Source organism: Streptomyces sp. NPDC042259, assembly GCF_055582085.1.
The window spans coordinates 78,874-194,216 of record NZ_JBVJDW010000013.1 but is presented as its reverse complement, the minus strand read 5'-3'; the positions used below and the strand labels follow the sequence as shown (position 1 = coordinate 194,216).

At 71.7% G+C, this 115,343-nt stretch carries 97 protein-coding genes, 3 tRNA genes, 1 other RNA gene and 1 pseudogene (1 of these 102 running past the window's edge); 58 read left to right on the top strand and 44 right to left on the bottom strand.

Annotation, left to right across the window (positions count from 1 at the left end; all coding sequences use genetic code 11):
* Positions 1–44, bottom strand: partial view of a class I SAM-dependent methyltransferase gene (locus ACZ6MA_RS29245; protein ID WP_469437353.1) — the 5' portion only. Its footprint begins 793 nt before the window's first position; only the first 44 of its 837 coding nucleotides appear in the window; its start codon is at positions 42–44; its stop codon lies off the left edge, out of view.
* A gap of 102 nt (positions 45–146) precedes the next feature.
* On the opposite strand from ACZ6MA_RS29245, the gene ACZ6MA_RS29240 reads away from it, so the two are divergent.
* Positions 147–713, top strand: a complete 567-nt coding sequence (locus ACZ6MA_RS29240) for a helix-turn-helix domain-containing protein (protein ID WP_469437352.1) — start codon at positions 147–149, stop codon at positions 711–713.
* 173 nt (positions 714–886) lie between these two features.
* Complete coding sequence (gene dacB / locus ACZ6MA_RS29235; RefSeq protein WP_469437350.1) at positions 887–2,494, top strand: D-alanyl-D-alanine carboxypeptidase/D-alanyl-D-alanine endopeptidase; 1,608 nt, start codon at positions 887–889, stop codon at positions 2,492–2,494.
* 37 nt (positions 2,495–2,531) lie between these two features.
* Here dacB and ACZ6MA_RS29230 read toward each other — a convergent pair whose 3' ends face one another.
* From ACZ6MA_RS29230 to ACZ6MA_RS29205, 6 genes are all read right to left on the bottom strand, one after another.
* A complete protein-coding gene (locus tag ACZ6MA_RS29230; protein WP_469437349.1) occupies positions 2,532–2,897 on the bottom strand; it encodes a PH domain-containing protein in 366 nt (121 codons plus the stop codon).
* A 67-nt stretch (positions 2,898–2,964) separates the two neighbouring features.
* Positions 2,965–3,615: a TetR family transcriptional regulator gene (locus tag ACZ6MA_RS29225; RefSeq protein WP_469437372.1), complete on the bottom strand. Its 651-nt coding sequence runs from the start codon at positions 3,613–3,615 to the stop codon at positions 2,965–2,967.
* Positions 3,616–3,851: 236 nt separating this feature from the next.
* Complete coding sequence (locus tag ACZ6MA_RS29220) at positions 3,852–4,349, bottom strand: thiol-disulfide oxidoreductase DCC family protein (protein WP_469437347.1); 498 nt, start codon at positions 4,347–4,349, stop codon at positions 3,852–3,854.
* A gap of 4 nt (positions 4,350–4,353) precedes the next feature.
* Positions 4,354–4,782 (bottom strand): hypothetical protein, encoded by a 429-nt coding sequence (locus ACZ6MA_RS29215; RefSeq protein WP_469437345.1) that lies wholly within the window; start codon positions 4,780–4,782, stop codon positions 4,354–4,356.
* Between the two features lie 156 nt (positions 4,783–4,938).
* Positions 4,939–6,210, bottom strand: a complete 1,272-nt coding sequence (locus tag ACZ6MA_RS29210; protein WP_469437343.1) for an MFS transporter — start codon at positions 6,208–6,210, stop codon at positions 4,939–4,941.
* Positions 6,211–6,700: 490 nt separating this feature from the next.
* Positions 6,701–7,405: a hypothetical protein gene (locus tag ACZ6MA_RS29205; protein ID WP_469437341.1), complete on the bottom strand. Its 705-nt coding sequence runs from the start codon at positions 7,403–7,405 to the stop codon at positions 6,701–6,703.
* Positions 7,406–7,610: 205 nt separating this feature from the next.
* Between ACZ6MA_RS29205 and gntA the strand changes: the two genes are divergently transcribed.
* The 8 genes from gntA (at position 7,611) to ACZ6MA_RS29165 (ending at position 22,579) form a co-directional block, all read left to right on the top strand.
* Positions 7,611–8,294: a guanitoxin biosynthesis heme-dependent pre-guanitoxin N-hydroxylase GntA gene (gene gntA / locus ACZ6MA_RS29200; protein WP_469437340.1), complete on the top strand. Its 684-nt coding sequence runs from the start codon at positions 7,611–7,613 to the stop codon at positions 8,292–8,294.
* A gap of 391 nt (positions 8,295–8,685) precedes the next feature.
* Positions 8,686–8,883, top strand: a complete 198-nt coding sequence (locus ACZ6MA_RS29195; protein ID WP_469437339.1) for an MbtH family protein — start codon at positions 8,686–8,688, stop codon at positions 8,881–8,883.
* Positions 8,884–8,996: 113 nt separating this feature from the next.
* Positions 8,997–9,932: an ornithine carbamoyltransferase gene (locus tag ACZ6MA_RS29190; protein WP_469437337.1), complete on the top strand. Its 936-nt coding sequence runs from the start codon at positions 8,997–8,999 to the stop codon at positions 9,930–9,932.
* 111 nt (positions 9,933–10,043) lie between these two features.
* Positions 10,044–11,969, top strand: a complete 1,926-nt coding sequence (locus ACZ6MA_RS29185; protein WP_469437335.1) for a non-ribosomal peptide synthetase — start codon at positions 10,044–10,046, stop codon at positions 11,967–11,969.
* On the top strand, positions 11,959–19,164 hold the full coding sequence (locus ACZ6MA_RS29180) for an amino acid adenylation domain-containing protein (RefSeq protein WP_469437333.1): 7,206 nt from the start codon (positions 11,959–11,961) through the stop codon (positions 19,162–19,164). The genes ACZ6MA_RS29185 and ACZ6MA_RS29180 overlap by 11 nt, the downstream gene beginning before the upstream one ends.
* Positions 19,165–19,324: 160 nt before the next feature.
* Positions 19,325–20,305 (top strand): 2,3-diaminopropionate biosynthesis protein SbnA, encoded by a 981-nt coding sequence (sbnA, locus tag ACZ6MA_RS29175; protein WP_469437331.1) that lies wholly within the window; start codon positions 19,325–19,327, stop codon positions 20,303–20,305.
* A gap of 91 nt (positions 20,306–20,396) precedes the next feature.
* Entirely contained in the window at positions 20,397–21,398 is a 1,002-nt protein-coding gene (sbnB, locus tag ACZ6MA_RS29170) for a 2,3-diaminopropionate biosynthesis protein SbnB (protein WP_469437329.1), read from the top strand.
* Between the two features lie 83 nt (positions 21,399–21,481).
* Complete coding sequence (locus ACZ6MA_RS29165; RefSeq protein ID WP_469437327.1) at positions 21,482–22,579, top strand: helix-turn-helix transcriptional regulator; 1,098 nt, start codon at positions 21,482–21,484, stop codon at positions 22,577–22,579.
* Positions 22,580–22,810: 231 nt separating this feature from the next.
* Here ACZ6MA_RS29165 and ACZ6MA_RS29160 read toward each other — a convergent pair.
* Positions 22,811–22,895: transfer RNA gene (locus tag ACZ6MA_RS29160), tRNA-Ser, on the bottom strand.
* A gap of 132 nt (positions 22,896–23,027) precedes the next feature.
* Here ACZ6MA_RS29160 and ffs point away from each other — a divergent pair.
* From ffs to ACZ6MA_RS29110, 10 genes and pseudogenes are all read left to right on the top strand, one after another.
* Positions 23,028–23,122: signal recognition particle sRNA small type (gene ffs / locus ACZ6MA_RS29155), an RNA gene on the top strand.
* Between the two features lie 122 nt (positions 23,123–23,244).
* A complete protein-coding gene (locus ACZ6MA_RS29150; protein ID WP_469437325.1) occupies positions 23,245–25,638 on the top strand; it encodes a DNA polymerase III subunit gamma and tau in 2,394 nt (797 codons plus the stop codon).
* Between the two features lie 165 nt (positions 25,639–25,803).
* Positions 25,804–26,142, top strand: coding sequence for a YbaB/EbfC family nucleoid-associated protein (locus ACZ6MA_RS29145; RefSeq protein WP_390146656.1), 339 nt, complete (start codon positions 25,804–25,806; stop codon positions 26,140–26,142).
* A gap of 89 nt (positions 26,143–26,231) precedes the next feature.
* Positions 26,232–26,831, top strand: a complete 600-nt coding sequence (gene recR, locus ACZ6MA_RS29140) for a recombination mediator RecR (protein WP_390146659.1) — start codon at positions 26,232–26,234, stop codon at positions 26,829–26,831.
* The gene (locus ACZ6MA_RS29135; protein WP_469437323.1) at positions 26,824–27,480 is read left to right on the top strand and encodes a DUF5063 domain-containing protein; all 657 of its coding nucleotides are present in this window, start codon (positions 26,824–26,826) and stop codon (positions 27,478–27,480) included. The genes recR and ACZ6MA_RS29135 overlap by 8 nt, the downstream gene beginning before the upstream one ends.
* A gap of 236 nt (positions 27,481–27,716) precedes the next feature.
* Entirely contained in the window at positions 27,717–28,988 is a 1,272-nt protein-coding gene (locus tag ACZ6MA_RS29130; protein WP_469437322.1) for an aspartate kinase, read from the top strand.
* On the top strand, positions 28,985–30,076 hold the full coding sequence (locus ACZ6MA_RS29125; RefSeq protein ID WP_469437321.1) for an aspartate-semialdehyde dehydrogenase: 1,092 nt from the start codon (positions 28,985–28,987) through the stop codon (positions 30,074–30,076). The genes ACZ6MA_RS29130 and ACZ6MA_RS29125 overlap by 4 nt, the downstream gene beginning before the upstream one ends.
* A gap of 354 nt (positions 30,077–30,430) precedes the next feature.
* The gene (locus tag ACZ6MA_RS29120; RefSeq protein WP_242626134.1) at positions 30,431–31,006 is read left to right on the top strand and encodes a SigE family RNA polymerase sigma factor; all 576 of its coding nucleotides are present in this window, start codon (positions 30,431–30,433) and stop codon (positions 31,004–31,006) included.
* Entirely contained in the window at positions 31,003–32,241 is a 1,239-nt protein-coding gene (locus tag ACZ6MA_RS29115) for a hypothetical protein (protein ID WP_469437319.1), read from the top strand. Before ACZ6MA_RS29120 ends, ACZ6MA_RS29115 begins: the two co-directional genes overlap by 4 nt.
* A gap of 181 nt (positions 32,242–32,422) precedes the next feature.
* Positions 32,423–32,977: pseudogene (locus ACZ6MA_RS29110) on the top strand (SURF1 family protein); the annotation flags it as partial.
* Between the two features lie 133 nt (positions 32,978–33,110).
* On the opposite strand, the gene ACZ6MA_RS29105 reads toward ACZ6MA_RS29110, so the two are convergent.
* The 3 genes from ACZ6MA_RS29105 to ACZ6MA_RS29095 form a co-directional block, all read right to left on the bottom strand.
* Positions 33,111–35,045 (bottom strand): S9 family peptidase, encoded by a 1,935-nt coding sequence (locus tag ACZ6MA_RS29105; RefSeq protein ID WP_469437317.1) that lies wholly within the window; start codon positions 35,043–35,045, stop codon positions 33,111–33,113.
* 335 nt (positions 35,046–35,380) lie between these two features.
* Positions 35,381–35,454, bottom strand: a tRNA-Pro gene (locus ACZ6MA_RS29100).
* Positions 35,455–35,562: 108 nt separating this feature from the next.
* Positions 35,563–36,489 (bottom strand): metallophosphoesterase, encoded by a 927-nt coding sequence (locus ACZ6MA_RS29095; RefSeq protein ID WP_469437315.1) that lies wholly within the window; start codon positions 36,487–36,489, stop codon positions 35,563–35,565.
* 211 nt (positions 36,490–36,700) lie between these two features.
* On the opposite strand from ACZ6MA_RS29095, the gene ACZ6MA_RS29090 reads away from it, so the two are divergent.
* Positions 36,701–37,165 carry a GatB/YqeY domain-containing protein gene (locus tag ACZ6MA_RS29090; RefSeq protein WP_469437313.1) on the top strand — a complete coding sequence of 155 codons (465 nt, stop codon included), beginning with the start codon at positions 36,701–36,703 and terminating at the stop codon, positions 37,163–37,165.
* A 101-nt stretch (positions 37,166–37,266) separates the two neighbouring features.
* Here ACZ6MA_RS29090 and ACZ6MA_RS29085 read toward each other — a convergent pair whose 3' ends face one another.
* Positions 37,267–39,453 carry a transglycosylase domain-containing protein gene (locus ACZ6MA_RS29085; protein WP_469437311.1) on the bottom strand — a complete coding sequence of 729 codons (2,187 nt, stop codon included), beginning with the start codon at positions 39,451–39,453 and terminating at the stop codon, positions 37,267–37,269.
* 385 nt (positions 39,454–39,838) lie between these two features.
* Between ACZ6MA_RS29085 and ACZ6MA_RS29080 the strand changes: the two genes are divergently transcribed.
* Positions 39,839–40,174 carry a WhiB family transcriptional regulator gene (locus ACZ6MA_RS29080; RefSeq protein ID WP_184739076.1) on the top strand — a complete coding sequence of 112 codons (336 nt, stop codon included), beginning with the start codon at positions 39,839–39,841 and terminating at the stop codon, positions 40,172–40,174.
* 193 nt (positions 40,175–40,367) lie between these two features.
* Here the strand turns inward: ACZ6MA_RS29080 and bagB are convergent, their stop codons facing one another.
* The gene (gene bagB / locus ACZ6MA_RS29075; protein ID WP_469437309.1) at positions 40,368–41,846 is read right to left on the bottom strand and encodes an ATPase BagB; all 1,479 of its coding nucleotides are present in this window, start codon (positions 41,844–41,846) and stop codon (positions 40,368–40,370) included.
* On the bottom strand, positions 41,843–42,838 hold the full coding sequence (gene bagA / locus ACZ6MA_RS29070; RefSeq protein ID WP_469437307.1) for an ATPase BagA: 996 nt from the start codon (positions 42,836–42,838) through the stop codon (positions 41,843–41,845). Before bagA ends, bagB begins: the two co-directional genes overlap by 4 nt.
* 241 nt (positions 42,839–43,079) lie before the next feature.
* Here bagA and ACZ6MA_RS29065 point away from each other — a divergent pair, with 241 nt between their 5' ends.
* The 4 genes from ACZ6MA_RS29065 to ACZ6MA_RS29050 all read left to right on the top strand — a co-directional run bounded on the left by ACZ6MA_RS29065 (position 43,080) and on the right by ACZ6MA_RS29050 (position 45,467).
* Entirely contained in the window at positions 43,080–43,238 is a 159-nt protein-coding gene (locus ACZ6MA_RS29065; protein WP_003967454.1) for a DUF4177 domain-containing protein, read from the top strand.
* Positions 43,235–43,699, top strand: coding sequence for a RidA family protein (locus tag ACZ6MA_RS29060; RefSeq protein ID WP_469437305.1), 465 nt, complete (start codon positions 43,235–43,237; stop codon positions 43,697–43,699). Before ACZ6MA_RS29065 ends, ACZ6MA_RS29060 begins: the two co-directional genes overlap by 4 nt.
* Before the next feature lie 68 nt (positions 43,700–43,767).
* Complete coding sequence (locus tag ACZ6MA_RS29055) at positions 43,768–44,640, top strand: NUDIX hydrolase (protein ID WP_469437303.1); 873 nt, start codon at positions 43,768–43,770, stop codon at positions 44,638–44,640.
* A complete protein-coding gene (locus ACZ6MA_RS29050) occupies positions 44,637–45,467 on the top strand; it encodes an MBL fold metallo-hydrolase (RefSeq protein ID WP_469437301.1) in 831 nt (276 codons plus the stop codon). The genes ACZ6MA_RS29055 and ACZ6MA_RS29050 overlap by 4 nt, the downstream gene beginning before the upstream one ends.
* A gap of 175 nt (positions 45,468–45,642) precedes the next feature.
* On the opposite strand, the gene ACZ6MA_RS29045 is transcribed toward ACZ6MA_RS29050, so the two are convergent.
* Positions 45,643–46,317, bottom strand: a complete 675-nt coding sequence (locus tag ACZ6MA_RS29045; RefSeq protein ID WP_004939715.1) for a Crp/Fnr family transcriptional regulator — start codon at positions 46,315–46,317, stop codon at positions 45,643–45,645.
* A gap of 433 nt (positions 46,318–46,750) precedes the next feature.
* Between ACZ6MA_RS29045 and nth the strand changes: the two genes are divergently transcribed.
* The 3 genes from nth to ACZ6MA_RS29030 all read left to right on the top strand — a co-directional run bounded on the left by nth (position 46,751) and on the right by ACZ6MA_RS29030 (position 49,553).
* Positions 46,751–47,545 (top strand): endonuclease III, encoded by a 795-nt coding sequence (nth, locus tag ACZ6MA_RS29040; protein WP_469437370.1) that lies wholly within the window; start codon positions 46,751–46,753, stop codon positions 47,543–47,545.
* Positions 47,546–47,588: 43 nt separating this feature from the next.
* Complete coding sequence (locus ACZ6MA_RS29035; RefSeq protein ID WP_469437299.1) at positions 47,589–48,266, top strand: NUDIX hydrolase; 678 nt, start codon at positions 47,589–47,591, stop codon at positions 48,264–48,266.
* 87 nt (positions 48,267–48,353) lie between these two features.
* Entirely contained in the window at positions 48,354–49,553 is a 1,200-nt protein-coding gene (locus ACZ6MA_RS29030; RefSeq protein ID WP_469437298.1) for a MarP family serine protease, read from the top strand.
* A gap of 24 nt (positions 49,554–49,577) precedes the next feature.
* Here ACZ6MA_RS29030 and ACZ6MA_RS29025 read toward each other — a convergent pair whose 3' ends face one another.
* The 7 genes from ACZ6MA_RS29025 to ACZ6MA_RS28995 all read right to left on the bottom strand — a co-directional run bounded on the left by ACZ6MA_RS29025 (position 49,578) and on the right by ACZ6MA_RS28995 (position 59,405).
* Positions 49,578–49,787 (bottom strand): hypothetical protein, encoded by a 210-nt coding sequence (locus tag ACZ6MA_RS29025; RefSeq protein WP_469437296.1) that lies wholly within the window; start codon positions 49,785–49,787, stop codon positions 49,578–49,580.
* Between the two features lie 184 nt (positions 49,788–49,971).
* Positions 49,972–50,970, bottom strand: coding sequence for an alpha/beta fold hydrolase (locus tag ACZ6MA_RS29020; RefSeq protein ID WP_469437294.1), 999 nt, complete (start codon positions 50,968–50,970; stop codon positions 49,972–49,974).
* Positions 50,967–51,425, bottom strand: a complete 459-nt coding sequence (locus ACZ6MA_RS29015; RefSeq protein ID WP_469437293.1) for a phage holin family protein — start codon at positions 51,423–51,425, stop codon at positions 50,967–50,969. Before ACZ6MA_RS29015 ends, ACZ6MA_RS29020 begins: the two co-directional genes overlap by 4 nt.
* Positions 51,426–51,503: 78 nt before the next feature.
* Positions 51,504–52,901: a Na+/H+ antiporter NhaA gene (nhaA, locus tag ACZ6MA_RS29010; RefSeq protein ID WP_469437291.1), complete on the bottom strand. Its 1,398-nt coding sequence runs from the start codon at positions 52,899–52,901 to the stop codon at positions 51,504–51,506.
* Positions 52,902–53,114: 213 nt separating this feature from the next.
* Positions 53,115–55,082, bottom strand: coding sequence for an acetate--CoA ligase (gene acs / locus ACZ6MA_RS29005; RefSeq protein ID WP_469437289.1), 1,968 nt, complete (start codon positions 55,080–55,082; stop codon positions 53,115–53,117).
* Between the two features lie 205 nt (positions 55,083–55,287).
* The gene (locus ACZ6MA_RS29000) at positions 55,288–57,585 is read right to left on the bottom strand and encodes a SulP family inorganic anion transporter (RefSeq protein ID WP_469437287.1); all 2,298 of its coding nucleotides are present in this window, start codon (positions 57,583–57,585) and stop codon (positions 55,288–55,290) included.
* 827 nt (positions 57,586–58,412) lie between these two features.
* Positions 58,413–59,405: an ATP-binding protein gene (locus ACZ6MA_RS28995; protein ID WP_469437285.1), complete on the bottom strand. Its 993-nt coding sequence runs from the start codon at positions 59,403–59,405 to the stop codon at positions 58,413–58,415.
* A gap of 101 nt (positions 59,406–59,506) precedes the next feature.
* Between ACZ6MA_RS28995 and ACZ6MA_RS28990 the strand changes: the two genes are divergently transcribed.
* Positions 59,507–60,328 carry a Fic family protein gene (locus ACZ6MA_RS28990; protein WP_469437283.1) on the top strand — a complete coding sequence of 274 codons (822 nt, stop codon included), beginning with the start codon at positions 59,507–59,509 and terminating at the stop codon, positions 60,326–60,328.
* A 403-nt stretch (positions 60,329–60,731) separates the two neighbouring features.
* Here ACZ6MA_RS28990 and ACZ6MA_RS28985 read toward each other — a convergent pair whose 3' ends face one another.
* Complete coding sequence (locus tag ACZ6MA_RS28985; RefSeq protein WP_469437281.1) at positions 60,732–61,574, bottom strand: HAD family hydrolase; 843 nt, start codon at positions 61,572–61,574, stop codon at positions 60,732–60,734.
* 451 nt (positions 61,575–62,025) lie between these two features.
* Between ACZ6MA_RS28985 and ssd the strand changes: the two genes are divergently transcribed.
* The 7 genes from ssd (at position 62,026) to ACZ6MA_RS28950 (ending at position 66,982) form a co-directional block, all read left to right on the top strand.
* Positions 62,026–63,138: a septum site-determining protein Ssd gene (gene ssd / locus ACZ6MA_RS28980; protein ID WP_469437279.1), complete on the top strand. Its 1,113-nt coding sequence runs from the start codon at positions 62,026–62,028 to the stop codon at positions 63,136–63,138.
* Complete coding sequence (locus ACZ6MA_RS28975; protein ID WP_469437278.1) at positions 63,135–64,292, top strand: TadA family conjugal transfer-associated ATPase; 1,158 nt, start codon at positions 63,135–63,137, stop codon at positions 64,290–64,292. The genes ssd and ACZ6MA_RS28975 overlap by 4 nt, the downstream gene beginning before the upstream one ends.
* Before the next feature lie 95 nt (positions 64,293–64,387).
* Positions 64,388–65,212, top strand: a complete 825-nt coding sequence (locus tag ACZ6MA_RS28970; RefSeq protein ID WP_469437368.1) for a type II secretion system F family protein — start codon at positions 64,388–64,390, stop codon at positions 65,210–65,212.
* On the top strand, positions 65,209–66,006 hold the full coding sequence (locus ACZ6MA_RS28965) for a type II secretion system F family protein (protein WP_469437276.1): 798 nt from the start codon (positions 65,209–65,211) through the stop codon (positions 66,004–66,006). The genes ACZ6MA_RS28970 and ACZ6MA_RS28965 overlap by 4 nt, the downstream gene beginning before the upstream one ends.
* Positions 66,007–66,008: 2 nt before the next feature.
* Positions 66,009–66,275 (top strand): DUF4244 domain-containing protein, encoded by a 267-nt coding sequence (locus tag ACZ6MA_RS28960; RefSeq protein WP_469437274.1) that lies wholly within the window; start codon positions 66,009–66,011, stop codon positions 66,273–66,275.
* Complete coding sequence (locus ACZ6MA_RS28955) at positions 66,262–66,606, top strand: TadE family type IV pilus minor pilin (protein ID WP_469437272.1); 345 nt, start codon at positions 66,262–66,264, stop codon at positions 66,604–66,606. Before ACZ6MA_RS28960 ends, ACZ6MA_RS28955 begins: the two co-directional genes overlap by 14 nt.
* A 7-nt stretch (positions 66,607–66,613) precedes the next feature.
* Entirely contained in the window at positions 66,614–66,982 is a 369-nt protein-coding gene (locus ACZ6MA_RS28950) for an Rv3654c family TadE-like protein (RefSeq protein ID WP_469437270.1), read from the top strand.
* A 113-nt stretch (positions 66,983–67,095) separates the two neighbouring features.
* On the opposite strand, the gene ACZ6MA_RS28945 is transcribed toward ACZ6MA_RS28950, so the two are convergent.
* Entirely contained in the window at positions 67,096–69,561 is a 2,466-nt protein-coding gene (locus tag ACZ6MA_RS28945; protein ID WP_469437269.1) for a DEAD/DEAH box helicase, read from the bottom strand.
* A gap of 54 nt (positions 69,562–69,615) precedes the next feature.
* On the opposite strand from ACZ6MA_RS28945, the gene bldG reads away from it, so the two are divergent.
* From bldG to ACZ6MA_RS28895, 10 genes are all read left to right on the top strand, one after another.
* A complete protein-coding gene (gene bldG, locus ACZ6MA_RS28940; RefSeq protein WP_030367299.1) occupies positions 69,616–69,957 on the top strand; it encodes an anti-sigma factor antagonist BldG in 342 nt (113 codons plus the stop codon).
* A gap of 116 nt (positions 69,958–70,073) precedes the next feature.
* On the top strand, positions 70,074–70,505 hold the full coding sequence (locus ACZ6MA_RS28935; RefSeq protein ID WP_469437366.1) for an ATP-binding protein: 432 nt from the start codon (positions 70,074–70,076) through the stop codon (positions 70,503–70,505).
* Positions 70,506–71,091: 586 nt separating this feature from the next.
* Positions 71,092–73,482, top strand: coding sequence for a sodium-translocating pyrophosphatase (locus ACZ6MA_RS28930; protein ID WP_469437267.1), 2,391 nt, complete (start codon positions 71,092–71,094; stop codon positions 73,480–73,482).
* 231 nt (positions 73,483–73,713) lie between these two features.
* Positions 73,714–74,286, top strand: coding sequence for a small secreted protein (locus tag ACZ6MA_RS28925; RefSeq protein WP_469437266.1), 573 nt, complete (start codon positions 73,714–73,716; stop codon positions 74,284–74,286).
* A gap of 223 nt (positions 74,287–74,509) precedes the next feature.
* Complete coding sequence (locus tag ACZ6MA_RS28920) at positions 74,510–76,042, top strand: DUF7059 domain-containing protein (protein WP_469437264.1); 1,533 nt, start codon at positions 74,510–74,512, stop codon at positions 76,040–76,042.
* Between the two features lie 504 nt (positions 76,043–76,546).
* Positions 76,547–79,429, top strand: a complete 2,883-nt coding sequence (gene topA, locus ACZ6MA_RS28915) for a type I DNA topoisomerase (protein WP_469437263.1) — start codon at positions 76,547–76,549, stop codon at positions 79,427–79,429.
* 294 nt (positions 79,430–79,723) lie between these two features.
* Entirely contained in the window at positions 79,724–83,404 is a 3,681-nt protein-coding gene (gene tmk, locus ACZ6MA_RS28910) for a dTMP kinase (protein WP_469437261.1), read from the top strand.
* Positions 83,405–83,525: 121 nt separating this feature from the next.
* Entirely contained in the window at positions 83,526–84,755 is a 1,230-nt protein-coding gene (locus tag ACZ6MA_RS28905) for a DNA polymerase III subunit delta' (protein ID WP_469437260.1), read from the top strand.
* Between the two features lie 306 nt (positions 84,756–85,061).
* Positions 85,062–86,672 (top strand): alpha/beta hydrolase, encoded by a 1,611-nt coding sequence (locus ACZ6MA_RS28900; protein ID WP_469437258.1) that lies wholly within the window; start codon positions 85,062–85,064, stop codon positions 86,670–86,672.
* 97 nt (positions 86,673–86,769) lie between these two features.
* Positions 86,770–86,843 (top strand) — tRNA-Thr (locus ACZ6MA_RS28895).
* A 120-nt stretch (positions 86,844–86,963) separates the two neighbouring features.
* Here ACZ6MA_RS28895 and ACZ6MA_RS28890 read toward each other — a convergent pair.
* Both ACZ6MA_RS28890 and ACZ6MA_RS28885 read right to left on the bottom strand, forming a co-directional pair.
* Complete coding sequence (locus tag ACZ6MA_RS28890) at positions 86,964–87,356, bottom strand: type II toxin-antitoxin system VapC family toxin (RefSeq protein ID WP_469437256.1); 393 nt, start codon at positions 87,354–87,356, stop codon at positions 86,964–86,966.
* Positions 87,353–87,625 (bottom strand): hypothetical protein, encoded by a 273-nt coding sequence (locus ACZ6MA_RS28885; protein ID WP_469437255.1) that lies wholly within the window; start codon positions 87,623–87,625, stop codon positions 87,353–87,355. Before ACZ6MA_RS28885 ends, ACZ6MA_RS28890 begins: the two co-directional genes overlap by 4 nt.
* A gap of 101 nt (positions 87,626–87,726) precedes the next feature.
* Here ACZ6MA_RS28885 and ACZ6MA_RS28880 point away from each other — a divergent pair, with 101 nt between their 5' ends.
* Positions 87,727–88,680 (top strand): D-2-hydroxyacid dehydrogenase family protein, encoded by a 954-nt coding sequence (locus tag ACZ6MA_RS28880; RefSeq protein WP_469437253.1) that lies wholly within the window; start codon positions 87,727–87,729, stop codon positions 88,678–88,680.
* A 22-nt stretch (positions 88,681–88,702) separates the two neighbouring features.
* On the opposite strand, the gene fabG is transcribed toward ACZ6MA_RS28880, so the two are convergent.
* The 8 genes from fabG to ACZ6MA_RS28840 form a co-directional block, all read right to left on the bottom strand.
* Entirely contained in the window at positions 88,703–89,419 is a 717-nt protein-coding gene (gene fabG, locus ACZ6MA_RS28875; RefSeq protein ID WP_469437252.1) for a 3-oxoacyl-ACP reductase FabG, read from the bottom strand.
* Positions 89,420–89,447: 28 nt separating this feature from the next.
* On the bottom strand, positions 89,448–90,485 hold the full coding sequence (locus tag ACZ6MA_RS28870; RefSeq protein WP_469437250.1) for an AurF N-oxygenase family protein: 1,038 nt from the start codon (positions 90,483–90,485) through the stop codon (positions 89,448–89,450).
* A gap of 19 nt (positions 90,486–90,504) precedes the next feature.
* Entirely contained in the window at positions 90,505–91,974 is a 1,470-nt protein-coding gene (locus tag ACZ6MA_RS28865; protein ID WP_469437248.1) for a DHA2 family efflux MFS transporter permease subunit, read from the bottom strand.
* 61 nt (positions 91,975–92,035) lie between these two features.
* Entirely contained in the window at positions 92,036–92,653 is a 618-nt protein-coding gene (locus ACZ6MA_RS28860; protein WP_469437246.1) for a hypothetical protein, read from the bottom strand.
* Positions 92,650–93,237 carry a beta-ketoacyl synthase chain length factor gene (locus tag ACZ6MA_RS28855; RefSeq protein ID WP_469437244.1) on the bottom strand — a complete coding sequence of 196 codons (588 nt, stop codon included), beginning with the start codon at positions 93,235–93,237 and terminating at the stop codon, positions 92,650–92,652. Before ACZ6MA_RS28855 ends, ACZ6MA_RS28860 begins: the two co-directional genes overlap by 4 nt.
* Positions 93,234–94,334 (bottom strand): beta-ketoacyl-[acyl-carrier-protein] synthase family protein, encoded by a 1,101-nt coding sequence (locus ACZ6MA_RS28850; RefSeq protein WP_469437243.1) that lies wholly within the window; start codon positions 94,332–94,334, stop codon positions 93,234–93,236. The genes ACZ6MA_RS28855 and ACZ6MA_RS28850 overlap by 4 nt, the downstream gene beginning before the upstream one ends.
* A gap of 25 nt (positions 94,335–94,359) precedes the next feature.
* Positions 94,360–94,644 carry an acyl carrier protein gene (locus tag ACZ6MA_RS28845; protein WP_469437241.1) on the bottom strand — a complete coding sequence of 95 codons (285 nt, stop codon included), beginning with the start codon at positions 94,642–94,644 and terminating at the stop codon, positions 94,360–94,362.
* Complete coding sequence (locus ACZ6MA_RS28840) at positions 94,641–94,901, bottom strand: acyl carrier protein (RefSeq protein ID WP_469437239.1); 261 nt, start codon at positions 94,899–94,901, stop codon at positions 94,641–94,643. The genes ACZ6MA_RS28845 and ACZ6MA_RS28840 overlap by 4 nt, the downstream gene beginning before the upstream one ends.
* A 31-nt stretch (positions 94,902–94,932) precedes the next feature.
* On the opposite strand from ACZ6MA_RS28840, the gene ACZ6MA_RS28835 reads away from it, so the two are divergent.
* On the top strand, positions 94,933–95,598 hold the full coding sequence (locus ACZ6MA_RS28835) for a 4'-phosphopantetheinyl transferase family protein (protein ID WP_469437238.1): 666 nt from the start codon (positions 94,933–94,935) through the stop codon (positions 95,596–95,598).
* Between the two features lie 140 nt (positions 95,599–95,738).
* On the opposite strand, the gene ACZ6MA_RS28830 is transcribed toward ACZ6MA_RS28835, so the two are convergent.
* Positions 95,739–97,169, bottom strand: a complete 1,431-nt coding sequence (locus ACZ6MA_RS28830; protein ID WP_469437236.1) for a class I adenylate-forming enzyme family protein — start codon at positions 97,167–97,169, stop codon at positions 95,739–95,741.
* Between the two features lie 805 nt (positions 97,170–97,974).
* Between ACZ6MA_RS28830 and pabB the strand changes: the two genes are divergently transcribed.
* From pabB to ACZ6MA_RS28810, 4 genes are read left to right on the top strand one after another with little or no spacing between them, the layout of a single operon-like run.
* The gene (pabB, locus tag ACZ6MA_RS28825; protein ID WP_469437234.1) at positions 97,975–100,086 is read left to right on the top strand and encodes an aminodeoxychorismate synthase component I; all 2,112 of its coding nucleotides are present in this window, start codon (positions 97,975–97,977) and stop codon (positions 100,084–100,086) included.
* Complete coding sequence (locus tag ACZ6MA_RS28820; RefSeq protein WP_469437232.1) at positions 100,083–100,898, top strand: aminotransferase class IV; 816 nt, start codon at positions 100,083–100,085, stop codon at positions 100,896–100,898. The genes pabB and ACZ6MA_RS28820 overlap by 4 nt, the downstream gene beginning before the upstream one ends.
* Before the next feature lies 1 nt (position 100,899).
* The gene (locus tag ACZ6MA_RS28815; protein ID WP_469437231.1) at positions 100,900–101,355 is read left to right on the top strand and encodes an FAS1-like dehydratase domain-containing protein; all 456 of its coding nucleotides are present in this window, start codon (positions 100,900–100,902) and stop codon (positions 101,353–101,355) included.
* Positions 101,356–101,411: 56 nt separating this feature from the next.
* A complete protein-coding gene (locus ACZ6MA_RS28810) occupies positions 101,412–102,830 on the top strand; it encodes a class II 3-deoxy-7-phosphoheptulonate synthase (protein WP_469437229.1) in 1,419 nt (472 codons plus the stop codon).
* Between the two features lie 64 nt (positions 102,831–102,894).
* Here the strand turns inward: ACZ6MA_RS28810 and ACZ6MA_RS28805 are convergent, their stop codons facing one another.
* The 4 genes from ACZ6MA_RS28805 to ACZ6MA_RS28790 form a co-directional block, all read right to left on the bottom strand.
* A complete protein-coding gene (locus tag ACZ6MA_RS28805) occupies positions 102,895–103,473 on the bottom strand; it encodes a Uma2 family endonuclease (RefSeq protein ID WP_469437364.1) in 579 nt (192 codons plus the stop codon).
* Positions 103,474–103,532: 59 nt separating this feature from the next.
* A complete protein-coding gene (locus ACZ6MA_RS28800; RefSeq protein WP_469437227.1) occupies positions 103,533–104,366 on the bottom strand; it encodes a hypothetical protein in 834 nt (277 codons plus the stop codon).
* Positions 104,367–104,709: 343 nt separating this feature from the next.
* A complete protein-coding gene (locus ACZ6MA_RS28795) occupies positions 104,710–104,892 on the bottom strand; it encodes a hypothetical protein (protein ID WP_469437225.1) in 183 nt (60 codons plus the stop codon).
* A 47-nt stretch (positions 104,893–104,939) separates the two neighbouring features.
* Entirely contained in the window at positions 104,940–105,533 is a 594-nt protein-coding gene (locus tag ACZ6MA_RS28790) for an ATP-binding protein (RefSeq protein WP_469437223.1), read from the bottom strand.
* A gap of 146 nt (positions 105,534–105,679) precedes the next feature.
* Here ACZ6MA_RS28790 and ACZ6MA_RS28785 point away from each other — a divergent pair, with 146 nt between their 5' ends.
* The 3 genes from ACZ6MA_RS28785 (at position 105,680) to ACZ6MA_RS28775 (ending at position 107,569) form a co-directional block, all read left to right on the top strand.
* Entirely contained in the window at positions 105,680–106,402 is a 723-nt protein-coding gene (locus tag ACZ6MA_RS28785) for an XRE family transcriptional regulator (RefSeq protein ID WP_469437362.1), read from the top strand.
* On the top strand, positions 106,399–106,869 hold the full coding sequence (locus tag ACZ6MA_RS28780) for an NUDIX domain-containing protein (RefSeq protein WP_469437221.1): 471 nt from the start codon (positions 106,399–106,401) through the stop codon (positions 106,867–106,869). The genes ACZ6MA_RS28785 and ACZ6MA_RS28780 overlap by 4 nt, the downstream gene beginning before the upstream one ends.
* 163 nt (positions 106,870–107,032) lie before the next feature.
* The gene (locus ACZ6MA_RS28775) at positions 107,033–107,569 is read left to right on the top strand and encodes a GNAT family N-acetyltransferase (RefSeq protein WP_469437219.1); all 537 of its coding nucleotides are present in this window, start codon (positions 107,033–107,035) and stop codon (positions 107,567–107,569) included.
* 44 nt (positions 107,570–107,613) lie between these two features.
* On the opposite strand, the gene ACZ6MA_RS28770 is transcribed toward ACZ6MA_RS28775, so the two are convergent.
* Both ACZ6MA_RS28770 and ACZ6MA_RS28765 read right to left on the bottom strand, forming a co-directional pair.
* Positions 107,614–108,258, bottom strand: coding sequence for a hypothetical protein (locus ACZ6MA_RS28770; protein ID WP_469437218.1), 645 nt, complete (start codon positions 108,256–108,258; stop codon positions 107,614–107,616).
* A gap of 113 nt (positions 108,259–108,371) precedes the next feature.
* Complete coding sequence (locus tag ACZ6MA_RS28765; RefSeq protein ID WP_469437216.1) at positions 108,372–109,238, bottom strand: methyltransferase domain-containing protein; 867 nt, start codon at positions 109,236–109,238, stop codon at positions 108,372–108,374.
* A gap of 529 nt (positions 109,239–109,767) precedes the next feature.
* Here ACZ6MA_RS28765 and ACZ6MA_RS28760 point away from each other — a divergent pair.
* On the top strand, positions 109,768–110,865 hold the full coding sequence (locus tag ACZ6MA_RS28760; RefSeq protein WP_469437214.1) for a type III polyketide synthase: 1,098 nt from the start codon (positions 109,768–109,770) through the stop codon (positions 110,863–110,865).
* Between the two features lie 105 nt (positions 110,866–110,970).
* Here ACZ6MA_RS28760 and ACZ6MA_RS28755 read toward each other — a convergent pair whose 3' ends face one another.
* The 3 genes from ACZ6MA_RS28755 to ACZ6MA_RS28745 all read right to left on the bottom strand — a co-directional run bounded on the left by ACZ6MA_RS28755 (position 110,971) and on the right by ACZ6MA_RS28745 (position 114,432).
* Positions 110,971–111,426 (bottom strand): tellurite resistance TerB family protein, encoded by a 456-nt coding sequence (locus ACZ6MA_RS28755; RefSeq protein WP_469437212.1) that lies wholly within the window; start codon positions 111,424–111,426, stop codon positions 110,971–110,973.
* 97 nt (positions 111,427–111,523) lie between these two features.
* A complete protein-coding gene (locus ACZ6MA_RS28750) occupies positions 111,524–112,558 on the bottom strand; it encodes a rod shape-determining protein (protein WP_469437210.1) in 1,035 nt (344 codons plus the stop codon).
* Positions 112,559–112,746: 188 nt separating this feature from the next.
* Entirely contained in the window at positions 112,747–114,432 is a 1,686-nt protein-coding gene (locus ACZ6MA_RS28745) for a bifunctional 3'-5' exonuclease/DNA polymerase (protein ID WP_469437209.1), read from the bottom strand.
* A gap of 90 nt (positions 114,433–114,522) precedes the next feature.
* Between ACZ6MA_RS28745 and ACZ6MA_RS28740 the strand changes: the two genes are divergently transcribed.
* Complete coding sequence (locus ACZ6MA_RS28740; RefSeq protein WP_469437207.1) at positions 114,523–114,864, top strand: UBP-type zinc finger domain-containing protein; 342 nt, start codon at positions 114,523–114,525, stop codon at positions 114,862–114,864.
* The last annotated feature ends 479 nt before the right edge of the window (positions 114,865–115,343 follow it).

The following is a 115,343-nucleotide window of genomic DNA, read 5'->3' as shown; positions in this document are numbered from 1 at the left end:
AGCAGATCGGCCATCGCGGCCCAGTCGAAGTCCTTGTGGTCCATCGTTCGCACTCCCTCGGCTCTTTCTCGGTCACGTCCTGGCGCCGACCTTGCGCCCCGGGCCGCGCGATTGACAAACCTTGTTGCCATTCCTGCAATAGGGGAATGGAAGACGTGCTGGCCGCCGTCGGAGCGCGGCTCAAACACATCCGCCGGCAGCGTGACTGCACCCTGGCGTCGCTGTCGAAGACCACCGGGATCTCGGTCAGTACGCTGTCCCGGCTGGAGTCCGGGCTGCGGAAGCCGAGCCTGGAGTTGCTGCTGCCGATCGCGCACGCCCATCAGGTGCCCCTGGACGAGCTGGTCGGCGCGCCGCCCGTCGGCGACCCGCGCGTGCGGCTGAAGCCGATCCGGCGCGGTGATTCCACCGTGGTGCCGCTGACCCGGCAGCCCGGTGGGCTCCAGGCGTTCAAGATGGTCATCGCCGCCGCCCGCAGCACCCCCGAACCGCGCACACACGAGGGCTACGAGTGGCTCTATGTGCTCAGCGGGAAGCTGCGGCTGGTGCTCGCCGACCACGACACCGTGCTCACGACGGGCGAGGTCGCGGAGTTCGACACCCGGCTGCCGCACTGGTTCGGCAGCACGGGGGAGGGGCCGGTGGAGGTCCTCAGCCTGTTCGGTCCCCAGGGTGAGCGCATGCACGTCCGCGCGAAGCCGCACGGCGGGTAGGCCGGACGGCGGTCCGGCCCCGACACGGGCCGCTCCGGCCCCGCCCCGGCCGTGGAGTTGGGGCGTCCGGGGGATACGGCCGCCGCGCCACCTCCTTCCGGTGCGCACGAGCAATAGCCTCAAAGCGCCCATTTCGGGCCCTTGCGCATTCTCACACCACCGGTGGAGTCCGTATGTCACCAACCCCCACGCGACGCCGGAGCCGACGGCGCGTCCTGCAGACCCTGGGTCTCCTGCTGGCCGGCAGCATCACCGCCACCGGCCTCGCCCAGGCGACGCCCGCCCCGTCGGGCAAACACGGCGACCTCGACCCCCGCATCGCCTCGATCATGGACAAGCCCGCCTACCGGCACGCCCGGTGGGGGCTGTTCCAACAGAACCCGGAGAACGGCGAGGTGACCCACGCCCACAACGCCGACCAGTTCTTCATCCCCGGCTCCACCGCCAAGCTCTTCAGCGTCAGCGGCACCTGGCGCACCCTCGGCGGCTCCCACCGCTTCGTCACCCCGATGCGAGCCGTCGGCAAGCGCCGGGGGCCGACCCTCAAGGGCGATCTGGCCCTGATCGCCCAGGGCGATCTGACCCTCGGGGGCCGTACGCGCGCCAACGGCACCGTCGCCTACACCCACGTCGACCACACCTACGCCAACGACGTTCCCGGCGCGACCCTCACGCCGCAGAACCCGCTGGCCGGCATCGACCGTCTGGCCCGGCAGGTACGCGCCTCGGGCATCCGGCACGTCACCGGTGACGTGGTCGTCGACCCCCGGCTCTTCCGCCCCGACGCCACGCTCGACCCGACGCCCACCCCGCTGATCGTCAACGACAACGTCATCGACCTGCTGACCACCGCACGCCGCGCCGGTCAGCGCGCCCGCCTCGACTGGCGGCCCAAGGTCGCGCCCTACCGCGTGACGTCCACCGTCAGGACGGTGGCGCCGGACAAACCCACCGCCATCACGGTGCGGACCTCCGCCGACGGCACCCGCATCCGGCTGTCCGGCACGATCGCCGCCGGCTCCGCCCCGGTGCTGCGCGTATCGGGCGTCAAGGACCCGAACGCCTTCGGCCGCACCGCCCTGATCGAGGCACTGCGACGGGCGGGCGTCGAGGTCCGGGCGAAGACCACGGGCCCCAACCCGGCGGCCAGGCTGCCGCACTCCTACCGGGGCGCGCCCGCGGTGGCCCGCTACATCTCACCCCGGTACGAGGAGTACGCCGAACTCATCTTCAAGGTCAGCCACAATCTCGGGGCCAACCTCGGGATCTGTCTGATGGCCGTCCACGCGGGAAGCACCGACTGCCAGGACGGGTTCCCCGTACTCGCGAAGTTCCTGGGGCGCGCACACGTCGACCGCGCGGCGGTGCAACTGGCCGACGGCCGGGGCGGCAACCCCAACGACCGCGCCACGCCCCGCGCCCTCGCCCAGATCCTGACGTACTGGCAGCACACCCGCGAAGCCCGGCGCTTCCGCGAGGCGCTGCCCGTCCTGGGCGTCGACGGCTCGCTCGCGGACAACTGCCGGCGCTGCCCCGCCCGGGGCAAGGTCTTCGCCAAGCCGGGCACCTTCGCGGGCGGCGACGAACTGAACAACCGCGTGGCCGTGGGCGGGGACGCCCTCGCCGGATACCTCCAGACGCGCCCGGGACACTACGACGTGTTCTTCGTCGGCATGAACGGCGCCTCGGCGCGCGACGTCAAGGGCCTGCTGGGCATCCTGAACGACATGGCCGACATCGCCGCGTACCTCCAACGGAACGCGGCCTGGCGCCGGCGCTGAGCCCGGCGGTACGCCGGGCGGCCCGCCGGCCGCCCGGCTACCGCGCCACGAACTGCGTCAGGATGGCCTGCACCTCGTAGATGTCGACCCCCTTGGTGAAGGTCTTCTGAATCGCGGTGGGGCTGCCGGAGAGCCAGATCTTCAGCTCCGCGTCGAGATCGAAGTGACCGGCGGTCTCCACCGCGAAGTGCGTGATGCTCCGGTACGGAATGGAGTGGTACTCCACCTTCTTACCGGTGATCCCCTGCTTGTCGACCAGGATCAGCCGACGGTCGGTGAACAGCATGGTGTCGCGGATCAGCAGATAGGCGGCGTGTACCTGCTCGCCGTGCCCCAGCAGCCGCGCGTACTCCTGCTGCGCCGACACCGGATCGACGGTGTGCGCGTTCCCGAACAGCCCCATGTCTCGGCCCCCATACATCGAACTCGGCTGATTCGCCCCACTGTATAGGGGGCCCTCGCGCGGGCCGCTAGCCCTTCGTCCGCTGCCGGGAGGCGACCGTCCGGGCCATCCCCGGGAGGAAGTCCGTGAACAGCTCGTGGACCTCGTGGACGAGCGGCCGCAGCACCCGGAAGCGGGCCAGCGACACGCCGCGCGTGGTCAGCCGCGCCCCCCGGGCGGCCAGCTTCCGGCTGCGCTCACGGCCGGGGGAGCGGTCGAAGACCCAGTACAGGACGAGCCCCATCTGCGAGAGCCACATCAGCTCGGGCAGCACCTCGGCGAGTTCGGCCGGCACCTTCGCCCTGGAACCCGCCAGCACCTCGCGGTGCACGTCGATGGCCGCCTCACGGGCGTGCTCGGACTCGGGGGAGAAGGGGCTGAGGGGGCTCTCCGGGTCGGCGGCGTTCTTGAAGAACTGCGCCGCGAACTCGTGGTACGGCGCGGCAATGTCCAGCCACACGCCCAGCACCCCCGCGAGCCGTGCCTCCAGATCGGTCTCCCGGTCCAGCACGTCGCGTACCGCCGCCTGGTGTTCGGCGGCGATCCGGTCGTAGAACCCCTGGATCAGGTGTTCCTTGCCGGCGAAGTAGTAGTAGGCGTTACCGACGGAGACTCCGGCCTCCTTGGCGATGGCCCGCATCGTGGTCTTGTCGTAACCCCGCTCCTGGAACAGCCTCATCGCGGTTTCCAGGATCAAGGCACGGGTCTGCTCGCTCTTGGCCGGTCGGGGCTCGTTCTCTGCTGGCACGGTCAGAGCCTAGGCCGTGTCCGGCGGAGGGGGTGACCCGGTCGCCGGCGGGCTGATGTGGCTGACCTCAGCAACTTCGGCCCGTCGGGCGTTTGAGGACGCGCCCGCGGGGCGCTCGCCGCCGTAGGCGGCACCACCGGCCACAGGCCGGTGATCCGTCGACCGGGTCAAGTCCCCGCCCCGCCCGTGTTGCAGGCCGGCGGCGCCGAGACGTACGTCCACTCGCCCACCGGGTCGTACACCCAGCCGTTCCCGGACGGGACCGGGCGGGGCCGGCGCCACTGCGCGCCGTGGTATTTCGCCGCGGCCAGCAGCGCGCCCCGCGCGCAGCGGAGTCCGGTCGGGGTACTGAAACGGTGCGCCAGCGGCCGGTGCTCGGCGAGAGCCCACAGACACACCACCCAGGCGCCCGCGCCCCGGTAGATCTGCCCGCCGTCACCGACCACCGTGATCTCCTCGAGGGTGGCGGCGTGGTCGAGCCGGGGGAAGCGGTGCCGGGCCTCGTCCGACCCGGCCGGGACCAGATCGAGCGGTACGAGCTGGCGCTGCCGCGTCAGCCAGTCGCGCACGAAGACACAGAGGGGGCACCGCGCGTCGTACAGCACGGTGAACCGGCGGACCGGGGCGCACGCGCCCCGGCCGGCGGGAGTGGCGAGGTCGCGCATCGGTTCAGGCCCCGGTCGGCGGCGCGGCCCAGGTGCCGGGCTCGCCCAGGTACGCCTGCGGCTGGACCGGCGGGTTCTGCTCCCGCTCCATGATTCCGCGGCGGCGGAACTTGTTCAGCGCGAACACATTGCCGAGGTGCATGACCCCGAGCACGAGCAGGACGACGCCGAGCTTCTGCGACAGCGCCTCGAACACCCCCCGGGCATCGGTGATCGTGGTGTCGTCCTGCAGGTACAGCGCGATGAACCCCAGGTTCACCAGGTAGAAGCCGACCACCAGCAGGTGGTTCACGGCGTCCGCGAGCTTCTCGTTCCCGTGCAGCACGTCGGCGAGGAAGACCCGCCCGTTGCGGCTGAGCGTGCGCGCCACCCAGATCGTGAGCCCCACGCTGCCCAGCAGATAGATGACGTACGCGACGACGGTGAGATCCACGTCCCCAACCCCTTCTTGAACGTGTTCAAAACCTGATGTCCATGACTGTAGACCTATTTTTGAACACGTTCAATCGGGCCTCTCGCCTGGCCGGCGGATCCTTCGGCCTGCGGGCCGTCTTGGCCGCCTGCGGCGGCCGGTGCCCTGCGGGCGCCCCTACGGATTCGGAACCGTCTCTTCCCCCATGGCGTCCAGCGCCAAGCGCTCGCGTTCGTCCCGTACCCGCCCGCCCCAGCGGATCGCCGGTGCCATCGCGAAGGAGACGACGACGAACATCGCGCCCAGCAGGATCCACCCGGGGGCTCCCCAGTAGACGATCAGGCCCGTGAGGACCAGCGGGCCGAGCATTTCGGCGACGGTGATGCCGTTGCCGAAGAACGCCTGGTACTGGCCCGTCTTGCCGGCCGGGGCCAGGCCGAAGCTGACTTCCCATTCGCCGGTGGCCTGCATCATCTCGCCCACGACCATCAGGCCCGCGCCGGCGACGAGGACGATCCCGGCGGCCCAGGCGGAATCCGGTACACCGGAGAAGGCGAACGCGACGCACGCGCCGGCCAGCAGGAGGCTGCCCAGGATCAGATACCGGATGGCGCTGGTGAGGTCCTTGACGCCCGCGGAGACCCGGACCTGGAAGAGCGCCACCACCACGGTGTTCAGCATCAGCATCACCGACAGCAGCGACACCGGAGCCGACGTGTGCTCGCTGATCCAGAGCGGCAGGGCGACGGCGATCAGCGGTACGTACAGCAGCAGGAAGGTGTTGAGCACGCTGATCAGGACGTACGGGCCGTCACGGAAGACCGACCTGTCCGCCGGCTTGCCCTCCGCGGACCGGCTGCCGGCGGGCACGGGGGCCACGGCGGGGAGCCGGGCGAGGATGCCGGCGGCGATCAGGAAGGCGATGGCGTTCAGCACGAACGCCGCGTAGTACGCCTGCCGGCTGTCGAAGAGCAGCACCAGGCCGCCGATACCGGCACCGATCGTCATGCCCGCGTTGTAGCTGGACTGGATGAACGCGCGCACCCGCGTGACCTGGTCCTTCGGCACCAGACCGGCGAGCATGGCCTGCTCGGCCGCCGAGCCGCCGCGCTGGCTCACCCCGTATACGCACGACGCGAGGACGAACGGCAGGAAGGAGGTGACGAAGACGAAGGAGACGAGGGCCAGGGCCGCGCACCCGAACAGCGCGACGGCGGTACCCCGCGGGCCGGCCCGGTCGGCCAGATGTCCCAGCGGAACGCTCAGGACGAGCGCCGCCGACCAGCCGATGGTGAGGCCGAGGCTCATCTGCAGCGGGGAGAGTCCGACGATGCGGGTGAAGAACAGCGCGGCACAGATGTTGTAGGCCCCGTCACCCAGCCGGCATATCAGCTGGGCGAGGGCCAGCCCGCGTGGCGGGCCGGGAGGCGGGATCAAGTCCTTGAACACACTGCTCCTTCAGATCTGCCGTGGGCACCGTCGCGTGGCGGGGCGTCCGGAAGTGAGGGGGATGCGACGAGGGGGGTCAGCGGGGCGCTCGGCGGATCCCGCGGCGGCGGCCGGCTCACGCGCGGGTGACTGACGCGGGCGATCGAGGAGCACGGCGTTCCGCCGGCCCGGAACGGGCCACCCATGCACAAGCGCGCGCGGGTGACGCATGCCACCGGCGCCGGTCAGAGGTCCGGACGTCGCCGCTCTCCGCCGAAGTCCTCGGCGTGTCCCTGGCCCACACCGGCCAGAGTCCTCAGGCTGATCGGCCGTCTTCGCCACGGCCGCGTACGACGGTTGGGATCCTAGGCACCGCCCTACGGGCGCGCAAGATCAGTGCGACGCGCACCGGCGGACCGGCCGAAGAGTGGCCGGATCACGACGCACCACCGCCGCCGGCGCGCCCCGCTCCGGGGCCGGGCAGCGGCGGCGGTGGTCGCGAGGGCGGATCTCAGGCCCCGGACGGCTCGCCGTCGGTGCCGCCCCGGGCGTCCGCCTGACCGGGCAGCGGGACGAGGGTGATGTCGGGGCGCACCTCCCGCAGGATCTCGGTGATCGTCTCGCCGATGGCCTCGGTGTGGTCCGCGCCCTCGCCGGGGCAGCCGAGGACGACGAGCAGCCCCTCGCGGTCGGCCGCGCCGAGCTGGCGCCCGGCGGAGTCGCAGTCGCGGCGGCCCAGCCAGGCGAACGGCTCCAGCTCATCGTCCCGGCCGGGCACTCCGTAGACGAGGTCGCCGGCCGGAATGGGGCGCGAGCGGGTGGAGAAGGCGGGGACGATGCGTTCGTCGCCCGAGGCCCGGCCCACGACCAGGTTCCGTTCCGCGTCGGCCGGGAGCAGCCGGTGCAGGCCGATGCCCGCCCCGTGGCGCAGGGTGGCCACGCTCACCGCGTCCACCATCGGCCCGTGCGAGCGCCAGCCGCGCGTGGCGAGCACGCCGCGCAGCCGCTCGCCGGCCGGGACGACGTCGGGGTGGCCGAGACCGGCGAGGAGCTTGCGGTACCCCTCCGGAAGCGGTGCCTCTGCGTCGTAGGCGGCGGCCACCCGCTCGGCGGTCAGGCCGTCCCCGTCGAGCAGCGGCGCGGCCGCGGTGAGCCGCCACGCCCGGCAGTGGTGAAGCCCGAGTTCATGGGCTTCGGGAGAGACGAGAAGTCTCATGTGGGTCTCCTGGGAGGGAAGTGCGACGGTACGTGGGTCCTCTTCGGCCCAACTGATGCTATGTGCGCACCTGTTGCCGGTATTTGTCCACCCGACCGATTTCGCCCCGTCGCATCACGAGGAGTGCGCGCGGCGGGGGTCGTGGTGATGTGCGCACAGCATGGCCGAATACATCATCAGCGCTCCGTCGCGGGGGGAGATTGGCGTGTCCGAGTATCTCAACGACCGGAATGCAGAGGTCCGTTCATCGGTCGAGGAGTGGATCAAAGGCGACGGCTTCAGTTGCCTGGCGGGCAAGGCCGCGTTACGCAGGGACCTGATCACCTATGCGGTCCTGGGCGGCCTCGGGGAGCCGGACACCACGGTGGCGTTGCACCGGGAGCTGGAGCGGTACGTCGCGGACGCGCTGACCCCGGACGAGAACTTCGCCACCTTCATCGCGGTCTTCACCGGTCCCGAGGGCCTCACCGAGGAACAATTCGAGTCCGTCCTGTGGCGGCAGCTCGCGCAGTTGCACGAGCTGGACGGGCAGCGTTACGCGTGGGCGCCGGAGGCCGACCGGGACCCGGACTCGCCGCGCTTCGCCTACAGCATCGCGGGTCATCCGTTCTTCGTCGTCGGCATGCACGAGCGGTCCTCGCGGATCACCCGCCGCTCCCCGTTCACCGCCCTCGCCTTCAACTCGCACCACCAGTTCGAGCGGTTGAAGGAGAACGGCGTGTACGGCGGGCTCCAGCGCCGGATCCGCGAGCGCGAGCTTCGGCTGCAGGGGTCGATCAATCCGAACCTGGGCGAGTTCGGTGATGTGTCGGAGGCGCGCCAGTACTCGGGGCGGGCGGCCGAATCCGACTGGAGCTGCCCCTTCCGGCCTCTGTCCGAGGCACGCTGACCCACCCCTGCCGGGACCGCCGGGTGGCCTGGGAGTGACCCCGGCCGACGGTAAGGGGCAGGTCATCGGCCCATCAACGCCGGTTGTCGGTTGGACAGTTGAACAGTCGTCCTAAAACAGCCCCTCGGGTGCCCGGGAGGTGGATGTGTGACCTGTGTCATATTCGTAGGACGTAACTCAATGGCAACCTGGGGCCACGACAACATCTGTGTCGGAGCGGCCGGTTGCACCCGTATGTCCCTGCCGCTGTCTCTTCGAACGTATACGTCACCGGCGAGCCGGTGCACCGGCGCATGGCCGGTGCCGGGCTCGACCGGGCCACGGAGCGGTTTCCCGCCAAGGGCTCCCGCACGGGGTCTGGCGAGGGTTTTATCCGGTTTTGGGGGAGCTAGTGAGTGACGACCGACGCTATCTCGTGGTGATCAACGAGGAAGAGCAGTACTCCGTCTGGCCCGTGGGCGGCGACCTCCCGGCGGGATGGCGTGCCGAGGGCTTCGAGGGCGCCAAGCAGGAGTGTCTGACCCACATCGACAGCGTGTGGACGGACATGCGGCCGGCCAGTCTGCGCCGCACCGCGTCGGCCACCTGACGTCGCGCCGTGAGCCCCGCACCGCTACAGCGGCCGGCCGGGCTCCCGGGCAGCGACGGTGAACTGAAATGACGGGCCGGAACACACCACCGGCGCGTCGTGAAAGGTAGACAGTGAGCAACGCCTCGGTGCGACACCTGATTTCCACCAAGGACCTGACCGACTCCGAACTGCGCGCCCTGGTCGAAAGGGGCGCCGAATTCTCCCGTGGCGCGGTCCGCTCCGGTGACCAACTGGCGGGCCTCGTCGCCGGCGTCTATTTCCTGAAGACGTCCACGCGGACCCGCGTGTCCTTCTCTTCCGCCGCCCTGCGGCTCGGAGCGAAACTCATCTCCTTCGGCCCCGGAGACCTCCAGACGAACACGGGCGAAACCCTGGAGGACACCGTCGAGGTGCTGTCCCGGATGCTGGACCTGCTGGTGGTGCGCACCGCCGGCGACCCGGCCGAACTGCGGACCCTCGCCGCCCAGGGGCGGATGTCCGTGGTCAACGCGATGACCGCCGACGAACACCCCACCCAGGCGATCGCCGATCTGACCACGATGCTCCGCCACTTCGGCCGGATCGAGGGCCTGCGCGTGTGCTACCTCGGCGAGGGCAACAACACCGCCGCCGCGCTGGCGCTGACCCTGAGCCGGTTCCGCGACGTGGAGCTGGAACTGCGCACCCCGCCCGGCTACGGCCTGGACGGCGCGGTGCTGCGGCAGGCACGGGAGTACGCGAAGACCAGCGGTGCGCGGATCGAAGAGCTGCACTCCATGGAGAGCCCCCCGGTCGGCTTCGACGTCATCTACACCACGCGGTGGCAGACCACGGGCACCAGCAAGGCCGACCCCGACTGGCGTGCGGTCTTCGCGCCGTTCCAGGTGACGGCGGCGCTGTGGGACAAGAGCCCCGACGCCGTCTTCCTGCACGACCTGCCGGCGCACCGCGGCGAGGACGTCACCGCCGAGGTCCTGGACGGCCCGCGCAGCCTGGCCTTCGACCAGGCGGAGAACAAGATGTACGCGGCGATGTCCGTCCTGGAATGGTGCGCGGCGCTTCGGTGAACGCCGCACCCGCCGTCCGCTGAGGCGGCGGCACGCTGGGCCGCCCGGTGGTGAGCGCTGTCCGAGGACAGGCGCCCGGCGGCCATCCGACGACGGGGGAGATGGACCGATATGAATCCGCTGCTCGCCACCGAGTCCCGGGCGATGTGGGAAGTGTGGAACGACACCGCCAGGGACGGGCTGGTCAAGACGCTTCCCGAGCTGGTGGAGGCACAGGCCCGGCGCACACCCGACCGGGTGGCCGTGGTGCACGACCGTGAGGTCTTGACGTACCGGGAACTGAACGCCCGGGCCAACCAGTTGGCCCGGGAGGTGATGGCACGGGGAGCCGGGCCGGAGGACCTGGTGGCCGTGGCCCTGCCCCGGTCGGCCGGGACGCTGGTCGCCCTCCTCGCCGTGGCCAAGTCCGGCGCGGCCTGGGTCCCGGTCGACACCGAGTACCCGGCCGCCCGCATCACGGCGTTGTACACCTCCGCGGCGCCGGTGCTGACCCTCACCACCGAGGCCGTCGCACCGAAGCTGCCGGAAGGGACCGCGCGCCTCACGGTGGACGCGCCGGAGGTCGCCGCGTCGGTGGCGGACCGGCCGCGGCACGACGTGCGCGACGCGGAGCGGACCACCGCGCTCCGGCCCCAGCACGCCGCCTACGTCATCCACACCTCCGGCTCCACCGGCCTGCCCAAGGGCGTGGTCGTCACGCACACGGGCCTGGCCAGCCTGGCGGCGGACCACATCGAGCGGTTCGGCATCACCGAGGGGGACGGCGTACTGCAGTTCGCGTCGTTCAACTTCGACTGCTCCGTCGGTGACCTGCTGATGGCGCTGTGCTCGGGCGCGGCCCTGATCATCCGCCCGGCGGACTGCCTGTCCGGACACGACCTCGGCACGCTCGTCGACCGGGCAGGCGTCACCCACGTGACCATCCCGCCGCAGGTGCTCGCGGCCCTGCCGCCCGCCGAGTACCGCACGCTGCGGACCATCGCCACCGCCGGTGACGTGCTGCCCGGCAAGGTGGTGTCCCAATGGGCCCCCGGGCGGCGGATGTTCAACGCCTACGGGCCCACCGAGGCCACCGTGGACGCCGTGGCCGCGGAGGTCACCGCCGGCGTCCAGGTGCCGCCGATCGGCCGGCCCGTGGTCAACACCCAGGTCTACGTCCTCGACGCGGACCTGCGCCCCGTGCCCCTCGGGGAGGAGGGCGAGCTGTTCATCGCGGGCGCCGGACTCGCCCGCGGGTACCTGCGGCAGCCCGGGCTCACCGCCGAGCGGTTCCTGCCCTGCCCGTTCGGCGAGCCGGGTGCGCGCATGTACCGCACCGGCGACCTCGTCCGGTGGCGTCCCGACGGCGAGCTGGAGTTCCTGGGCCGGGCCGACCAGCAGGTCAAGATCCGCGGGTTCCGCGTCGAACCCGGCGAGGTCGAAGCGGCCCTGGAGACACACCCGGACGTCGCGGACAGCGTGGCCGTGGCCCGGGAGGACCAGCCGGGCGCCAAACGCCTGGTGGCCTACGCCGTACCGGCCGAAGGCGCCGCCACCGACCCGGCGGCACTGCGCCGGTACCTGGCCGAACGGCTGCCGGGCTACCTGGTGCCCAGCGCGGTCGTCCTGCTCGACGCGCTGCCGCTCAACCGCAACGGAAAGCTGGACCGGGGCAGCCTCCCTGCGCCCGGGCCGACCGGCGCGCCCTCCTCGCGCGCACCGCGCACCGCACGCGAGGAGCTGCTGTGCGAGCTGTTCGCCGAGGTGCTCGGCATCGACCGGGTCGGTGCCGACGACGCGTTCTTCGACCTGGGCGGGGACAGCGTGCTCGCCATCCGGCTCGTGGCCCGGGTCCGCGAGGCGGGCTGGGTGCTCGCCCCGAAGGACGTGTTCGCGCGGCAGCGGGCCGAGGCCCTCGCCGAACTCCTGGAGCCGGTGGCGGACCACCGGGCGCCGGCCACCGGATCCGGCACGAACGAGCAGTCCGGCACGGGTCCGCTCGCGCTCAGCCAAGAAGACATGGACGACCTCGCGGGGGAGTGGGCCAATGAGTTCTGACAGCGGGCGACTGGACGACATCCTGCCCCTGTCGCCGTTACAGGAGGGGATGCTCTTCCTCTCGCTGTACGACGATCAGGCCGTCGGCCTCTACATGCCGCAGATGGTGATCGAACTCGAAGGGCACGTCGACACGGCGACCCTGCGGGAAGCGATCGCGGCCTTGACGCGGCGCCACGCCATCCTCCGCGCCTGCTTCCGCATGAGCAAGAAGCAGGGCACACCCGCCCAGCTGATACCCGCCGCGGTGGACGTCCCGCTGTACGAGCACGACCTGTCCGCGCTCGCCGACGACGCCCGCGAGGCCGAACTCGCCCGCATCATGGCGGCCGACCAGGCCGTCCCGTTCGACCTGGCCAAGCCGCCGCTGCTGCGGTTCACCCTGATCCGGCACAGCCCCGAGCGCTGCCGGCTGGTGATGACGCACCACCACATCCTGCTCGACGGCTGGTCGATCCCGCTCCTGGTGGACGAGCTGCTCACCCTCTACCGGCAGCACGGGGACAGCACCGGGCTCCCGCCCGTCGTCCCCTACAAGAGCTACCTGGAGTGGCTGGCCGCCCAGGACCGGGCCACGGCACGCGAGGCGTGGCGGGAGGCGCTCGCCGGACTCGACGGGCCCACCCTGATCGCCCCGGACGCCGCCGGCCGGGTGACGGGGCCGCCCCGCACCGTGGAAGCGGCACTCGGGGAGCAGCGGACGGCGGCGCTCACCGCCCGCGCCCGCGGCCGCCTGCTCACCCTGAACACCGTCGTCCAGGGGGCGTGGGCACTGGCCCTGTCCCGCCTCACCGGCAGGGACGACGTGGTGTTCGGCACCACCGTCTCGGTCCGCCCGGCCGAGATCCCCGGCGTGGACCGGATCACCGGGCTGCTGATCAACACGGTGCCGGCGCGGCTGCGCGTGTCCTCCCGCGCACCGCTCGCGGAGATGATGAACGGCCTGCAGAACGAGCAGGCCGGGCTCCTCGCCCACAACAGCCTGGGGCTCACCGAGATCCAGCAGCTCGCCGGCGGCGGACCGCTCTTCGACACCCTCATGGTGTTCCAGAACTACCCCGCCCGCTCGGCCGGGGCGGACACCGGGCCCAGGGTCACCGACGCGTACGACATCGACGCGACGCACTACCCGCTCGGGCTGACCGTCCTGCCGGGCCCCGACCTGCGGCTGCGCCTGGACCACCAGAGCGCGGTGCTCGACGACGCCACCGCGGACCGGCTCCTGGACTGGGTGGTGCGGCTGCTCACCGCCTTCGCGGACGACCCGGACCAGCCCCTGAGCGCGGTCGACCTCCTGGGCCCGGCCGAGCGCGCACGCCTCCTGACCGAGTGGAACGACACCGCGCACCCGGTGCCCCCGGTCACCCTGCCCGAGCTGTTCGAGGAGCAGGCGGCCCGCACACCGGACGCGGTGGCCACCGTCTCCGACGGCACGGCCCTGACCTTCGCCGAGCTGAACGAACGGGCCAACAGGCTGGCCCGGGTGCTCGTCGCCCACGGCGCCGGAGCCGGCCGGCTCGTGGGCCTGTCGCTGCGCCACTCGCCCCGGCTGATGCCCGCCGTCCTCGCCATCGTCAAGACCGGCGCCGCGTACGTGCCCATCGACCCCGAATACCCGGCCTCCCGCATCACCCACCTGGTGACCGACTCGGCACCCGTGCTGGTCGTCACCACCGGCGAGGACGCGGCACGGCTCCCCGAGGGCACCGCGACGCTCCTCCTCGACGACCCCGCCGTCATCGCCGAGACCGCCGCCCGGCCGGCCACGAACCTCACCGACGCGGAGCGCACCGCCCCGCTGCACCCGGCGGACGCCGCGTACGTCATCTACACCTCCGGCTCCACCGGCGTCCCCAAAGGCGTGGTGATCGAGCACCGCAACATCGTCAACCTCTTCCACAACCACCGCGAGGAGTACTTCCGCCCCGCCGCCCGGCGGGCCGGAGCCGACCGGCTGCGGATGGCCCTGTCGTCGTCGATCTCCTTCGACGCGTGGGTCGCCGGCACCCTGTGGATGCTCGACGGCCACGAACTGCACCTGGTCGACGACGTGTGCCGCTACGACCCGGCGGCCTTCGTGCGCTTCGTCGACGAGCAGCGCATCGACATCGTGGACGTCACCCCCTCCTTCGCCGAACAGCTGCTGCTCGCCGGGCTCCTGCGGGGCCGCCACCCCGCCATCCTGGTCATGGGCGGCGAGGCGATCCCCGAGGCGCTCCTCGCCGAGATCGACGCGGTGCCCGGCCTGGAGACGTACAACTGCTACGGCCCCACCGAATGCACCGCCGACGCCACCAGCCCGCAGCGGCTGCGCGGCACCACCGGCCAGAACACCGGCCGCCCCGTGTGGAACGGCCGCGCCTACGTCCTGGACGCCGACTACGCGCCCACCCCCGTCGGCGTCGTCGGCGAGCTGTACATCGCGGGCGCCGGCGTCTCCCGCGGCTACCTGGGCCGCCCCGGACTGACCGCCGACCGCTACCTCCCCTGCCCGTTCGGCCGGGGCGAGCGGATGTACCGCACCGGCGACCTCATGCGCTGGCTGCCGGACGGGAAACTCCAGTACGTCGGCCGCGCCGACGAACAGGTGAAGATCCGCGGCTTCCGCGTGGAGCTGGGCGAGATCGAGGCCGTGCTCCAGCAGCGGGACTCCGTCGCGCAGGCCACCGTGCTGGCCCGCGAGAGCGCGGCCGGCGGCAAACAGCTCGTCGCCTACGTGGTGCCGGCCAAGGACGCGGACGTGGCCCCCACGACGCGCGCCGGCGCGTACGGCGAGGCCCTGCGCCGGTACGCCGCCGAGCGGCTCCCCGACTACATGGTCCCCGTCGCCGTGGTGGTCGTGGACCAGCTCCCCCTGACCCCCAACGGCAAGCTGGACCGGGCCGCCCTGCCGGCACCCGAACTGTCCGGCCTCGCCTCCAGCCGGGCACCGCGTACCCCCCTCGAAGAGAAACTGTGCGGGCTGTTCACCGAGATCCTCGGCGGCGAACGCATCGGCATCGACGACAGCTTCTTCGACCTGGGCGGCAACTCGCTGCTCGCCATGCGGCTCACCTCACGCGTCCGCACCGTCCTCGACGCCGAACTCCCCGTCCGTGCCGTCTTCGACGCCCCGACCGTGGCCGCTCTCGCCGGAGAACTCGGCGCGGCGCGCGGCACCGGCCCCGCCCTGCGCCCGAGGCCCCGTGACGCCGGCACACCGGCTTCCTCCGGCCAGCGCCGCCTGTGGTTCCTGGACACGATGGACCCCGAGCACTCCCCGTACAAGATCCCGCTGGCCCTGCGGCTGGACGGCGAACTCGACCGGGAGGCGTTGCGGCACGCCCTGGCGGACGTCGTGGAGCGGCACGAGGTGCTCCGCACCGTCTACCCCGAGCGCGACGCCGAGCCGCACCAGCTGGTGCTGCCCGCCCACACGGCCACCCCCGCGCTCGCGGTACGGCCGGTCACCGAGTCGGACCTGGCGGCCGAGCTGGTCACCGAGACGTTCCGGCCCTTCGACCTGCGCGTCGAACCGCCCCTGCGCGCCACCTTGTTCACCCTGGGCGAGCGCTCCCAGGTGCTCCTCCTGGTCGTCCACCACATCGCGGCCGACGGCTGGTCGATGGGTCCGCTGACCCGGGACCTGTCCCGCGCCTACGCGGCCCGCACCCGCCACACGGCACCGGACTGGGAGCCGCTGCCCGTCCAGTACGCCGACTACGCCGCCTGGCAGCAAGAACGCCTCGGCTCCGAGGACGACCCCGGCAGCCTCGTCTCCCGGCAGCTCGCCTACTGGACCACCACCCTGGCCGGGCTCCCCGACGAACTGGCCCTGCCCACCGACCAGTCACGCCCCGGCGTGAGCGGCAACCACGGCGCGGCCGAACTGTTCACGGTGGACGCCGAACTGCACACGGCCCTCACCCGCCTGGCCGCCCAGCGGCAGGCCAGCCTGTTCATGGTGGTGCACGCCGCGCTGGCGGCCCTGCTCCACCGGCTCGGCGCGGGCACCGACATCCCCATCGGCACACCGGTCGCCGGCCGGGCCGACGCCGCCCTGGACGACCTCGTCGGCTTCTTCGTGAACTCCCTGGTCCTGCGCACCGACACCTCCGGCGACCCGACCTTCGACGAACTCCTCCACCGCGTACGGCAGGCCGACCTCGCCGCCTACGCCCACCAGGACGTGCCCTTCGAGCGGCTGGTGGAAGCGGTCAACCCCGCCCGCGCGGCCGGCCGCAACCCCCTCTTCCAGGTCGAGCTGAACGTCCTGGAGAACGCCGACGACGCGGTGGAGTTCCCGGGCCTGACCGCCGCCGTGGAGCCGGTCGGCGCCGCCACCGTCCCCTTCGACCTCTCCTTCGAGCTGAACGCCACCACCGGCCCGGCGGGGCCCGCCGGGATCACCGGACGGCTGGACTACAGCACCGAGCTGTTCGACCCGTCCACCGCGCGCGCCCTCACCGAGCGCCTGCGCCGGGTGCTGCGGCAGGTGGCGGCCGACCCGGCCCTCCGGCTCGGCGACCTCGACATCCTGGGCGAGGCCGAACGCGACCTGCTGCTGAAGGAGTTCAACCGCAGCGAACGCCCGACGGACCTCACCGACGTGGTGGCCCGCGTCCAACAGCTCGCCGCCGCGACACCGGAAGCCATCGCCCTCGCCGACGACCACGGCGAGCTGGACTACGCCACGGTCGCGGGCCGGGCCTCCGCGCTGTCGCGCCGGCTGGCCGCGGCGGGCGTGGGCCCCGGCACCGTGGTGGCCGTCTTCGCCCACCGCTCGGCCGCCGTGCCCGTCGCGCTGCTCGGCATCCTCGGCGCCGGCGCCGCGTACCTGCCGCTGGACCCCTCGGGCCCCGCCGCCCGCAACGCCGACATGATCACCCGCGGCGGGGCGCGCGCCCTGCTCTGCGACCCCGCCCACACGGCGGCGGCGCGGGCACTCGCCGCGACGGCGGGCGGCGACGTGACGGTGCTGGAACTCGGCGGGGAACGCGACGCGCCCGACGCGCTCGCCCCGCCGGCCGGAACGCCCGACGACGTGGCGTACATCCTGTTCACCTCCGGGACCACCGGGCGCCCCAAGGGCGCGATGGTGCACCGCCGCGGCATGCACAACCACCTGCTCGCCAAGGTCGAGGACCTCTCCCTCACCGCGTCCGACAGCGTGCTGCAGAACGCGCCGCTGAGCTTCGACATCTCGGTGTGGCAGATGCTCACCGCGCTCGTCGTCGGAGGACGCACCCGGATCGCCGGCGACGACCTGGTGGCCGACCCGGACCGGCTGTTCGCCATGGTCGTCGCCGAAGGGGTCACCGGCGTCGAAGTGGTGCCCTCACTGCTGCGCACCGCCCTGGACGGGTGGGACATCACCGGTGACGCCCCCGCGCTGCCGGATCTGCGCTGGCTGATGGTCACCGGCGAGGCACTCGCCCCCGACCTGTGCGTGCGCTGGTTCGCCCGCTTCCCCGGCATCCCGCTGGTCAACGCGTACGGCCCCACCGAGTGCTCGGACGATGTCACCCACGCCTGGCTGCGCGCCGACACCCCGCCCGCGGCCGGCCGGCGGGTGCCGATCGGCCGCGTCATCCGCAACACCCGGCTCTACGCCCTCGACCCCGACCTGCGGCCCGTGCCGCTCGGCGCGGTGGGCGAGCTGTACGTCGGCGGCACCGGCGTCGGCTACGGCTACATCGGGGACGCGGCGAAGACGGCGGACGCCTTCCTCCCCGACCCGTTCTCCGGGCAGCCGGGCGCCCGCCTGTACCGGACCGGCGACCAGGTGCGGTACCGGCCCGACGGGCAACTGGAGTTCCTCGGCCGCAACGACCACCAGGTCAAGATCCGCGGGCAGCGCATCGAACTCGACGAGGTGGAAGCCGCGTTGCGCGCCGCCCCCGGGGTCCGGGACGCCGTCGTCACCGTCCACGCCGACGCCGCCGGGCACAACCGGCTGGTCGGCCACTACACCGGGGAAGCCGCCCCCGAGACGGTCCGCGCCGCCGTCACCGGCCACCTCACGGCCGCGATGGTGCCCGCGGTGCTCGTCCCGCTGGAGGAACTCCCGCTGAGCGACAACGGGAAGGTGGACCGTAAACGACTGCCGGAGCCGGACCTGCCCGCCGCCGGCACCGGGCGCGCCCCCGCCACCGCGCGCGAGAAGGTGCTGTGCGAGATCTTCGCGGAGGTCCTGGGCGTGCCGTCGGCCGGTGTGGACGACGACTTCTTCGACCTCGGCGGCCACTCGCTGCTGGCCACCCACCTCGCGACCCGGGTGCGCGCGGCCCTGGGCGTACGGCTCCCGGTGCGCCTGCTGTTCGAAGCGCCCACGGTCGCGGCGCTGGCCGCCCGTCTGGGAACCGACGACCGCACGGCCGGCCTGGGCGTCGTCGTGCCCCTGCGCCGCACGGGCGCACTCCCCCCGCTGTTCTGTATCCACCCGGCCAGCGGCCTGGCCTGGCCCTACGCCCGGCTGGTCGGTCTGCTCGACGGCGAGCGGCCCGTCTACGGCATCCAGGCCCGCGGCCTCACCCGCCCCGACCTGGCGCCCGCCACCACCGCGGAGATGGCCGCCGACTACGCCGAGGAGATCCGGGCCGTCCAGCCGGACGGCCCCTACCACCTGCTCGGCTGGTCCTGGGGCGGCCGGATCGCCCACGAGGTCGCGGTGCGCCTGCGGACACTCGGCCACGAGGTCGCCCTGCTGGCGATCCTGGACGCGGAACCGTCCGCCGACGAGCCGGAGGTGCCCGGCGAGGCGGAGTTCGTCACCCACCTGACGCACGAGGCGGGGCTCGACCTCGGCGTGCTGGGCGACGGCCCGCCGACCCTGGACGCGTTCCGCGCGAGCTTCGGCGACGGCGATGCCGCCGTGACCCGGACGCTCGACGGGACCGGCTCCCCCCTGGCCGGCCTGGAGGAGGAAGCACTCCGGGCGGTGTACGCCACCTTCCGCAACGAGGCGGGAATCGGAGCGGAGCCACCCGCCCGGCCCTACGACGGTGACCTGCTGTTCTTCACCGCCGGGCGGGACGAGCAGGAGCACGGCTCACCGGCCGGGCTGTGGCAGCCGTACGTCACCGGCACGGTCCACAACCACGTCGTGGACTGCCACCACCTGGAGATGACCGCTCCCGGGCCGCTCTCCGAGATCGCGGCGGTCGTCGAGAAGCACCTGAGCGCCGTCGGGGGCGCCGTGTCCCGCCGTCGCTGAAGAACGGCCGGGCGCCGCGCCGCCCCGATCAGGCACCCGTGGCCCCCGGGCCACGGGTGCGCCACCCGAGCACGTCCGACGTGTCCACCCCCCGTTGCTGTCCGGTGCGCACCGACCCGGGCTTGCGACAACCTCGCGGGCCGGCAGAAAGACAACCGACATGATCTTCGAAAGCGCCGCTGATGTCGTCATCGATGATGTATTCCTCCACCTGCCCGGCTTCCTCGCCACCGGCGAGGTGTTCCTGAAGCTGGAGGGGCTCAACCCCGCCGGCTCGGTCAAGCTCAAGACCGCCGTCGCCCTGATCGAGTCGCTGGAACGGGCGGGCTCGCTGCGCCCCGGCTCCCGGATCGTGGAGTCCTCGTCGGGCAACCTGGGCGTCGCCCTCTCGGTGGCGTGCGCGGCCAAGGGCTACGCGCTGACCGTGGTCACGGACCCCAACGCGGCCCGGCACTCGGTCCGCGTCATGGAGAGCCTGGGCACCGACGTGGTCGTGGTGACCACCCGGGACGCGCAGGGCGGCTATCTGAACACCAGGATCAACTACATCCACCAGCGCCTCGCCCAGGACCCGGACCTGGTCTGGCTCAACCAGTACGCCAACCCCGCCGGGGTCACCGCGCACCGCGACCGCACCGCCGCCGCCGTGCACCGGGGGCTCGGTACCGTCGACGTCCTCTTCGTCGGGGCGGGCACCACCGGAACCCTGATGGGGTGCGTGGAGTACTTCGGCCGGCACAGCCCGGCCACCCGTCTCGTGGCCGTCGACTCGGTCGGCTCGATCACCTTCGGCGGCCCCGCGGCCCCCCGGTTCATCCCCGGCCTCGGCGCCAGCCGGCGGCCCGAAGTGTTCACCGACAGCGGCACGTTCGAGAAGGTCCTCGTCGCCGAGGCCGACACGGTGGCCATGTGCCGGTGGGTCGCCGAGACGTACGGCCTGCTGGTCGGGGGCTCCACCGGAACCGTGCTCGCCGCCGTGCAACAGCTCGGCCCCACCCTGCCCGAAGGGGCCCGGGTGGCCGTGATCTCCCCGGACATGGGCGACAAGTACATCGACACGGTCTACTCCGACACCTGGGTCGCCGAGCGCTACGCCGACATCCCGCAACTGGCCGGTCTGGACCGCGTCACCACCACGTGAGGACCCCGCCACGCCGGCCGGACCCCGCCTCGTAAGCCACCCCCGACCCCCCCCCCCCGACCAATTTCCCGATCGTGAAAGGTGACGCACCATGTCCCGCTTCTTCGCCATCCCCGGCCAGGCCGTCTCCAACGTCCTGACCGACGCCCACAAGGACGTCCTGCGCATCGTCGCCGACACCTACATCGCCCACGAGCAGGGGCTGTCGGTGAACCCCGACAGCTACTTCCTGCGCTTCCCCGAGAAGCCCAACGCCCGGGTCATCGCCCTGCCCTGCTACCTCGGGGGCGAGGTGGACACCATCGGGATGAAGTGGATCGCCAGCTTCCCCGACAACGTCAAGGAGGGGCTGCCCCGCGCCTCGGCGACGCTGCTGCTCAACGACTACGCCACCGGCTTCCCGCTGGCCTGCATGGAAGCCGCGGGCATCAGCGCCGCACGCACCTCCGCCTCGGCCGCCGTCGCCGCCTCGAAGCTGCTCGACACCACCGGGCCGGTCACCCTCGCGGTCGTCGGCGCGGGCGTCATCGCCCGCACCATCATCGACTACCTGCACGCCGAGGGCCTGCCGGTCTCCGACGTCCTTGTACACGACCTCGACCCCACCAGCGCGGGCCATCTGACCGACCACGCCGAGGCGCGCTTCGGCGTCCCCGTCGGCACGGGCACGCTGGACGACGCCCTCACCCGGGACCTGGTGGTCTTCGCGACCACCGCGGCCACGCCCTACGTGCCCGCGGACACCGCGCTGCGGCCCGGCCAGGTGCTGCTGAACGTCTCCCTGCGCGACCTCGCCCCCGAGCTTCTCCTGCGCTGCAACAACGTCGTGGACGACGTCGACCACTGCCTCAAGGCCCAGACCTCACCGCACCTGGCCGAACAGCTCACCGGCGGACGCGACTTCATCACCGGCACCCTCGGCGCCCTGCTCCAGGGCGAGATCGCCCTCGACGCGGCCAAGCCGACGGTCTTCTCGCCGTTCGGCCTCGGCATCCTCGATCTCGCGGTCGGCCACTACGTCCTGCAGGAGACCCGGAGCCGGGGCACCGCGATCGAGATCCCGGGCTTCATCGGCGAGACCAAGCGCTGGTAACCCACCCCGACCGGAGAAACCGCGCTCGGCGGCGGCACGCCGCGCGACGGCCGAACACCCGTGGCCAAGGAGGGGCTCAGGAGATGGACATACGGCAACTGGCCGCCCTCGCCCCGCTGGAACCCGGGGCGCTGGAGGTCTACGAGCACGCGTCGCGTGCCACGAGCATCACCCTGTCCGAACTCGTCCGGCTCACGGGCCGGCCGGAGGACGACGTGGTGGACTCGGTCCGGATCCTGCTGCGGCTGCGGCTGCTGCAACCCCTGCAGGGCGACACGACCAGGCTGACCGCCGTCTCCCCGGACAGTGCCGAACTGCTCGTCCTCAAGCCCGCCGCACGTCAGATCGCGCAGTTCCAGGAGGCACTGGCGCACGTACGCGCCGAACTCTCGGCCCTGTCCGGCCTCTACCACGACGGCGTCGTGCACCGGCTGCGCGGGGAGAGCACCGAGGTCGTCACCGGCCCGGCCCACGTCGGCGCGTACGTGGAGGACCTGGTCGCCAACGCGGCCCGGGAGATCCTCGTCGCCCAGCCGGGCCGCGCCGGGCAGGACGCGTCCTGGGAACCCTCCGCACGGGCGGAGGCGGCACTCGCCCGCGGCGTCCCGACGCGCACGCTCTACCAGCACACCGCCCAGTTCGACCCCGCGGCCGTCTCCCGCGCCGAGCGGCTGACCGACCGGGGCGGGCAGGTCAGGACCCTCGGCGACCGCTTCGCCCCGGCCCTGGTCGTCGACCGCGACATCGCCGTCGTCCCACTGCGCGGCGACCCGAGCGGCGTGGTGATCGTCCGGGACCCCAGCATCGTGGACTTCATGGCCACCACCTTCGAACGGCACTGGGCCCAGGCCACACCGTTCCCCGCCAAGCTGGGACGCGAGCAGGCCATCGCCGCGTCCGACGCCATGAAGTCCGACATCGTCCGGCTGCTGATCGAGGGCGAGGACGACAAGGCCATCGCCCGCCGCATGGGCATGTCGGTGCGGACCTGCCAGCGCCACATCAACGAGATCATGAAGCGCCTGGGCGCCCGCACCCGGATGCGCGCGGGCTACCTCATCCACCAGTCGGAGTCCCACACGGAAGCGTCCGCGTCCGCCGACGCGGCCTCTCCCACGCCGGACCTGGAGACCACCGAGCCCCACCGGTGGTTCGCCGACCACGGGGCGGCCAGACAGTGAGCCGCCCCCGGGAGCGCCCACCGCCGAGCGGATGTGACGCACGTCTCCGCACCGATCAACTGACGGCCCGCGCACGGCCCGTATGCCGGTCGTATCCGGCGGGGTTCCGCCCGGGCACCGACGCGTCGAGGCGCGCCCGGGCGCCGCGATGTGCCGCAACGTGCCGCAATCACGAAGGCCCCGACCGGTTTCCCGGTCGGGGCCTTCGTTAGTGCCCGGTGAGGCACTGTGCGGAGGATACGAGATTCGAACTCGTGAGGGGTTGCCCCCAACACGCTTTCCAAGCGTGCGCCCTAGGCCACTAGGCGAATCCTCCGGGGCAAACAATACAAGACGTTGGGGGGTGCTCGCGAACATCGCTTCCGGAGGCGGGAGGGGTGGAGGGTGCGGGGCGGATCCGGGGGAGGGGGAGGGCGCGAGCAGGGCCCGGGATCGGCTAGGCTGAGGGCAAGCCCCTCACGTGGCGCTATCTCACCTAACTCCCCCAGGGCCGGAAGGCAGCAAGGGTAAGTGGGCTCTGGCGGGTGCGTGGGGGGCCCTTGCGTTCCCCGGGGCCCCCGAGAGGGGTGTGACGGGGGTCGCGACAAGGGGCCGTGACGGCCCCCGGCGGGGGCCCGGGCTGTGATCGAGACCACTTGTCAGTGCGGCCCGATATCGTCGTAGGTGTGTCGTCCCTCGCGCTATACCGCCGCTACCGCCCCGAGTCCTTCGCAGAGGTCATCGGGCAGGAGCATGTCACCACCCCGTTGCAGCAGGCGCTGCGCAACAACAGGGTCAATCACGCGTATCTGTTCAGCGGTCCGCGCGGCTGTGGCAAGACGACCAGCGCGCGCATCCTCGCCCGCTGTCTGAACTGCGAGCAGGGCCCCACGCCCACCCCGTGCGGCACCTGCCAGTCCTGCCAGGACCTCGCGCGCAACGGGCGCGGTTCCCTCGATGTGATCGAGATCGACGCCGCGTCCCACGGTGGCGTGGACGACGCCCGTGACCTGCGGGAGAAGGCCTTCTTCGGGCCCGCCTCCAGCCGCTACAAGATCTACATCATCGACGAGGCGCACATGGTCACCTCGGCGGGCTTCAACGCCCTGCTGAAGGTGGTCGAGGAGCCGCCGGAGCACCTCAAGTTCATCTTCGCGACCACCGAGCCCGAGAAGGTCATCGGGACGATCCGGTCGCGTACGCACCACTACCCCTTCCGGCTCGTCCCGCCGGGCACGCTGCGCGATTACCTGGGCGAGGTCTGCGGCCGCGAGGCGATCCCCGTCGAGGACGGGGTGCTGCCGCTGGTGGTGCGGGCCGGCGCCGGCTCCGTGCGTGACTCGATGTCCGTGATGGACCAGCTGCTGGCCGGTGCCGCCGAGGACGGTGTGACCTACGCCATGGCGACGTCCCTCCTCGGCTACACGGAAGCCTCGCTGCTCGACTCGGTGATCGACGCCTTCGCGGCCGGCGACGGCGGCGCGGCCTTCGAGGTCGTCGACCGCGTCATCGAGGGCGGCAACGACCCGCGCCGCTTCGTCGCGGACCTGCTGGAGCGGCTGCGCGATCTCGTGATCCTCGCCGCCGTGCCCGACGCGGTGGAGAAGGGGCTCATCGACGCCCCCGTCGACGTCGTGGAGCGCATGCAGGCGCAGGCGTCCGTCTTCGGCGCCGCCGAGCTGAGCCGCGCCGCCGACCTGGTCAACGAGGGACTCACGGAGATGCGCGGGGCGACGTCCCCGCGGCTCCAGCTGGAGCTGATCTGCGCGCGGGTGCTGCTGCCCGCCGCCTTCGACGACGAGCGGTCCGTCCGGGCCCGGCTCGACAAGCTGGAGCGCGGCGCCCTCGCCGGTGCCTTCGTGGGCGCCCCGCAGGGCGGCCCCGCGATGGGGTACGCCCCCGGCCCGCAGGGGCACGACCCGACGGCCGCCTCCGGCCTCACCGGCCCCGCCGCCGCCCGCGCGGCGGTATCGGGCGCCCCTGCCGCCGCCCCGGCCCCTCCCGTCGCCCCCGCGGCCGCCGAGCCGCAGCCCGTACAGCCAGAGCCCGTCCAGCCGCAGCAGGCCCCGGCCGTCCAGCCGCCCGCCGCTCCCGCGCCACAGGCCGGTGCCTGGCCCACCACGGCCGGCAGCCCCGAGAGCGGCACGCCGGGCCCGGCGAGCGGCACGGCGAGCGGCGGCAGGCCCGGAGCCTGGCCCTCCGCTGCCACGCCCGGTTCCGCCCCTTCCGCACCGGCCGCTCCCGCACCATCGGCCGCTCCCGCCCCCCAGGCCGGTGCCTGGCCCTCCGCCGCCGCCCCCGGGCAGGGAGCACCCGCCCCGGCGGCGGCCCCGGCCCCCTCCGGTGGCGGCGCGTACGGCCAGCAGTCGGCACCGAGCGGAGACCCCGCGCAGGTCCGGCAGATGTGGCCGCAGATCCTGGACGCGGTCAAGAACCGCCGTCGTTTCACGTGGATTTTGCTCAGCCAGAACGCCCAGGTCGTCGGCTTCGACGGCAGCACCGTCCAGGTCGGCTTCTCCAACGCCGGAGCGCGCGACAGCTTCGCCAACAGCGGCAGCGAGGACGTACTCCGTCAGGCCCTCAGTGACGCGCTGGGCGTGCAGTGGAAGGTCGAGCTGGTCGTCGACCCCTCTGGAGGCGGCGGCGCGCCCGGAGGCGGCTTCGGCGGCGGCCCGGGCGGTGGCGCGGGCGGCTTCGGCGGATACGGCGGCGGTTCCGGAGGCGGGCCCGGTGGCGCTCCCGGCGGTGGTCCGGGCGGCTTCGGCTCCGCCGGTTCCCCGGGCGGCTCCTCCGGCTTCTCCGGCGGTCACGGCGCCGCCCCCGCCGCGTCCCGCCCGGCGCAGGCCGCGGCACCCGCGACCCCGCCCGCGGCCCCCGCCCCCCAGGCCCCCGCGGGGCCCCCGGCCGGGCAGTTCCAGCAGTCCCAGCCGCGCCGGGAGGCCGAGCCGCGGCATGTCGCGATCGAGGACGACATGCCCGCCGAGGACGACCCGGATCTCGACGACACCGCGCTGACCGGCCACGATCTCATCGTGCGCGAGCTGGGCGCGACCGTCATCGAGGAGATCGCCAACGAGTAGGCGGCGTCCGGCCGCCGGGGGCCGCGGGCCGGGGCCCACGCGCCCGGCGCTGCCCGCGCTCCCGGGCGCTCCCGGACATCTTCCGACGGCGTAGGGCGCGGCGCGCGGCGAGCACGTAGGCTCGGGCTACCGAAGCAATCGTCGTCGACAGCCAGGAGCGAACCCGTGATTCCCGGTGGTGGCCAGCCGAACATGCAGCAGCTGCTTCAGCAGGCCCAGAAGATGCAGCAGGATCTCGCCGCGGCCCAGGAGGAGCTGGCTCGGACCCCGGTCGAGGGCACGGCGGGCGGTGGCCTGGTGAAGGCCACGGTCACCGGTGCCGGCGAGCTCCAGGCACTGGTCATCGACCCCAAGGCCGTGGACCCCGAGGACACCGAGACCCTCGCCGACCTCGTCCTCGCCGCGGTGCGTGACGCCAACGCCACCGCTCAGCAGCTGCAGCAGCAGAAGCTGGGCCCGCTCGCCCAGGGGCTGGGCGGCGGCATCCCCGGTCTGCCGTTCTGACCCCGGCCGGCGGCGGACCGTCCCCGACCGACGGCCCGTCGCCGCTGAACCGTCCGTAACCGAAGAAGCGCAGAAAGCGAATCCGATCCGTGTATGAAGGCGTGGTCCAGGACCTCATCGACGAGTTGGGCAGGCTGCCCGGCGTCGGTCCCAAGAGCGCGCAGCGGATCGCCTTCCACATCCTCCAGGCCGAGCCGGCCGACGTCCGCCGGCTCGCCCACGCACTGACCGAGGTCAAGGCGAAGGTCCGGTTCTGCGCCGTCTGCGGCAATGTGGCGCAGGAGGAGCGGTGCCGGGTCTGCTCGGACCCGCGCCGCGATCTCGCGGTGATCTGTGTCGTGGAGGAATCCAAGGACGTCGTCGCAATCGAGCGGACGCGGGAATTCCGCGGTCGCTATCACGTGCTCGGCGGGGCGATCAGCCCCATCGAGGGCGTCGGCCCGGACGACCTGCGGATCCGTGAGCTGCTGGCGCGGCTCGCGGACGGCACGGTCACCGAGCTGATCCTGGCCACCGACCCCAATCTTGAGGGGGAGGCCACGGCCACGTACCTCGCGCGCATGGTGAAGCCCATGGGTTTGAAGGTCACGAGGCTGGCCAGTGGTCTGCCTGTGGGTGGAGATCTGGAATATGCCGACGAGGTCACGCTCGGGCGTGCCTTCGAAGGGAGACGACTTCTCGATGTCTGACGCAACGCTCCATGACGCCAAGCGTGATCCGGACGATTTCGCCGTCCAGATCGCGGACTCGATCGAGAGTTTCATCGTGGCGGTCGCCGAGGTGTCCCGAGGCGACGAGCCCGACAGCGCCGTTCCCTTCCTGCTGCTGGAGCTCTCCCAGCTCATCCTGACCGGTGGCCGGCTGGGCGCGCACGAGGACTTCCTCCCGGACGAGCGGTACGAACCGGACGTGGGCCCCGAGCCGGACGTCGACGAACTGCGGGAGCGGTTCGCCCGGCTGCTGGACCCGGTCGACGTCTACGCGGAGGTGTTCGATCCGTACGTGCCGCGCAGCGCGCCCGTCGCGTGCCGGATCTCGGACGACCTCGCCGACATCATCACCGACCTGCGGCACGGCATGGCGCACTACCGCGACGGCCGCGTCAGCGAGGCGCTGTGGTGGTGGCAGTTCTCCTACCTGTCGAACTGGGGCCCCACCGCCTCCGCCGCCCTGCGGGCGCTGCAGTCGCTCGTCGCGCACGTCCGGCTGGACCAGCCGCTGGGCGAGCTGGACGGGCTGGACACGGACGACGCCGCGGCGGAGGAGAAGCTGGCCGAGGAAGCCGGCCAGGTCATGGCGGCCGAGATCGCGGGCCCGCTGGGGCTGCGCTCGATCTGAGCGTGCCCCCCTGAGGCCGGTCGTGTGACCTGGCTTACGTTCCCGTGTGCGCTGCGACGATACGGGCAGGGACCGTCGCGGAACGGGCGCGGCCGGGTGCGACGAGAACGTCGCGCCGTCTTGCCGCGCCGGTCATGTGGCGAGCGTTATGTCTCACCATGTGATATTGGCGAGGTGGATTCGGCCTGCTCGTTAGACTGAGTCGACCTCATTACATATAGCTGCGAGGAGCGCACGTGGGCCTTGTCGTGCAGAAGTACGGAGGCTCCTCCGTTGCCGATGCCGAAGGCATCAAGCGGGTCGCCAAGCGAATCGTGGAAGCCAAGAAGAACGGCCACCAGGTGGTCGTCGTGGTTTCCGCGATGGGTGACACGACGGACGAGTTGATCGATCTCGCCGCGCAGGTTTCGCCGATCCCTGCCGGGCGCGAGTTCGACATGCTGCTGACCGCCGGAGAGCGGATCTCCATGGCGCTGCTGGCGATGGCGATCAAAAACCTCGGTCACGAGGCACAGTCGTTCACCGGGAGCCAGGCCGGGGTCATCACCGACTCGGTCCACAACAAGGCGCGGATCATCGATGTCACGCCGGGCCGCATCCAGCAGTCGGTGGACGCGGGCAATATCGCGATCGTGGCCGGTTTCCAGGGTGTGTCCCAGGACAAGAAGGACATCACCACCCTGGGCCGCGGCGGTAGCGACACCACCGCCGTCGCGCTGGCCGCCGCGCTGAACGCCGAGGTGTGCGAGATCTACACCGACGTCGACGGGGTCTTCACCGCCGATCCGCGGGTCGTGAAGAAGGCCCGGAAGATCGAGTGGATCTCCTTCGAGGACATGCTGGAGCTGGCCAGCTCCGGATCCAAGGTGCTGCTGCACCGCTGCGTCGAGTACGCACGCCGTTACAACATCCCGATCCATGTGCGTTCGTCCTTTTCGGGGCTCAAGGGCACATGGGTCAGCAACGAACCGCAAGGGGACCAGCCGATGGAGCAGGCGATCATCTCGGGGGTTGCCCACGACACGTCCGAGGCGAAGGTCACGGTCGTCGGGGTGCCGGACAAGCCGGGCGAGGCCGCGACGATCTTCCGCGCGATCGCGGACGCCGAGATCAACATCGACATGGTCGTGCAGAACGTCTCGGCCGCGTCCACCGGTCTGACCGACATCTCCTTCACGCTGCCGAAGACCGAGGGCCGCAAGGCCATCGCGGCGCTGGAGAAGACGAAGGCCGGCGTCGGCTTCGACTCGCTGCGCTACGACGACCAGATCGCCAAGATCTCGCTGGTCGGCGCCGGGATGAAGACCAACCCCGGAGTCACCGCGACGTTCTTCGAGGCGCTGTCGAACGCCGGCGTGAACATCGAGCTGATCTCGACCTCCGAGATCCGCATCTCGGTCGTCACCCGTGCCGACGATGTGAACGAAGCGGTGCGCGCCGTGCACACGGCCTTCGGCCTGGACACCGAGAGCGACGAGGCGGTCGTTTACGGAGGCACCGGTCGATGACCGACGGTCATGCGGCCCGTACCGCGCGTACGGGCCGTAAGCCCACCCTCGCCGTCGTCGGCGCGACCGGCGCCGTGGGGACGGTCATGCTCGAGATCCTCTCGCAGCGCGAGGACGTCTGGGGCGAGATCCGTCTCGTCGCGTCGCCGCGCTCGGCGGGCCGGAAGCTGACCGTCCGGGGCGAGGAGGTCGAGGTCGTCGCGCTGAGCGAGGAGGCCTTCGACGGCGTCGACGTCGCGATGTTCGACGTGCCCGACGAGGTCTCCGCGCACTGGGCGCCGATCGCGGCCGCCAAGGGCGCGGTCGCCGTGGACAACTCCGGCGCCTTCCGGATGGATCCGGACGTGCCGCTGGTGGTGCCCGAGGTGAACGCGCACGCGGCCCGGATGCGGCCGCGCGGGATCATCTCCAATCCCAACTGCACCACCCTGTCGATGATCGTCGCGATGGGGGCCCTGCACGCCGAGTTCGGGCTGAGGGAGCTGATCGTCTCCTCGTACCAGGCGGCCTCCGGCGCGGGCAAGGACGGCGTCGACACCCTGCGCGCGCAGCTCGCGGCCGTCGCCGGTACGGAGCTGGGCACCCAGCCCGGCGATGTGCGGCGCGCGGTCGGTGACACGGCGGGACCGTTCCCGGCCCCGCTGGCGCTGAACGTCGTGCCGTGGGCCGGCTCCCTCAAGGAGGACGGCTGGTCCTCCGAGGAGCTCAAGGTCCGCAACGAGTCCCGCAAGATCCTGGGGCTGCCCGACCTGCGGGTCACCGCGACCTGCGTCCGGGTCCCGGTCGTCACCACGCACTCGCTGACCGTGCACGCGCGGTTCGAGAACGAGGTGACGGTGGACCAGGCGCACGAGATCCTGGCCAACGCGCCGGGGGTCGTGCTCTGCGACAACCCGGCCGAGGGCGAATTCCCCACGCCCGCCGATGTGGTGGGCACCGACCCGACCTGGGTCGGCCGGGTGCGGCGCTCGCTGGACGACCCGAAGGCGCTCGAACTCTTCGTCTGCGGCGACAATCTGCGCAAGGGCGCGGCCCTCAACACCGCCCAGATCGCGGAAGTCGTGGCGGCGGAGCTGACGGCCCCGTAATACTTGGGGGACGTGTGAAGGTCCTGTGATCAAGTCGTTGGTCCGGACCTCTTGAACTGGGCAGACGGTATGTTCGACGATTCGCTCCCCGCCCACTGCAACCGCAGCGGGGCGGGGAGCGTCTTTGTTGCCGTCTCTCACGGCGGTACCAAAATCGGGGATTCGGGAAGAGCTGGTACGCATGAGGGCATATGGCGCATCGTCGTTCGGCGCGTCGTCAAACGCGGTGCCTTGCGCGTACAACCCTGACGGGGGGAAGCGTGTCCAACAGGCGTGGCAGAGGTCATCAGCATCGCAACCGCCCCGAGGCGGAGCAGCGCCGCGGCACGCCCGCGTTCGCGCACGTCGGGCGGCATGCCGGTGATCGCCCCCTGGTCCGCTACCCGCCCCGCGCAGATACCTCCGCAGCGTGGGGACGCTGACGAGGCGATGGCAGCGGGCACCACAGTCGACCACCTCACCGAGACCTACCGTGCCCACTACCGGTCACTGCTCGGCCTCGCCGCCCTGCTCCTGGACGACACCGCGTCCTGCGAGGACGTGGTGCAGGAAGCCTTCATACGGGTGCATTCCGCGCGCAACCGCGTCCGCGACCCGGAAAAGACCCTCGCCTATTTGCGGCAGACTGTCGTCAATCTGTCCCGTTCCGCGCTTCGCCGCCGCATCCTCGGGCTGAAGCTGCTCTCCAAGCCGATGCCCGACATGGCGAGCGCGGAAGAGGGTGCGTACGAACAGCTGGAGCGCGACCAATTGATTCAAGCGATGCGTGGACTGCAGCGCCGCCAGCGCGAGGTCCTGGTTCTGCGCTACTTCGCCGACATGACCGAGGTGCAGGTCGCGGAGACGCTGGGCCTCTCGCTCGGCTCGGTCAAGGCCTACGGCTCGCGGGGCATCGCGGCGCTGCGCGTCGCCATGGAGGCCCCGGCATGAACCAGCACTTCCCGGACGGCCGCCGGAACCATGACCTCCGTAAGGATCGGCAGGAGCCGCAGGACGCGCGGCAGAGCCCGCAGCCGGACCCACAGCGAAATCACAGCCACCCCTTCGGTCACATCGGCCGTATCGGCCAGGCGTCCGGTGCCGAGGCGACGCCCGACGGCGCCGTGGGCGACGGCGACACGGTCGGCCACGCCATGGGCGACGGCGAGGTGAGCGACGGCGACGAGCAGGCGCTGCGCCGGCTGCTGCACGGCGTCGTCGACGACCTCGAACCCTCCCCCGACGCGCTGGAACACCTGCGGCGTGCCGTCCCCGCCCGGCGTACCCGACGCCGCCAGGCCGTGGTCGGCGTGGCGGCGGCCGTGATCCTCGGCGGTACGGCCATGCCGGCGCTCCTGCGCGTCGCCACCACCGGCGGCACCGCCGACGAGCGCCCGGCCAATGCCGCGAGCAGCCGGCAGACCGAGGAAGGCACCGCCGAGGGGCGGCGCAGCGGCGGCGGCGCGGGCCGTGAGCCCGAGGAAGGCGCCTCCCGCCCGGCCGACCGCGAGGACGAGGAGCACCAGGAGAAGCGCAAGGGGGAGGACGCCCGCCCCGAGAGTCACGCGGGCGGCGCCCCGGGCGGCCCCCTTCCCGGCCCCACCAGCACCCTCGCCGCGACCTCGCCGACCTGTGACCGCAACCAGCTCGGCAACGGCGCGGGCAGCGTCGGCGCGGCCGACAGGGAGGGCCGGGTCTACGGCTCCTTCCGGGTCGTCAATGTCTCCCGGGCCGTGTGCACGGTGGGCGGCCCGGGTGCCGTCGCCGTCACCGGGCAGGGCAGCGCCGAGACCTCCCGTGTCTCCGTCGTGGACCACACGGCCGGTGACGCCGCGACCGGGCTGCCCGACCCGTCCACCGAGCCCAGCGAGGTGATCCTCCAGCCCGGCCAGGCCTACGAGGTCAAGTTCGCCTGGGTCCCCGCGTCCGGCGGCGGGCCGAGCGGTTGCGCCAGCGCCGGCGGAGGCGGTGCCTCGCCGTCGCCCGCCGTGAGCACCTCCGCGGCCTCCGGCCCCACGGCCGCGGACCAGCCGACGGGCCAGGACACCCCCGAGCCCAAGCCGCCCGCCAGCGTCGTGGTCAGCCACACCCCGGACACCGGGGAGCCCGCCGCCGCGGACGCGAAGATCAACGACGCCTGCGCCGGCACGGTCTACCGCACCGGCCCGCTCGCCACCAAGCCGTAACCCCCGCCCGGCGGGCCCGGTTCGGTGCCGGGGCGGGCGCGGCCCGGCCCGGAACGGGAGGGGTCGGTGCCGCCCGGTGGATCGGTGCCCGTACCGTGGTGGTGTGTATCGGTTCCTGCTGACTCCCCGATGGTGGGGGATCAACGTCTTCGCCGTGCTGGCCATCCCCGTGTGTCTGTTCATGGGCAGCTGGCAGCTCGGCCGCTTCGAATCGCGTGTCGACTCGCACCGCGAACAGCAGACGCAGGCCGACAACGCCCGCACCGCCGCCGCCGAGCCGCTGCGCGACCTGCTGCCGGTGAGCACCGAGACCTCGGGCCGCCAGGCCACCGCGACCGGCCGCTACGACACCGCGCACCAGCTGCTCGTCCCGGACCGGGACCTCGAGGACCGCAAGGGCTTCTACGTCCTGACCCTGCTCCGGACCGACGGCGGCAAGGCCCTGCCCGTCGTGCGGGGCTGGCTGCCCGGCGACGCGAACTCCCGGCCCGACGCCGCCAAGGTGCCGGCCCCGCCCGCCGGCCACGTCACCGTGACCGGCGCGCTCCAGGCCTCGGAGACCCTCGGCTCCAAGGGCGTACGGACGGGCGGCGGGCTGCCCGAGGGGCAGCTCGGTGTGATCAGCGCGGCGTCGCTGGTCAACCTCGTGCCGTACGAGGTGTACGACGCGTGGATCACCGCCCCCAAGGCATCGGGCGCCATGATCCCGGTGCCCCCCTCCGCGGCGCCCGGCAGCGGCCTCGACCTCAAGGCCTTCCAGAACCTCGGCTACACCGGCGAGTGGTTCGCCGTCGCGGGCTTCGTCGTCTTCATGTGGTTCCGGCTGTTCCGCCGGGAGGCGGAAGTCGCCCGGGACCTGGCGCTCGGCATCACACCCGAGGAACCGGGCGGCCCGGATCACCCGACCGGTCCGAGTGGTCCGACAGGCCCGAGCGGTCCGAGTGACCCGGACGGTCCGAGCGGTCCGGACGGCCCAGATGGCGCTCCGCGAAAGCGATCTCCAGCCGAAGCTGCTTGATCCGCTCCTCCACGACCAGCGAGCCGTGCCCCGCGTCATAGCGGTACACCTCGTGCGGGTGCCCACGCTCCGCGAGCCGGTCCACGTAGTTCTCGACCTGCCGGATCGGGCAGCGCGGGTCGTTCATGCCCGCGGAGATGTAGACCGGGGCCCGCACGTCGTCGACGTACGTCAGCGGCGACGACGCGGCGTAGCGCTCCGGAACCTCCTCCGGGGTGCCGCCCAGCAGCGTGCGGTCCAGGGCCTTCAGCGCCTCCATCTCGTCGTGATAGGCCGTCACATAGTCCGCCACGGGGACCGCGGCGAGCCCCAGCGCCCAGGCGTCCGGCTGGGTGCCGAGGCCCAGCAGCGTCAGGTAGCCGCCCCAGGAGCCGCCCGCCAGGACCAGCCGGTCCGGGTCCGCGAGCCCGCTCGCCACCGCCCAGTCCCGCACGGCCGCGATGTCCTCCAGCTCGATCAGCCCCACCCGGTGCTTGAGCGCGTCCGTCCACGCCCTGCCGTAGCCCGTCGAGCCGCGGTAGTTGACCCGCACGACCGCGTAACCGTGATCCACCCAGGCCGCCGGCCCCGCGGCGAAGGCGTCGCTGTCGTGCCAGGTCGGGCCGCCATGGATGTCGAAGACGGTCGGGAACGGCCCCTCGCCCGCGGGCTTCTGCACCAGCGCGTGCACATCACCACCCGGCCCCGGCACCCAGGCGTCGCTGACCGGCACCGAGTCGGGGGCGCTCCCGACGCCGTGGTCCGCCACCGGCGGATCCAGCACGACCCGCCCGCTCGTGGACCGCACCACCGGCGGCTTCGCGGCCGAGGACCACAGGAACTCCACGGTCCCGTCCGGTCGCGGCAGCGCCCCGGACACCGTGCCCTCGGGAGTCTCCAGCCGGGTCAGCTCGCCGCTTCCCAGGTCGTACCGCCACAGCTCGCTGCGTGCCTGGTAGCTGTGCTCGATCAGCAGGGCGGAGCCGTCCGGATACCAGTCCGCGTCCAGGTCACCGGGCAGCTCGATGGCGAGTGTCGTCTCCTCGCCCGTCACCGGATCCCACAGGAGGGGCTCCCAGCGGCCGCGCCGCTGGTGCCCCACGAGCAGCCGGGAGTCCCCGTCGACCGGCGCGAAGCCCATGGCGGACAGGCCCAGCTCCTCGGTACCGCCCCGGGTGTCGTCCAGCTCGGCGACGGCCGTGCCGTCCGTCCGGACGACCCGGATCGCCGAGTGCATGGCATCGCCGTGCTCGGTGTGCTCGATCGCGATCAACGTCCCGTCATGGGACAGATCACCGACACCCGCGGACTCCGCGTGGCGGTAGATCTCCACGGGCCCGGCCCCGGGCCGTACGACGTGGATCGTCGAGCCCCCCTTGTCCGTGGAGCACCCCACGACGGCCGTGCCGTCCCGGCCGAGGGCCAGCCCGTCGGGGTAGGAGGGGTCGAGCCCGGGCGTCGCGGGCTCGTCCGGCCCGCCGTGGAAGGGCTGCCGCATCCAGATGCCGAACTCGTCGCCGTCCTTGTCCGAGAACCACCAGATCCACTCGCCGTCCGGGGACAGCAGACCGCCCGTCGTGCCGTTCGGCCGGTCGGTCGCCTGCCGCTGCGCGCCCGTCGCCCGGTCCCACGCGTACAGCTCGAAGGTGCCCGTCACGTTCGACGTGAACAGCGACCGGTCCGGGGCGTCCTCGGCCCATCTCGGCAGCCCCACCCGCGGCGCCCGGAAGCGCCTCTCCCAATCCGGCATGGACCCGTCGGCCCGCATGGACCCGTCGCCCCGCTGGGGCCCGTTGCTCTCAGTCATGCCCCCCATTCTGCGCCGAACGGGCGACAACGCGCCGCAGCCTGTGGATAACTCCGCGCCTCACGGCCGACCGGCCGCCGAGAGCCCCACCGGAAGCGAGCGAAACGCCACCGCGCGACCCCGCCCCGCACGCCCGCACATGAACTCCCCGCACCGCCCACGGCATTGGCTCCCCGCCCCACGCGCCCGACCCCCACAGGACCGAACACCGGCCTTTGCCGACCGACGAAAGAGTGGCCCCGCTCACACGGCCGGAAAACCGGAAAAGAACCCCGGAAACCACTCAGGGGCCTGATCCACTGAGTGGATCAGGCCCCTGACCTGGTCTTACGAAGTCGGGGTGGCGGGATTTGAACCCACGACCTCTTCGTCCCGAACGAAGCGCGCTGCCAAGCTGCGCTACACCCCGATGTGCCCCCGAGTTTCCGCTTTCGCAGGTCCCCGGCGCAACAGGCTCTACTTTAGCGGACCCGGGCCCGGAGACGAAATCCGATTCCCGGGGCCGCTCCGGCGGGGGTCAGTCCCGCGCGGTCAGGGTGAGCAGGGTGGCCTCGGGGGGGCACGCGAAGCGGACCGGGGTGTAGCGGTTCGTGCCGCAGCCGGCGGAGACGTGGAGGTAGGAGCGGTTGCCGCCGGCCCGGTGGGTGGAGAGGCCCTTCACGCGCTTCGTGTCGATGTCGCAGTTGGTGACGAGAGCGCCGTAGAAGGGGATGCAGAGCTGGCCGCCGTGGGTGTGCCCGGCGAGGATCAGCGGGTAGCGGTCGGCGGTGAAGGCGTCGAGCACCCGGAGGTAGGGGGCGTGGACGACGGCGAGCGAGAAGTCGGCGTCCTCCCGGGGGCCGCCCGTGACGTGTGCGTACCGGTCCCGCTTGATGTGCGGGTCGTCGAGGCCGGTCAGGGCGATCTCATAGCCGTCGATCTTGAGGCTGCCCCGGGTGTTGGTGAGGTTGACCCAGCCCGCGCAGTCGAACCCGTCGCGCAGGTCCTCCCACGGGTTGTGGATCGCGGCGACCGCGGGCGCGTTGCCGTTCAGCCCGTGCCGGCCGCTGGCCTTCTCCAGCAGGTAGCGGGCGGGGTTGCGCAGCTTGGGCCCGTAGTAGTCGTTGGAGCCGAAGACATAGGCACCGGGGAACTCCATCAGCGGGCCGAGGGCGTCCAGCGTCTCGGGCACGCCCTCCGGGTCGGAGAGGTTGTCACCGGTGTTGATGACGAAGTCGGGACGCAGGCCGGCCAGCGACTGGAGCCAGCGCTGCTTCTTGCGCTGCCCGCCGACCATGTGGATGTCGGAGACCTGGAGGACCCGCAGGGGCCGCATGCCGTGTGGCAGCACGGGCACGGTGACCCGCCGCAGCCGGAAGGACCGGACTTCGAAGCCGGCGGCATAGGCAATGCCGGCGGCGCCGACGGCCGTGATTCCCAGGGGTACTCCGTATCGCGCACGCATGCTGCCCATGGTCGCAGACCGGCGGGGCCACCGGGTCACGGGCCGGGGGCCGAGCGGGAGTTACGACCCGGCGAGGGGCGCCGACCGGGCGGCCGCGGGGAGGCGAACGCGTCCTCGCCGGGCCTTTCCGGGCTCCTTCGGGACCGTCCTCGTCGGCCGCCCGGGGCGTTAATGCGGAGCGCACGCGTGTGCCGGGTGCGAAGATTGCGCCATGACCACCCTCAAGTCCAAGCTCCACGACGACCTCACGACCGCCATCAAGGCGCGCGACGAGCTGCGCTCCTCGACCCTCCGTCTGACCCTCTCCGCGATCGCGTACGAGGAGACCGCGGGCAAGTCCGCCCGTGAGCTGTCCGACGACGAGGTGCAGAAGGTGATCACGCGCGAGGCCAAGAAGCGTCGCGAGGCCGCCGAGGCCTTCGACAAGGGCGGCCGGGCCGAGTCGGCCGAGCGGGAGCGTGCGGAGGGCGAGGTGCTCGCCGAGTACCTTCCCCAGCAGCTGACGGACGAGGAGCTGTCCACGATCGTGGCGGCCGCGGTGGCGGAGGCCCAGGCCGGTGGCGCCGAGGGGCCGCGCGCGATGGGCGCGGTCATGAAGATCGTGAACCCGCAGGTGGCGGGCCGCGCCGAGGGCGGCCGGGTCGCCGCCCAGGTGAAGAAGCTCCTCGCGGGCTGAGCGACGGATACCTACAGCGAAGGGGCGCCCGGACCGATACGGTCCGGGCGCCCCTTCGTCGCGGGTGGGCATGGCCCCTTCGGAGGGGGATGCCGGCAGGGCTACCGCCCGTCGTTGCCGCCGATGACGCCCGGCGGGATGGAGAACCGGGGCCACGGCTTGTTCTTGCCGGGCTTGTTCGGCTTGTTGGGCTTGCCCCGGCCGCCCTTGTCGGAGCCCTTGGGCTTCTCGGGTTCGGCGATCGCGACGGTGTCGAAGGTCGGCGCGGGCTTGCCCTCCAGCGCGCCGGCCATGGCGTCACGCCAGATGGGGCCGGGGGTGTCACCGCCGTAGACCTTGTCGTGGTACTCGCCGCCGATGGTGATGCCCTCCATCTCGACGTCCTTGCCCGGGCCGCCGACCCAGACCGCACCGGCCATGTTCGGGGTGTAGCCGACGAACCAGGCGGCCTTGCGCTCGTCCGTCGTACCGGTCTTGCCGGCGCTGTCCCGGCCGGAGAGCCCGGCTTCCTTGCCCGTGCCGTCCTCGACCACACCCTTGAGCAGGGTGTTGACGGTGTCGGCGGTCTCCTCGGACATCGCCCGGGAGCAGTGCGACTTCGGCACGTTCAGGCCCTTGCCGTTCGGACCGGTGGCCGAGGCGATGAGGACCGGGGTGCAGTAGTTGCCGCCGTTGGCGAACGCGGCGTAGGCGGCCGCCATCTTCAGCGGGGACATGCCCTGGGTACCGAGGGCGATCGACGGCACCTGGTCGATCTTCTTGCCGGACGCGGGCTTCAGGCCCAGCTTCGTCGCCATCTTCGTCACCGGGCAGACGCCGATGTCGCCGATCATCTGGATGAAGTAGGTGTTGACCGACTTCCCCGTGGCCTCCCGCATGCCGTACGGGCCGACCTCGCTGCGGTTCTCGTTGTTGACCATGGAGCCCCCGTCGTTCTTCCAGGGGCGCCCGCAGGTCTCGACCTCGTCCGGGTAGGGCATCTGGAACGGCGAGGAGTAGACCTTGTTGGGGGAGATGCCCTCTTCGAGGGCGGCCGCCGCGAGGATCGGCTTGAACGTCGAGCCGGTCTGGAAGCCGAAGTTCGAACCGCTCATGGCCTTGTCGGCCGAGAGGTTGATCTGCGTCTGGTACTCACCGAAGCCGTACGGGCGGGACTGGCCCATGCCGAGCACCTTGCCGGTGCCGGGCTCGACGATCGAGACGGCGGTGGCGACCGGGTCGGACTGGTAGACGTGGTCGCTGATCGACTTCTGTACGGACTTCTGGGTCTGCGGGTCCAGGGTGGTCCGGATGGTCATGCCGCCCTGGTTCCACCGCTTGGCCCGTGCTTCCTTCGTCTTGCCGAAGACGGGGTCCTGGAGGAACACCTCGCGCACGTAGTCGCAGAAGAAGCCGGCGCCGTTGACGGCCGTGATGCAACCGCTCTTGGGGCGGCTGATCTTGAGCTTGAGCGGCTTGGCCTGGGCCGCGGCGGCCTCGGCCGGCGTGATGTTCTTCGTCTCGGCCATGCGCTGCAGCACGATGTTGCGGCGCTTGGTGGCTTCCTTCGGGGCGTTGACCGGGTCGAAGCGGCTCGGCGACTGCACGATGCCGGCCAGCAGCGCGGACTCGTCGAGGGTGAGGTCCTTGGCCCGCTTGCTGAAGTAGCGCTGGGCGGCGGCCTCGACGCCGTAGGACTGCTGCCCGAAGAAGGTGATGTTCAGGTAGTTGTTGAGGATGCGCTCCTTGCCGAGTTCCTTCTCGACCTGGATGGCGTACTTCAGCTCCTTGACCTTGCGGCCGATGGTCTGCTGAGTGGCGACGGCGACCTTGGCCGGGTCGTCACCCGCCTCCTCCACGAAGACGTTCTTGACGTACTGCTGGGTGAGTGTCGAGGCCCCCTCGGACACGCCACCGGACTGCGCGTTCTTGTTGAGCGCGCGGAGCACGCCCTTGAGGTCCACGGCGCCGTGCTCGTAGAAGCGGGCGTCCTCGATCGCGACGATCGCCTTCCGCATGTACGGCGAGATCTGACTCAGCGGCACGACCGTGCGGTCGCGGGAGTACACCTTCGCTATCTCTCCGCCCTGGGCGTCGAGAATGGTGGTGCGCTGGCTCAGGGGCGGTGTCTTGAGGTTGGCCGGGATCTCGTCGAATCCCTCGACGGACTCCTTGGCCGCCAGCCCCATCGCCCCGATCGCCGGCAGGGCCAGACCCGCCAGGACCGCTCCGGAGAGCACGCTGACGCCTAGGAATTTCGCGGCCTGCCGGGTCACGGTGGGACCCTCGCCCGAGCGCTTCTTAGCCATAGGGGGAAGCCTACGTTCTCATTCGCCGGACAGACGCCCGTGTGTTCGCCTACGCTGTTTCACGCCAGTAACTGTGGTGCGGTTCCGCATCACCTCCGCTCTCACTCTTGTGAGTGATGAGACGTGTCCGTATTGCCGTCTGTGTTACCGGGTGCCCACCGCGCTAGGGGGGACTCATCCTGGTATGCACGGGTTGGTCGCTGATGTCGCCAGGTCACTCCGTTGGGTGATCTGCCGCGTACGCATAGTCCGTTCGGGCCATCCAAGATTGGGCCCGAAGGGGGTGTTGCCCCCTGCCTGCCTTCCGTAACGTCCTCAACTGGCAACGGTGAATATGCCGCTGCCGCCGTGGGGGAGCCTCGATTCGGGAGAGGACGGCGCCAGCATGAGCTGGGTAACCGACTGGAGTGCGCAGGCAGCCTGCCGCACTACCGATCCGGATGAACTATTCGTTCAGGGCGCAGCGCAGAACAGGGCCAAGGCGGTCTGCACCGGGTGTCCGGTGCGCACGGAGTGCCTGGCCGATGCCCTGGACAACCGTGTGGAGTTCGGTGTGTGGGGCGGGATGACCGAGCGCGAGCGGCGGGCGCTGTTGCGCCGTCGCCCCACGGTCACGTCATGGCGCAGGCTTCTGGAGACGGCCCGTACGGAGTACGAGCGCGGTTCCGGGATCCTTCCGCTGGGCGACGAGGAGTACGACGAGTACGCCGCCGTCGGGTAGCGGACGGTTGGTGGTCAGCGGGTAGCCGATGGCGCCCGCGCCGGTGTCCGTACCCACTGTCGGTACCGGCGTCGGCCGCGGTGGCGCGCCCGTCGGCGTCCTTCGACGAGGTTGTCCTCGGTGACGTCGGAGCCTCGTGACGTCCGGGCCACGATGCAGCGCTCCCTTTGCCAGCGCGCCCTTTGCCGTTGCCCTAGGGGCGCTCGGCGCCCTTCCCTTTCGCGGTGGCCTCCGCAGGGGCGGCGTCGTGCCGGGCGGGCTGGACGGCGAGACGTTCACCGATCGCCCGCAGGCCTGCCAGATCGTGTACATCTCCGGGCAGAGCGGCCACCTCGGCCACCGGGACCTCGGGGTGCAGTGAAGTGAAACGGTCGCGCGTACGCCGCTCACGGGCGAGGACCCGCATGCGCTCGGCGTGCAGGCGCAGCAGTCCCGCGGTGAGGCGCGCGGTGGAGTCCATGGTCGGCGCGGGTGGTGCGGGGTCTCCGGAGGGCGCGGGCTGGGGGGAGCCGCTCCCGGGAGAGGGCGTATCGGAGGGAGTGCGGGTGCCGAGGTCATCGGCGGTACGTGACCCAGTCTGCCCGCTGTCTCGATCCACAATGCCGATGCCATCAAGATTTTCTGAGGAATCCGGGGTGCGCGAGACGCGCGAGCCGTCCGCCAGGGCCTGCGCCGCGGCCAGCGCCCGTTCCGCCGAGAGAGCGGCCGCCCCACTGCCGTGGACCCGGTTCAGTACGAGCCCGGCCAGCGGCATCCGTTCGGCGGCCAGCCGTTCGACGAAGTAGGCCGCTTCCCGCAGGGCGTCGCGCTCCGGGGCGGCCACGACCAGGAAGGCCGTACCGGGCGCCTGGAGCAGCCGGTAGGTGGCGTCGGCACGGGTGCGGAAGCCGCCGAACATGGTGTCCATCGCGGACACGAAGGTCTGTACGTCGCGCAGGAGCTGGGCGCCCATCAGCTTGTTGAGCGGCCCGCTCATCATCGACATGCCGACGCCCAGGAACTTCATCCCTGCCCGGCCGCCGATCTTCGCCGGCGCCATCAGCACCTTGATGAACTTCCCGTCGAGGAAGGACCCCAGCCGGCTCGGCGCGTCGAGGAAGTCCAGCGCCGAGCGGCTCGGCGGGGTGTCGACGACGATCAGATCCCACTCGTCGCGGGCGCGGAGCTGGCCGAGCTTCTCCATGGCCATGTACTCCTGCGTACCGGCGAAACCGGCCGAGAGGGACTGGTAGAAGGGGTTCCCCAGGATCGCCCGGGCGCGCTCCTTGTCGGCGTGCGTCTCGACGATCTCGTCGAACGTCCGCTTCATGTCGAGCATCATGGCGTGCAGTTCGCCACCGGCGGAGGTATCGATTCCGGTTACCGGCCGGGGCACGTTGTCGAGTTCGTCGATGCCCATCGACTGGGCGAGACGACGGGCCGGGTCGATGGTGAGGACGACGACCTTCCGGCCCCGCTCGGCGGCCCGTAGCCCCAGTGCGGCGGCGGTCGTGGTCTTGCCGACGCCCCCCGAGCCGCAGCACACCACGATGCGGGTGCGGGGATTGTCCAGAACCGGGTCGACGTCGAGGACCGAGGCCGCGTCCAGGCCGGTCGTCCACACGCCGGCCGTGCCCGCCAAGGTCGTCTTGTCCTTCTCCGCCCCGGCCGCGTCCCCTGCGGTGACACTCATCGAGTCACTCCTTGCTTTCGCAGTTCGCGCGCCATGCGGTACAAACCCGCCAGGTCCACGCCGTCGCCGAGCAGTTCCAGTTCGTACGTGGGAAGGCCGAGTCCCGATATCTCGGCACGGCCCCGGTGCTCCAGGGCGACCCGTTCGGTGTGCTCGCGGGCCTGTTCGACCAGCGGGTCGACCAGCCGCTCGACGAGGCCGGAGCGGTCCGCGCCGGCGAACCCGGTCTGGGCCAAGGCGTCCGACAGGGCGCGCGTCACGGCCGCGCGCCGTCCGTTGGCGGCGATGTCGACGGCGGCGGCATCGAGTATCTCCGGCCGCACCATGTTGATGACGACGCTGCCCACCGGCAGCTTCGCGGCGCGCAGCTCGGCGATGCCGTCGACGGTCTCCTGGACGGGCATCTCCTCCAGCAGCGTCACCAGGTGCACCGCCGTCTCCGGGGACTTGAGCACCCGCATGACGGCCTGGGCCTGATGATGGATCGGACCGATCCGGGCCAGGCCCGCCACCTCGTCGTTGACGTTGAGGAAGCGGGTGATGCGACCGGTGGGCGGGGCGTCCATGACGACGTGGTCGTAGACGAACTCACCCGAGCGGTCCTTGCGTCGCACCGCCTCGCATGCCTTGCCCGTCAGCAGGACGTCGCGCAGGCCGGGCGCGATGGTCGTCGCGAAGTCGATCGCGCCGATCTTCTTCAGCGCCCGCCCGGCGCTGCCGAGCTTGTAGAACATCTGGAGGTAGTCCAGAAGCGCGCGCTCGGCGTCGATGGCGAGCGCGAAGACCTCGCCACCGCCACCCGGCGCGACCGCGATCTTGCGTTCCTCGTAGGGCAGCGCCTCGGTCTCGAAGAGCTGCGCGATGCCCTGTCTGCCTTCGACCTCGACCAGCAGGGTGCGCTTGCCCTCGGCGGCGAGGGCGAGCGCGAGGGCGGCGGCGACCGTGGTCTTGCCGGTGCCGCCCTTGCCGCTTACGACATGGAGCCTGCTCATGATTCGGAGCCTAATTCGTCGGCAACGCCCGCGTGGCGCCAGGTGGTGACATCCGGTCGTTCACGTGGTGAGGACCGTCACGCCTTGAGGACAGCGGGGGCCGGAGGACCTCCGGTGAGACCGTGCGGCGGGCTCCCACGGTCGCGGTGGCGGCGGCCGCCGGGCCGGCCGGGGGATGCCTGGCCCGGCCCGGCGCGGGCTCCGCGCGAGGGTGTCGGCGGGAGGCATTACAGTCGGGCCCATGACCAAGTGGGAATACGCGACTGTGCCGCTGCTCGTCCATGCGACCAAGCAGATTCTGGACACCTGGGGCGAGGACGGCTGGGAGCTCGTCCAGGTCGTGCCGGGTCCGAACAACCCCGAGCAGCTGGTGGCCTACCTCAAGCGGGAAAAGGCGTGAGCGCCGTTGAGGACCGGCTCGCCGAGCTGGGCCTGACCCTTCCGGACGTCGTGCCGCCGCTGGCCGCGTACCAGCCCGCCGTGCGGACCGGCGGCTACGTGTACACCGCCGGTCAGCTGCCCATGGTCAAGGGCTCCGTGCCCGCGACCGGCAAGGTCGGTGCCGAGGTCAGCGCCGAGCAGGCCAAGGAGCTGGCGGGCGTCTGCGCGCTGAACGCCCTGGCCGCCGTGAAGTCGGTCATCGGCGATCTCGACAAGATCGTGCGCGTGGTCAAGGTCGTGGGCTTCGTCGCCTCCGCCCCGGACTTCACCGCCCAGCCGGCCGTCCTCAACGGGGCCAGCGAGCTGCTGGGCGAGGTCCTGGGCGACAAGGGCGTGCACGCGCGCTCCGCCGTGGGCGTCGCCGTATTGCCGCTGGACGCGCCGGTCGAGGTCGAGATCCTGGTGGAAGTACAGGACTGACCGTGATGACGGGAGGGGCCCCGGGCGGGCCCCTCGAACATCCGCGCGTGAGCGCATAGCATCCGGCCATGTCGACTTCGAACGGCCAGTGGTACCCGCCGGAGTGGCCGGACCGGATCAGAGCGCTCACCCGCGGGGAGCTGCGGCCCGCGGCGCCGCGCCGTGCCGCGACCGTACTGCTGCTGCGTGACACCGACGGCGGTCCCACCGTTCACATGCTGCGCAGACGCGCCTCCATGGCCTTCGCCGGAGGCGCGTACGCGTATCCGGGCGGTTCCGTGGACCCCCGGGACGAGCGGGACGTTCCCTGGGCCGGGCCCTCGCGCACCGAGTGGGCCCGCCGTCTCGGCGTCGACGACGACGCCGTCGCGCAGGCCATCGTCTGCGCCGCCGTCCGCGAGACCTTCGAGGAGGCGGGCGTGCTGCTGGCGGGCCCGACGCCGGATTCGGTCGTCGCGGACACCACCGACGCCGGCTGGGAGGCCGACCGGGCGGCGCTCGTCACCCGGGAGCTGTCCTTCGCGGACTTCCTCGACCGGCGCGGCCTGGTCCTGCGCAGCGATCTGCTCGGTGGCTGGGCCCGCTGGATCACCCCCGAGTTCGAACCCCGCCGCTATGACACCTGGTTCTTCGTCGCGGCGCTCCCCGAGGGCCAGCGCACCCGCAACGCGTCCACGGAGGCGGACCGTACGGTCTGGGCCGCGCCCGCCGACGCGGCCGCGGGCTACGACCGGGGTGAGCTGCTGATGATGCCGCCGACCATCTCGACGCTGCGGGCGCTCCTGCCGTACGGGACGGTCGCCGAGGTCCTCGCGGTCGCGCGCGAGGCGGACCTCACCCCCGTGCTCGCCCAAGCCCGCCTCGTCGGGGGCGAGATCGTGCTGAGCTGGCCGGGACACGACGAATTCACCAAACACATCTCCTCAGGGGCCGACGCATGACGTTCGCAGCAGCTCTTCCCGGCAAGCCGCGCGAGGGCGCCATCGGCGGCCCCGCGACCGCCCGCGCGGTCTGTGTGCTGGCCGCCAACCCGTCCGCCATGACGCTGGACGGCACCAACACCTGGATCGTCTCCGAACCCGACTCCGACCTGGCCGTCGTCATCGACCCGGGACCGCTCGACGACACCCACCTCAGGGCCGTCATCACCGCGGCCGAGTCGGCGGGCAAGCGCATCGCGCTGACCCTGCTCAGCCACGGCCATCCCGACCACTCGGACGGTGCCGGGCGCTTCGCCGAACTGACCGGTACGGCCGTACGGGCGCTGGACCCGGCCCTGCGGCTCGGCGGCGAGGGGCTCGGCGTGGGCGACGTCATCACCACCGGCGGCCTGGAGCTGCACGTCCTGTCCACCCCCGGGCACACCGCCGACTCCCTGTGCTTCCACCTGCCCGCCGACCGGGCGGTCTTCACCGGGGACACGGTGCTCGGGCGCGGCACCACGGTCGTCGCCCACCCCGACGGGCGGCTCGGCGACTACCTGGACTCGCTGCGCCGGCTGCGCTCGCTCGCGGTCGACGAGGACGTGGTCACGGTGCTTCCCGGCCACGGGCCGGTACTCGACGACGCCCGCGGCGCCATCGAGTACTACCTGGCCCACCGCGCCAAGCGTCTCGCCCAGGTCGAGACCGCGGTCGAGAACGGCCACGGCACCCCCGAAGAGGTCGTCGCCCATGTCTACGCCGACGTCGACCGGTCGCTGTGGCCCGCGGCGGAACTCTCGGTGCGGGCACAGCTGGACTACCTGGGCGAGCACGGGCTGATCTGAGCAGGGCCCGCCGCCGGTGGTCGCGGGCCCGGACGGCGTACACGTTGCTCTGCGGGGGCGGTGGCGCCCGGCGGCCCCCTGGGTACGTAAAAGCCCCTGCCGCACGCCTGAGCGGGCGGCAGGGGCTTTTACGGCTGTGTGTACGCGCGCGTGCACGGGCGAACGGCGCCCCGGGTCAGCGGGAGCGCTTGGCGAGCCGCTCCACATCCAGGAGGATCACGGCGCGGGCCTCCAGACGGAGCCAGCCGCGGCCCGCGAAGTCCGCGAGCGCCTTGTTGACCGTCTCCCGGGAGGCGCCGACCAGCTGGGCCAGCTCTTCCTGGGTGAGGTCGTGCACGACGTGGATGCCCTCTTCGGACTGGACGCCGAAACGGCGTGACAGGTCGAGGAGGGCCTTCGCGACGCGGCCGGGGACGTCGGAGAAGACCAGGTCCGACATCGAGTCGTTGGTGCGGCGCAGCCGGCGGGCGACCGCGCGCAGCAGGGCGGTGGCCACCTCCGGGCGGGCGTTGAGCCAGGGCTGCAGGTCGCCGTGGCCGAGACCGAGGAGCTTGACCTCGGTGAGGGCGGTGGCGGTGGCCGTGCGCGGGCCGGGGTCGAAGAGCGACAGCTCGCCGATTAGCTCGCCCGGGCCCAGGACGGCCAGCATGTTCTCGCGGCCGTCGGGGGAGGTGCGGTGGAGCTTCACCTTGCCCTCGGTCACCACGTAGAGCCGGTCGCCGGGGTCCCCTTCGTGGAACAGGGCGTCGCCCCTCGCGAGGGTGACCTCGCCCATGGAGGCGCGCAGCTCAGCGGCCTGCTCGTCATCGAGCGCCGCGAAAAGCGGGGCGCGCCGCAGAACGTCGTCCACGAGTTCTCTCCTTGTCGACATGCACAGAGGACCGTGGTCCCCATGATGCCCGTCGGTAAAACTGTGTGATCAAACACAAGTGTGGCGCATCGTCGGCCGAAGCCCTACGGCAGGGGTCCGATTGGGCTGCGGTTTTCCTGCGGCCGGGGCGGATGTCGGTGCTGGGCTTTAGTCTGGCCGGGTGTCCAATACGCCGGTGAGAGCACGGGGCAGGGGGACCGGGAGGGTGATCCCGGCCCGCGATTCCGCTGTGGGCGAACGCGTGTCCGCGAAGAAGACGAATGCCGCGACCGAGCCTAAACCGCCGGGCGGCGAAGCGGCCGCGAAGACCGGCGAGGCCGACGGCTCCCCCGCCGCTCCCGCCCCGGTTTCCACCCCCGGACCGACCGGTTCCGCCACCGGATCCGGCTCCGGGCCCACCTCCAGGAGATCAGTGAAGGCCGCTGCCGCCAAACCGGCGAAGCCGGAGTCCCGGACCGCGCTCGTCCGCCGGGCGCGTCGGATCAATCGCGAGCTCGCCGAGGTCTACCCGTACGCCCACCCCGAGCTGGACTTCGAAAGCCCGTTCCAGCTGCTGGTCGCCACCGTGCTCTCCGCCCAGACCACGGATCTGCGGGTCAACCAGACCACTCCCGCCCTCTTCGCCGCCTACCCCACGCCGGAGGACATGGCGGCCGCCGACCCCGAGGCGCTGGAGCAGCTCATCCGGCCGACGGGCTTCTTCCGGGCCAAGGCGAAATCCCTGATCGGGATCGCCGCCGCGCTGCACGAGCGCTTCGACGACGAGGTGCCGGGGCGCGTGGAGGACCTGGTGTCCCTGCCCGGTGTGGGCCGCAAGACCGCCAACGTGGTGTTGGGCAATGCTTTCGGCGTGCCCGGGGTCAGCGTCGACACGCACTTCGGACGGCTCGTCCGGCGCTGGAAGTGGACCGACCAGCAGGACCCGGAGAAGGTCGAGGAGGAAATCTGCTCGCTCTTCCCGAAGAGCGAGTGGACGATGCTCTCGCATCGCGTCATCTTCCACGGCCGGCGCATCTGCCACTCCCGCAAGCCCGCCTGTGGTGCCTGCCCGATCGCGCCGCTCTGCCCGTCCTACGGCGAGGGCGAGACCGACCCCGAGAAGGCGCGGAAGCTGCTCAAGTACGAGAAGGGCGGCCAGCCCGGCCAGCGGCTCAAGCCCCCGGCCGACTACCCGGGCCGGCCCGCCCGTCCGCTGGGAGCCGAGTGACCGCACGCCCGCCCGTGACCGCACATACGCCGAGGGGACACGCATGACGAGCACGTACGGCGGTGGGACCGCCATCACTTCCGAGGGACTGCCCGAGTGGCTCGCACCCGTGGCCCAGGCTTCCAAGACGATCGAGCCGCACCAGCTGAGCCGCTTCCTGCCGCCGGAGACGGGGGGACGGCAGTCCGCCGTGCTGGTGCTCTTCGGCGAGGGTGAGCAAGGCCCCGAACTGCTGCTCCTGGAGCGGGCCGGGACGCTGCGCTCGCACGCCGGCCAGCCGTCGTTCCCCGGCGGCGCGCTCGATCCCGAGGACGGCGATCCGGACGGCGACGGGGTGCTGCGGGCCGCGCTGCGCGAGGCCGAGGAGGAGACCGGACTCGACGCGTCCGGTGTGCAGATCTTCGGTGTCCTGCCGCGGCTCTACATCCCTGTGAGTGGTTTCGTCGTGACCCCGGTCCTCGGCTGGTGGCGCGAGCCCAGCCCGGTCGACGCGGTCGACCTGGCGGAGACGGCGAGAGTGTTCACCGTCCCGATCACCGAACTCACCGACCCGGCGAACCGGGCGACAGCCGTCCATCCGAGCGGACACCGGGGCCCGGCCTTCCGTGTCGGCGGCGCCATGGTCTGGGGGTTCACCGCCGGGGTGATCGACCGGATCCTGCACTACGCGGGCTGGGAGCTTCCCTGGGACCGCGAGCGCCAGGTCCCCTTGGCCTGGTAGGGCCGACCTGCGTGAGACGGTGGCCTGCGAGCCACCCGACCCGAGGCCGACGACCGTGCCGGCCCCTTCAATGCGAGGCATTTTTCGGTGAACGTTCTGGACATCGTGCTGCTGCTCGCCGCCGTGTGGTTCGCGGTCGTCGGCTACCGCCAGGGCTTCGTCGTCGGCGTGCTGTCGGTGATCGGCTTCCTCGGCGGCGGCCTGGTCGCCGTCTACACCCTTCCGGTGATCTGGGACAGCGCCACCGAAGAGGCGACCCCGGGCACGCTCGCCGCCGTCGCCGCCGTCGTGATCGTCATCGTCTGTGCCTCGGTGGGCCAGGCCGCCACCACCCACCTCGGCAGCAAGCTCCGCCGCCACATCACCTGGTCGCCGGCGCGCGCACTGGACGCCACGGGCGGCGCGCTCGTCAACGTCGTCGCGATGCTGCTGGTCGCCTGGCTGATCGGCTCCGCCCTCGCCGGCACCTCCCTGCCCACCCTCGGCAAGGAGGTCCGCAACTCCAAGGTGCTGCTCGGCGTCGCCCGGGTGGTGCCCGCGCAGGCCAACACCTGGTTCGCGGACTTCAGTGCCGCTCTCGCGCAGAACGGCTTCCCCCAGGTCTTCGCGCCGTTCTCCAACGAGCCCATCACCTCCGTTCCCGCACCCGACCCCAGGCTCGCCGGCAGCCCCGTCGCCACGGCCGCCCAGCGCAGCATCGTCAAGGTCGTGGGCACCGCGCCCAGCTGCGGCAAGGTCCTGGAGGGCACCGGCTTCGTCTTCGCCCCGCGACGGGTGATGACCAATGCCCACGTCGTCGGCGGCGTCGAGGAGCCGACCGTGCAGATCGGCGGTCAGGGCCGGCGCTACGACGCGACCGTCGTCCTCTACGACTGGAAGCGCGACATCGCCGTCCTCGACGTGCCGTCACTCGACGCGCCCGTGCTGCGCTTCGCCCGGGACGACGCGGAAAGCGGGAGGAGCGCCATCGTCGCGGGCTTCCCCGAGAACGGCTCGTACGACGTGCGCGCCGCCCGCGTCCGCAGCCGCGTCCAGGCCAACGGTCCGGACATCTACCACCGCGGCAACGTCCGGCGCGATGTGTACTCCCTCTTCACCACGGTCCGCCAGGGCAACTCCGGCGGCCCGCTGCTCACCCCGGACGGCAGGGTCTACGGCGTGGTCTTCGCGAAGTCCTTGGACGACGCGGACACCGGCTACGCCCTGACCGCCGACGAGGTGCGCGAGGACGCGGTCGTCGGCAGCACGGCCACAGGCAGGGCGGACAGCCAAGGCTGCGCCCTCTGAAGCGCGCCGGCCGCCCGGGGGAGGTCAGCGGGGGCGCGGATGGCGCAGCCGCGCCGACACCCATCGGGCGCGGCGGCGGATGATGCGCGGAATGCCGATGTGGGGGTCGTGACCGGCCTCCGGCCCGTGCTCACCCCGCATGGCGCTCTCGGGTACCTCCGTCACGGCCAGCGCGGCATCGCCCTCGGCGCCGCGCTGCTGTGTCACATCACGGTAGTCGTGCGTCCAGCCCATACCGAGGTCTGTGCCCGGACCCATAGGTCCGTAATCGCCTGGGGGTCCGTCAATTGGCCTATGCGCCGGGCAATTGGCCATTCGACGGACAGATGTTCCCGTGTGCTCACGGGTGAACCCGGGGCGGCGGTGGTGCGGACGCCACGGGCCGCGGCGCCCGACCGCATGATCCGCCGGACGGGCCCTAGCGGTCCGGCTCCGGGTCCTTGAGCCAGTTGATCAGCTCCGTGGAGTAGGCCACCGGGTCCTCCTCGTGCGGGAAGTGCCCGAGCCCGTCGAACAGCCGCCAGCGGTACGGCGCCTCGACGTACTCCCCGGAGCCCGCCGCGCTGCGGGTGCGCATCACCGGATCGAGGGACCCGTGCAGGTGCAGCGTCGGCACCCGTACCGGTCGCTTCATCCGGCGGTTGAACTGAAGACCGTCGGGGCGCGCCATCGACCGCACCATCCAGCGGTACGGCTCGATCGAGCAGTGCGCCGTGGAGGGGATCGTCATGGCCAGCCGGTACGTGTCGACCGCCTCGTCGTCCGGCAGCCGGGGCCCCGACCACTCCCGGATCAGCCGGCCCACCAGCGCGGCGTCGTCCGCGACGAGCCCGCGCTCCGGTAGCCAGGGGCGCTGGAATCCCCAGATGTACGAGCCCGCCGCGCTCTGCTTGGGGTCGGCGAGCATCGACGAGCGCCAGCGGCGCGGGTGCGGCATCGAGGACACCACGAGCCGCCGCACCAGCTTCGGCCGCATCACGGCCGCCGTCCACGCCAGATAACCGCCCAGATCATGACCCACCAGCGCGGCGTCCGGCTCACCGAGGGAGCGGATCACGCCGGTGATGTCGAGGGCGAGGTTGGCCGGGTCGTAACCCCGGGGTGTGCGGTCGCTGCCTCCCACGCCCCGCAGATCCATCGCCACCGCCCGGAACCCGGCGTCCGCGAGCGCCGGCAGCTGGTGCCGCCACGTCCACCAGAACTGCGGAAAGCCGTGCAACAGCAGCACCAACGGCCCCTCGCCCATCTCGGCGATATGGAAGCGCGCACCGTTGGCCGCGACCTCCCGGTGGGTCCAGGGCCCGTCGGGGCGTACGACCGAAGCGGGTGTGGGCGCGGAGCCGGTGGGCACGGGCGGGACGACCGCTGGGGCAGGGTCGGGGGACGCGGGCGCTGCGGAAGTATCGGGCACCGTCATACGGACGAGCGTGTCACAGATGCGTCCGCTCGGCTCGTGCCGACCAGCGGACGCGGATGCGGCTTGACCGTGCCCAGCACGGCCGCCGTCTCCTTGGCCGAGGCGATGCTCTTCTCCGGCTTGCTGACCTTCTTGAACTTGGCCACCGCCAGCAACCCGAGGATCGCCGCGAGCACCAGGAACGCCCCGCCGACGATCAGGAAGGACCAGGCGAGCCCGAGGCCCAGATTGTGGATCCCGTAGGCCGCCGCGAAGCTCAGCACCGGCAGGGAGAAGAGCGCCAGGGTGCCGGCGGCGGCGATCGCGCCGCCACCGATGCCGACGCGCTTGGCGTCCTGCCGCAGCTCGGCCTTGGCGAGTGCGATCTCGTCGTGCACCAGCGCGGACAGCTCGGTGGTGGCCGTCGCCACCAGCTGGCCGAGGCTGCGGTTGGCACCGTCGTCGGCTGCGCTCATCTGCTGCTCCTTCATCTTCATCAGCTTCGTCATCTGCGGGTCTCGGGCGCGTCTTCAGCGGAGGTAAAGACCCTTAGATCATGCCGGACCATCGTCGCCGGTGGAGTGCCCGGCGGCGACTTCGGCCAGCCTGCGGTGTTCTGCGGCCTTCGCTTCGTGGATGGCCGCCATCCGAAGGTGGTAATCCGGGTTGTCCTGCTCGTAAATGTCCGGGATGCCGTCCTCGTCGTCGTCCCGCTCCTCGTCCGCGCACAGCTTCTTGTACTTGTTGTCGCGCAGCTTGAGCAGTGTGCCCGCGATGACGGCCGCTATCAGGGAACCGATGAGTACGGCCGCCTTCACCTCATCGGTCATCAGCTGGTCACCGGCGAAGGCCAGCTCGCCGATCAGCAGGGACACCGTGAAGCCGATGCCGGCCAGGGAGGCGACGGCCAGCACGTCCGGCCACTGGAGGTCGGGGTTCAGCTCGGCCTTCGTGAAGCGCGCCGCCAGCCAGGTGCCGCCGAACACGCCGATCGCCTTGCCGACGACCAGGCCGAGGACGACACCGAGCGTTTCGGGCTTGCGGAAGACGTCCGAGAGCGCGCCACCGGAGAGGGCGACGCCCGCCGAGAACAGCGCGAACAGCGGAACGGCCAGACCCGCCGACAGGGGGCGGACGATGTGTTCGATGTGCTCACCGGGTGAGTAGCGCTCGCCGTCGCGACGCGTGCAGCGCAGCATCAGCCCCATGGCGACGCCGGCGATGGTCGCGTGGACGCCGCTGTTGTACATCAGCGCCCAGTTCACGATCGCCAGCGGGACGTAGACGTACCAGCCGCGGACGCCCTTGCGCAGCAGCAGCCAGAAGACGGCCAGGCCCAGCACGGCGAAACCGAGAGCGGCGAAATCGAGCCGCGAGGTGAAGAAGACCGCGATGATCAGGATCGCGAAGAGGTCGTCGACGACGGCGAGGGTCAGCAGGAACGCGCGCAGTGCCGAGGGCAGGGCCGTGCCGATCACCGCCAGTACGGCGAGCGCGAAGGCGATGTCCGTGGCGGTGGGGACGGCCCAGCCGTCCAGTGCGCCGCCGCCGGACTTCGCGACGGTGAAGTAGACGAGCGCGGGGGCGGCCATGCCGCAGAGCGCGGCGATGACGGGGAGCGCGGCCGCCTTCGGGTCGCGCAGCTCGCCGGCGACCAGCTCGCGCTTGAGTTCGATGCCCGCGACGAAGAAGAAGACGGCCAGCAGGCCGTCGGCGGCCCAGTGCTGCACCGAGAGGTCGAGGCCCAGGGAGCCCGGGCCGAGGTGGAAGTCGCGAAGGGTCTCGTAGCTGTCGCGCAGCGGGGTGTTCGCCCAGATCAGCGCGGCCACGGCCGCGGCCAGCAGCAGGACGCCGCCGACGGTCTCGGTGCGGAGGGCGTCCGCCAGGTAGTTGCGCTCGGGCAGCGGCAGCCGTCCGAGGAAGACGGAACGGCGGTTCTTGGGCGCGGCCACGGTGGTGGACCTCCTGGGGGCGACTGGATACACGTGTCCTGTGTGCCGACCAGACTTCCCGGCGCGCCTCTGATTCTTGTCGCGATTTTTACGCGACGTGTACTTACCTTAACCGGAAAGAGTGAAGGGCACCCGGCGGCGCCGGGTGCCCTTCATGACTGCCTGCCCCCCTGGGCCCGAGGCCGGGCACAGGGGGGCAGTGGTGCGGCCGGGTCAGTCCTCGCTGCTCGCGGCGGGGAGCTGGGACTGGATCAGGCTCATGACCGAGGAGTCGGTCAGCGTCGTCACATCGCCGAGCGTGCGGTTCTCGGCGACGTCCCGCAGCAGACGGCGCATGATCTTGCCGGAGCGGGTCTTGGGCAGCTCGGCGACCGGCAGGATCCGCTTGGGCTTGGCGATCGGGCCGAGCTGCTTGGCGACGTGTGCCCGCAGCTCCTCGACCAAACCCGCCTCCTCGGCGTCGGCGTCGCCCCGCAGGATGACGAAGGCGCAGATGGCCTGGGTGGTCTGCGGGTCGTTGGCGCCGACGACGGCGGCTTCGGCGACCTTGGGGTGGGAGACGAGCGCGGACTCGACCTCGGTGGTGGAGATGTTGTGGCCCGAGACCAGCATCACGTCGTCCACCCGGCCGAGCAGCCAGATGTCGCCGTCGTCGTCCTTCTTGGCGCCGTCACCCGCGAAGTACTTGTGCTCGAAGCGCGACCAGTACGTGTCGATGTAGCGCTGGTCGTCACCCCAGATGGTGCGGAGCATCGCCGGCCACGGCTCGGTGAGGACGAGATAGCCGCCGGCCCCGTCGGGCACCTCGTTGGCATCGTCGTCCACGACGGTCGCCGCGATGCCGGGCAGCGGCACCTGCGCCGATCCGGGCTTGGTCTCGGTGACCCCCGGCAGCGGGCTGATCATCATGGCGCCGGTCTCGGTCTGCCACCAGGTGTCGACCACGGGCGTCCTGTCGGCGCCGATGTGCTTGCGGTACCAGACCCAGGCCTCGGGGTTGATGGGCTCGCCGACCGAGCCGAGGATGCGCAGGCTGCTCAGGTCGAACTTGGCCGGGATGTCGTCGCCCCACTTCATGGCGGCGCGGATCGCGGTGGGGGCGGTGTAGAGGATCGTCACACCGTACTTCTGGACGATCTCCCACCAGCGCCCCTGGTGCGGGCTGTCCGGGGTGCCCTCGTAGAGGACCTCGGTCGCGCCGTTGCTCAGCGGTCCGTAGACGATGTAGGAGTGACCGGTCACCCAGCCGACGTCGGCCGTGCACCAGAAGACGTCCGTCTCCGGCTTGAGGTCGAAGACGGCGTGGTGGGTGTAGGAAGCCTGGGTGAGATAGCCGCCGGTGGTGTGCAGGATGCCCTTCGGCTTACCGGTGGTGCCCGAGGTGTAGAGGATGAACAGCGGGTGCTCGGCGTCGAACGCCTGGGGCGTGTGCCGGTCGGACTGCCGCTCGACCAGGTCGTGCCACCACACGTCGCGGCCCTCGGTCCAGGCGACGTCGTCCTGACCGGTGCGGCGGACGACGAGGACGCTGCGGACGTCCTCCGTGCCGGGGCGGGTCAGAGCCTCGTCGACAGCGGGCTTGAGGGCGGAGGCCTTGCCGCGCCGGTAGCCACCGTCGGCGGTGATGACGACGCGGGCGTCCGCGTCCTTGATGCGGGTCGCCAGGGCGTCCGCCGAGAAACCGCCGAAGACGAGTGAGTGCGGGGCGCCGATCCGGGCACAGGCCAGCATCGAGACGACCGCTTCGGGGATCATCGGGAGGTAGATGGCGACCCGGTCACCCGCCTGGACACCCAGCTCGGTCAGGGCGTTGGCGGCCTTGGAGACCTCACGCTGCAGCTCCGCGTAGGTGATCGAGCGGGTGTCGCCCGGCTCGCCCTCGAAGTGGATGGCCACCCGGTCGCCGAGGCCGTTCTCCACATGGCGGTCGACGCAGTTGTACGCCACGTTGAGTTTGCCGTCGGCGAACCACTTGGCGAACGGCGGATTCGACCAGTCCAGGGTCTCGGTCGGCTCGGTCTCCCAGCTCAGGCGGCGGGCCTGCGCGGCCCAGAAGCCCAGCCGATCAGCCTTCGCCTCCTCGTACGCCTCCGCCGTGACGTTGGCCTTCGCGGCCAAGCCGGCAGGCGGCGCGAAGCGGCGCTCCTCCTTCAAGAGGTTGGCCAGGCTTTCGTTGCTCACGACATCTCCCTTTCCCAGGGTGCCCGTTGCGTCCCGGCCATAGCTCATCAGCCCGGGGCACACCCTGACAAGGGGTGTGGACAAAAATTGGTTTAGACCTATCCTTTCTTGGGGTTCCACGAGGTCAGACGGGTCGAGGGGAGCCCGGGGACACGCGCGGCAGCCCCGTTTTCCCCTCGGGTGCCCCCTCCACCTCGCATACACCTCACACCGCGTCCAGTACCTCCGGGCGGACCGCCGCGAAGGTGCGGGACCGCTCGTCCAGTACGTACGCCTGCGCCTCGGCCACATGGAAGTACATGCCCTGCAAACGCAGCGTCCCCTCGGCCACGCGCCGGGCCACACAGGCGTGCGCCCGCAGATGCTCGAGCTGCTGGAGCACATTGACGAGGGCGAGCCGTTCGATGTCATCGGACACGGGCCGGTCGGCCAGGGCGACTTCCCCGCGGCCGAGCCGACCGATGCGCTGCATGCGGGCCACGCTCGGCCGGCCGTGCCGGAGCCAGCGGCCGAGCGGAGTCGGTGCGCCGGGCTCCGGGGCGGGGGTGTCGAGGAGCGCCTGCATCGCACCGCACCCCGAGTGCCCGCAGACGGTGATGCTGCCGACCTTCAGCACCTCGACCGCGTACTCCACCGCCGCGCCGACCGAGTCGCACGTGCCGTCGGTGCCGGGCGGTGGCATCAGATTGCCGACGTTGCGCACGGTGAAGAGATCACCGGGACCGCTTGAGGTGATCATGCTGGTCACCAGCCGGGAGTCGGCGCAGGTCAAGAAGAGCTGGCTGGGGGTCTGCCCCTCGCGGGCCAACCGTGCCAGCTCGTCCCGTACGAGCGGTGCCGTATTGCGCTGGAACGCGCTCACACCGCCGAGAAGTTGCTGATCGCCGCTGTGCTTGACGCCGGGCTTGACGGCCACGGCGGTGCGGGTGCAGTGGTGGTTGTGCCAGGGGGTCCAGGGGCGGCACACGTGCGTGCTGGCGGGCTCCGCGATCGGCCGGCCGTGGCGGCCGCGCAGCGTGACCCAGCCGCCACCCGCCCGATGGGCGTGGGACCAGGTCTGCAAGGCGTCGTAGGCGGCGTGGTCCATGAAGGAGCCGCCCAGCTCGACCACCGCGTTGGCCTCGGCGGGAACCTGCGCGAGGGCCCGGGACAGCCGGGGGACCGCCAAGAACGTCAACTGGCCATTGACGCGGACCCGGTGGCAGTCGCGCTCCGCTTCGACGGTGATGCGGGTGTGCGCGAGCCGCCGCAGAGAGAGGAAGGCCGCGATCGCGATGCCGACCGCGACTCCCCGCAGCACACCCAGCAGGACCACGGACCCGAGCGTGGCCGCGTACATGGGGAATTCGCGGTGCCGCTGTACGTGCTTGATGTGCGCGAAGCTCACCATGCGTACGCCGACCGACATCACCAGGGCGGCCAGCGCGGCGAGAGGGATCAGTTCGAGCGCGGAGGCGAGGAGCGCGGCGCAGACCACTACCCACACCCCGTGCAGGACGGTGGCCTTACGTGTGACGGCGCCCGCCGTGACGTTGGCTGTGCCGCGGATCGCGCCGCCCGCGATGGGCAGTCCGCCGAGGAGCCCGGAGACCACGTTCGCAGCGCCTTGGCCCGCGAGCTCGCGATCCAATGAGGCGGGAAGGTGTTCTCCGTCCGCCCGCGCGGCGCGCAGCCGGTCGACGGCGACCGCGGACAACAGCGACTCCATGCTGGCCACGAGCGTGACGGTGAGGACGGCCGCGAATACGCCGAGCACCGGGCCGTCCGGCAGGGCGGGCAGCACGCGCAATTCCCACTGGGGGAGGCTGACCCGGGGCAGGTCCATGCCGATACCGACCGCGGTGGCGGCGGCCACGGCCGCGAGCGGCGCCGGGAGGGCACGGGCCCACCGCCCTGCCCGGCCGGGCAGCCGCGGCCAGCCCGCCACCACGGCCACCGTGACCCCGCCGACCAGCAGCGCGGCGGGGTGCGGATCCGCCAGGCGTGCCGGGAGCGCCGCGAGATTCTCCAGGGCGGAGATGCCGGGGCTGTCTCCCAGCACGACGGGGAGCTGGCCGAGTGCGATCGTGACACCGATGCCGGCGAGCATCCCGTGCACGATCGCGGGGCTGACGGCCAGCGCGCTACGTGCCACCCTGGCCGCGCCGAGGGCGAGTTGGGCGAGACCGGCGAGCGCGGTGATCGCACACGTGGCCCGCCAGCCGTAGCGCTGCACCAGCTCGGCCGTCACTACTACCAGGCCGGTGGCGGCACCGCTGACCTGGAGGGGCGCCCCGCCCAGCAGTCCGGCGACGATCCCGCCGACCGTTGCCGCGACCAGCCCCGCCTGGAGTGGCGCGCCCGTGGCGAGCGCGATGCCGAGCGAGAGCGGGATCGCGATCAGGAAAACGACCACGGAGGCCGCGATGTCCTGGCGCCAGCTGCGGGGGCGCGGCTCCGGCACGTCCTGACCCGGGCGGACCGGAAGTGCCGGGGGAGTGGTTCGTGTCGGCTGAGCGTGCATGGGGCGTTCCCGTCTTCGTCGGCGGCGCGGTCGCGGGTGGGGCGCGGCCGTGGTCACGGCGTGCAGCGGCGGGAGCGGCTGCGATGGCGGGGCTTGTCTCAACTCTCGGTAAACGAATCGTAATGGAGAGTAAAGACGCGGGGAAGTTCGCCAAGGCGGGCAGAAGGACAGTTCCTTCCAACGAGTGAATCCGTACGCCTGTCGGCTTGTCATTCCATACCCCCACCCGGCGCACGCGACGACGAGGTGAGGTGTGATCGAACGCCGGGGCGCGGTGGAGGTGGCGAGCATTGAGGGGGTAGAGGGGGGCAGTCTTCGCCTTCCTGTGGCGGGGTGCGCTTACTTCCCCACGAACGGAATTCAGTCCGGGTCGGCATAAAACCGAACATTCGGCCCCTTGTGGAGGTGAAGGATTGCAGGCGAATGAATGGCGTGTACATGCTCTCAAGGGTGAACTCGGTTCCTTGAGCGGCAAGCGTGGGGAGGGGGTGGCTCAATCCACTGGGTTCAGGCTGGAAAGCAAGGGAAACGGGACCCGTTTCGGCCGACCAGTCGCATCGAGTCGACGGGGTCGATGCGACTGGTCGGCCGAAAAGTGGACGGGAGAAATCCGGAATGCCTGGCGCTTGTCCGGGAGTGAGTGCCTGAGAGCGGTATCGGAGACCGGGGGCGTCCCGTGGCGTGTTCCGAGCGGTGGGCAAATCCCCTCGACGGATGTGCCACCCGTCCGGAGGGCCGCCGGAGGGCTATTCCGGCGGCCTCCGCCTCTATGCGATCGGTGGTGAGGGAACCTCAAATTCCGTCAGCAGGCGGCGGATCGATGAGCTTCACACGGGCTGCGGAGCGGCCATCAGGTGCTCGCCCAGAACGAAACTCGGGTCCACCTGAGCCGCCAGGTCGGCCCCTGTCTTCGCGTTACCCCAGCTCTCCGCGTTCTTGAGGTGGAAGTGCACCATCTGACGGGTGTAGCGCTGCCAGTCACGCCGTTGGTACGCGCCGTCCGCCGCCTCGCGCAGGGTGCGCAGCGCCTCGCGATTGGGGCCCTCGAGGAGCCCGAAGAGGGGCGGCCGGCCCTTCTCCATGGCGCGCACCCAGTCGGAGTGGGCGAGTGTGGTGAGCAGGTCGTCGCCGACCTCCTCGCGCAGGAAGTCCAGATCGTCGGCGCCCTGCACCTTGTTGCCGACCACCTTCAGGCAGACGCCGAAGTCCCGGGCGTACTCCTTGTACTGACGGTAGACCGAGACGCCCTTGCGAGTCGGTTCGGCGACGAGGAACGTCATGTCGAAGCGGGTGAACATCCCCGAGGCGAAGGAGTCGCTGCCTGCCGTCATGTCGACGACGACGTACTCGCCGGGCCCGTCGACAAGATGATTGAGGCACAGCTCGACCGCGCCGACCTTCGAGTGATAGCAAGCGACACCCAGGTCCGACTCGGTGAACGGGCCGGTCGCCATCAGCCGGACAGCGGCATCGTCGTCCAGCCGTACGGTGCGGGCACAGGCCTGATAGACCGGGTTTTCCTCGCCGATCCGCAGCAGCCGTGACCCCTCGCCCGGCGGCGTCGTCTTGATCATGGTGTCGGCGGAGGCGATGCGAGGGTTTGTGCCCCGCAGATAGTCCTTGATCAGCGGCAGTCGTGCGCCCATCGCCGGGAGTGCCGCCGCCTCAGCTTCGTCCAGGCCGAGCGCCGCGCCCAGGTGCTGATTGATGTCGGCGTCCACCGCGATGACGCGGGCCCGGTCGGCGGCGAGGTGGCGGATGAACAGTGAGGACAGCGTGGTCTTGCCGCTGCCCCCCTTCCCTACGAAAGCGATCTTCATGTTCACCAAGCGTAGGTGCGCAAGCGCGGAAAGTGAGAGCTGTGAGTGAAGAAAACCACTCCTTCGAGGGGTGTGAGGCCAAAGTGCGTAGTGTCTTACCCATGAGTACGACAGCCGATCCGCTCGCCGCCCTGGGCTCGCTTCCTGGCGTTGCCGACTCCGTGGACTCCGTGCGCAAGGCGGTGGACCGGGTGTACGGCCACCGGGTGATGCGCCGCCGCAGCAACGAGGTCACCGCCGAGGCGGCACTGCGTGGCGCCCGGGGGTCGGCAGCGCTGTCGGGCGCCGACTGGGCGCTCGAGGAGGTGCGCCGACGGTCCGACTTCGGTGTCGAAGGCGAGCCGCGCACGGTGGGTGCGGCACTGCGGCTGACCGCCGAGTCCGGGCAACTGCTCAGCGTGTGGCGGCAGTCGCCGCTGCGCGTGCTGGCGCGGCTGCACCTGGTGGCAGCGGGTGGGGCCCGGCCGGATGACACCGTGGGACGTCCCCGGCTGGCGGGTGAACCCGTCGACGAGCCGCTGATCGAGCTGGCGCTGCCGGGTGCGGACGAGGTGGCCGGCCGACTCGAAGGGCTCGCGGGACTGCTGATCGCCGGCAGTGAGGCGCCCGCGTTGGTGACGGCGGCGGTGGTACACGGCGAGCTGCTGGCTCTGCGCCCGTTCGGTTCGTGCAACGGCTTGGTCGCGCGCGCCGCCGAGCGGATCGTACTGATCGGCAGTGGTCTGGACCCCAAGTCGATCTGCCCCTCGGAGGTGGGGCACGCGGAGTTGGGGCGTGCCGCCTACCTGAAGGCGCTCGACGGCTACGCGTCCGGGAGCCCGGAGGGTGTGGCGTCCTGGATCACGCACTGCGCCCGGGCCGTCGAGCTGGGTGTACGTGAGAGCACGGCCGTGTGCGAGGCACTCCAGCGCGGCGCGGCCTGACGGTTCTCCGTCACTCGGCCCTTCTCGGTCAACCGGCCCTGAGCAAAGCGGCATCGCCCGGAGTGCGGCCGGGTGGAGCCGCCCCTTGGGCATGGACGTGAGGCGGACAGGGTTGCGGCGGTACCGGTCAGGCTCTGGTACCGCCGCTGGCACGTCGGCCGAGTTACCATGCGTGCACGATATTTGCCCATCAGGCCGGGATCTTCGCCCGTTACCTGGTGCGGCTGGCCCGTAATCGACGGGTCGGCGTCGCGTGGGTGCTCGGCTTTCGTGCTCGGTCCGTGGGGCCGACTGCGTTCAAGGCATCCTCTCGGATGTCTCTGGTCTCGCGGGCCGTCAACTCCTTTCTACTCCTGTCGTGGTGGAAGCGGAAGCCCAAGCCGCGGTTTCTTTACTTTTGGCCTTAAAACCGGTCAAGGCGGGCGAAGGTCGGTCGGCGTCGGCTGGCGAACCAGACCAGCCCCGCCGTGGCGGCGGCGCCGACCGCGGCGGCCGCCACCAGGGCGGGGCGCGAAGGCATCGGCAGCGTCGACACGCGCTGCTTGAGCCGTACCGGGCGGGTGAACGTGAGGATCGGCCAGTCGCGGGCGATCGCCTCACGGCGCAGCGCGCGGTCCGGATTGACGGCGTGCGGGTGGCCGATCGATTCCAGCATCGGGATGTCGGTCGCGGAGTCGCTGTAGGCGTAGCAGCGCGCCAGGTCGTAGCCCTCCGACTCCGCGAGTTCCCGGATGGCCTCCGCCTTGGTCGGGCCGTAGGCGTAGTACTCCACCTCGCCGGTGAAGGCACCGTCCTTGACCACCATGCGGGTGGCCACGACGCGGTCGGCGCCCAGCAGCTCGCCGATCGGCTCGACCACCTCGGCACCGGACGTGCTGACGATCACTACGTCGCGCCCGGCGGTGTGGTGCTCCTCGATGAGGGAGGCGGCTTCGTCATAAATGATCGGATCGATGAGTTCGTGCAGGGTCTCGGCGACGATCTCCCGCACCTGCTGCACATTCCAGCCACGGCACAGTGCGGAGAGATACTGACGCATCCGCTCCATCTGGTCGTGATCGGCCCCGCCGACCAGGAAGACGAACTGGATGTACGCGGTGCGCAGCACGGCGCGCCTGTTGATCAAGCCGCCTTGGTAGAAGGACTTGCTGAAGGTGAGCGTGCTCGACTTCGCAATGACCGTCTTGTCCAGATCAAAGAACGCGGCTGTCCGAGGGAGCGAGTGGTTTTCCACGTCGCCGAGCATAGGCGCCCTCCATTCGGCGTAAGCTGAGGCGTGTGGGTTTGCCTGAGAAGGCTCTCGGGTACACCATGGAAGTCACGGATCGTTCGCGACCGTGTCTAACCCGGTCCGACTCCTCCCCCCCCCCGAGTCGGCCGTGGGGACGACCCCCGCTCTCCCCCCCGGCGGGGGTCGTCGCATGTCCGGATGCATTTTGAGCGCCCTCATCCCGCGTTCCTCTCCGTGGTTCGGCCGAGTGGGCCGTGGTCTCCCCTCCTTCATACCTGTCACGCAGGGTAATCAGTGTGCTGCTCTCCGGAAGTCACCGGTATAGGTGAGCGGGATATTCACAACCGTTGAGTTGTCCACAGTTTTTGTCCAAGATCCACAAGGTTTTCCAGTTCGATGCACGGTGATTCCCCGCGAGTTCCGCGATGTTCGCGGAAGAGAGCGCGCGTAGTGGGAGGGGAAGACCGTGACCGGATCCATCACATCCGATTGGCGGACGGCCGCCGTCGCCGCAAGGCCGGACGGGCCGCTGGTCGTCACGGAGGACGAGGGCCTGCTGGACGACCTGCTGCGGCTGTGCGCCGCCGCCGGAGCCGTGCCCGAAGTCGCTCATGGAATGCCCGTGCGCAGGGGGAGCTGGGAGCGCGCCCCCTTGGTCCTGGTCGGTGACGACTGTGCGGCCCGGCTCGGGGGTGCCGTGCGCAGGGAGGGGGTGGTGCTGGTCGGCCGGGATCAGGACGATCCCGGCGTCTGGCAGCGCGCGGTGGGCATCGGAGCCCGCAATGTGGCGCTCCTGCCCGACGGGGAGGGCTGGCTGGTCGACAGGATCGCCGACGCTGTGGAAGGCGTGGGCCGCCCGGCACTCACGGTGGGGGTGATCGGCGGCCGGGGCGGCGCCGGGGCGAGCACGCTGGCCTGCGCGCTGGCCGTCGGCGCTGCCCGGGCCGGGCAGCGCACGATGCTGATCGACGGCGATCCGCTGGGTGGCGGACTCGATGTGCTGCTCGGAGGGGAGAAGGCGGCGGGATTGCGATGGCCGGCCTTCGCCGACTCGCGGGGCCGGGTGGCCGGTCGGGCACTGGAAGAGGCACTCCCCGAGCTGCACTCGCTGCGGGTCCTCAGCTGGGATCGGGGTGACTGTCTCGCGGTGCCGCCCGACGCCATGCGGGCGGTGCTGGCGGCGGCCCGCAGGCGGGGCGGGGCAGTGGTCGTGGATGTGCCGCGCCGGCTCGACGACGCGGCGGTGGAAGCCCTCGGGCAGGTGGACGTGGGGCTGTTGGTGGTGCCCGCGGAGCTGCGAGCCGTCGCGGCGGCCCACCGGGTCGCCTCGATGGTCGGCATGGTGCTGAGCGATCTGAGGCTGGTGACGCGCGCCCAGGCCGGCTCGGAGCTGCGGGGCGAAGAGATCTCCCATCTCCTCGGTCTGCCGCTCGCGGGTGAACTCCCACCCGAGCCGGGCCTGTCGGACGCCCTGCTCACCGGCCGCCCGCCGGGAAGCGGCGAGCGCGGACCGCTGGCACGGTTCTGCGCGGAGTTCTGGGCGCGGACGTCAGCCGACGGCACAGGTGTGCCGGCATGAGCACCGAGCTGCTGGACGCGGTACGCCTACGGCTGGCGGAGAGCGGGGTGGATCCCACACCCGCGAGGGTGGCGGAGGCCCTGCGCCGGGAAGGCCGGCTGCTCGGTGACGCCGAGGTGCTCGGCGTCGCGGCCCGGCTGCGCTCCGAGCTGATCGGCACCGGGCCGCTGGAGCCCCTGCTCCGCGCACCCGACGTCACCGATGTTCTGGTCACCGCGCCCGACCAGGTGTGGGTGGACCGCGGAGCGGGCCTGGAGCGTGCCGGTGTGTCCTTTGACGACGCGGCGGCGGTGCGCAGACTCGCGCAGCGGCTCGCCGCGATCGCCGGACGCCGGCTCGACGACGCCCGGCCCTGGGTGGACGCCCGGTTGCCGGACGGGACGCGTCTGCACGCCGTGCTGCCACCGGTGGCCGTCGGCTCCACCTGTCTCTCGCTCCGGGTGGTGCGACGGCGGGCCTTCGCGTTGGAGGAACTGGTGGCCGCGGGGACCGTGCCGCCCGGTGGGCAGCGACTGCTGCGGGCCCTCATGGCCGCACGGCTCTCCTTCCTGATCAGCGGTGGCACGGGGTCGGGAAAGACGACCTTGCTGTCCACCCTGCTCGGCCTGGTAGCGCCGGACGAGCGGATCGTGCTCGCCGAGGACTCGGCCGAGCTGCGCCCCGAACACCCGCATGTGGTGCGGCTGGAGACGCGGCCCGCGAACCAGGAGGGCACCGGGCTGGTGACCTTGCGCGATCTGGTGCGGCAGGCACTGCGGATGCGGCCGGACCGGCTGGTCGTCGGCGAGGTGCGCGGCCCGGAGGTCACCGATCTGTTGGCCGCTCTCAACACCGGACACGAGGGAGGGTGCGGCACGGTGCACGCCAACGCGGCGGCGGATGTGCCCGCCCGGCTGGAAGCGCTGGGATCGACGGCGGGGCTCGACCGCGGGGCGTTGCACAGCCAGTTGGCGGCTGCCCTGTCGGTGGTGGTCCACCTGGCACGCGACCGCGGCGGCCGTCGGCGGATCGCGGAACTCCACGTCCTGGACCGCGACGCCGGAGGTCTCGTGACGACCGTACCGGCGGCCGTGTGGGGCGAGAACGGTTTCGAACGGGCGCGAGGCTGGGCCAGGCTGGCAGGCCTGTGCGAGCGGGGCGGTGGTGCGTTGTGACGGCTTCCGTGACCGCTTCCGTGACCGCTTCCGTGGCGGCGCCCCGAGCGGTGGCCCCGGTGTTCACGGCCGTGCTGCGCGCGGTGGCCGCCCTCATGGTGCCGCCATGGCCGGGGCGGGAGTCGCGGCGGGCCCGGAGCCTGCTGGCCGCCGGTGGGGGAGCGAGACCCGATGCCGCGTCACCTTCGTGGGCCGGGACGCACGTTGGGCGCATGCTCCGATGGGGGCGGGCGAGGCGGGAACTGCTCTGCGTACCGATCGGTGGTGCCGTGGCACTGCTGGGTGAGTCGGTGCTGCCCCTGATCGGCGCGGTGGCCGCCGTCCCCCTCCTGAGACGCGCACTCGTCACCAGGCGGCGCGCCCGCGAGCGGGCGCGGCGGGAGGCGGCCGTGATCGATCTGTGCGGTGCCGTGGCGGGTGATCTACGCGCCGGGCGGCAGCCCGGCGAGGCACTGGTGGGGCTGGCGGTTGACCTGGGGGCGGCATGGTCCGCCGTCCCGGCGGCGGCGAGGTTCGGCGGTGACGTGCCGGACGCCCTGCGGAAGGCGGCGCGTCAACCGGGAGCCGAGGGGCTGAACGGGGTGGCCGCCTGCTGGCAGGTCTCGGTCGACGGCGGGGCGGGGCTCGCCGCCGGGCTCGAACGGGTGGCGGCGGCCCTCAGCGCCGAACGGGACCAACGGGAGGACCTATACGCCCAGTTGGCGGGCACGCGCTCCACCGGCGTGATGCTCGCCGTGCTTCCGGTACTCGCCCTCCTGCTGGGCAGCGCGCTCGGAGCCGCCCCGTTGCGGGTGCTGCTGCACACATCCGCGGGTCTGGGCTGCCTGGTGCTCGGTGGCGTTCTGGAGGGCGCGGGTCTCGCATGGACCGCCCGGATCGTCCGGGCGGCCGGGGGAGCGGGAAGGGGCGATGGGGCATGAACGGAAAAGTTATCCACAGCCTGGGGATAGTTATCGCGCTTGCCGCCGGAGGCGCGGTCCTGGTGATCGTCCTCGGCCTGGCGCGCCGGGCGCGAGAGGGCCGTTCGGCTCGCCGACGGGTGGTGTGGCTGCTGAAGGGGGATGGTCCGGTCGGGCCGGTGAGCCGACTGCGGCGGTGGTCTGAGGGGGCGGCGGTGGCGCGGGCCGGGCTCCCGGCCGTGGCGGCGGGGCTGGCCGGTCTCGTCCTCACCGGGGGGTTCGCCGGGTGCGTGGTGGGGCTCGGGGCCGCCTACGGCGTGTGGCGGTGGCGGCGGTGCGCCAAGCGTACCCGCGATGAGCCGCCCGCGAAGGGATCGGAGGAGCAACTTCCGTTCGCGGCGGATCTCTTGGCGGCCTGCATGGCAGCGGGGGCCGGGCCCCGGGAGGCCGCCGCGGCGGTCGGTGCCTCGTTGGGCGGGCCCGTGGGCGAGCGACTCGCCCAAGCCGCTGCCGAGGTGCGCCTCGGCGGGGAGCCGGGCACGGCCTGGGGCCGGCTGGGGAGTCTGCCCGGCGCCCGGGGGCTCGCCCGATGCCTGGAGCGGGCCCAGGCGTCGGGCGTGCCGGCGGTGGAACCCATGTCACGGCTGGCGGGGCAGTTGCGCGCCACGCGAGGCCGGGCGGCGGGCATACGAGCCCGGCGCGCGGGGGTCCTGGCGACGGCACCGCTGGGGCTGTGTTTCCTGCCCGCCTTCCTGGTGGTCGGCGTGGTGCCGGTGGTCATCGGTCTGGCGAGCGGCCTGCTGAAAGGCACCTGACGATGCGTAAGGCGATGGGTAAGGCAATCCGTAAAGCAATGCGTAAGGCACAGGAACGGGGGGAGACAGTGGTGGTCGTGCGGTGGTGGTCCCGGCGTTGGGCCCGGTTGCGGGTGGCCGGTGAAGACGGAATGACGACGGCGGAGTACGCCGTGGGAACGCTGGCGGCATGTGCGCTCGCGGCGGTGCTCTACAAGGTGGTCACCGGCGGTGCGGTCGGTGCGGCGTTGCAGTCGCTGATCGTGAAGGCACTCCATGCGTCGTTCTGACGGCGGCTATGTGACGGCGGAGGCCGCGTTGGTGTTACCGACGCTGACCTTGTTCGGCATGGCGTTGCTGTGGGGGCTGATGGCGGCGTCCGCGCAGATCCAGTGCGTGGACGCGGCTCGCGCGGGAGCGCGGTCCGCGGCCCGGTCGGAGTCGGAGTCGGCGGCGGTCGCCGCTGCCCGGTCGGCCGCTCCGGCCGGGGCCCGGATCGCGCTGGCGCGGGAGGGAGACCTGGTGCGGGTGCGGGTCGACGCCCGAACCGTGGGCCCCGGGCCGTTGACGGTGCGGCTGGGTGGGGAGGCGGTGGCCCTTGCGGAGGAGACGGTGGGGTGACGGGGGCATGGCCTCGGTATGGGTGGCGATCGCCGCGGCGGCCTTCTGCGCGGTGTTCGCGGCGACGCTGGCCATGGGGCAGGCCGTGGTGGCCCGTCACCGAGCGGGTGGCGCTGCGGACCTGGCGGTGCTGGCGGCGGCCGACCACGCCTTGTCGGGGCCTCGGAAGGCGTGCGGCTTGGCCCGGAGGGTGGCCGCGGCCCAGGCGGCGCGGGTGGTGCGGTGCGCCGTGAGCGGCGAGATCGCCGAGGTGGCGGCCGAGGCACGGGCGGGGCCCTACACCGTCCGGGTGCGTTCCCGCGCCGGCCCTCCGGGCCTCCCCGGCCTGGCCGCCCCCGGACCGGCGCGCGCCGAGGGCCCGGTGCCGCCCGTCTGATCGGCAGACGGGGCACGCACGAGCGGTAGCTGGGTGATGGCTCCGGCCGTCACGCCCCTCGGCCCTGGCGGCGACGGACGGTCCGGAGGCGGGGCGGGTGCCTCGCGGGCACGTTACGGGGCCGGGTCTCGCCGTTCCTCCTCGGCGGGAGCGTCGGCGAGGAGCCGGGTCAGGAGGCGGATGGCGGCCCGTTTGTCGAGTGGGTCGTTGCCGTTGCCGCACTTGGGGGACTGGATGCACGAGGGGCAGCCGGCGTCGCACTCACAGGCGGCGATCGCCTCGCGGGTGGCGGTGAGCCAGCTCGCGGCGGTGTGGAAGGCGCGCTCGGCGAAGCCGGCGCCGCCGGGGTGGCCGTCGTAGACGAAGACGGTCGGCAGGGCCGTATCGGGGTGCAGGGGCACCGAGACGCCGCCGATGTCCCAGCGGTCGCAGGTGGCGAAGAGCGGGAGCATGCCGATGGAGGCGTGTTCCGCGGCGTGCAGGGCGCCGCCGACGGCGTCCGGGTGGATGCGGGCCTCGTCGAGGTGGTCCTCGGTGACCGTCCACCACACGGCCCGGGTGCGCAGGGTGCGGGGCGGCAGGTCCAGCTTGGACTCGCCGAGGACCTCACCGGTGATGAGTTTGCGACGGAGGAAGGAGACGACCTGATTGGTGACCTCGACGGAGCCGAAGCACAGGCGCGCGTCCCCCCAGGGGATCTCGGCACTCGTCTCCAGGATGGAGATGGCCGTGGTGTCGCGGGCCGTCGTCGAATAGGGCGGGGCGGCCTCCTCGACGAGGGCGACGGAGTCCTCCAGGTCGAGATGGCGCACCAGGTAGGTGCGGCCCTGGTGGAGGTGGACGGCGCCGTCGTGGACGGCCGTGTGGGCGGCGGACGCGTCCACCGTGCCGAGCAGGCGGCCCGTGCCCTCCTCCACGACCTGCACGGGGCGGCCGCCGCCGCCCCGGATGTCGGCCAGGTCGGCGGCCCGCTCACGGCGCGTCCAGTGCCAGGCGGAGCCCCGCCGGCGGAGCAGCTTGCGGCCTTCGAGCTGGGACAGCAGGCCCGGCGTCTCGGGGCCGAAGAGGGAGAGATCGGATTCGGTGAGCGGCAGCTCGGCGGCCGCGGCGCACAGATGGGGGGCGAGGACGTACGGATTGTCCGGATCCAGGACGGTGGACTCCACCGGCTGCCGGAACAGCGCCTCGGGATGGTGGACGAGATAGGTGTCCAGCGGGTCGTCGCGGGCGACGAGGACCGCGAGTGCGCCCCGGCCCGTGCGGCCCGCGCGGCCGGCCTGCTGCCACAGGGAGGCGCGGGTACCGGGATAGCCGGAGATGAGGACGGCGTCGAGGCCGGCGACGTCCACGCCGAGTTCCAGGGCGGTGGTCGCGGAGAGGCCCAGCAGTTCGCCGCTGTGCAGGGCGCGCTCGAGGGCGCGGCGCTCCTCGGGGAGGTAGCCGCCCCGGTAGGCGGCGACCCGGGAGGGGAGGGAGCGGTCCACCGCGGCCAGGCGTTCCTGGGAGATCAGGGCCACGAGTTCGGCGCCGCGCCGTGAGCGGACGAAGGCGACGGTCCGCACCCCCTGTGCGACGAGGTCGGTGAGGAGGTCCGCGGTCTCCGCGGTGGCCGTACGGCGGACGGGGGCGCCCCGCTCGCCGTGGAGCTCGGTGAGCGGGGGCTCCCAGAGGGCGAAGACGACTTCGCCGCGCGGGGAGGCGTCCTCGGTGACCTCCACCACCGGCAGCCCGGTCAGCCGGGTCGCGGCGGTGGCCGGGTCGGACGCGGTGGCGGAGGCGAGGAGGAAGACCGGATTGGCGCCGTAACGGGCGCAGACACGCCGAAGCCGTCGCAGCACTTGGGCGACGTGCGAACCGAAGACGCCGCGGTAGGTGTGGCACTCGTCGATGACGACGTAGCGCAGCGCGCGCAGGAAGGAGGCCCACTTGGGGTGGGCGGGCAGGATTGAGCGGTGCAGCATGTCCGGGTTGGTGAGCGCGTAATTGGCGTACTGGCGCACCCACTCCCGCTCCTCGAAGGGCGTGTCGCCGTCGTAGACGGCCGGCCGGACGCTCTTGCCGAGCGGGGCGGCGAGGGCGCGTACGGCCCGTCGCTGGTCGGCTGCCAGGGCCTTGGTGGGGGCCAGGTACAAGGCGGTCGCCCCACGTCCGTTGGGCGCCTCGGAGCCGTCCAGGAGCGCGCTGAGGACCGGGGCGAGGTAGGCCAGCGACTTGCCGGACGCGGTGCCCGTGGCGACCACCACCGACTCGCCGCGCAGCGCGTGCTCGGCCGTCACCGCCTGGTGCGCCCAGGGACGGTCGATTCCGGCGGCCCGGATCGCGCCGATCACTTCCGGCCGGATCTTCTCGGGCCAGGGGGCATGACGTCCCGGTCGAGGGGGCAAGTGCTCCGTATGAGTGATGCGTGCAGCCCGGCCTGCCCCGGTGGCGAGTCTGTCGAGGACCACCCGGGGAGCGGGATGTACGCCCGCCTCCGGCGGGAGTTGATCGTGGGCCATCGACACCGAGTCTGTCATTGGCGTGACGGACAATGGACTCAAGGCGTCGTGCGCGCCTGCCGGTAAGTGATTGAATGCCATCGCGGCTGCCGATCCATGGGGGGCGACCGCTCGATGCAAGGTGCTGGAGGATCCGTGGACCTGTCCCTGTCGACCGAGACCGTAGGCGACCGTACGGTTGTCCGGGTCGGTGGCGAGATTGATGTGTACACCGCGCCCAAGCTGCGTGAGCAGTTGGTCGAGCTTGTCAACGACGGCAGCTATCACCTCGTCGTGGACATGGAGGGCGTCGACTTCCTCGACTCCACCGGGCTCGGCGTGCTGGTCGGCGGGCTCAAGCGAGTGCGTGCCCATGAGGGCTCGCTGCGCCTGGTCTGCAACCAGGAGCGCATTCTCAAGATTTTCCGTATCACCGGCCTGACCAAGGTGTTCCCGATTCACACCTCGGTCGAGGACGCGGTGCAGGCGACCGACTGACGGTCGCCGGACGACACTGCCGCGCGGGGGGCACCGGGCCCGAGGGCCCGGCCCCTCCGCGAGTTCGCCCTGTTCCAGAAGTGGGGAAGAGGGCACGTGTGACCGAGGGGGATGGCGTGGCCACCGTCGAACTGCTGTTCAGTGCCCTTCCCGAGCATGTCCGCACCGCCCGGCTGGTAGCCGCGGCGGTGGCCCGCCGGGCCGGGGTCGACGAGGCCGTGCTGGACGAGGTGCGCCTGGCCGTGGGTGAGGCGTGCTCGCGTGCAGTGGGGCTGCACGTCGGCCATGGTGTGACCACCCCGGTGCGGGTCGTGCTGATCGAGGACGAGAAGAAGTTCTCCATCGAGGTCGGGGACGACGCTCCCCATCTGTCCGCCGCCGATGCCGCGGGCGGCCCGGGGGAGGCCTCCGGCGCGGACGAGGCCGAGGACGACATGGGCCTCGCCGTCATCAGCGGGCTGGTCGACGACGTCGAGGTGACGGCGGACGAATCCGGCGGCCTCATCCGGATGAGCTGGCCGACCATTCCGGTCCCCGTGCTGCCGTAGCCCGCGTTCCGGGCCTCACGGCCGCACGCCGCGTTCCGGGCCTCACGGCCGCACGCCGCCGGGTGACTGTCGTCGGCGTGGCCCGGCCGCCCGGTCCGCTGCCGGAATCCGGCTCCCTTCCGCCGCCGTCGTAGCCCCGCGTCACCCGATTGCCGTAATGGGGCCTCCCCGATTCCGGCCGGTTCGATCAGGTCCGGCGTCGGCGCCGACGACGCCGGAGCGGCATGTGCCGCGCTGAGGCCGATGGCCGAATCCCTTCCCTCTTCGGGGTGCGTTTTCAGCTGTCGATCTTTTCCGGGGCGGCATCGCGTGAATTCCCCCGGGCCGTGGATCTTCACGGCCGGGTTCCGCTCATTGATCGCGTGCACCGGTCTCTTCTTCGGATCTTCACCCGGAGATCGGGAATCCGGCGGAACATCCATCCGGCCTTCACTTGCACAGGCTCATTCCGTTTCCTGCGCTCTGTTTTGATCTCGCCATGCTCCCTACAATCCGTCCATCTTGAGCTCAGGACGCCTGAGCGTGGCGGCTGCTCCGCGGTCGCGGGTCAGCCGCGCGCCCATGTGCCAAACGTCAAGGAGGACGAATGGCGGGGCCCCTTACCCCTGAACAGGTGGACTTCACTCAGAAACTCGCGGTCGAGCTGACCGAGGGCAACCGCACGCTGGTGCTGGTGATCGCGGCGGTCGCGCTCGCGGCACTCGTGGTGGCCGTGGTGCTGGTGCGTCAGGTGCTGGCGGCAGGCGAAGGCACCGACAGCATGAAAAAGATCGCCGCGGCGGTGCAGGAAGGCGCGAACGCCTATCTCGCCCGACAGTTGCGGACGCTCGGCGTTTTCGCCGTGGTCGTGTTCTTCCTGCTCATGCTGTTGCCCGCCGACAACTGGTCACAGCGCCTCGGGCGTTCGGCCTTCTTTCTGATCGGCGCGCTCTTCTCCGCGGCCACCGGTTATATCGGCATGTGGCTCGCCGTGCGCGCCAATGTGCGGGTCGCGGCGGCCGCGCGCGAGGCCACGCCCGCCGAGGGCGAACCGGAGAAGGATCTGACGGCCGTCTCGCACAAGGCCATGAAGATCGCATTCCGTACGGGCGGTGTCGTCGGCATGTTCACGGTGGGGCTCGGTCTGCTGGGCGCCTCCTGCGTGGTGCTGGTGTACGCGGCGGACGCGCCCAAGGTGCTGGAGGGGTTCGGCCTCGGCGCGGCGCTCATCGCCATGTTCATGAGGGTCGGCGGTGGCATCTTCACCAAGGCCGCGGATGTCGGTGCCGACCTGGTCGGCAAGGTCGAACAGGGCATTCCCGAGGACGACCCGCGCAATGCCGCCACCATCGCGGACAACGTGGGCGACAACGTGGGCGACTGCGCGGGCATGGCGGCGGACCTCTTCGAGTCCTATGCCGTGACCCTGGTCGCCGCGCTGATCCTGGGCAAGGCCGCCTTCGGTGACGCGGGTCTCGCCTTCCCGCTGCTCGTCCCCGCCATCGGGGTGCTCACCGCGATGGTCGGCATCTTCGCCGTCGCGCCGCGCCGTGCCGACCGAAGCGGTATGACCGCCATCAACCGTGGTTTCTTCATCTCGGCGGTCATCTCGCTGGTCCTGGTGGCCGTGGCGGTGTTCGTGTATCTGCCGTCCCGTTATGCCGACTTGAAGGGCATCGACGACGGGGCCATCAGCGGTCACGGCGGGGACCCGCGCGTCCTCGCGCTCGTCGCCGTGGCCATCGGCATCGTGCTCGCCGCCCTCATCCAGCAGCTCACGGGCTACTTCACGGAGACCACGCGGCGGCCGGTACGGGACATCGGCAAGTCCTCCCTGACGGGTCCGGCCACCGTCGTCCTCGCCGGAATCTCCGTCGGTCTGGAGTCGGCGGTCTACACGGCGTTGCTGATCGGGCTCGGTGTCTACGGGGCGTTCCTGCTCGGCGGCACGTCGATCATGCTGGCCCTGTTCGCCGTCGCACTCGCCGGCACGGGCCTGCTGACGACCGTCGGCGTGATCGTCGCCATGGACACCTTCGGCCCCGTCTCCGACAACGCGCAGGGCATCGCCGAGATGTCCGGTGACGTCACGGGCGCGGGCGCGCGGGTGCTGACCGACCTCGACGCCGTGGGGAACACGACCAAGGCGATCACCAAGGGCATAGCCATCGCCACGGCGGTGCTCGCCGCGTCGGCCCTGTTCGGTTCGTACCGGGACGCGATCGCCACGGCCGTATCGGAGGTACACGCCACATACGACGAGCAGGGCCTGAATCTGGACATCTCGCAGCCCAACAACCTGGTCGGGCTCATCCTCGGCGCCGCCGTCGTCTTCCTCTTTTCGGGGCTGGCGATCAACGCGGTGTCGCGGTCGGCGGGCGCGGTGGTCTACGAGGTGCGGCGGCAGTTCCGCGAGCACCCCGGGATCATGGACTACAGCGAGAAGCCGGAGTACGGGCGCGTGGTGGACATCTGCACCAAGGACGCGTTGCGCGAACTCGCCACCCCCGGTCTGCTCGCCGTCATGGCCCCCATCGCCGTCGGCTTCGCGCTCGGGGTCGGCGCCCTCGGCTCGTACCTCGCCGGCGCGATCGGCACCGGCACCCTGATGGCGGTGTTCCTGGCCAACTCCGGTGGCGCCTGGGACAACGCCAAGAAGCTGGTCGAGGACGGCCATCACGGCGGCAAGGGCAGTGAGGCGCATGCCGCGACGGTCATCGGCGACACGGTCGGCGACCCCTTCAAGGACACCGCCGGCCCGGCGATCAACCCGCTGCTGAAGGTGATGAACCTGGTGGCGCTGCTGATCGCTCCCGCGGTGGTGAAGTTCTCCTACGGCGACGACCCCAACAGTGGGCTGCGGATCGGTGTCGCGGTGCTCGCCATCGTGGTCATCGTGGTCGCGGTGTACCTCTCCAAGCGGCGCGGAGTCGCCGTGGGCGACGAGGAGAGCCCGGAGCGGGCGGCGAAACCCGCCGATCCGGCGGTGGTGTCCTAAAAGCGGCCGGCAGGCGAGAGACGGGGACGACGGAAGGCGGCGGGCGGCGTGCGCGAGTACGCTGCCCGCCCGTTCGCGCGCGTGGCGCGCGGTCCGTCCGGGGTGCGGCGAACGCCACGCCGAGTGTGGTGCAAATGGCTTCAAAAGGGGGCGCATGGTGTGCTCGGCTCGGGGGCCGCACGGCTCGGCCGTGTAAGTTCCGGGCCGAGAGCCATCGAAGGGACCAATCCGGTGAACAAGAAGCTTGTGGCTGCACTGTCCGGCGGTGCGGCGCTCGTTATGGCGCTGACCGGTTGCAGCGACAGCGACAACGGTGACAAGAAGCTCGACGACTGGGCCAAGAAGGTCTGCGACCAGATGCAGCCCCAGGTGAAGAAGATCCAGGACGCCAACTCCTCGATCGCCTCCGTCCAGAACGAGGAGGACTCGAAGAAGATCCAGAAGACCGACTCCGCGGCCTTCCAGGCCAACGCCGATGCGTACAAGGCGTTGGGCTCGGCCGTGCAGAACGCGGGCGCGCCGCCCGTCAAGGACGGCGAGACCAGTCAGAAGAACGCCGTCAAGGCGCTCAACGACCTCTCCGCGGCCTACACCGGCCTGAAGAAGCGGATGGACGGTCTGGACACCGGGGACAAGGGCAAGTTCGCCACGGGGCTGAAGGGCATCGCGGGCGACATCGGCAAGCTCAGCAGCCAGAGCGACGAAGCCCTCAAGAAGCTGCAGTCGGGTGACGTCGGCAAGGCGATGGCGAAGCAGCCCGGCTGCCAGAAGACGTCGACCTCGCCCACGCCGACGAAGAAGTAGCCCGACGAAGAAGTAGCCGACGAGGAAGTCGGGGGAGTCTCCGTACGAGCGGCTACCGGGAAAACGTAGCCCCGGCCCGCGCGTGGCCCGGCCGGGAAGCGGGAACGGCCCGGGCCCGAAGTGGGCGGCGCGTGGCGGCGGTTGACGCGCCCGGCGCCACGCCCCGGCAGGGCGCGGCGCCGGGCTTTCGCCTTTTGCCGGTGCCGCCCCCGACAATGGTCCGGTGAGTACGAACCTGCCCGCCGCCTCCGACCGCGCGCGCACCGCCCGGCTGCGCGACGCCCTGCTCGCCGCCGCCTTCACGGCCGACGGCCTCCTCGACCTGCTCGGCGCCCCCGCCTATGCCGCGCTCGCCCGCAGCGAGACCGTTCCCGCCCTGCGCGCCACCCGTGGCGACAGCCCGCTGGAGACGCTGGTCCGGCTCTTCCTGCTGCAGCGGCCGGTCGCGTACGGGCGGGCCGCCGCCGCGCTCCCGATGGACGACTGCCTCGCCGACGGATGGCTGGTCCGCGAGGACGGCGACATCGTCCGGGCGGCCGTGGACGTTCGCCCGTTCGGCGGCCCCGAGGGGCAGGACTGGTGGATCGTCTCCGACCTCGGCTGCGCGGTCGGCGGCGCCGGCGGCATCGGCGGGGGCGCGGACGGCCCGGGCGGGGTGGACCGCTCGGAGCTGGTCCTCGGCGTCGGCGGTGCCTCCACGACCCTCGCCGGGATCACCGTCCGTACGCCCGTGGCGAGCGCCCTCGACCTCGGTACCGGTTCCGGGATCCAGGCCCTGCACGCGGCCCAGCACGCCACCCGGGTCACGGCCACCGACCTCAACCCGCGTGCCCTGCACATGACGCGGCTCACGCTCGCGCTGTCCGGAGCGCCCGAGGCGGATCTGCGCGAGGGTTCGCTCTTCGAGCCGGTCGCGGACGAGACGTACGACCTGATCGTCTCCAATCCGCCCTTCGTGATCTCTCCCGGTGCCCGGCTCACCTACCGCGACGGCGGCATGGGCGGCGACGACCTCTGCCGCACCCTCGTCCAGCAGTCCGCCGCCCGGCTCAACGACGGCGGTTACCTCCAGCTGCTCGCCAACTGGCAGCACGTGGAGGGGGAGGACTGGCGGGAGCGGCTGTCGTCCTGGGTGCCCCGGGGCTGCGACGCGTGGATCGTCCAGCGCGAGGTGCAGGACGTCGCGCAGTACGCCGAGCTGTGGCTGCGCGACGCCGGCGACCACCGTACGGCTCCGGCCGACTACGCGGCCCGCTACGACGCGTGGCTCGACGAATTCGAGGCCCGTAAGACCAAGGGCGTCGGATTTGGCTGGATCACGCTGCGTAAAACCGGCTCGGACCGGCCGTCCGTGATGGCCGAGGAATGGCCGCACCCCGTCGAGCAGCCGCTCGGCCCGTGTGTGCGGGCCCATTTCGAGCGGCAGGACTTCTTGCGCGCCCACGATGACGCGTCGCTGCTCGCCGCCCGGTTCAAGCTGGCCGACGAGGTCGTGCAGGAGCAGGTCGGGCTGCCGGGCGCGGAGGACCCCGAGCACGTCGTGCTCCGCCAGAACCGGGGCATGCGCCGGGCGACCAAGGTGGACACGGTCGGCGCGGGCTTCGCCGGCGTGTGTGACGGCTCACTCGCCGCGGGCCGGATCCTGGACGCCATCGCCCAGCTCGTCGGGGAGGACGCGGTGCTACTGCGCGACCGTACGCCCGAGGCGATCCGGCTCCTCGTCGAGCAGGGTTTCCTCACGCCGGTGATCGACTGAGGGGCGCCCGTGGGCGGTGGCCGGGCGTGCGGAAGCGCCGCCCGGCCGGCTCGCCGCCGCCGGGCGCCCGAGTCCGCGCGGACTCATGAGAGGCGGAAAAGGAGGGGGCGGGTTCCCGTCATGTTCGCCGGGTGCCCCCGGTCACCGCTCTCCGGATGCCGCTCGCTGGCCGGGGTCCCGCGCGGGCGGGGCTGGCCCGGCGGGCGCTTCGCGGCGGCCCGTCGACACGCAACGCGCCACGCGTCGGCACAGCCGATATAAAACGTGCCGCTTACCGCCGGAAACCCCCGTACGCGCCGCTTTCCACCCGCTCTTCAGATGGCCTCCGGCGGCCCCTCGGCACCGGCGGTGTGCCGGTCCGGGCGGCAGACAGGACGCTTGTCGGGTTACCGTTCGAGTGGCGTTGCGGGCTTTTTCCGTTTGACACGGGGGCGGGATGTACCGTCACACTCCGCAGCGTCACCGCAGCGCCCACACCGAGTGCCGACCGGAAGAAGAGCGAAGTTGTCCCCGACCAGCGAGACCGCACAGGGCGGCCGCCGACTCGTCATCGTCGAGTCGCCTGCCAAGGCGAAGACGATCAAGGGCTACCTCGGCCCCGGATACGTCGTCGAGGCGAGCGTCGGGCACATCCGTGACCTGCCGAACGGGGCCGCCGAGGTCCCGGCCAAGTACAAGGGCGAGCCCTGGGCCCGTCTCGGCGTGAACGTCGACGCCGAGTTCCAGCCCATCTATGTCGTCAACCACGACAAGAAGGACCAGGTCAAGAAGCTCAAGGAGCTGCTGGCCGAGTCCGACGAACTCTTCCTCGCCACCGATGAGGACCGCGAGGGCGAAGCCATCGCGTGGCACCTGCAGGAAGTCCTCAAGCCCAAGGTCCCGGTCCGCCGGATGGTCTTCCACGAGATCACCAAGGACGCGATCCGCGAGGCCGTGGCCAACCCGCGCGAGCTGAACAAGAAGCTCGTCGACGCCCAGGAGACCCGCCGCATCCTCGACCGCCTCTACGGCTACGAGGTCTCGCCGGTCCTGTGGAAGAAGGTCATGCCCCGGCTGTCCGCCGGCCGGGTGCAGTCCGTGGCGACCCGGCTCGTCGTCGAGCGGGAGCGCGAGCGCATCGCCTTCCGCTCCGCCGAGTACTGGGACCTCACCGGCACCTTCGCGACGGGCCGCGGCGGCGACGCCTCCGACCCCGGCACCTTCGGCGCCCGCCTGACCTCCGTCGACGGCCGCCGGGTGGCCCAGGGCCGTGACTTCGGCTCGACCGGCGTGATCAAGGAGGGCTCCACCGTCCTCCACCTGGACGAGGCGAACGCCCGTGCGCTCGCCGCGGCCCTCGCGGAGACCCGGTTCTCCGTGCGGTCCGTCGAGTCCAAGCCGTACCGCCGCTCGCCGTACGCGCCGTTCCGTACGACCACGCTGCAGCAGGAGGCCTCGCGCAAGCTGGGCTTCGGTGCGAAGGCCACCATGCAGGTCGCTCAGAAGCTGTACGAAAACGGCTTCATCACCTATATGCGTACGGACTCCACCACCCTCTCCGAGACGGCCGTCCAGGCCGCCCGGGCCCAGGTCACGCAGCTCTACGGCGCGGACTACCTGCCCGAGAAGCCGCGCACCTACGCCGGCAAGGTCAAGAACGCGCAGGAGGCCCACGAGGCGATCCGCCCCTCCGGGGATCGTTTCCGTACGCCCGCCGAGACCGGGCTGACCGGTGACCAGTTCCGCCTCTACGAGCTGATCTGGAAGCGGACCGTCGCCTCCCAGATGAAGGACGCGGTCGGCAACTCCGTCACCGTCAAGATCGCCGGTCGCGCGAGCGACGGCCGGGACGCCGAGTTCAGCGCGTCCGGCAAGACGATCACCTTCCACGGCTTCATGAAGGCCTACGTCGAAGGCGCCGACGACCCGAACGCCGAGCTGGACGACCGCGAGCGCCGGCTTCCGCAGGTCACCGAGGGCGACTCGCTGACCGCCGAGGAGATCTCCGCCGACGGTCACGCGACCAAGCCCCCGGCCCGCTACACCGAGGCCTCGCTGGTCAAGGAGCTGGAAGAGCGCGAGATCGGCCGCCCCTCGACCTACGCGTCGATCATCGGCACGATCCTCGACCGCGGCTACGTCTTCAAGAAGGGCACGGCGCTCGTCCCGTCCTTCCTGTCCTTCGCGGTCGTCAACCTGCTGGAGAAGCACTTCGGCCGGCTGGTCGACTACGACTTCACCGCCTCCATGGAGGAGGACCTCGACCGCATCGCCCGCGGCGAGGCCCAGGCCGTGCCGTGGCTGCGCCGCTTCTACTTCGGCTCCGAAAGCGGCACCGAGGCGGGCCGGATCGGCTCCGCCGCCGACGCCGGCAACGGCGACGGCGACCACCTCGGCGGCCTCAAGGAACTGGTCACCGACCTCGGTGCGATCGACGCCCGCGAGGTGTCCTCGTTCCCCGTCGGCGACGGCATCGTGCTGCGTGTCGGCCGCTACGGCCCGTACGTGGAGCGCGGCGAGAAGGACTCCGAGGGCCACCAGCGCGCCGACGTGCCGGAGGACCTGGCGCCGGACGAGCTGACCGTGGCGTACGCCGAGGAGCTGCTCGCCAAGCCGAGCGGCGACTTCGAGCTGGGCACCGACCCCGTCAGCGGGCACCCGGTCATCGCCCGCGACGGCCGCTACGGCCCGTACGTCACCGAGGTCCTGCCCGAGGGCACCCCGAAGACCGGCAAGAACGCGGTCAAGCCGCGCACCGCGTCGCTCTTCAAGTCGATGTCCCTCGACACGGTCACCCTCGACGACGCCCTCAAGCTGATGTCGCTGCCCCGCGTCGTCGGCACGGACGCCGAAGGCGTGGAGATCACCGCGCAGAACGGCCGCTACGGCCCGTACTTGAAGAAGGGCACGGACTCCCGGTCGCTGGAGACCGAGGACCAGCTCTTCACGATCACCCTCGACGAGGCCCTCGCCATCTACGCCCAGCCCAAGCAGCGCGGGCGGGCCGCGGCCAAGCCGCCGTTGAAGGAGCTGGGCACCGACCCGGTCAGCGAGCGTCCGGTCGTGGTCAAGGACGGCCGCTTCGGCCCGTATGTGACCGACGGCGAGACCAACGCCACGCTGCGCCGTGACGACGACGTCGAGACCATCACGCCGGAGCGCGGCTACGAACTCCTCGCGGAGAAGCGCGCCAAGGGCCCGGCCAAGAAGACGGCCAAGAAGGCCCCGGCGAAGAAGACGGCGGCCAAGAAGACCACGACGGCCAAGAAGACGGCCGCGAAGAAGACGGCCGCCAAGAAGACCACGACGGCGAAGAAGACCGCCGTGAAGAAGACGGCCACCACGAAGAAGGCCGCGGCGAAGAAGACCACCGCCGCCGCTTCGACGGGGTCGGCTTCGGGCGAGTAACGACCCCGGTCGTTCGCCGCGGGCCGTGGCGTCCGCGCCACCGCCGCACGGCGGGTCCGCGAACGCGGAACGGGCCGGTTCGGGCTGGATACAGCCGGTTCCGGCCCGTTCGTCGTGAGTGGGACGTGCCCGCGGAGCGCCCGCCGCCGCGCGCGGCGGGGACGGCCCCGCGACCGGAGATCCACCGGGCGGCCCCTGGCGTGCGGAGTCAACGCGATGCCCGGTTGTCGCCCGGTCATATGGGGGCCTTCGGGCAGAGGATTGTGATTCGGTCAGTCCGGATAGGCTGGCAGGATGACGCGAGCCGAGCAGCCAACAGTGGTGACCCCCACATCCGGCGCCCTAGCCGCGGATTCCCGCGAGCGCGCCGTACGGGCCCTGCTGCGCTTCCCGCCGCTCCGGCGGCTGTGGCGCGCCCAGGCCGTCGGTGGAATCGGGGACTCCCTCGCCCTCCTCGTCCTGATGCTGCTGTCGCTGCAGGCGGCGGTCGCGGCGGGTTCGTTCGGGGGCGGCTACCGGGGCGCCGCGTGCGCCGTCGCGGCGGTCCTCGGCGCACGGCTGCTCGCGACCCTGCTCTTCGGGGCGGTCCTGCTCGGCCCGCTCTCCTCCCTCATCGCCCCGGCCGGTCCCCTCGACCGCCGCTGGACCATGATCGGTGCGGACGGGGTACGGCTCGCGCTGCTCGCCGTCGCACCGCTGTGGATCGACTGGACCGAGGGGCGGGCGCTCGGCTTGCTGCTCGTCTCGGCCTTCGTCGTCGGCGTCGCCGAGCGCTTCTGGACCGTCGCCCGGGAGAGCGCGGCCCCCGCCCTGCTGCCCGCCCCGCCCGCCGAGGGCGCGGCCGTGCGGCCGCTGCCGGACCACTGTGACGCCCTGCGGCGGCTCTCGATCCGTACCAACTTCGTCGCCCTGCCCGTCGCCGCCGCCGTGCTCGTCCTCGTCACGCTCGTCGGCAATCTGCTCGGCTCGGGGATCGACTGGTTCCACCTGCACCAGGCGGCCCTCGGCTCGTTCGTCGCCGCCGGACTGTTCGCGGCCTCGATCGCGCTTCTGCAAGCCCTCGAACTGCCCGCCACGCAGACGCCCCGCACCCGCTCCCCGCTCGAAGGGCTGCGCCGCCCCAAGACCCCCCAGGGCCCTGACAAGGGCCGCACGGGCGCGATCCCGGTGCTCGTACCGGCCTGCGCGGCCGTCGCGGGCGCGATCGCCGCGGCCGTCGGCGTCGCCGCCCTCCAGGCCGTCGACCTCGGCGGCGGCCCGGTGGGCTTCGCGCTGCTCGTCCTCGCGCTCGGCGGGGGCCCGGTCATCGGCATCCGCACGGCCCGCAAGGTGCTGCCCGGCTTCTCGCGCCGCCGCCTGCTGGTGCTGGCGATCGCCGTGACGGGCGTGGCGCTGCTGGCCGCGGGCCTGGTGCCCGACCCCACCACGGTGCTGCTGCTCGTCCTCCTCGCGGGCGTGTCCGCCGGCGTCGCCGCCAACACCGGCCACTGCCTGCTCGACCAGGAGACCGAGGAGGGCCGCCGGGCGCGGACCACCGAGCACCTGCACGCCGCCGTCCGGGTCGCGGTCGCGCTGAGCGCCGTCGTGGCGCCTCTGCTCGCGGCGGCCATCGGGCCGCACCGGCTGGCGAGCGGCAGCTTCGTCTTCGCACACGGCGGGGCGGCGTTCACGCTGATGCTCGTCGGCGCGCTGCTGCTGCCCGTGGCCGCGCTCGTGCTCGGCAAGATCGACGACCGGGCCGGGGTGCCGTTCCGGCGCGACCTGCTGGACGTGGTGCGCGGCGGCGACCCGGACGAGGCGACCGCGGCCACCGGCTTCTTCATCGCCTTCGAGGGCGGTGACGGCGCGGGCAAGTCGACCCAGGTCGAAGCGGTCACCGAATGGCTCCGCGGCAAGGGCCACGAGGTGGTCGTCACCCGCGAACCCGGCGCCACCTCGATCGGCAAGCGGCTGCGCGCGATCCTCCTCGACGTCTCGTCGGCGGGCCTGTCGGACCGCTCCGAGGCCCTGATGTACGCGGCCGACCGCGCCGAGCACGTCGCCTCCGTCGTCCGGCCCGCCCTGGAGCGCGGCGCGGTCGTCATCTCCGACCGCTACATCGACTCCTCCGTCGCCTACCAGGGCGCCGGGCGCGACCTCTCGCCGACCGAGATCGCCCGCATCTCGCGGTGGGCCACGAACGGGCTGGTCCCGAATCTGACGATCCTGCTGGACGTCTCGCCGGAGACCGCCCGCGAGCGCTTCACCGAGGCCCCGGACCGGCTGGAGTCGGAGCCGATGGAGTTCCACCAGCGGGTGCGGACCGGATTCCTCACCCTGGCCGCCGCCGATCCGGCGCGCTACCTGGTCATCGACGCCGGCCAGGAGCCCGCGGCCATCTCCACCGTCGTACGCCACCGGCTCGACCAGGTCCTGCCCCTCTCCGAGGCCGAGATCAAGGCCCTGGAGGCGGCCCGGAAGGCGGCGGAGGAGGAAGCCCGCCGCAGGGCCGAGGAAGAGGCCGCCCGCAAGGCCGAGGAGGAGCGGCTGGAGCGCGAGCGGCAGGCCCAGCTCGCCAAGCTCCGCGCCGAGGAGGAGGAGCGGCAGCGCCGCGAGCGGGCGGAAGAGGAAGAGCGCAAGCGCCGCGAGCTGGAGGAGGCCCGGCGGCGCGAGGAGGAGCGGCTCGCGGAGGAGGCCCGTCAGCGGGCCGAGGAAGCCCGGCTCCGGGCGGAGGAGGAGCGCAAGCGCCGCGAGGCGGAGGAGCGCGCCCACGCCGCCGAGCAGGAGCGGCTGCGTAAGCAGGCCGAGGAAGAGGCGCGGCTGCGCGCGGAGGCGGCGGAACGGCGCCTGGAGAAGCAGCGCAAGGCCGAAGAGGCGCTGCTGAGGGCCGAGCAGGCACGCATCGCCGAGCAGGAGCGGGCGGCCGAGCGGGCCCGGCTGGCGGAGCAGGAGCGTCTGGCCGAACAGGCGCGGATCGCCGAGCAGGAGCGCCTGGCCGAGCAGGCACGAGTGGCCGAGCAGGAGCGGGCGGCGGAGCGGGCCCGGGCCGAGGCCGAGGCGAAGGCCGCCGCCGACGCGGCGGCTGAGGCCGAGGCCGCGCGGGTCGCCGCCGAGGCCGCTGCCGCGCGCGAGGCGCACCATGCGCACCATTCCGAGGCCCCGACGGTCGAGCGGCCGGCGTTGCGCGAGTCCGATCTTCGCAAGGGCGCGGACGCACGCCGGGACGCGGACGCGCGACGCGCCTCGGACGAGACGCAGACGGTTCAGACGCCGGCGGTCCGCCCCGCCGACCCGCGTGACACGGACTGGACACGGGATGCCGAAACGAAGGTGATGCCGGCTGTCCCGCCGGTGCCGCCCGCACCTCCCACTGTTCCGCCCAGCGTTTCGCCCACGGCGAGCGGTGACGGGTCCGACGACCAGCGGATCACCTGGGGTGTGGGACGGCGTGAGGGGCGGGACGCCGGTGAGGCCGGGCCCGGGACCAGGTCCAGGTCCGGGTCGGGGGCCAAGTCCACGTCCAGGCCCGGGCCGGAGTCGGAATCGGATTCGGAGGAGACGGCGGTCCTGCCGCAGGCCCCGGCCGACGCCGCCCCGCCGCGGCCGTCCACACCGCCCGGAGCGATGGACGACACGGCGGTCCTGCCGCCCGTGAAGCCCGGACAGCGCGAGCGGTCCACGCGGCCCGAGCGCGTCGAGCGCCCGGCGGACCCCGCGGACCGGGTGCCGGAGTGGCTCTTCCGTCGTGAGGACGAGGAACGGGGTAAGTCCCCGGCCGAATCGGACAGCGAGCGCACGCGCGAACTGCCGCAGATCAACGAGGGCCGGACCGGTGCCGACGAGCAGGCCGGACCCGCGGAGCCCACGCGCACGGATCACCGGCGCCCGGGATGGGCGGGCAGGGCTTCCAAGAAGGAAGCCCCCACCCTCGCGGACGAGCTGTTCGGCGACCGCGACGAGGAGGACGAGGGCCGCCGCCGGCGCAAGGGCAGGTAGGGGCAGGGGCAGCCGGGTACCTGCCGGTGCCGGCCACGGCTGCCCGGCCGACGCGGGGAGCCTTGTCAGTGCCGTGTCCCACAATGGGTAACCGCAGGACCAACAGCGCGGAGGACAGACCATGGCGGTGTGGGACGACCTGGTCGGCCAGGACCGGGTGCAGGAGCAGCTCGCCGCTGCCGCGCGGGATGCGGACGCGCTCGTCACGGGCGTGGCGTCGGCCTCCGCGCCGTCCCCGGCGCCCGCCCCCGGGAGCGGCGGCGGTTCCATGACGCACGCGTGGCTGTTCACCGGCCCGCCGGGATCGGGCCGGTCCACCGCGGCCCGTGCCTTCGCCGCGGCGTTGCAGTGCGTCAGCCCCGACCGGGCGCTCAACGGCCCCGGCTGCGGTTTCTGCGACGGTTGTCACACCTCGCTCGTGGGGACGCACGCGGACGTCGAGATCGTCCGTACCGACCAGCTGTCGATCGGCGTCAAGGAAACCCGCGACCTCGTCCGCCGGGCCCAGCTGTCCCCTGCCACCGGCCGCTGGCAGGTGATCGTCCTGGAGGACGCGGACCGGCTGACCGAGGGCGCGGGCAACGTCCTCCTCAAGGCGGTGGAAGAGCCCGCCCCGCGCACGGTGTGGCTGCTGTGCGCCCCCTCCCTGGAGGACGTGCTGCCGACGATCCGGTCCCGCTGCCGTCTGCTGACCCTGCGCACCCCGCCCCCGGCGGCGGTCGCCGATCTCCTGGTCCGGCGCGACGGCATCGAGCCCGAGCTGGCCACGCGGGTGGCCCGCGCCACCCAGGGCCACATCGGCCGGGCCCGCCGGCTCGCCACGGACGAGCGGGCCCGCGCCCGCCGCGCCGCCGTCCTCAAGGTGCCGCTGCGCGTGGACGACATCGGCGGCTGCCTCAAGGCCGCGCAGGAGCTGATCGACGCGGCGGGGGAGGACGCCAAGCAGGTCGCCGAGGAGGTCGACACCAAGGAGACCGAGGAGCTGCGCGCGGCGCTCGGCGCGGCCGCCGGCACCGGGGGCCGGCTCCCGCGCGGCACGGCCGGAGCGATGAAGGAACTCCAGGACCGGCAGAAGCGCCGCGCCACGCGGACACAGCGCGACAGCCTCGATCTCGCCCTGATCGATCTGACCGGTTTCTACCGCGATGTGCTGGCGCTCCAGCTCCGCTCCCGGGTCGAGATCGCCAATATCGACGCGCGGGACGCGCTGGAGCGCATAGCGTCGGCCTCCGGGCCGGAGCGGACGCTGCGGCGCATCGAGGCGATCATCGAGTGCCGCCGCGCACTCGACCGGAACGTGTCGCCGCTGCTGGCGGTAGAGGCGATGACGGTGGCGCTGCGGGCGGGGTGAGCACGCCGTCGCGGGCTGCCTCCGCGGGCTGAGCGCGAGGGCTCGGCAGGACCGGGGCTTCGGGGCGCAGGCTGGACAGGCAGGGCAGGCGGGACAGGCAGGGTGCGACGGGGGCAGAGGCGGGCTGTTACGGCATCCGGCGGCGGATCGCTTCGTACTGGCGCGTACCTCACTCGTATGAGGACTAGTGGGCCATGGGATGAGCCAACTTGGGCATCCCTCTGGATACGCTCCGTATGACTGCAATGGCCCTGCGTATCACCTATGTGTGACTGTCCACCCGCCCCCCACCCCGAGGGAACAGCTTTGGACACCAGCCGTCTGCTCCGCACCTCCTCCACCGTCGTCGTGACGGCGGCCCTGCTGATCTCCGGGTGCGCCTCGGGGACCGCGACGCCGAGGGCGGCCGCGTCGGCGAGATCGCAGAGTCCGGCGGATGCCGGGACGGATGTCGGGGATGCCGACGGCCCCGTGCAGCCGCTCGCGCCGCTGCCCACCGAGCTGCCGGCCGAGCTACGGCCGTACTACGCGCAGAAGCTCACCTGGCGTTCCTGTGCGGGCGACCGCTTCGAGTGCGCCACGCTGGTGGCCCCGCTGGATTACGACCGCCCCCGCGCGGGAGGCGACCTCAAGCTCGCCGTCTCCCGGAAGAAGGCCACCGGCCCCGGCAAACGGCTGGGCTCGCTGCTGGTCAACCCCGGCGGCCCGGGCGGCTCGGCCGTCGGCTACCTCCAGGGGTACGCGGGCATCGGCTACCCGGCCCCCGTCCGCGCCCGGTACGACATGGTCGCGGTGGACCCGCGCGGCGTGGCCGGCAGCGAGCCGGTGAACTGCCTGTCCGACGCGGACATGGACGCGTACACCCGGGTCGACATGAGCCCGGACAGCCCGTCGGAGGTCGGCGAACTCACCCAGGCGTACCGAGCCTTCGCCGACGGCTGCGCCAGCCGCTCCGGCAAGGTCCTCGGCCATGTCTCGACCGTCGAGGCGGCCCGCGACATGGACCTCCTGCGCGCGGCCCTGGGCGACGAAAAACTCCACTACGTCGGTGCCTCGTACGGCACCTTCCTGGGCGCCACCTACGCGGGGCTCTACCCGTCCCGCGTCGGCCGGCTCGTCCTCGACGGCGCGCTGGACCCCTCCCTCGACGCCCGGCGGGTCAACCGCGACCAGACGGCCGGGTTCCAGACCGCCTTCGAGTCGTTCGCGAAGGACTGCGTCGGACGGGCGGACTGCCCCCTGGGCCCCGGAAGCACCGCCGCCGCCGGCGGCCGGCTCGGGGACCTCTTCAAGCGGATCGACACCCACCCTCTGCGCACCGGCACCTCGCGCGACCTCACCGAGAGCCTCGCCACCACGGGTGTGATCTCCGCCATGTACGACGAGCGCGCCTGGCCCCGCCTCCGCGCCGCCCTGCGCGCCGCCCGCGACGGCGACGGCGGCCCGTTGCTGAAGCTCTCCGACGCCTACTACGAGCGCGACCGGAACGGCTCCTATGCCAACCTCATGTACGCGAACTCGGCCGTCAACTGCCTGGACCTGCCCCCGGCCTTCCGCAGCCCGGCCGAGGTCCACGGGGCCGTCGCCGACTTCAAGAAGGCGTCCCCGGTCTTCGGTGAAAGCCTCGCCTGGTCCGCCCTGAGCTGCGCCTACTGGTCCGTACCGCCCACCGGCCAACCCCACCGCATCGAGGCCGAGGGCGCCGCCCCCATCCTCGTCGTCGGCACCACCCGCGACCCCGCCACCCCCTACGCCTGGGCCCGCGCCCTCGCCTCCCAGCTCTCCTCGGGCCACCTCCTCACCTACGAGGGCGACGGCCACACGGCCTACACCCGGGGCAGCGACTGCGTCGATACGACGATCAACGACTACCTCCTCACCACCACCCCGCCCCCCGCCGCCCGGAAGTGCACCTGACCTGCGCTTCCCCCTCCCACTCGCCTGGTGCGGAGCACCCCTGGAAACTGTGTAGACTAGGCCGCGCTGCTGATGCCGTTCAGGTGTCCGGCAGCTTGCCGCCTTAGCTCAGTTGGCCAGAGCAACGCACTCGTAATGCGTAGGTCTCGGGTTCGAATCCCGAAGGCGGCTCTGTAGAAGCCTCAGGACTCACTCGCCGTGACCTGGGGCTTTTGCTTTTGCGAGAAGCAGGTCGGGGAGCGCAAGTCGCACCCGTCACAGTGACAGCGAATTCTTCGACGAGCGCGTCGGTCAGACCTTGACGACCTGGACGCCGGGGCCGCACAGCGTGGTGAGGTCTTCGGGGTCCGAGGTGAGCACGGTGACCGGCTTCGGTGAGGTCAGCGCGGTGGCTGCCACGATGGAATCAAGTGCGTACTTGTGGCCGTGCAGGCCGGCCGCGGCGAGGAGTTTGCTCGCGTGCCGGGCGATGGCCTCCGTGGGCGGCACGATGGTCACGCGTGAGACGGCGTAGTCGAACCGCGCCTGGTTCACCCTGGGGTCGCGCGCTTCCACGAGGGTGACGGAGCTGATGACTACGTGGATGTCCTCCGCCTCGGCTGCGGCCAGCCACTCGGTGAGTTCAGGGTTGCGCTGCACGAGTCGGGACAGCCCTTCGCAATCGAGAACGAGCGTCCCGCTCACGCGGCGTCTGCCGCGTTGCGTGCCTCACCGCGCAGGATGGCCCGCTTCGCCTCGACTGCGGCAGGGTCGACTGGTCCATGCTCGGCTTCGGCGGCCTCGATCAGCTCGCGCAGTCGATCGCGCTCCAGTTGGCGCTGGATAAGGCCTTCGACGTACGCGGACAGACCGCGCTTGCCGGTGCGCTCCTTGAGGGCCGCGATCGTGCCCTCGTGGAGGGAGACGGACACGGGCCGGATGGGGCCTTCGCCGGGGGCGAGGTTGTCAGCCATGTGAGGAGCTTAACAAATCTATTGTTATTCGGCGGGGGCAGAATGATCACCGGCCCCTCCGTGGCGCCGACGTCGGATCGTTCGAACAGGGGATCTTCGTGATGCGTATCGCCGTCATCGACGACTACAACAGCGCCGCCGCCGCTCTGCCCTGTTGGGAGGGGCTGGCCGCCGGGGCCGACGTGCGGTTCTTCTCCGATCATCTTGACGGTCCCGCCGCCGTGGTCGAGCGGCTCGCGGCCTTCGACGCCGTCGTCGCCATGCGCGAGCGGACGGCCTTCACCGCGGAGGTCCTCGCCGGGCTTCCGCGGTTGAAGCTGCTCGTCACCGCCGGGGCGCACAATGCCGCGATCGATCTCGCCGCCGCCGCGCGGCAGGGCGTCGTCGTGAGTGGGACGCGGATGACGCCCTACCCGGCGGCCGAGCTGACCTGGGCGCTGATCCTGGAGTTGGCCCGTCGGGCCGGTGCGCAGGATGCCGGGGTGCGCGGCGGGAGCTGGCAGAGCGGGGTCGGGGTGGGGCTGGCCGGGGGGACGCTCGGGGTGGTGGGGTTGGGGAAGCTCGGGCAGCGGGTGGCCGCCGTGGGGGCCGCGTTCGGGATGGACGTGGTGGCCTGGAGCCCGCACATGACCGCCGAACGGGCGGGGGCCGTCGGGGTGCGGGCGGTCGGCAAGGAGGAGTTGTTCTCCTCCTCGGACGTCGTCAGCGTGCACCTGCGGCTGTCCGGGACGACCACCGGGCTCGTCGCCGAGGACGATCTGCGGCGGATGCGGCGTACCGCGTTCCTGGTCAACACCTCGCGCGCGCGGATCGTCGACGAGGCCGCCTTGGTCAAGGCCCTCGGTGAGGGCTGGATAGCCGGTGCGGGGCTCGATGTGTACGAGGAGGAGCCGCTCCCCGCCGGGCATCGGCTGCTCGACGCCCCCAACACCGTGCTGACCCCGCACATCGGCTATGTGACCGGCGACAACTTCGCGCTCGTCTACGGCGATGCCGTCGAGGCCGTCAACGCCTACCTCGGCGGCACGCCGGTGAGGGTGCTCAACAAAGAGTGACTCCGTTGGGGCGGCCCCGGTCTCAGTGGCCCATTCCCAGCCCTCCGTCCACCGGGATCACCGCGCCCGCCACATATGCGGCCGCGTCGCTCGCCAGCCAGGTCACCGCGCCGCTGACCTCGTCGGCCGTGGCCGTGCGGCCGAGGGGGATCTGTTCGCGCTGCGCGGCGAGGTGGGCCTCGGAGAGGCCGGCCGTCATGTCCGTCTCGATGAGGCCGGGGGCCACCACGTTCGCGGCGATGTTGCGGGCGCCGTACTCACGGGTGAGGGAGCGGGCCAGGCCGACCAGACCCGCCTTGCTGGAGGCGTAGTTGGTCTGGCCCGCGCTGCCGAGAAGGCCCGCCACCGAGGAGATCAGGATGATGCGGCCGCCCTTGCGCCGCAGCATCTGCGGGACGGCGCGCTTGGAGCAGCGCCAGGCGCCCGCGAGGTTGGTGTCGAGGACGCGCAGGAACTGCTCCTCCTTCATGCGGATGAGGAGGCCGTCCGCGGTCATTCCCGCGTTGGACACGAGGACCCCGACCGGGCCCAACTCCCGCTCCACCGTGGTGAAGGCCTTGTCCACGGACGCGGAGTCGGTGACGTCGCACTCGACGCCGAACGTGCCCTCGGGGGTCTCGCTGCCGCGGTGGGTGACCGCGACCCGGTCGCCCAGCGCCACGAAGGCCCGGGCGATCTCGGCGCCGATGCCGCGGTTGCCGCCGGTGATCAGCACCGTGCGGGGTGCGTGTTGTTCCATGGTGTGCATATCGCTTCCGTTCCGCCCCCTACGTCAGGGGTGCCGGCTCCGAATCCGTGATCGTCCGTGACCAGTCGAACTCGAGGTCGTCCTCCACGCCCAGCCGCTCCACCAGACCGCGGAGCCCGCTGTAGTCCTGGACCAGCGGCCGCTTGCCGGTGGCGGTCTCGATGTCGTGGAGCATTTCGTGGCCGCCCGGCAGACCGGTGTGGTCCATGATCCGGTGCCAGGTGGCGAAGTCGTTGGCCACGAAGCCGTCCAGTCCCGCCACCAGGGAGTCCAGGAAGAACCGGCGGCCGGCCTCGTCCAGGTCCGCGTAGACCTGCTCGGCGAGGACGGTGGATATCGACGCGTGGCAGTACTCGTCGCGGTTGTGTATGCGTACGGTGGCGCTGTTCACGGGCTGTATCTCGGTGTCTTCCGCGATCAGGTTCAGATACGCGTTGATGGAGATCTCCGCGACCGTCGCGAAGCCCAGGGTGGTCAGCGAACGCTGCCACTGCTCCGGCCAGGAGTCGCGCAGCCGGGCGTGTTCGCGGGCGACGCGGGGCAGGGGCAGCGCGGCGTCCGGGAACGCCTCGCGCCGCCGGCGGCGGGTGACCGCGCTCGCGTTCATGTGCATCAGGGTGTGGTACTGCTCGTCGACCATCGCCTGGGCCACCGAACGCTGCAGCTTCTCGCCGCCCAGGCTGGGAAACCAGCCGTCCAGGGCCAGTTGGAAGGCCGGGTTGACGACCTGGCCCTCCAGCAGCACCGTCGTGCGGTTGTAGGCGATCCACGCCCAGCTGAGCAGCCGGGAGCGCTCCGCGGGCTCCAGGGCCAGATAGGTGGGGTGCTCGCGGAACGGCAGAATGCGCTCGGGGTAGTCGAGCCTGTCGATCTCGAACAGCTCGTCCAGCTCGGGTTCCTCGCGCTTCACCGCCGCCCGGCGGTGCCAGTTGCCCGCCAGGCGGACGATGACCGCGTGCTCCGCCGGGTCGTTCTCGTCGTGGTCCGGAACACCGTCCGGGATGGCGTCCGGGGTACCGTCCGGGTCACCTTCCCGCAGCTTCGGGTCGTTCTTCATGTCCACTCCTCCGTTGACATCAGTGCTCGGCTTCCTGCTTCGGCCCCTTCGGGGACGGCGGGTCCGCCAGCCACAGCGCCGTGACGGCCGCCAGGACCGCCAGGACCGTGCACAGCGTGAACACCTGCCGGAAGCCGTCGAGCGACTTGCCGCTCTGGCCGCCGAGCACGGCCATGACCGCCGCGAAGGCCGCCGTGCCCAGGGCCGCTCCCACCTGCCGGGCCGTCGTCGCGAGGCCGGCGCCCGCCGCGAACAGCCGGGACGGCAGGGCGGTGGACGAGGCGCTGGACAGGCCGGTCATCACCGCGCCGATGCCCACACCACCGATCAAGGTGGCGGGCAGCCAGATCACCAGGAAGTCCGGCTTCGACTCCAGGCCGATCATCCAGATCCCGCACTGGACGGCGAACAGGACGCTGCCCACGACGACCGCCGGCCGCTGGTGGGCACGGGCGTAGCGGCCCGCCAGCACCGAGGCCGCCACGGACATCACCGCGCCGGGCGCCAGCGCCAGGCCGGCCTCCACCTCCGAATAGCCCCAGATCTCGGTGGCGAAGAGCGGCGCGGCCAGCAGCCAGCAGTACATCGAGCCGCCGAACAGCACGAACGCGATGTTGGAGACCCGGAACTTACGGCTGCGCCACAGCGAGATCTCCACGGCCGGCGCCGGGTGGCGGCGGGAGCGCCAGAGCGCCACGGCCAGCAGCACCGCACCGCCCAGCAACGCCCCGAGGAACGCGGGGGAGGCCCAGCCCCAGCTGCTGCCCTCCGTCAGGGCGGCGACCACACCGCCCACACCGAGCGCGACCGCGAGGGTGCCGACCAGGTCGGGCATCCGGCCGGCCGGTCCCGTCCGGGGCGGCAGGATCCGGTAGGAGGCCACGACCAGCACCACACCCAGCGGCACGTTGATCAGGAAGACCGACGGCCAGCCGAAGCTGTCGACCAGCAGGCCGCCCAGCGGCGGGCCGACGGCCGCGGCGGCTGAGCTGCTGGCGCCCCACAGGCCGATGGCGTTCGACCGCTGCTCCGGCGGGCGTGAGGACAGCACCAGGCTCAGTGCGGAAGGGATCATCCCGGCGGCGGAGATGCCCTGGAGCACCCGCATGCCGACCAGGAACTCCACGTTGGGCGCGATCGCGCAGAGCCCGGAGGCCAGTGTGAACCCGGCCACGGACAACAGGAACAGTGCCCGGCGTCCCAGCACGTCGGCGAGCCGGCCGGCGGGCGCGAGGACGGCGGCGAAGACGACGGTGTAACTGCTGACCACCCAGGAGAGCGCCGACAGGGAGGCGTCGGGGAAGCTCTTGTGCAGACTGGGGAACGCGACGTAGGTGACCGAGACATCGAGGAACGCGACGAACGTCGCGCCGCACGCCATGAGCAGCGTCAGTCCGCCGCGCGCGTAGGCGGCGTCCTGTCCGGTGTCCGGTGGGGGGCTGGTGGTCTTCGGGGGAACTAACTGGGCGGCGGCATCCGAACCGGACATGGAACCCGTGCAACCTTTCCTGTTCTGTACTTCGCGTCCCGGCCCGGTGGGCCGGGGCGTGTCAACTCGCCTGTTCTGCGGCGATCTCCGCCGAAACCCCGGCGGGCGCGGTGGTGCGTGCCGGGGCGGGCGTCTCTCTGCAGGCCTCGGTACGGACCTCCGTGCGGAACCGGCACGCGCTTCCCCCGGTGCGCATGCATTCCACGGTGGTCTCCTCGACCTTCACCCCGAGGCCCTCGAACCAGCCGCCCCGCATGTCCAGGCAGGGGCACTGGTAGCCCTCCAGGGAACGGGCCGCCCTGAGCATCCGCAGTGCGAAGAACTCGGTGACGACCGTCTCCAGGCTCTCCTCGCCGACCTCCTCGACGTGGCTGCGCATCATCTGCTCGGTCGTCATCGTGCGGGTCAGCCCCGCCACCGCCTCCGCCAGCGCGGCGGGCGAGGAGCCGTCCGGCACACCGTGCGTGTTCGCGTACCAGGTGCCGACGCGGCGGCCGACGAAACGCAGCGCCTCGGCGTTGATCTCGTTGGCCACCTCCTGTCCGAAGCGCTTCTTCACGCCCTGGTACCAACGGGCGTCGTGCAGCCACCAGAACTGCCGCAGTGCCGCCGTCAGTTCGTTCTCGGAGACGTCCGGGACGCTCTTGAGGTCCGGGACGTCCTTGCCGTCGTCGCTCACGCTTCCGCCTCGTTCGCTTTCTCGGTCGTCTCGGTCGCGTCCACTGTGCCCGCCGTGTCCGGCCCGACCAGCAGGGCCGTGGCGGTGCCGTGCGCGCCCTCCTCGGTCGCCAGTTCCACCAGCACGATCAGTGCGTCGTCGGCCGCGTCGTCCAGCAGCAGCAGGTCCGCCGCCGCCAGGGCCTCCCGCTCGGGGTCGCCCTCCGGGCTGAGGCACACCACCGGGCCCACCAGGCCCCAGCGCTTGGCGACGTGCCCGATCACGGCGTTGGGCACGGACTGGAAGAACAGCAGCGGCTGTACGGACCGGCCGGCGTCCACGGCCTTGGCCACGGCCCGGTCGGTGGCGGTGTCGCCGCCCTTGCTCACGACGAGCACGGCCGTGCGCCGCTCCCGGCCCGGTGGCGTCGGCGGCTCGCCGTAGGCGCGCCTGAGGCACCGCTCGGCGGCCTCGGCGGCCAGCGGGGCGAAGGACGACACCACGAACCCGGCCAGCTTCGGCGGGCCCTTGACCGGGTTGTCCCCGGCCTCCGGCCACGCGGCGCGGGACACGACCGAAAGGCCCGCTACGGACAGTCCGCTCATGTCGCCACCGTCCCGACCACCAGCGCGGTGTTGGCGCCGCCGAAAGCGGCGTTGAGGGAGAGCACGGCCCGGGGCGCCACCGGCTGGGGGGCGTCCACCACGAGGTTCAGCTCGCAGGCCGGGTCCGGCCCGAGGTAGCCCGCGTTCACGGGGGCGGTTCCTTCCTGGAGTGCCAGCACGGACACCGCGAACTCGACGACCCCGGAGGCCTCCAGGGTGTGGCCGTGCAGCGACTTGGTGGAGCTGACCGGCACCTTCGCGGCGGCCTCGCCGAACGCCCGCCGGATCGCGGCCGTCTCGGCGGAGTCGTTGAGGGGGGTGCCGGTGCCGTGCGCGTTGATGTAGTCGATGCCTTCGGGGGACAGGGCCGCGCGGTCGAGCGCCGCCTCGATGGCGGCGGCCATGCCGAGGCCCTCGGGGTGCGGCTGGCACACGTGGAACGCGTCCCCGGCCCGTCCCCAGCCGAGCAGGGCGGCGAGCGGGGCGGCCCCCCGGTCCGCCGCCGCCTCGGCGGACTCCAGGACGACCGCGCCCAGGCCGTCACCGAGCAGCAGCCCCTTGCGGTCCTGGCTGAACGAGCGCAGCTGTCCGTCCGAGGCCAGGGCCCGTCCGGCGTCGAAGAGCGCGTAGGCGTCGGGGTCGACGAAGTAACCCGCCGCCACCACGACCCGCTCCTCGCGCCCGGCGGCGATCAGGGCCGCCGCGTCGGCGAGCGCGGTGCTCGCCGCGACACAGGCGTTGGTGTACGTACGGGTCGCGTCGCGCAGCCCGCACCGCCCGGCGATCTCGGTACCGCTGGTGTGCTGCGCCCGGGCGTGGTGCTCGGGCAGCGCCAGCCTGGGCGGTGCCTGGTCGGCGTGGCGGGCGAAGAGCAGGGGGGTGCGGGCCGTCGTGCCGGCGTCCAGCCCGGCTTGGCCGACCGCCTCGGTGACCGCGCCCGTGATCTCGTCGATCAGGTCCGGGTCGCCGGGGAGGGTGGCGGCCCGGTCCACCCGTCGCCTGCTCACGTCGAAGCGGGTGACCGGCGCGAAGGCCGGCTGCCCGGCGGCGAGGCCCCGGCGCAGCGCTTCGAGGCCGCGGCCGAAGGCGGTGGTCACGGCGAGTCCGGTGACGACAACGGGTTTACGCGCGCTGTGCCGCCTTACGGTCACTGTCCTCACCCCCCGCGTCCGCCGGGGCGGGCAGGACCTCGGCGAGGACGGCCAGCGCGTCGTCCAGTGTCGTCATCCGGGCGAGCTGGGCGTCGTCGAGGTCCAGCTCCAGGGCGTACCGCTCCTCCAGGGAGTGGACGAGCCAGGCCAGTTCCAGCGAGTCGACGCGCTCGGTCACGTCGTCGGCCTCGCGCTCCCCGTACTCGGCGAGGATCTCGATCAGGAGTTCCTTGGTCGGGGCGGGTGCGGCGGTCATCGGCTCTGACCCGCGGCCGCGCGGTCCTCGATCTGGGAGACGAAGTCGCCGAGGGTTATCTTGGCCAGGCCCTCCAGCTCCTCGTCGGTGAACTGGACGTCGTACTTCTCCTCCAGGCGCATCGTGACCTCGGCGAGGGTGAGCGACTCCAGCTCCAGGCCCTCGTCGCCGAGCGGGGTCGCGTCGGTGACGCCGTCGACCTCGTAGTTCAGCTCGCGCAGTACGTCGAGAACGAATTCGCGGGTTTCGGTGCTCACTTGATTGACTCCTGACTTATGGGTGTGACGTATGAGTGAGGTCGTACCGGTCGGTCCGGGTGACGTGGTCGTCCGGCTGACGGCCAGTAGCGAGCGGCGGCCGGTGAGCGCACCGCTGGTGCGGGAGGCGGCGGCGGACGTCCTGCGGGTGCCGCCCGGGGAGATAGAGGTCGGGCGCGAACCCGGGGGCCGTCCCCGGCTGGGGGGCGCGGCCGAGGGGCTGCACGTGAGCGTCAGCCATTGCGCCGGTGTGGTGGCCGTGGCGCTGAGCCGGCTGGGCCCGGTGGGAGTGGATGTCGAACGGCTGCGTCCGCTGCCCGCCCTGGCCCTGGGCCGCCGTTGGTTCTCGGCGGCCGAGGCGCGGTGGCTGGCGGACCGGGCGGACGAGGAGCGGTCCGCCGCCTTCCTCTGGCTGTGGACGCACAAGGAGGCCATCGGGAAAGTGCGCGGCCTGGGGCTGTCCGACGGTGGTCTGCGCCGCCCGGTGCCGTACCCGGACGGGGGCTGGACGGCTGCCCCCCACGGGGCGGCTGCCCCCCACCCCGCGCGGACCGTGCTGAGGCCGGTGCCGGGTGATCCGGGCCTGCGTACGGCCGCCCGCCGGATACCCGGCGGGTACCTGCTGGCCGTGGCCGCGGCCGGCCCCGCCACGCCGGGCGGGCACGTCGTGGTGCGGGGCCCCGGCCGGACGCCGTGATCCCGTAGCGGGTGGCGTACGGGATCCCGGACGGCGTGGCGTCGCACCCCGCGATCCCCCGCTCCACGGTCCCGTACGGCGTGGTCCCGTACGACGTCATTCCGCGCAGTCCCCCGAACACGCCGTGCCCCCCGTGTGTTTCATCGCGTGTAACCGTCCCGCTCCGCCGCCGCCCGCAGGGCGTCCTGGTCGTGCAGTGGCTTGCCCGTCGCCGTGCGGGGCAGGTGCGGCATGACGTACCAGCGGCGCGGCAGCTTGAAGTCGGCGAGCTGCCGGCCGAGCGCTTCCTCGATGCCGTCGAGGGTGGCCCCCGCCTCCGGCTCCACGTAGGCGTTGATTCCGTCGCGGTACAGGACGACCGCCTCCCGCACGCCCGGCAGGGCGGTGAGGGTGTCCTCGACCTCGCTCAGGTCGACCTTCAGGCCGCGGACGGAGACCTGGGAGTCGAGCCGGCCGCGCACGGTGATCAGACCGGTCACCTCGTCCACCTCGCCGGCGTCGCGGGTGCGCAGCCAGCCGTCGGCCCAGCGGCCCGACGGCTGGTCGCCGATGTGGTCGCCGAGATAGGGGGATTCCGGTGTGGCGACGAGAATTTCGCCCCCGTCGACGCGGACGCGCACCCCCGGGGCGGCCCAGCCGGTCGCCGGGCGCATCGCGCCGCTCATGTCGGTGGCGATGACGCCCGTCTCGGTCATGCCGTAGCAGTCGCCGAGCGGGGCGCTGAACCGGTCGGCGAAGGCGGCGGCCAGCTCCGGACGGGTCCGGCCGCCGCCCGACATGGCCTGGACGAGCTGGGGCATGGGCGGCGGTGCGGCCACCGATCCCAGCAGGGTGAACTGCGCGGGCACCCCCATGAGCATGGTCGGCGCGGGATGCGCGCGGACGGTGTCCATGACCCCGGCCGGTGTGGTGCGGGCGGGCAGGGTGAAACGGACGTTGTTGTGGAGGCTGTGCAGCAGCCCGCCGATGAGGCCGTAGGTGTGGGTCAGCGAGCTGAGCGCGACCAGCCGCCCGCCCGGGCCCGGCATGCCGTCGATCCGCGCGTAGCTGTCCAGCTCGGCGCTCAGGCTCGCGGCCGTGCGGCCGATGACCTTCGACGGGCCGGTGGTGCCGGAGCTGAGCTGGACGAGCAGATGACCGGTCACGGCGGGGCGGCCGGGGTACGGAGTGAGGTCCACGTCCACCTGGTGGAAGCCGCGCAGCGCGCTGGCGGACTTCGTGGTGGACAGCAGGAGTTGGGGCGCGGCGGTCTCCAGCGCGCGCTCGGTCTCGGGGGCGGTGAGGCGGTGGTCCAGCAGCACCGCCTGGGCACCGAGCCGCCAGACGGCGAGGAGGTGGACCACGTACGCCAGCGAGGGCGGCAACCGCAGGGCCGCCGTGCCGCCGGGCGTCAACCCGGCCCGGGTGAGGGCGGCTTCGCAGTCCCGCACGGCCCGTCGGAGGGTGCCGCGGTCGATCTCGCGGTCGAGGACGAGGCAGACGTCGTCCGGGGAGCCGCTCAGTAAGGTGTCGTCGACCCAGTCGGCTCCGGTGGTGGCGCCGGGTAACTGCGTTGCTGCCCCGTGATACATCGATGCTCCAGAGTGTCCAGCCCGCGGCGGCGGGCACCCGTTTCCGGGCCGCACAGAAGGTTGCACGGAGGCTGGCGACTTACGCGACTGAATTATCGAAGGTGCGCCTGCGTCTTGCGGGATCGAGCCGTCTTCCCCCGTCTCGATCCATGACGCCGTGTCCCCCGGCCATGGTTGCCCCCGTACCCGAAAGCCACCGTAGACGTGGCCTCGCGAGTGCGCAACAACTGTCCGAGAGCGCTTCCGGTAACCCGTTGTTACCGGTCCGTGATACGCATGGATTTGGCCGTTCCGACTGGAAACATGCCATCGTTCCGGGGGGAACCCTATGGATCAAATGACGTGCGTCACATTAGGGCAAACATCCTGCGGATGTTGCTAGGTTGATTTCCCGTCACCGCCGGGTCCCGTCGTGGGGCGTGGCCGGTCGAGGGGTCAACTCCGCTTGGACAGTGCCGTGGTACGGGGGTATGAGGGCCATGTTCACGAGTAGCGAGCAGCGAGAAGTGCGGGGCCGGCGGGTGGGGGCGTCACGCCGGGCCGCGAGGGTCTCCCGGGGCGTCGAAACGGAATGCGGAAGTTCCGTTTTCACCTGTGTGTGACCTACATCATCCATTGGGCCGTGGCCCGTCACGCCGCCGGGCGGTCGTCTTCCGGGCCGTCCGTACAATTCGGTGCCACTGTCGCCACCGTTAATTTTGTGTGAATTGTTTTCCGCGCTGGGAATAGTCGGCCGAAGGTCGGCTCCGCCATTGCTTTTTCGGCCTTGATTCGGCCCGCTGATTCATCCAGGGAGAGTCCTTGCATGCGTACGCTCATCGTGGACAATTACGACTCGTTCACCTACAACCTCGCTCACTACGTCGCGCAGGCCACGGGTCGCGAACCCGTCGTGGTCACCAACGACGACCCGCTCTGGCGGCCTGAGCACCTGGCGGAGTTCGACGGCGTCATCATCTCGCCGGGGCCGGGCACCCCCGAGCGGGAAGCGGACTTCGGTATCTGCCGCGACATCATCCGGGACTCCGATATCCCCCTGCTCGGGGTCTGCTTGGGCCACCAGGGTCTGGCGCATGTCCACGGCGGCACGGTGGAACGCGCACCCGAACCCCGGCACGGCCGCTCCTCGCCGGTGCTGCACGACGGTACGGGCCTGTTCGCCGGACTGCCCTCGCCGTTCGAGGTGGTGCGCTACCACTCGCTGGCCGTCAGCGACCTCCCCGACGAGCTGGAGGCCACGGCCTGGACGCCCGACGGGATCCTGATGGGGCTGCGGCACCGCACCCGCCCGCAGTGGGGCGTGCAGTTCCACCCCGAATCCATATGCACCGAGCACGGCCATCAACTGCTCGCCAACTTCGCGCGGTTGGCCGAGCGGCACGGCCGCCCCGGGAGCCGCCGCGGCAAGCCCTCGGCCGCGGTTCACACCACCGCGACCGTCACCCGGGCCCCCGAGAGCGCGCCCCCGGCCCGCTTCCGGGTGCACACCACCGCGCTGCCCACCCAGTGGGACCCGGAAGTGGCCTACGACCACCTCTTCCGCGCGGCCCCGCACGCCTACTGGCTCGACAGCAGCCGCCCCGACGACGGGCTCGGCCGGTTCTCCGTCATGGGCGACGCCACCGGCCCGCTGGCCGAGGTGGTGCTCGCCGACGTCGAGAACTGCACGGTGACCCGGCAGAAGTCGGACGGCACCACCGAGGTCCTGAGCACCCCGTTCCTGGACTGGCTGGACGCCGATCTGCGCGCGCGCCACGTCGACGTCCCGGAGCTGCCCTTCGAGTTCGCCCTCGGCTGGGTCGGCTACCTGGGCTACGAGCTGAAGGCGGAGTGCGGCGGCAGCGCCGCCCACGCCTCGCCCAACCCCGACGGCGCCCTGATCTTCGCCGACCGCGCGGTCGTCTTCGACCACGCCACCTCCACCACCCACCTCCTCGCCCTCGCCCCCGCCGACGACGACACCCAGGCCCGTACCTGGCTGGACGCCACCGCCGAGCGGCTGGCGGGCCTCAAGGGACTGGGCGCCGACGCCACGCCGGCCGAACCGGGCGCCTCGCTCGAGGTGAGCCTGCGCCACGACCGGCGCGCCTACCTCGACCTGATCGGCGCCTGCCACGAGGCGATCAACGCCGGCGAGACCTACGAGGTCTGCCTCACCAACATGATCGACGCCGAGGGCTCGATCGACCCCTGGGACAGCTACCGCTTCCTGCGCCGCACCTCACCCGCGCCGTTCGCCGCGCTGCTGAACTTCGGCGCGCTGTCGGTGCTGAGCACCTCGCCCGAGCGGTTCCTGCGCATCGACCGGCACAAGGTCGCCGAGTCCAAGCCCATCAAGGGCACCCGCCCGCGCGGCGTCACACCCGACGAGGACCAGGCCCTGACCGAGGACCTGCGGGCCAGCGAGAAGGACCGCGCCGAGAACCTGATGATCGTCGACCTGGTCCGCAACGACCTCGGCCGGTGCGCGGAAGTCGGCTCGGTCTCGGTGCACAAGATGTTCGACATCGAGAGCTACGCGACGGTGCACCAGCTCGTCAGCACCGTCCGCGCCCGCCTCAAGGCCGGGAATTCGGCGGTGGACTGCGTACGCAACGCCTTCCCCGGCGGCTCGATGACCGGCGCCCCCAAGATCCGCACCATGCAGATCATCGACGAGCTGGAGGCGGGCCCGCGCGGCGTCTACTCCGGCGCGATCGGCTACTTCTCCCTCAACGGCGCCGCCGACCTGAGCATCGCCATCCGCACCACCGTCATCACACCCGACCGGGTCCGCTACGGCGTCGGCGGCGCGATCACCGCGCTCTCCGACCCCGAGGAGGAGTACGAGGAGACCGCCGTCAAGGCCACCCCGATCCTGCGCCTGCTGGGCGCCACGTTCCCCGAGCGCGCCCTAGAGACACCCGGCCTGCGATGAGCGTGCCAGCGACGCCGGCCGTGTACGTCGCCGGGCCCTCGGGGCGGCTGACGGAGGAGAGGTCCCCCGTCGCCTCCCGGCTGCTGGCCGCCGACTCCTGGCTCGTCCAGGACGGCACGGCCCGCGCCGTCGAGGGCCACCGGCGGCGGTTCGCGGCCGCCTGCGCCGAGGCCGGGGGCCCGCCCGCCGAGGTGGTGGACGCGTTCTGGGACGCGGCGCTCGGCAGGCTGCCCGCCACGGGGGAGTGGTTCCCCCGGGCGGAGCTGGTGGCCGACGGATCCGGGGCGCGGCTGCGCTTCCGGGTCCGCCCCGCCCCCGCCCGCACCACCTCCGTACAGGTCTGGGTCTCCGGCCGGGGCGACCAGCGGAAACTGCCCCGCCGCAAGGGCCCGGACCTGGACCACCTCGGCGAGCTGCGGGCGGCCGCGATCGCGGCCGGGGCGAACGAGGCGCTGCTCACCACGCCCTCCGGTCTGGTGCTGGAGGGCGCCACCGCGAACCTCCTGTGGTGGGACGGCGACGCCCTGTGCGCCGTCGATCCCCGGCTGCGCGTCCTGCCCGGTGTCACCAGCGGCTGGGTGCTGCGCCTGGCCGCCGAGCGGGGCATCACGGTGCGTTTCCGCCGCGCCGTGCCGGCCGATCTGTCGGACCGCGAGGCGTGGTTCACCAACGCCCTGCACGGCATCCGTCCGGTGACCCGCTGGGTGGGCTCCGAGATCCGCCCCGGCGCGCCCCGGATGGCCGCCAGCTGGCAGGCCGAGTGGCTGGCCGCCGCGACCCCGCTGCCGCACCTCGACCGCCGGAGTACCTGAAATGCCTCTGGATCCGGCCTTCGTCGGCCGCGCCTACCCCCCTACCGCCCCCTACGAGGTGAGCCGCGAGAAGATCCGCGAGTTCGCCGAGGCCGTGGGCGACGCCCACCCCGCCTACACCGATCCCGCCGCCGCCCGCGCACTCGGCCACGACGACGTGATCGCCCCGCCCACCTTCCCGTTCACCCTCGCGCACCGGGCCGCCGACCAGGTCGTCCAGGACCCGGAGCTGGGTCTCGACCACACCCGTGTGGTCCACAGCGACCAGCACTTCAGCTACACCCGTCCGGTGCGGGCGGGCGACCGGTTGTCGGTCGCCACCACCGTCGAGTCGGCCAGGTCACTGGGCGGCAGCGACATCCTCGGGGTGCGCGGCGAGCTGACCGACGCGGACGGGGAGCACGTCGTCACCGTCCGCATGACGATCGTCGCGCGCGGCGCCGGCCGGAAACGCTGACGGCAGGCCGGGTGCACGGACATGGCAACCGCCCCACAGGAAACGGATACCGGATCATGACCGCGTTCACCTTCGTATCGAACCCTTTCGGCACACCGTCCACTCCGTCCGCCCCGACCGGGACGGGCTGGAACCCCGGCTCCTGGCAGGAGCACCCGGCCGCCCAGCAGCCCGAATGGCCCGACACCGCCGCCCTCGACTCCGTCGTCGATCAGCTCGCCCTTCTGCCGCCGCTGGTCAGTGCGGGGGAGAGCGCCCGGTTACGCGCCGCCCTCGGCGCGGCCGCCCTCGGTGACGGGTTTCTCCTCCAGGCCGGTGACTGCGCGGAGTCCACCGGGTCCTTCCAGGCCGACGCGGTCTACAACAAGGTCAAGGTCATCCTCCAGATGTCCACCGTCCTCGCCTTCGGCAGCGGGCTGCCCGTGGTGAAGGTGGGCCGCATCGCCGGCCAGATGGCCAAGCCGCGATCCAACCCGGTCGAGCCCGTCGACGGCCCGTCCGGCCCCTTGCTCCTGCCCAGCTACCGCGGCGAGATGGTCAACGGCAGCGCACCCACCCCGGAAGCCCGCCGCCCCGACCCCGACCGGCTGCTGTACGCCTACTACCGGTCCGCGTCCAGCCTGAACCTGCTGCGCATGTTCACCGCGGACGGTTTCGCGACCCTCGACGAGGTGCACGCCTGGAACCGCGAGCACGCCGGGGCGGCCGGCGCCGACCCGCGCCACGTCGCCCTGCTCGACGACATGGACCACGTGCTGCGCTACCTCGCCTCCCACCCCGGCAGCCAGCCGGCCACGCCGGAGCCGCACGGCTTCGACTTCTTCACCTCGCACGAGGCACTGATCCTCCCCTACGAGCAGGCCCTGACCCGCTGGGACCACGGCAGTTCGGTCTGGCACGACGCCTCGGCCCACATGGTGTGGATCGGCGAACGCACCCGCCAACTGGACGGGGCCCACGTCGAATTCGCCGCCGGCATCGACAACCCGATCGGCGTGAAGGTCGGCCCGACCATGGAACCGGAGGAGCTTCTCGCCCTCTGCCGGCGCCTCGACCCGGCACGCGACCCGGGGCGCCTCACCCTGATCACCCGCATGGGCGCGGGCCGCATCCGCGAGTCCCTGCCGCCGCTGGTGCGCGCGGTCCGGGACGCGGGCTACCCGGTGCTGTGGATCTGCGACCCGATGCACGGCAACACGATCGCCGCTTCCGGCGGCCTCAAGACGCGACGTTTCGACGACATCGTCGACGAACTGCGCGGTTTCATCGAGGTCCACCGCGCGGCGGGCACGCACCCGGGCGGCGTCCACCTGGAACTCACCGGCGAGGACGTCACGGAGTGCCTGGGCGGCACCACGTCGAGGGTCCAGGAGGGAAATCTCTCCCACCGCTACGAGACGGCCTGCGACCCGCGCCTGAACCGGAGCCAGGCGCTGGAACTGTCGTTCATCGCGGCGGAGTTGCTGCGGGGGTGACACGTCCGGTGTCGGGGCCCGGGTCGGCGTGGCTGATGCGGGCTCCGGCTCCGACTTTCCACCGTCAGGGGGTGTAGGTGTTGAACCTTTCGGTCTCCAGGTTGATCCCGACGGGCTCGGGCAGCTTCGCGGTGTCGCCGAACGGGTAGGTCCTCCGGCTTCGGTACTTGCCCGCTTCCGGCTGGCTGTAGACGACGACTTCGCGGGCTTCACGGTCGACGAGCAGGTAGATCGGGATGTCCGCTGCGGAGTATCCGTCCCGCTTCTCCCTGCGATCCCGGCGGTCGGTGTCCGGGTCGTGTGATGTGACCTCGACGGTCATCAATACGCCTTCGGGACCGGCCCACTTCCCTTGGCCCACGAAGTGGTCCTCGGGCGCGAGACAGCCGTCCGGGATGGCTCGGCCCCTGCGGTAGGTCTCGACCTTGAGGCCCTGCTCCGGATACAGCGCCAGTTCGGGCCGCTGCTGCATGCACTGCTTGAGGAGCCACATGATGATCGCTCCGTGACTGCCGTCCGGCACGGGCTTGACCTCTAGCTTTCCGCTGATGAACTCCAGCCGCACGGTCTCCGGCGACCTGCGGGCAAGTTCCTCGAACTCGGTGACGGACATCTCGGGCCGGTCGGCAGCGCTGGGGGTCATGGTGTCGCCTCCTCCCCTTAATGGTGCCCCGACGTCGGGCGGCGCGTCCTGCATGGTGGTCATGTCCTGCTCCTTTCGCGTGTGCGGAGGGTCGCGCGCAGCCGCTCGACCCTGGAGTGGATCTCGGCTTCCGTCGGGCCGAGCGGTTCGTCGGGCAGGTCGCCACGGCAGGGGCGGCAGAGGCCGCCGGGCAGTGCCTGCGGGCGGCCCGGGGTGCGGCAGCCGGTGCATTCCATGAGGCGGTGGGGTGCGGCGGGGGCAGTGGCCTGTGGGCTGCGGACCGGCTCGGGCGGGAGCTTGTCGATGAGCCGTTTACGGGTCAGCGCGCCCGGTGAGTGGACGACGTCCGGCAGTCCGGCCGTGAGGATCCGTGCGAAGTCCGCCGGCGCCACCCCGCGCGCCAGCCATGGGGCCGCCAGGCCCTCCAGGGCGGCGCACTCGGCGGCCGAGAGCGTCAGGCGGGCGTCGGCGCGGCCGAGGGCGGCGAGGGCCTCGTACGCGTCGGAACGCGGCGATCGTGTCGTCGGCGCCGGTCGCGCGGGGCGCGGGTGCTCGTACGGGTGAACCTCGGCGGGCGGCCGGGGTGCCGCCGCTACGGGCGAATCGTCGACGTCCGGCACGTCGCCCGCGTCGCCCGCCAGGAAGCGGGCCCACCAGGCGTCACCACGCGGCGTGCGCGAGAAGTACGTACGGAACACCCACTGCGTACGCCCCTCGCCGACCTGCTCCCGCACCCGCCGCAGGTGCCCGGCGTGCGAAAGGGCGTTGAGCCCGGACCGTACGGCCTGCTGGCCGTAGGCGGGCAGGGTGGCGGCGAGGGTCTTCGTGTCGATGGCGGCGCCTTCCGGCAACCGGTCGATGTGGAAGGCGATGCACGCTTCACGTGCGGGCAAGTGTGCGAAGTCGCCGCGACGGCGGGGTGCTTGGTCCGGCGCGGAACGTTTGCCGTAACCGGGCGGCGCCATGGCGGGCGGGCACGGAACGTCGATAAGGTTGGCAGTAGCCATTGAGATCGGTCCTGACGATCTTGTTGGTCAAACCCCCGTCTGGTGTTGCTAGCACCGGCGGGGGTTGTCTGTTGCGGGGGACGCTACACGGCGACAGCGGCCCGTGGCGACTCGGTCACAAATTGTCATCCGTGCGTGTGAGGACGGCAGTTGGGAGGGTGGGTGGGTTGTCACCCACCACCCATTCCACACATAGGAAGCTCGAATCCCGACCCCCGAATCCCGAAGCTCAAGCGTCGGGCCTGCCGCCGGCTCGCCACGCCGGGGCGCGGCGCTCCTTACGGTCCACTACGAGCGATGCCGTCGCGGCGACGTGCTGGGGGACACCGTCCTTGAAGACGAGCACGGTGTCCCCCTGCCCGTTCCGGCGCACGGCTTGGACCTCACGCTCACCGCCCCGGACCGTCACCACGTCACCCCTCTCAACCCGCTGTGACCACACTCGAAATTTCACGTCTGTCACCCCTCACCTGGCGCGAGACCTCTCGAACGAACGTTTTCGGCGGGACCGTCGGAGAGGCGGTCGTCGAGGTCGAAGCGGCAGAAGATCGTCTTGCCGCCGCTTTCCTCAGGTGACCACCACAGGGCGTCCGCGAGCCGGTGAACGATCAGCAACCCACGGCCCGAATCGGGAAGAACTGCTTCCGGAAGACAGTGGGCGAGTTGCGGCGAGAAGGACTCGCCGAGAGGGAAGGTGGGCGCGCTGGAGTCTTCATCGGCCACGCCGAGGAACAGCCACTTCGGCCACTTCGTGAGCGTGATGTCGATCCGGCGCGGTGCACCCGGGGTGGCCAGGCGCTCGTCTGGGACAGCATGGTGGACCACGTTGCCGACCAGCTCCGAGACGACGAGCCGCGCGTCCTCAGCAATCCCGCCCAGCCCCCAGTCTTTCAGCGCGCTGCGCACCGTGTCGCGCGCGACGAGAACGGTGTCGGGCGAGTCCGCGTAGAGCGTCAACGCGCGGAACCGTTCGATGGGGACGGCGCGCGCTCCGTCGTGGCGAGTGGCGATCGGTGCCAGCGTGCCGACGTCAGGAGTCCCATCATCGTTCATGCGGTGAGCATCGCGCCGGTCAGTGGGACGTAGGAACCTCCCCCAAAACCCACTTCGGGACGTCCTGGGTCGGGTAGAACGTCCCTATCCACGTCCCGAGTGCAGGGAGGGGACCGGTGGTACCGAACGAGAGACTGCGTGCCGTCATGGCGGTCGGAGGTTGGACGTGCGGAACCCTCGCGGAGAAGGCCGAGGTGGATCCCAAAACGGTCGAACGCTGGGTTGGCCTGGGGCGCACTCCGCGTCGCGTGACGGCCATGTTGGCGGCGGAGGCGTTAGGGGAAGACGTATACGCACTATGGCCTGCACTCCGGCAGGCGCGTGCCGCACGTGCGGTCAGTCCCGAACTGGTAGCCCTCTACGAGCAGCGTGCGGACGTACCTATGTCGACCGTCGTCGACATGCTCTCGAAGGCCAGCCAGGAGATTGACGTGCTCGTATACGCCGCCGTCTTCCTGCACGAGGCGTATCCGCGGCTGAATGAACTGCTGCGCGATCGTGCAGCAGAGGGCTGCACGGTCCGTATCGCTGTCGGTGACGCGGATAGCGACAACGTGCAACAGCGAGGCGTGGAAGAGAAGTTCGGGCACGGCATCGAATCCCGTTGCCGCCTTGCCCTCATGCACTATCGACCCCTTGTGCGCGTACCCGGTATCGAGGTACGGACGCACGGGACCACCCTCTACAACTCCCTCTATCGTGCCGACGATCAGGTATTGGTCAACGCCCACGTTTGGGGAATGAACGCCTACGGGGCGCCGGTCTGGCACCTACGTCGCAACGGTGAGGGTGGGATGTTCGACACGTACGCCCACAGCTTCGACGCCGTATGGGCGACAGGGAACCCGGTAGGAGAAGAGGACCAGTGATGCGCACTGAGTACTACGACGATCCGGACGCACCCAAGCCGAACAGCATGGTCGTCGCCGCTTCCGCTGTCGTCGTCGACGAACACAAGCGCATCCTGCTCCAGCGTCGCCGGGACAACGATCTCTGGGCCCTCCCGGGCGGCGGCATGGACTTGGGTGACTCTCTGCCGGGCGCAGCCGTGCGGGAGGTGAAGGAAGAGACCGGGCTGGACGTGGAGATCACGGGGCTCGTCGGGACCTATACCGACCCTCGCCATGTCATCGCCTACTCGGACGGTGAGGTACGCCGCCAGTTCAATGTCTGCTTCACCGCCCGCGTCACCGGCGGACGGCTCGCCATTTCCGATGAGTCCACGGAACTCAGGTTCGTCGCGCCTGACGAGCTGGCCGAGCTGCCCATGCACCACACACAGCGGCTTCGGCTCACGCACTTCCTGGAACGGCGTCCGCAGCCCTACCTGGGCTGACGCGGTGTTCGGGGGGCGGGAAAACCGAGTGGTTCGAGCTGGGTGCCTTGCTAGGCTCCGAGTACGCGTGAGACGCGTGATTACTGCTGTGGCAAGGGAGGTTGATGAATATGGCTGGCGCCGACCTTCATCAGCATGCCCTCACACCACACAGGAGTTTCGCGTGTCTTTTTCTTTCTCACTGACCGAAGCCGGCCTGACCACCGAGCGTCTCGTGCTGACGCACTGGTCCACCGACGAGCTGTCCGCCGTCCTCGACGACCGCCGGCTCGCCCACTGGGCGGAGGACTTCCCCGCCGAGGGTGATCGCGTCATCGCCGGGTTCATCGCCGAGCGGCCCGATCGCCGGCGGCAGGTCTACGGCCAGCGGCAGATCGTCGAGCGGGAGACCGGCCTCGTCGTCGGTGCCATCGGGTTGTTCTGGCCGCCCAGTGACCGTTCCGTAGAGATCGGGTACGGGATCGTCCCGTCCCGGCGCGGTCGCGGTTACGCCACCGAGGCCACCCGGGCCCTGGCGGGGTTCGTCCTGAACGCTCCGGACGCCGACGCCACGGACGCCGTGGACACCGTGTACGCCAACATCGAACTCTCGAACCCGGCCTCGGGCCGCGTGCTGGAGAAGGCCGGGCTGCGGCGCGTCGGCAGTGACGCGGAGACCGCCCGGTACGTCGGCACGGCGGCGGATCTGACCAGCCTGTAGTACCAACAGGCTGAGCCGCCACCGGCATACCCATCGGTGGCGGCTCAGCCGGCGGTCGCCGTCGGCGTCCGGCCCTGCTCGACGTCCAACAGCCGTTGCGCCTGCGTCCGCGCCACCGAGAGCAGGATCTTCGCGCTGTCCGGCTGCTTCTCTTCGTCCTGATAGATCAGCTCGGCAAGTGCCACGCCTACGCGCACTGTCATCGTGAGACTCGGGGTGGCGTAGGCGGCCCGGGGTTCCGCAAAGGCCACGCTCTCGTTGCCGACCGTCGGCATGGACACCGCTCTGTTCCCGGGCGCATTGGCCTTGTTTCTGCCCTTGAGCGCGGCTCCCGCCGCCTTCCGGTCGGGGTACGCGGAAAGATGGATGTACACGCTGCCGGTGTCACCCGGTGCCTTGTACTGCACGACGGCCGTGCTCCACATCCTGGAGCAGTCGCGGGAGTTGCCCTCGGTGCACCGCTGGTCCTTGGGAATGTCCCGGGCGGACGTCGGTGCTACTCCGGTTCTCCATCCGGTCGGCATGCTCCGCAGGTCCGGCAGCGCCTTCCGCAACCCCTCGGCATCGAGCCGCACGTCCGGATCAGGGATCGACTCCCGCTGCGCACCGTCCCCGGAGCCGGCCGCCGCCTCGGGCGCCCCCGATCCCTCTCCACCGCACCCCGCCGAGCCGCCCAGCGCCATCAGCACTACGGCGAGCGCACATGCGCGACTGAGCGGCCCCCTCCGAACGCGTCGCACAGTCCCCTCCGGCCTTCCCGCTTCGAGCGCAAACGCCGAGCATAAGGGGGTCGTGCCCGCGCTCACGACTCCGGGCGGTGCGCGCGGAAGATGCCCCAGCGCAGGTGGCCGTGCCGGCAGGCCTCGACCCACAGGGGCAGGTTGTCCAGCAGGCTCCGCATGTAGTCCGGGCTGATCACGCCCTCGAGTTCCGCCGCCCGGCGCCGGGTCTCCTCGGTCAGCCGAAGATAGTGGGTGAGCAACTGCTCGCTGCGGTCGTCGAACTCGACAACCGGCAAGCCGAGTTTGCCAAGGCGATCACGGTAGAAGGACGGAGTCGCGAGAGCGGTCACCTCCAGGCGGGCGACGACCGGGCGCAGCGCGTCCGCCGGGGCGTGCTCCGCCGCCATGACGTCCGTGAAGACGAGGTCGCCACCCGGCTTGAGGACGCGGGTGGCCTCCCGGAGGAGCGTTTCGCGGTCGCCGCTGTGGCAGAAGGCCTCCTGGGACCACACGACGTCGAAGTGGGCGTCGGGAAACGGGATGTCCTGAAAGGAGCCGGTGACGACCTGGATGAGGTTGTCGAGGCCGTGCTCGGCGTTGGTCCGCCGGTGCCGTTCGTTCTGGCTCTCGCTGATGTTGAGGGCCACGACCCGGCCCCTGAAGCGCTCCGCCAGATAGCGGGTGGGACCGCCGTAACCGGAGCCCAGGTCCAGGACGGTGCTGCCGGGCCCGAGGCGGCCCGCGACCTTGTCGGCCGCCTCCTCGACCGTCCGCCGGGAGGCCTTCGCCACCGGTTCGTGTTCGTGGGCGTAGAGGCCGGTGTGGATGTCCTCGCCGCCCCAGACCGCGTCGTAGAAGGCGTCGACGTCGGCCGTGCCGTAATAGCGGCGGGCCGCTTCGGCGGCGCTCTCCGATTCCGTGGCGCTCTGCGTGCTCTCGTTGCTCATGACTGTCGTCCTCGCTCGCTCGGTCGTCTTCCGGGTGCGAATCCCTACAGGTGCAGGGCGTGACAGTGACGGAGATTATCCCTCCGGAATGCCGAGCGCGGAGGCGCTGGGCATGATCCAGTCGGGCTTCGGACGGTCGAACTTTCGGTAGCGGACGCCCTGCGGACGCGCCTGCCGGCACCGGCGGACGCCGGACGGAAGCGATGGACTCGAACCTTTCCGAAAAATCCACTATCCGGGTGAACTGTGCCTTCTGATGTGTGGCGCGGCGTTCATTGCGGCATGGTCACAAATAGGCTGGCGCGCCATCGGCGGGGCCCTGAGCGTGAAGGGAGTAATGCGATGCCCATGACGGACGCCGCACGAACCCCTCCCGCCCCGCCCTGTCAGGACGCCGGTGACACACCGCTCACCCGTTCCCCTGAACCGCGGCTGGTCGTGCCGGTGGGGGAGGTGCAGTGGAAATCCCGTATCGATCCGGCGTCGTCCGCTCACGCTCACCCGCCGGTCGCCTGGTAGGAGGATCTCCGTGGCAACCCTCTGCAGACCGGCCATCGCCGTTCCGGAGCATGTGATCACCAGGGACGAGACCCTGGAGCTGGCCCGTACGCTGCACGCGGGGCACCCTCAGCTCGATCTCGCCCTGAGACTGATCGGCAACACCGGCGTGCAAACGCGCCATCTCGTACAACCGATCGAGGAAACGCTGAAGCATCCCGGCTTCACCGCGCGCAACGCCCTCTACGAGGAGGAGGCCAAGGCGCGCGTCCCCGAGGCCGTCCGACGGGCTTTGGCCAACGCCGAGCTCGAGGTCCGCGACATCGACATGATCGCGTACGTCTCGTGCACCGGCTTCATGATGCCGTCGATGACCGCCTGGCTCATCAACAACATGGACTTCCGCTCCGACACCCGCCAGCTGCCCATCGCCCAGCTGGGCTGTGCCGCCGGCGGGGCGGCCATCAACCGCGCCCATGACTTCTGCATCGCCTATCCCGAGGCGAACGTGCTGATCGTCTGTTGCGAGTTCTGCTCGCTGTGCTACCAGCCGACGGACCTCGCGGTCGGTACGCTGCTCTCGAACGGCCTCTTCGGGGACGGCATCGCCGCCGCCGTGGTGCGCGGCCGTGGCGGCACGGGCGTGCGCCTGGAGTGCAACGGCTCGCACCTGGTGCCCGACACCGAGGAGTGGATCTCCTACGGGGTCCGGGACACCGGCTTCCACTTCATGCTGGACAAGCGGGTGCCGGGCACGATGTCCATGCTCGCCCCGGCGATGCGGGACATGGCGGCGCCCTACGACTGGGACGTCTCCGGCCTGGACTTCTACATCGTGCACGCGGGCGGCCCCCGGATCCTGGACGACCTGTGCAAGATCCTGGACCTGGAGCCGACGATGTTCCGCTACAGCCGGGCCACGCTGACCGAGCGCGGCAACATCGCCAGCGCGGTCATCTTCGACGCGCTCGACCGGCTCTTCGCGGACGGCGGCGCCGACCACGATGCCCGGGGCATCATCGCGGGCTTCGGCCCCGGCATCACCGCCGAGATCGCCCTGGGGACCTGGTCCGAGCCGGGCAAGGAGCGGAAGCGGCCGGTGCGCGAGGCGGTGACGATGCCGGTGTGAGCCGGCGGCACTGAGCCGGCGGCACTCGCTGTGAGGCCGCTGTGAGACCGGGGGCGGCCCCGGCCTCACAGCGGCCGTTCTCACAGCGGCTCAGCCACGCCTCTTCTAGAGGTCGAACTCCGCGGGGTTGATGCCGAGCGCGTAGCAGGCTTCCCGGACGACGCCCTGTTCGGTCTTGTCGAAGTCGCCGTCGGCACCGCCGATGACGATGCCGATCTGGATGACGGCACGCGCCTCCACCGGCTTCTTCTGCACCTTGCCGATGGTCTGCATGACGCTGACCTTGCCGAAGTCGAAATCGACCGTCAGCTTCTGGCAGTAGTCGTTGAAACGCGCCTGCAAATCGTCGGCGGGGAAGTTCTGCAGGACATCGTTGGTCGCGATGAGCGCGGCGACCCGCTGCCGCTCGGACGCGTCGATCGAACCGTCAGCGGCCGCCACCAGAGCGCACATCGCCATGCTCGCGTCACGGAACGCCCCACTCTTGAGGTCGTTCTTCTTCGCCATCAGCTGGCCCTGCATCGTGGTGGCCGAGTCCTTGAGCCGGTCCCAGAGCGCCATGTGCCATCTCCTCATAAACAAATAGGGGTGCACAGGTGAGAACTGTTCCGGATGGTAAAGAAGTTCCCAAAGTGGCGCTCGAAGCGATCGGCCCAGGTCAGGAGGGGTCGACTTCCAGCGGGTCCAGATGCAGGGGCTGCACCTTGCCCTCCATCATCGCGCCCAGCCCGACCACCGAACACACATCGGGGTCCTTCGCGATCTGCACGGGCATCCCGGTGCCGGTTCTGATCATGGAGTCCAGGCCGGGCAGCACCGCGCTGCCGCCCGCCAGCGTCAGGCCCCGCACGCCGAGGTCCGCCACCAGGTCCGGGGGGCATTCCCGCAGGACCCGGCCGATGGCGTCGAGCACGGCGGTCAGCGGAGTGGTGATCGCCTCGCGGACGTGCGCGGTGCTGACCCGGACGGTCCGCGACAACCCCGTGGCCACGTCCCGGCCGCGCACCTCGGTGCCCTCGGGCGACGGCACCGCGCGCAGCGCCAGATGCAGCGGTTGCAGCCCCTGGGTCGGCAGCATCAGCTCGTGCTGGTTGCGTACGTGCTGGACCACCGCGTAATCGATGGCGTCCCCGCCCACCAGCACCTTCTCGGCGGCGACGATCGACCCCAGCGACAACACCGCGACCTGGGTCGACGCCGCCCCGCACACCACGATCATCGAGGCCTCGGGCTGCTCGACGGGCAGCCCGCAGCCGACGGCGGCGGCGATGAGGGTGTCGACCAGCTCGACGCGGCGCGCGCCGAGACCCGTCAGCGTTTCGACGGCCGCGCGCTGCGCGAGCGGCTCGGCGTCGTGCGGGATGCAGACGGCGGCCCGGAGGACGGGCTTGCGCCGCCAGGCCTTGCGCAGCTTCTGGCTCACGAGGTGGCGCAGCATCCGCTGGGCCATGTCGATGTCGACGACCGTGCCGCCCGAGATGGGCCGTACGACGCGGATGTGTTTGGGGGTGCGGCCCGCCATGCCGTCGGCGAGGGAGCCGACCGCGATCAGTGAGCCCGTGTGGGTGTTGAGTGCGACGATGCTCGGCTCGTCCACGACCAGGCCGGTGTCCTTGAGGTAGACGCGTGTTCTGGCCGCACCGAGGTCGACGGCGACGTTGCAGCGGCGCAGCTGCTCTAGGCCGAGCGTCATGGCATGTCCTCCCCAAGGAGCGACGGGTAGCGTGCCGCCGTCACACGGCGGGCCCTGCCGTCATCGTGCGGGGCCACGCGCCGGACCGCCTGTTCTGATACGCCGCACGGGTTGACGTCCTGTCAGGGGTGGGGGCGGGGACGAAACGGCGGGCGGTCCCCGCCGACCGGAACCGGGCCGGGCGGGTCTTACGCCTTCGCGTCCGCGTAGCACTCCACGACGGCCGTGGTGAAGGGGAAACGGACCGGCGTGCCGTCGAAGACGACGTCTCCGGCCCGGTCGGAGGCGGTGCGGATGGCCGCGATGACGGCCTCCGCCTCCTCCTCGGGGCAGTGCACGATGACCTCGTCGTGCTGGAAGAAGACCAGCTCGGCACGGAGGCCGGCGAGTTCCTGGCGGAGGGCGGCGAGCAGGACGAGGGCCCAGTCGGCGGCGCTGCCCTGGACGACGAAGTTCCGGGTGAAACGGCCCCGGGCGCGGCTCGCCGGGGTGCTGCCGTAGCCGCCGTCCTCCCCGGAGCCCGCCGCCTCCTGCGGGAGCCCCGCCTCCTCCGGCGCGGCCACCGAGGCCGGCGGGCAGGTACGGCCGAGCCAGGTCCGTACGAGCCGGCCCGCCTCGCCCGCCCGCGCCGCGTCGTCGACGTAGGCGACGGCGGCGGGGAAGCGACGGCGCAGGTCGGCGAGGTGTTTGAGGCCGTCGCCCGAGGTCTGGCCGTAGACCGCGCCGAGCAGCGCCAGCTTGGCCCGCTCGCGGTCGCCCGAGAACGCCCGGTCGGAGAGGGCGGCGTACAGATCCCGCTCGTCGGCGGCGACCTCCATCAGCCCCGGGTCGCGGGAGACGGCGGCCAGGATCCGCGGCTCCATCTGGTCGGCGTCGGCGACGACGAGCCGCCAGCCGGGGTCGGCGACGACCGCGCGCCGGATGACCTTCGGGATCTGGAGCGCGCCCCCGCCGTTGGTGGTCCAGCGGCCGGAGACCGCGCCACTCGGGATGTACTCGGCGCGGAAGCGGCCCTCGCGCACCCAGGCCTGGAGCCAGGACCAGCCGTGCGCGGTGTACAGGCGGTAGAGCTTCTTGTATTGGAGCAGCGGCGCCACCGCCGGGTGGTCGATCCTCCTCAGCTCCCAGGCCCGGGTGGAGGACAGGGCGATGCCTTCCCGGGCGAAGGCCCTGACGATGTCGGCCGGCAGATCGGGCCTGACCCGCACGTCACCCCCGAAGGCCCGCGACACCTCCTCCGCCAGCTCGGCCAGCCGCCGGGGCTCCAGGCCGCCGGGGAAGCGCTCGCCGAGCAGCTCCGACAGCAGCGCCCGGTGCACATCGGCACGCCAGGGCACACCCGTGCGGTTCATCTCGGCCGCGACCAGCGTCCCCGCCGACTCGGCGGCGATCAGCAGCCGCATCCTGCCGGGGTGCTCGGTGGCGTCCGTGCGGGCGAGCTGCCCGGCATAGACCTCCAGCAGCGCGTCCAAGGGATCGACGCCCGGGGGCAACGGGACCGGCCCCGGCTCGAAGAGGGACGACTGCTCGCCCGCCGCGCGGGCGGGCGGATCCGCGGGCACGGGCAGACCGCGCAGCCGCGCCCAGGCCGCCGCGAGCGAGCGGGGCTGACCCGACTGGCCCTCGGCGTAACCGGTCAGCAGCGCCTCGGCGGCCTCCACGTCGTAGCACCGCCGGACGTGGACGCCCGCGGCGAGCAGCGGCGGATACCCGTCGGCGGTGGACCGCCACACCCACCGCTCGGCCTCCGGCCGGGCCCGCACGGCGGCGGCCGCGTCCGGGGCGGATTCCACCGGCCCGGCCGGTCTGCCCGCAGGGTCGAGCGGGCAGAGACGAACACCCCCGTCGCCCGCCTCCGCCACCGCCCATCTCACGTCCGTGAGTCTGCCAGTGGGGTCTGACAATGGCCGTTGACCTCGTGCTTCGCCGTGCGGGGACCCGCCGTCCGGCCTACGCTCGAAGCCATGAGCGAGCCGAGTGGGTCCAAGGACTGGCAGGTCGCCGCCGACGTCGAGGGGAAGCCCACCCGGCGGGACTGCGCCCACCTGGAGGGCGTCCGCGAGGTGACGCCGAGCAGCACGGAGGGCTGCGAAGACTGTCTGCGCACCGGGAGCAGCTGGCTGCATCTGCGCGAGTGCCTCGCCTGCGGCCATGGGGGCTGCTGCGACAGCTCCCCCAACCGGCACGCGAGCGCGCACGCGCGTGAGCACAGCGGTCACGACGTCGCCCGTTCCTTCGAGCCGGGCGAGGACTGGGCGTGGTGCTACGCCGATCAGCTGTTGCTGCTGCCGAGGGGCGGGCGCTGAGTCCGACGTCCGATGACCGCCAGCGGCCGGCCCGCCGGGGTGCGGATGCTGAGGTCATGTCCACGACCTGCACGGCCTACAGGCCCGTCTTCATCCACGCCGAGGACTGCGCGGGCCAGACCTCGGGCCCCGGCTACCCGGCCGGCGTCCGCCGTGTCCCACGCACCACCGCTGCGCGGCGGTGTCCTCAATCGCCGGACGGGCTTGATTCAAGCCCGTCCGGCGATTGAGGACGCGCCCGCAGGGCGCCAAGCCGCCGCAGGCGGCCAAGACGGCCCGCAGTCTGAAAGTCCGCCGGCCAGGCGAGCGGCGGCCAAGACGGCCCGCAGTCTGAAAGTCCGCCGGCCAGGCGAGCGGCGGCCAAGACGGCCCGCAGTCGAAAGTCCGCCGGCCAGGCGAGCGGCGGCCAAGACGGCCCGCAGTCGAAAGTCCGCCGGCCAGGCGAGCGGCGGCCAAGACGGCCCGCAGTCGAAAGTCCG

Excerpts from the sequence above, each read along its gene's own strand:
- ACZ6MA_RS28965 (WP_469437276.1), top strand. The coding sequence starts at position 65,209 with ATGAACGGAAAAGTTATCCACAGCCTGGGGATAGTTATCGCGCTTGCC.
- ACZ6MA_RS29220 (WP_469437347.1), bottom strand. The coding sequence starts at position 4,349 with ATGCGCGACCTCGCCACTCCCGCCGGCCGGGGCGCGTGCGCCCCGGTC.
- tmk (WP_469437261.1), top strand. The coding sequence starts at position 79,724 with ATGACGCGAGCCGAGCAGCCAACAGTGGTGACCCCCACATCCGGCGCC.
- ACZ6MA_RS29240 (WP_469437352.1), top strand. The coding sequence starts at position 147 with ATGGAAGACGTGCTGGCCGCCGTCGGAGCGCGGCTCAAACACATCCGC.
- ACZ6MA_RS28950 (WP_469437270.1), top strand. The coding sequence starts at position 66,614 with ATGGCCTCGGTATGGGTGGCGATCGCCGCGGCGGCCTTCTGCGCGGTG.
- ACZ6MA_RS29035 (WP_469437299.1), top strand. The coding sequence starts at position 47,589 with ATGACGAGCACGTACGGCGGTGGGACCGCCATCACTTCCGAGGGACTG.
- ACZ6MA_RS28865 (WP_469437248.1), bottom strand. The coding sequence starts at position 91,974 with ATGTCCGGTTCGGATGCCGCCGCCCAGTTAGTTCCCCCGAAGACCACC.
- ACZ6MA_RS29065 (WP_003967454.1), top strand. The coding sequence starts at position 43,080 with ATGACCAAGTGGGAATACGCGACTGTGCCGCTGCTCGTCCATGCGACC.
- ACZ6MA_RS28990 (WP_469437283.1), top strand. The coding sequence starts at position 59,507 with ATGAGTACGACAGCCGATCCGCTCGCCGCCCTGGGCTCGCTTCCTGGC.
- ACZ6MA_RS28845 (WP_469437241.1), bottom strand. The coding sequence starts at position 94,644 with ATGACCGCCGCACCCGCCCCGACCAAGGAACTCCTGATCGAGATCCTC.
- ACZ6MA_RS29085 (WP_469437311.1), bottom strand. The coding sequence starts at position 39,453 with ATGGCTAAGAAGCGCTCGGGCGAGGGTCCCACCGTGACCCGGCAGGCC.
- ACZ6MA_RS29015 (WP_469437293.1), bottom strand. The coding sequence starts at position 51,425 with ATGAGCGCAGCCGACGACGGTGCCAACCGCAGCCTCGGCCAGCTGGTG.
- ACZ6MA_RS28970 (WP_469437368.1), top strand. The coding sequence starts at position 64,388 with ATGGTGCCGCCATGGCCGGGGCGGGAGTCGCGGCGGGCCCGGAGCCTG.
- ACZ6MA_RS28755 (WP_469437212.1), bottom strand. The coding sequence starts at position 111,426 with ATGGCGCTCTGGGACCGGCTCAAGGACTCGGCCACCACGATGCAGGGC.
- ACZ6MA_RS28805 (WP_469437364.1), bottom strand. The coding sequence starts at position 103,473 with ATGACCCCCAGCGCTGCCGACCGGCCCGAGATGTCCGTCACCGAGTTC.
- ACZ6MA_RS28835 (WP_469437238.1), top strand. The coding sequence starts at position 94,933 with ATGAGTGAGGTCGTACCGGTCGGTCCGGGTGACGTGGTCGTCCGGCTG.
- ACZ6MA_RS29115 (WP_469437319.1), top strand. The coding sequence starts at position 31,003 with ATGAACCAGCACTTCCCGGACGGCCGCCGGAACCATGACCTCCGTAAG.
- ACZ6MA_RS28870 (WP_469437250.1), bottom strand. The coding sequence starts at position 90,485 with ATGAAGAACGACCCGAAGCTGCGGGAAGGTGACCCGGACGGTACCCCG.
- ACZ6MA_RS29230 (WP_469437349.1), bottom strand. The coding sequence starts at position 2,897 with ATGGGGCTGTTCGGGAACGCGCACACCGTCGATCCGGTGTCGGCGCAG.
- ACZ6MA_RS29205 (WP_469437341.1), bottom strand. The coding sequence starts at position 7,405 with ATGAGACTTCTCGTCTCTCCCGAAGCCCATGAACTCGGGCTTCACCAC.
- dacB (WP_469437350.1), top strand. The coding sequence starts at position 887 with ATGTCACCAACCCCCACGCGACGCCGGAGCCGACGGCGCGTCCTGCAG.
- ACZ6MA_RS29000 (WP_469437287.1), bottom strand. The coding sequence starts at position 57,585 with ATGCACGCTCAGCCGACACGAACCACTCCCCCGGCACTTCCGGTCCGC.
- ACZ6MA_RS28930 (WP_469437267.1), top strand. The coding sequence starts at position 71,092 with ATGGCGGGGCCCCTTACCCCTGAACAGGTGGACTTCACTCAGAAACTC.
- ACZ6MA_RS28765 (WP_469437216.1), bottom strand. The coding sequence starts at position 109,238 with ATGAGCAACGAGAGCACGCAGAGCGCCACGGAATCGGAGAGCGCCGCC.
- pabB (WP_469437234.1), top strand. The coding sequence starts at position 97,975 with ATGCGTACGCTCATCGTGGACAATTACGACTCGTTCACCTACAACCTC.
- ACZ6MA_RS29080 (WP_184739076.1), top strand. The coding sequence starts at position 39,839 with ATGAGCTGGGTAACCGACTGGAGTGCGCAGGCAGCCTGCCGCACTACC.
- ACZ6MA_RS28830 (WP_469437236.1), bottom strand. The coding sequence starts at position 97,169 with ATGTATCACGGGGCAGCAACGCAGTTACCCGGCGCCACCACCGGAGCC.
- ACZ6MA_RS29090 (WP_469437313.1), top strand. The coding sequence starts at position 36,701 with ATGACCACCCTCAAGTCCAAGCTCCACGACGACCTCACGACCGCCATC.
- ACZ6MA_RS29020 (WP_469437294.1), bottom strand. The coding sequence starts at position 50,970 with ATGACGGTGCCCGATACTTCCGCAGCGCCCGCGTCCCCCGACCCTGCC.
- ACZ6MA_RS28955 (WP_469437272.1), top strand. The coding sequence starts at position 66,262 with ATGCGTCGTTCTGACGGCGGCTATGTGACGGCGGAGGCCGCGTTGGTG.
- ACZ6MA_RS29055 (WP_469437303.1), top strand. The coding sequence starts at position 43,768 with ATGTCGACTTCGAACGGCCAGTGGTACCCGCCGGAGTGGCCGGACCGG.
- ACZ6MA_RS28985 (WP_469437281.1), bottom strand. The coding sequence starts at position 61,574 with ATGCTCGGCGACGTGGAAAACCACTCGCTCCCTCGGACAGCCGCGTTC.
- ACZ6MA_RS29180 (WP_469437333.1), top strand. The coding sequence starts at position 11,959 with ATGAGTTCTGACAGCGGGCGACTGGACGACATCCTGCCCCTGTCGCCG.
- ACZ6MA_RS29025 (WP_469437296.1), bottom strand. The coding sequence starts at position 49,787 with ATGGGCTGGACGCACGACTACCGTGATGTGACACAGCAGCGCGGCGCC.
- ACZ6MA_RS28905 (WP_469437260.1), top strand. The coding sequence starts at position 83,526 with ATGGCGGTGTGGGACGACCTGGTCGGCCAGGACCGGGTGCAGGAGCAG.
- ACZ6MA_RS28960 (WP_469437274.1), top strand. The coding sequence starts at position 66,009 with ATGCGTAAGGCGATGGGTAAGGCAATCCGTAAAGCAATGCGTAAGGCA.
- ACZ6MA_RS28885 (WP_469437255.1), bottom strand. The coding sequence starts at position 87,625 with ATGGCTGACAACCTCGCCCCCGGCGAAGGCCCCATCCGGCCCGTGTCC.
- ACZ6MA_RS29165 (WP_469437327.1), top strand. The coding sequence starts at position 21,482 with ATGGACATACGGCAACTGGCCGCCCTCGCCCCGCTGGAACCCGGGGCG.
- ACZ6MA_RS28750 (WP_469437210.1), bottom strand. The coding sequence starts at position 112,558 with ATGACGCTCGGCCTAGAGCAGCTGCGCCGCTGCAACGTCGCCGTCGAC.
- ACZ6MA_RS29120 (WP_242626134.1), top strand. The coding sequence starts at position 30,431 with ATGCCGGTGATCGCCCCCTGGTCCGCTACCCGCCCCGCGCAGATACCT.
- ACZ6MA_RS29095 (WP_469437315.1), bottom strand. The coding sequence starts at position 36,489 with ATGCGTGCGCGATACGGAGTACCCCTGGGAATCACGGCCGTCGGCGCC.
- ACZ6MA_RS29185 (WP_469437335.1), top strand. The coding sequence starts at position 10,044 with ATGAATCCGCTGCTCGCCACCGAGTCCCGGGCGATGTGGGAAGTGTGG.
- ACZ6MA_RS28945 (WP_469437269.1), bottom strand. The coding sequence starts at position 69,561 with ATGGCATTCAATCACTTACCGGCAGGCGCGCACGACGCCTTGAGTCCA.
- sbnA (WP_469437331.1), top strand. The coding sequence starts at position 19,325 with ATGATCTTCGAAAGCGCCGCTGATGTCGTCATCGATGATGTATTCCTC.
- ACZ6MA_RS29050 (WP_469437301.1), top strand. The coding sequence starts at position 44,637 with ATGACGTTCGCAGCAGCTCTTCCCGGCAAGCCGCGCGAGGGCGCCATC.
- ACZ6MA_RS28790 (WP_469437223.1), bottom strand. The coding sequence starts at position 105,533 with ATGAACGATGATGGGACTCCTGACGTCGGCACGCTGGCACCGATCGCC.
- fabG (WP_469437252.1), bottom strand. The coding sequence starts at position 89,419 with ATGGAACAACACGCACCCCGCACGGTGCTGATCACCGGCGGCAACCGC.
- ACZ6MA_RS29105 (WP_469437317.1), bottom strand. The coding sequence starts at position 35,045 with ATGACTGAGAGCAACGGGCCCCAGCGGGGCGACGGGTCCATGCGGGCC.
- ACZ6MA_RS29135 (WP_469437323.1), top strand. The coding sequence starts at position 26,824 with ATGTCTGACGCAACGCTCCATGACGCCAAGCGTGATCCGGACGATTTC.
- bagB (WP_469437309.1), bottom strand. The coding sequence starts at position 41,846 with ATGAGTGTCACCGCAGGGGACGCGGCCGGGGCGGAGAAGGACAAGACG.
- ACZ6MA_RS29125 (WP_469437321.1), top strand. The coding sequence starts at position 28,985 with ATGACCGACGGTCATGCGGCCCGTACCGCGCGTACGGGCCGTAAGCCC.
- ACZ6MA_RS28880 (WP_469437253.1), top strand. The coding sequence starts at position 87,727 with ATGCGTATCGCCGTCATCGACGACTACAACAGCGCCGCCGCCGCTCTG.
- ACZ6MA_RS28975 (WP_469437278.1), top strand. The coding sequence starts at position 63,135 with ATGAGCACCGAGCTGCTGGACGCGGTACGCCTACGGCTGGCGGAGAGC.
- ACZ6MA_RS29225 (WP_469437372.1), bottom strand. The coding sequence starts at position 3,615 with ATGAGGCTGTTCCAGGAGCGGGGTTACGACAAGACCACGATGCGGGCC.
- ACZ6MA_RS28995 (WP_469437285.1), bottom strand. The coding sequence starts at position 59,405 with ATGAAGATCGCTTTCGTAGGGAAGGGGGGCAGCGGCAAGACCACGCTG.
- ACZ6MA_RS28785 (WP_469437362.1), top strand. The coding sequence starts at position 105,680 with ATGGCGGTCGGAGGTTGGACGTGCGGAACCCTCGCGGAGAAGGCCGAG.
- ACZ6MA_RS28820 (WP_469437232.1), top strand. The coding sequence starts at position 100,083 with ATGAGCGTGCCAGCGACGCCGGCCGTGTACGTCGCCGGGCCCTCGGGG.
- ACZ6MA_RS28740 (WP_469437207.1), top strand. The coding sequence starts at position 114,523 with ATGAGCGAGCCGAGTGGGTCCAAGGACTGGCAGGTCGCCGCCGACGTC.
- bagA (WP_469437307.1), bottom strand. The coding sequence starts at position 42,838 with ATGAGCAGGCTCCATGTCGTAAGCGGCAAGGGCGGCACCGGCAAGACC.
- ACZ6MA_RS28855 (WP_469437244.1), bottom strand. The coding sequence starts at position 93,237 with ATGAGCGGACTGTCCGTAGCGGGCCTTTCGGTCGTGTCCCGCGCCGCG.
- ACZ6MA_RS28810 (WP_469437229.1), top strand. The coding sequence starts at position 101,412 with ATGACCGCGTTCACCTTCGTATCGAACCCTTTCGGCACACCGTCCACT.
- ACZ6MA_RS28815 (WP_469437231.1), top strand. The coding sequence starts at position 100,900 with ATGCCTCTGGATCCGGCCTTCGTCGGCCGCGCCTACCCCCCTACCGCC.
- sbnB (WP_469437329.1), top strand. The coding sequence starts at position 20,397 with ATGTCCCGCTTCTTCGCCATCCCCGGCCAGGCCGTCTCCAACGTCCTG.